Consider the following 113,502-nt stretch of genomic DNA (forward strand, 5'->3'; position numbering starts at 1 on the left):
GCCGCGCCCGCCGCGCCCGCCGCGCCCGCCGCGCCCGCCGCGCCCGCCGCGCCCGCCGCGCCTGCGGCGTCCTCGGGAGCCGCTGTGCCGGGGGTGCCCGAGGGGTCCGCCGTGCCGGGGGTGCCCGAGGGGTCCGCCGTGCCGGGGGTGCCCGAGGAGTCCGCTGTGCCGGGAGCCCCCGAGGGGTCCGCTGTGCCGGGAGCCCCCGAGGGGTCCGACGCGTCGGGGGCCGGGAGCAGTCTCTCCAACCCCTGCGTGAACGCCTCGTGCGCCTGGTCCAGCTCGTCGTGCGCCTCAAGGGACTCCGCCACGATCACCCACGGCGCCGCGTCCGCGGGTGCCGTGCCGCGGACGCCCTCGATGATCGCCCTCGCCTCGGCCTCGTGGCCGTACTCCCACAGGTTCGCCGCCTTGAGCGCCCGGATCAGCGTCGGGTTCTCCGCCGGGTGCGGGGCGGAGGGGGAGAGGAGGTTGTCGTAGAGCGTCGTCGCGCGGGCGCGCGCGTCGGCCAGCTCCAGGTGGGCCGCGGCCTGTAGCAGCAGTTGCTCCGCGTCCTCCGGGTAGAGGCCCGCGGTGCGCTCCAGGCGCTCCGCTTCGGCGATGTGGTCGACGTGGTCGACGTGGTCGGCAGGCGTGTCGGGGCGCATGAGTGACACCGTACTGCCGTTCCCCGGGTGGGGTGTATGGGGTGGGGCGGTACGTCGACCGGTGCGATGACGTGAGCCCGGGGCGCGGGCCGGGCGCGGGCCCGTTCCGTCCCACGGGTCTGGTGACTTGTGCCCGCTCCCCTTATCTTGCGGCTCCCTGGAGCGTGGACCTCCCCGGGGCGCGGACCGTCCCGCTGGCCGCTGCCGTGCGGTACGCGCCGGGCACGGGCACCGGGGTACGGCGGACAAGAGGTGACGCAGTGGTAGGTGACGGCGGTCGGACGGCGACGGCTCGCGTCGTCGTGCAGCGTGGCCCCGGCCGCCGGGGGCGCAGTCCGAGAGGTCCGCGGCCCCGGCGGGGGCCTCTCGCCCGCGCCCTCTGGTACTCCGGCGAAGCCGTCCTCACCCTCGGCCTCGTCCTGCTCCTCCTCGTCGTCCATCAACTCTGGTGGACCAACCGCCAGGCCAGCGCCGCCGCCGAGAACAAGGTCGAGTCCCTGGAGGAGGAGTGGGCGGGGGGCGGGGGCCCGGGCCCAGATCCCGGTGGCCCCGGCCCCGCCGGCGAAGCCACCGGCAGCTCAGACGGCTCCTCCGGCAGCTCAGACGGCTCCCCCGACGGCTCCTCCGACGGCTCCGACCGCCCCGGCAGCTCCGACGGCTCCGGACGCTCCGGCCAAGCCCCCGGCGCACCCGCCCCCCAACGCGCCCCCACGCACGCCTCTGACAACCACGCCTACGCAGTACTCCGCATCCCCCGCCTCGACCTCCGCGTCCCCGTCGCCGAAGGCGTCGGCAAGGGCGGGGTGCTCGACAAGGGGTACGTCGGGCACTACCCGCGCACCGCCGCACCGGGGCGGCTCGGGAACTTCGCGCTCGCCGGGCACCGGAACACGCACGGCGAGCCGTTCCGGCACATCGACCAACTGCGCGCCGGGGACCGGATGACCGTCGGGACGCGGGACGCCGTCTACACGTACGCCGTCCGCGAGACCCTCGCGCGGACCACCCCGCGCGACGGCGGCGTCATCGCGCCGGTGCCGCGCAGCGCGGTGCGGGCGGGGCGCGGGTTCGACGAGCCCGGGTACTACATCACGCTCACCACCTGCACCCCGGAGTACACCTCCCGGTACCGGTTGGTGGTGTGGGGGCAGCTCACTTCCGTGCGGCCCCGCTGAGCATCCGGGAGCCGGTTAGGCTGCTGACCCGTGATCATGCGCCGCCCCCGACGCCGCCCCCTGCGCCGCCCTCATCTGCTCTGGCTCCTCGTGCCCTTCCTGCTGTACGTGGGCGCGTTGCCCTTCGTCAATCGCGTACGGCCGCTGATCCTCGGGCTGCCGTTGCTGTTCGCGTGGCTGCTCCTGGCCACGCTGCTCACACCGGTCGCCGTATGGCTCGCGTACCGCGGGGACAAAAGGAAGCGGGCCTCGTGAACGCCGCCGTCGCCACCAGCATCTTCGGCCTCTTCATGGTCGCGACCGTCGGCCTCGGGCTGCTCGCCGTGCGCGGGCGGAGCGGGCGCGGCGACCGCGGCGGCGGGCTCGCCGAGTGGTCCGTGGGCGGGCGGTCGCTCGGGACCGTGTTCATCTGGGTCCTCATGGCGGGCGAGGGGTACACCAGCTTCAGCTATCTGGGCGCCGCGGGCTGGGGGTACAACTACGGCGCGCCCGTCCTGTACGTCGTCGCCTACATGTCGTGCGGATACGCCGTCGGGTACGTCGTCGGCCCGATGCTCTGGTCGTACGCGCGACAGCACGGCCTCGTGTCCATCACGGACATGGTGGCCCACCGCTACGGACGGCCCTGGCTCGGCGCCGCCCTCGCGCTCCTGGTGACCGTATTCCTGCTGCCCTACATCCAGTTGCAGATCACGGGCATGGGCGTGGTCGTCTCGACGATCTCGTACGGCGCCATCAGCCTCAACTGGGCCTATTTCATCGGCTTCGCCGTCACCACGGGGTTCGTGGTCGTGAGCGGCCTGCGCGGCAGCGCCTGGGTGTCGGTCCTCAAGGACGTCCTGGTCATCGCCACGCTCGCATTCCTCATGATCTACGTACCGCTGCACTACTTCGACGGGTACGGGGACTTCCTCGACCGGGTCGTACGGGAGAAGGGGGAGTGGCTGACGCTGCCGGGGAGCGGTGACAGCCCGTACGGGCAGGCCTGGTTCGCCACGACGACGATCCTGAACGCCCTCACCGTCGTCATCTTCCCGACCACCGTCGCGGGCTATCTGGGCGCCCGCAACGCCGACGCCCTGCGCCGCAACGCGGTCCTGCTGCCCGCCTACAACGTGCTGCTCTTCGTCCCGATGCTCCTTGGCATGGCGGCCCTGTTCGTGGTGCCGGGGCTGACCGGCGCCGGGTCGAACCTGGCGCTCTTCCGACTGGTCGTGGACTCGCTGCCGGCCTGGTTGGTGGGGTTCGTGGGGGTCGCGGCGGCGCTCTCCTCGATCGTTCCGATGGCGGTGTTCATGCTGGTCATCGGGACGATGTGGGGTCGCAGCGTGCTGTCCCTGCTGCCGGGGTGGCACGCCCCGGCGCGCCAGAAGCTCGCGTCGCAGGCGGTGGTGGTGCTTGCGGGCTGCATCGCCCTCGTGATGACGTACACCGTCCCCAACACCCTGGTGCGGCTCTCGCTCATCTCGTACGAGGGAATGGCGCAGCTCGTACCGATGCTCCTGATCGGCCTGGTCTGGCGGCGGCTGAGCCTGGCGGGCGCGGTGAGCGGGCTCGTGGTGGGGGTGGCGATCGTGTGCGGGCTCGTCTTCACCGAGCACGATCCGGTGTTCGGCGTGAACGCCGGAATCCTCGCGCTCGCCGCCAATCTGGCGGTGGCCCTCGCCGTCTCGTACGCCGGTCCCGCCGACCGGGACGCACGGGCGGACGACGAGGTGCTCGCCAAGGACCCGGGCGGCGACACCGGCGTCGTCGATGCCGCGCACACGGCGGATCCTGTATAAACGGCGGTAGTACATCTGGTGGTAGTACATCCGGCGGTAGTACATCCGTACGGAGCGCAGAACGGCGGGGGGTGACGACGTGGGCGGGAATCCGGTCAGGAACGTGCTGCGTGCGTGGGCCGCCGCCCTGCGCCCCGCACTCCTGATGCTGTTCCTCCTGGTGGAGACCGTCCTCGCCGACGCTGGCAGCCTCTCCGCCGCCGTCGCCCTCGCCGCGACCGCCGCCGCGGGCTCCGCCCTCGCCCTGTGCTCGCTGCTCGCCGCGCGCTGTGCGCCCGCCGTGCCCCGCACCAGGGTGCGCACGGCCATCCGCGACCGTGAGCAACGCACCGCGTTCCTGCCGCAGCGCGATCCCGACGCCCGCGGGCGCACCCGTCCCCGAGCACCCGGCCGTCCCCTCCTGACGGCCGCGTAGGGACTTCCGGAAGCCTCCTCTCCAGCAGACCCCCGCGCGGGTCGTCATGCCGACACACCCCCATGCCCCAGCGGCATTCCGGCACGACGAGACCCCCGGAGGGCTCACCCATGTCCGTCTTCGCCAGCCTGGTCGCCGACCTCGCGGACCTGCTCGAACCGTTCTTCCACGCCGGGGCGATGGCCGCCGCCATCGTCCTGGTCACCGCCTGCGTACGTCTGCTCGTCCACCCCCTGTCCCGCGCCGCCGCCCGCGGCCAGAAGGCCCGCGCCAAGCTTTCCCCGCAGATCGCCGCGCTGCGCGCCAAGCACGCCAAGAACCCGGAGAAGTTCCAGCGGGCGCTCCTGGAACTGCACCGAAAGGAGCAGGTGTCGCCGCTGGCGGGATGCCTTCCGGGACTCGTTCAGCTCCCCGCCTTCTTCCTGCTCTACCACCTGTTCTCCAGCTCGGACATCGGCGGGAAGGCCAACGAGCTGCTCGACCACAAGCTGTTCACGGCGCCCCTCGGCGGGCGCTGGGCGGACGCGCTCGGCGACGGCGGCCTCCTCGGCGCCCCGGGCCTCCTCTACCTCGCGCTCTTCGCCCTCGTCACCGCCGTCGCGACCTTCAACTACCGGCGTACGAAGCGACAGCTCGCCGCGAACCCGCCGGCCGCGCCCGGCGGCGAACAGGCCCCCGGCGCGGGCGCCATGACCGCCATGACGAGGGTCATGCCGTTCCTGTCCTTCATGACCCTGTTCACCGTGGCCGTGGTGCCGCTCGCCGCCGCGCTGTACGTGGTGACCAGCACGACCTGGAGCGCGGTCGAGCGGGCCTACCTCTACCGCGACATGCCGACGGGCTCGGGGGCGATGGGGGCCGCGGCCGTGCTGTGACGGACCCTGCGACGAGCCGGTGCTCGGGGCTTGTGACGGTCCAGTACGTGAACGGGGTCTTGCGGAGCGGACGGCGGGCTTGGAGGATCGACCAACCTCAGCTCCGATGGCCGCACCCATCGGCCGGGCCAAGCTCGACCAAGGGAGTCACACCATGAAGCTGCTGCGAGTCGGTACGGCGGGCGCCGAGCGCCCGGCCCTGCTCGACGCCGGGGGCACCCTGCGCGACCTGTCCGGCACGGTCGCGGACATCGACGGGGCGCTGCTCGCCGACGACGCCGCGCTCGACCGTGTCCGCGCCGCCGCGGGCGAGGGCGCCCTGCCCGCGCTCGACCCGGCCGGGCTGCGGATCGGGCCGCCGGTCGCGCAGGTCGGCAAGGTCGTGTGCATCGGCCTGAACTACCACGACCACGCCGCCGAGACCGGTGCCGAGCCGCCCGCCGAGCCCGTCGTCTTCTTCAAGGCGGCGGACACCGTCGTCGGCCCGAACGACACCGTCCTGGTGCCGCGCGGCTCGGTGAAGACCGACTGGGAGGTGGAGCTCGCCGTCGTCATCGGGCGCACCGCGCGCTATCTGGAGTCGGCCGAGCAGGCGCTCGCGCACGTCGCGGGGTACGCGGTCGCGCACGACGTGTCCGAGCGGGAGTTCCAGATCGAGCGCGGCGGCACCTGGGACAAGGGCAAGAACTGCGAGACCTTCAACCCGCTCGGCCCCTGGCTGGTCACGGCCGACGAGGTACCGGACCCACAGGCGCTCGGCCTGCGGCTGTGGGTCAACGGCGAGCTGAAGCAGGACGGGACGACGGCCCAGCAGATCTTCCCGGTCGCGGAAGTGGTCCGGTACGTCAGCCAGTTCATGACGCTGTACCCGGGCGATGTGATCAACACCGGCACCCCGGCCGGGGTCGCGCTCGGGCAGTTGGAGCCGAAGCCGTTCCTGCGCGCCGGGGATGTGGTGGAGCTGGAGATCGACGGCCTCGGACGCCAGCGGCAGGAGCTGAAGGGGGCCTGACGGGGGAAACCATGAGCGTGTCTCCCATGAGTTTTGTCTGAATTACGCATATTTCCGTGTATGCGAAGAAAACGATCAGCGTATGTGGCGGCGGCCGTCACCGTCGCGGCCGCCGCCGTGGTCGGCGGCCTGGCCGGGCAGGGAGTCGCCGACCCCCTGCCCGGCGGCCTCGGCCCCTGCAAGGGCGCGGCCTGCCCCGAAACGTACCCGGAGGCGAACAACGGCCCCGTGACGGGCCGGGACGAGAACATCAACATCTTCGTCGGCGAGACCATGCGCGTGCGCGAGGCCGCCGCGGAGGCCGAGGGCAAGGTCGTCGTGCTCGGCGACTTCGACATGAACAAACGCGCCGGGGTCTCGCAGGTCTACAACGTGGGTGTGGCGGGCGTGGGCTCCCGGGTGCCGCCGCCCAACGGCTCGGACTTCCTGACGGCGGGCGGGGACCTGACGGTCGCGCCCGGTCAGCGCCTGCTCGCGGAGGAGGGCTCCGTCAACGGCGTCGTCCGGTACGGGGGCGCGCTGAGCGGCCGGGTGATCCCGGCACCCGTCCAGGACCCGGACGCGGGCGACCGGTACGCCTCACTCCCCGGCCGGCTCACGGCTGCCAGCCACTGCTACGCGTACGACGGCGACGAGCCCCGCGAGGTCACGGGCTCCGCGGTCAACAACGGCTACGAGACCGTCTTCACCGGCGACGGCACGTCCGACCTCCAGGTCTTCAACGTCGACTTCGACCTGGTCAGCAGGAGCGGCGGCGACCAGGGCATCACGTTCAGGAACATTCCCGCCGGTGCCACCGTGCTCGTCAACCTCATGGGGTCCGAACGCACGATCCGCACCTACAGCGGAGCCCTGCCGGACGGCCTGCGTGAACGGCTGCTGTGGAACGTGCCGGACGCGAGTTCGATGAACTTCGCGGGCAGCGGGCAGTTCCAGGGCAGCGTGCTCGTGGGATCGCCGGGCAGCGCGACCACGGTGACGCTGCCGGGGATGAACGGGCGCTTCTTCACGGTGGGCTCGATGACCCACACCTCGCGGACCGATGGCGGCGGGGGCCAGGAGATCCACGCGTACCCGTTCAACGGCGACCTGCCGTCGTGCACGTCGCCGTCGCCGGATCCGTCGGACAGTGACGACCCGGATCCGGACCCGAGCCCGGATCCGTCGGACAGTGACGACCCGGATCCGGACCCGGACCCGGACCCGTCGGACAGTGACGACCCGGACCCGGACCCGGACCCGAGCCCGGATCCGTCGGACAGTGACGACCCGGACCCGGACCCGGACCCCAGTGACGACCCGGACCCGGACCCGAGCCCGGACCCGTCGGACAGTGACGATCCGGACCCGGACCCCGACCCAGACCCGTCGGACAGCGATGACCCGGGCCCGGACCCCGACCCCTCGGACAGCGACTGGCCGGGCCCGGACCCCGACCCCTCGGACAGCGACGACCCCCGGCCCACCCCGGAGCCGTCCAAGTCATCGGCACACCCGCATCCGCATCCCCACCCGCACCCGCATCCCCACCCGTCGAAGAGCCACCACGAGATGGCCCACACCGGCACATCGTCGGGTGAGCTCGCCCTGGTGGGGGCGATCGCCGCGGCGCTGGTCGGTACCGGCGTCGGGTTCGTGGTGATGGTGCGCCGCCGCGCCCAGGACCAGGCGGACTGAGGCAAGCCCGGACAGGACCGGGTGAGACCGGGTGGGCCGGGCCGCGGCCCGGCCCACCCGGACCCGGAAGGCGTCAGGACGCGGTGAAGCGCTCCAGCGCGGCCACCACCAGGGCGTGGTCCTCGACCTGGGGGAGGCCCGAGACGACCACCGTGCCGATGACGCCCACGCCCTCGACCGCGATCGGGAACGCGCCGCCGTGCGCCGCGTACCGGTCGGGGTCGAGGCGTGAGGACTCCTCGAACGTCGAACCCTTGGCCCGGAACCTGCTGCCCACCAGGTACGAGGAGCAGCCGTACCGCTCGACGACGCGGCGCTTGCGGTCGATCCAGGCGTCGTTGTCGGGGGTCGATCCCGGCAGCGCGGCGTGGAAGAGCTGCTGCCCGCCGCGCCGGATGTCCACGGCGACCGGCGCCTGACGCGCACGCGCCATGTCCACCAGGAGGCAGCCGAGCGCCCACGCGTCGTCGTAGGTGAAGCGGGTCAGCGTCAGGCGCCGCTCCTGCTCCTCCAGCTCGGCCACGGAGGGGGCGGCCGCCGATGTGGAGGCCGACGCGGTGGAGGCTGATCCCGTGGGGGAGGGGGCGGCGGGGGCGTCCGACGACGCCCGGTAGATCGGTCCGGCGCTCACAGCGTCACCGCCACACCCTCGCGCGCCGAGCGGCGCGCGGCCTCCAGGACGTCGAGCGCCGCCGCGGCCTCGTGCGCGGTGACCGGGTTGTCGCCCTCGCCGCGCAGGGCGGCGGCCACGGCGGCGTAGTACGCGGGATAGTCGCCCGGCAGGGTGGGTTCGGGGCGGCCGCCACCGGTGAGCGGGGACTCGCCGGCGCCGACGCGGCCCCACATCGACTCGGGCTCCACGCCCCACGGGTCCTTGGCCTCGGGGGCCCCGGGGGCCGTGGGCCGCTTGCCGTCGCGCAGGGCGGCCTCCTGTGGGTCGAGGCCGTACTTCACATAGCCCGCCGACGAGCCGAGGACACGGAACCGGGGGCCGAGCTGCGCGGTCGTCGCGCTGACGTACAGGTGCGAGCGGACGCCGCCGGCGTGGGTGATCGCGACGAACGTGTCGTCGTTGGCCTCGGCGCCCGCCCGGCGGACGTCCGTCTCGGCGTACACGCGGACCGCGGGGCCGAAGAGGACCAGGGCCTGGTCGACCACGTGGCTGCCCAGGTCGTACAGCAGGCCGCCGATCTCCTCGGGGTCGCCGGACTCGCGCCAGCCGCCCTTGGGCTGCGGGCGCCAGCGCTCGAAGCGGGACTCGAAGCGCCATACGTCGCCGAGCTCGCCGTCACCGACGATCTTGCGCAGCGTACGGAAGTCGTTGTCCCAGCGGCGGTTCTGGAAGACCGACAGGAGCAGTCCGCGCTCGTCCGCGAGGGCGGCGAGCTCGCGGGCCTCGGCGGCGGTGCCCGCGAGGGGCTTGTCCACGACGACCGGCAGGCCCGCCTTCAGCGCGGCCGTCGCGAGCGCCACGTGCGTCTTGTTCGGGGATGCCACGACGATCAAGTCGAGCTCGTCCGCGCGGCCCCAGAGTTCGTCGGCGTCCGCCACGCAGCGCAGCCCCGCACCGAACTCGGTCCTGGCCCGCGCCTGCCGCTCGGGGTTCGAGGTGACGACCGTGTCCAGGGCGAGGCCCTCGGTCGCGGCGATCAGGGGGGCGTGGAAGACGGAGCCCGCGAGGCCGTAGCCGATCAGGCCCACGCGGAGGTCGTTCTTGCCTTCGGTCATGTCGCCTTCAGTCATGCCCTCCACTTTGGCAACGGTGTTGCCAAAGTGCAAGCGGTGCTGACAATGGGGGTGTGAACAGCGAGGTCACCGGACACACAGAGACCGCCACCACCGGCGCCACGCCCGCCATGGGTGGCGGGGCGAATCTTCGGGCGCTGCGCGGGCACAACGCGGCGCTCGTGCTCGATCTGCTGCGCCGGGCCGCGGTCGGCGGTGCCGAAGGGGTCAGCCGCCTCGAACTCGCGGCGCGTACGGGGCTCACCCCGCAGGCCGTCAGCAAGATTGTCGCGCGCCTTCGCGGGGACGGCCTGGTGGCCGACGCCGGGCGGCGCGCGTCCACCGGCGGCAAACCGGCGACCGCGCTGCGGCTCGTACCCGGCGCCGGGTACGCGGTCGGGCTGCACCTGGACCGCGACGCGCTGACCGCCGTGCTCGCCGACCTCACCGGCGCGGTGGTGGCGGAGCGGCGGGCGCCCCTCGATTTCGGGGCGGGCGCGGATGCCGTAGTGACGGCCGCGGTGGGTGAGGTGAGGGCGTTGACCGGGACCGCCGGGTCGGACGCGTCCCCCAGGTCGGACAGGCCCACCGGTACGGACGGAACCCCCCTCGGGGCGGCGCCCCCCGCCGTCCTTGGCGTAGGAGTAGCCCTGCCAGGGCCGCTCGACCACGAGGCCGGGGTCCTGCACCGGGTCACCGGGTTCCCGGAGTGGGACGGCTATCCGCTGCGGGACGCGCTCGCCGCGCGGCTCGGGCTGCCGGTGGCCGTGGACAAGGACACCAACGCCGCCGCGCTCGGGCTCGCCCTCGGCGGGGCCGCGGAGTCGTTCGCGTATCTGCACCTGGGGACCGGCCTCGGCGCGGGCCTGGTCCTCGGCGGCGGCCTCTACCGGGGGGCCCGCACGGGGGCCGGGGAGTTCGGGCACCAGGTCCTGCAACTGGACGGGCCGCCGTGCGGGTGCGGTGACCGCGGGTGCGTGGAGGCCCTGTGCCTGGCGGCGGTCGCGGGCGGCGACCTCGACGAGGCCGCCCGGGTCCTCGGCACCGCCGCGGGGAACCTCGTCGCGCTGCTCGACATCGACCTCGTACTGCTCGGCGGCCGCACCGTATTCGCCGCCGAGGACCTCTTCGTACGGGGAGTCGGCGCCGTCGTCGCCGGTCGCACCCGGCGCGAGGGCTCCCGTACGCCCGTCGGGGTACGCGGTGCTCCTGGCGGCGACCGGGGGGTCGCGGAGGGCGCGGCGCAACTGGTGCTGGCCCCGCTCTTCGGCCGGGCGCGTCCCGCCCTGCCTGCCCATTCCCGCCAATCGGACTTGACGACGAATCGGACTTGACGACGAATCGGCTGTTAGGGGGGAATCGGCCAGCCGAACGGGTCCCCGGGTGCGGTGAGCCCTGTGCCGGGCGGCGGGAGCGTGGCAGGGTCTGGGCCACGCCCCGTTGCTCCTGGCCGTGTGCCGGATCACTCAACGGGCCTTATTCCGCCGTCAGTTCGGCCGTTCCGGAGGCTTCGTGCGTCCGGTCGCCAGCAAGGGCCCTCCATGCGACTTCGCAGTTCTCTCGCGGCAGGCGTCGCCGTCGCCGCCGTCACCCTCGCGCCCGCCGTGGCCGGGGTGGCGGCGGCCGCCGGCGACCAGCCGGGGGAGAGCGGCGCGGCCACCGTCCTGCGGCCCACCTGCGCCACCGCCGCCGGGGACGACTTCCCGATCGCGACCCGCGTCACCGGCGGACCCGCCACCTACGAACCCGGCGGCGGCTTCCGGAGCTGGTCGGTGGAGCTGACCAACACCACGGACGACACCTGCGGGAACGTCCACCCGGTCATCGTCCTCGTGGACCGCGGCAAGGCGCTGCGGCCCCGGCAGATCCAGTTGGAGTTCGACGACGGGTCGCGTCGGCGTCCGGTGCGGTTCGTGCGGACCGACCGGGACGAGAACGTCGGGGTGCTCGGCGGCGCGGTCGGGGCGACCGACGCCCCAGGCGCCGCCGACGCCCCGGGTGCCGCCGACGCCCCAGCCGACACGCCCGGCACCCCTGGTGACCACAGTGTCCCCGGCGTCAACAGTGCCCGCGGCGGCAACAGCGCCCCCGACAACGGGTTCCCCGGCTTCACCATCGGCCCCGGGCACACCGTCACCGTCCACATCCGCCTCGCCTTCACCTCCGACGCCGCGCCCGACCGGGTCGTGGCGAGCGCCGCCGTGGTGCGGCGGCACACGGAGCACGACGGCCACGCCGACGACTCCGACTGGGTGGGGACGTCCAACGACTACGCGTTCGACATCGTCGAGGCGGCCGGGCCCCCCGCCCAGGGCCCCGGCGAACTCGCGAAGACCGGCCCGGGCCACCTGCCCGGGCTCGGGGCCGCCGCCGTCCTCCTCGGTGGTGTGGCCCTAGTGGTGGGATCTCGGCGCCTTCGGGCCAGAAGGCGCTGATCAGCCGGTTCCGCCGCCCCCGAAGGCCGTGCCCGTGCCGCCCCAGCCGAAGCAAGTCCGGCGGCACGGGCCCGGCCTTCCGGCTGCCACCCGCACACCCCGGCCCACGCTGCCCGCACATCCCGGCCCGCGCCGTCAGCCGTCCCCGGCCCGCGCTGCCCGCACACCCCGGCCCGCGCCGTCAGCCGTCCCCGGCCCGCGCTGCCCGCCGCCCCCGGCCCACACCCTCAGCCGCCCCCGACCCGCACCCTCAGCCGCCCCCGACCCGCACCCTCAGCCACCCCCGACCCCCGCCCCGCGACATGCGAACATCTGCCCGTGGACAACCCCGACCGCCCCAACGCCGCCCCGCCCGAGCACCTGCGCGACCAGGCCCCGGGAGCGCCGATCCGCTCCGGCATCCCCGAGCACGGGCGCATCCCGAAGTACTACGCCGTCAAGGCCCGCATCGCGGGGCTGATCGATGAGTTGGGCGACGGGCAGAGCCTGCCCACCGAACGCGACCTCGCCGAGCGCTACGAGGTCGCGCGGGAGACCGTCCGGCAGGCGCTGCGCGAGCTGTTGCTCGAAGGGCGGCTGCGCCGGCAGGGCCGCGGAACCGTGGTCGCCGGGCCCAAGCTGGAGCAGCCCCTGTCCCTGGCCAGCTACACCGAGGGCGTCCGCAGGCAGGGCCGCACCCCGGGCCGCAATCTGATCTCCCTGGACCGCTTCCCGTGCCCGGCCGCGCTCGCCGCCGACATAGGGACACCGCCCGGTGAACCCGTGTGGCACATGGAACGCGTACTGCTCGCCGACGACGAGCGCGTGGGCCTGGAGTCCACCTACGTCGCCGTGGCCCGCGTGCCGCGCCTGGACCGGGACTTCGAGCCGGACTCGTCCTTCTACGCCTATCTGCGTGACCGTCTCGGCATCCCCTTCGGCGACGCCGACGAACGCATCGAGACGGTGCTCGCGACGCCCCGCGAGGCCCTGCTCGTCGGGACGCCGCCCGCGCTGCCCATGCTCCTGATCCACCGCCTCTCACGGGACACCGAGGGGCGGCCCCTGGAGCGCGTGCGCACCCTCTACCGCGGCGACCGGTTCTCCTTCACCACGCACCTCGCCGGCGAGAACTGAACCCTCTTCCCGTTCCTCCGACGGCCCCTCATGATTAAGGAATGGTAACGGGTCTAGTCCAAGCTTGACGGTCCGTTCACCGTCCCGTTGCCGACCGGGCCCCACGGGGTCACCCGTCGAAAGGAGCGTTGCCGTCGTGAGAGTCATCGTCGTAGGAGCCGGCGTGGTGGGAACCATGCACGCCTGGCACGCAGTGGAGCGCGGCCACGAGGTCGTACAGATCGAGCGCGAGAGCGAGGCCCGCGGGGCGTCGCTGCGCAACTTCGGGCAGATATGGGTCAGCGGCCGGGCGGGCGGCGAGGAGCTGGACACCGCGCTGCGGGCCCGCGAGCTGTGGGAGGAGATCGGCGCCCGCGTGCCGGGGCTCGGCTTCCGCGCCAACGGCTCGCTGACCCTCGTACGCAACGAGCGCGAGCGGGCCGTGGCCGAGGCCGCCCTCGCCCGCACGGACGCCGCCGCCCGCGGCTACAGGCTGCTCGAAGCGGCGGAGGCCCGCGGCCTCAACCCGGCGCTGCGGGGCGAGTTCACCGCCGCCCTGTGGTGCGAGCGGGACGCCGCGGTCGAGCCGCGCACCGCACAGCGGCACCTGCGCGAAGAGCTCCTGAAGTCGCCGCGCTACACGTTCCTGCCGGGCCGCGAGGTCCGCGAGGCGGTCGGTCCTGGCGCGGTGCGTGACGACCACGGCGACGTGCACACTGGCGACGCCGTCGTGCTGTGCACCGGGGCCTGGCTCGGCGGGCTCGTCCGCGAGCTGGCCCCCGAGCTGCCCGTGCGCCGCGTACGCCTGCAGATGATGCAGACCGCCCCGCTCGGCGAACCGCTCACCACGTCCGTCGCCGACGCCGACAGCTTCCGCTACTACCCGGCGTACAGGTCACCCGCTCTCGACGCGCTCAACGCCGGGCAGGCGCAGGAACCGACCGCCGCCGCCCACAAGATGCAACTGCTCATGGTGCAGCGTGCCGACGGCGGACTGACCATCGGCGACACCCACGAGTACGAGCACCCCTTCGCCTTCGACACCCTCGAAGACCCCTACGACCACCTCACCGCGGTCGTCGAGGGCTTCCTGGGGCGGCCGCTGCCGAAGATCAGGCGGCGCTGGGCGGGGGTGTACGCGCAGTGCGTCGACACCACCCGGGTCGTCCACCGCGAGCAGGTGCGCGACGGGATCTGGCTGGTCACAGGGCCCGGTGGGCGCGGCATGACGTGCTCGCCCGCGATCGCCGAGAAGACCGCCGACGAGCTGGGATGGTGAGGGAATTGACCGAGAACGCGAACAGGACCGAGAACGCGAACAGGACCGGGAGCGCGAACAGGAACGTGCGACTCGTGGTGCTCGACATGGCGGGGACCACCGTCGCCGACGGCGGCCTTGTCGAGCAGGCCTTCGCCGCCGCCGCACGCGAACTCGGCGTCGAGGAGGGCTCCGCCGACCACGCCGCGAAGCTGGACTACGTCCGCGCCACCATGGGCGAGTCGAAGATCTCCGTCTTCCGGCACCTGTTCGGCGACGAGGCGCGGGCGCGGCAGGCGAACGTGGCTTTCGAGAAGGCGTACGGGGAGCTGGTGGACGGCGGCCGCATCGCGCCCGTCCCCGGCGCGCGGGAAGCCATCGGGGAACTCGTCGCGGACGGTCTGACCGTCGTCCTGAGCACCGGCTTCGCCCGCGTCACCCAGGACGCCATCCTGGACGCACTCGGCTGGCGCGACCTCGTCGCCCTCACCCTGTGCCCCGCCGACGCGGGGGGCCGCGGACGGCCCTGCCCCGACATGGTCCTCGCCGCGTTCCTGCGCACCGGCGCCGCCGACTCCGTGGCCGAGATCGCCGTGGCCGGTGACACCGCGTACGACATGCTGAGCGGGGTGCGCGCCGGGGCCGGGGTCGTCGCCGGTGTCCTCACCGGCGCCCACGACGCCGCGGCCCTCGTGGACGCCGGGGCCACCCACGTCCTCGGCTCGGTGGCCGAACTGCCCGCGCTCCTGCGGGGCTCCGGGCGATGAGCAGCGGCATACGCACGATGGACAGCGGTATTCGCTTCGACTCGGTGTCGGTCGCGTACGGCAAGAGTGTCGTCCTCGACTCCCTCGATCTGACCGTCGAGCCCGGCGAGGTCATGGCGCTGCTCGGGCCCTCCGGGTCAGGGAAGACCACCGCGCTGCGGGCCGTCGCCGGGTTCGTGCGGCCCGTCTCCGGGCGGGTGTTCATCGGCGGCCGCGACGTCACCGCGCTGCCGCCGCACCGGCGCGGCATCGGCATGGTCGTCCAGCAGTACGCGCTGTTCCCGCACCTGCGGGTCGAGGAGAACGTCGCCTTCGGTCTGAAGGCGCGGAAGACGGCCAGGGCCGACATTCCCGGCCGGGTCGCCGACGCCCTGGAGATGACGGGCATGGCCGCCTACGCCAAGCGGTATCCGCGCGAGCTGTCCGGCGGGCAGCAGCAGCGCGTCGCCATCGCGCGGGCCCTGGCCATCCGGCCCGGTGTGCTGCTGCTCGACGAGCCGCTGTCCGCGCTCGACGCGCAGCTCCGGTCCGGGATGCTGGCCGAACTCGCGCGACTGCACCGGGAGTTGCCCGATGTGTCGATTCTGTACGTCACCCATGACCAGGTGGAGGCGCTCACCCTCGCCGACCGGATCGCCGTGATGGACCGGGCGCGGTTGCGGGACTGCGGGACTCCGCAGGAGCTGTACCGTGCGCCCCGGACGGCGTTCACGGCGTCGTTCGTGGGCAACGCCAACCTCCTGCCGGTCTCGGTGGGGGTCGGGTCTGTTTCCCTGGGCGGGGCCGAAGTGAAGGTCGACACCTCGGGAGTGGCCGCAGGGGTGAGCGCCACCCTGTGCGTGCGGCCGCACCTCGTCGGGCTCGGGCCCGGGCCCAACTCCCTGAGCGGGACGGTCACCGAGGTGCAGTGGCGTGGTGCCACACACCGGGTGCTCGCCTCGGTGGCGGGGCACTCCGTGAAGGCGGACGTCCGGGAGCTGCGGGAGCCGCCCGCTCTGGGCAGTGCCGTTACGTTGCACTTCGCACCGGAGGACGCGGTGCTGCTCGCCGCAGGGGTGAGCGATGAGTAGGTCTGCTGAGCGCCTGAGTGACGGTGACCCGGTGGTGTCGGCTGCGGTTGAGGGTCGGGAACCCGCCCTGCGGGACGATTGCCCACAGCGCACACGACAAGTCCCGGCGTTCGTGTGGGCGTTGCCGCCCCTCGCCCTGCTCGGGCTCGTGTTCCTCTACCCCCTCGCCCTCGTCGTGCGGCAGTCCGTGCGGCCCGACACGGGCGGAACCTCACTGGAGCCGTACGCCGACGTCTTCGCCTCCGCCTCGTTCCGGGAGGCACTCGGGACGACGGTGTGGCTGGCGGTCGGGGCGACCGTGGGATGTCTGGTGCTCGGATTCGCGCTCGCGCTGGTCATCGCGTTCGTGCCGTTCCCCGGCGGGAAGGCCGTCGCCCGGTTCATCGACGTGTTCCTGTCCTTCCCGTCGTTCCTGATCACCCTCGCGCTGCTGTTCATCTACGGCACCAAGGGCATGGCCAACGGGCTGTGGACGGACGCCACGGGGACAGCCGGTGACGGGCCCTTCCAGTTCCTGACCACGCCGTGGGGGGTGCTGATCGCCGAGATCACGTACTTCACGCCGTTCGTGATGCGGCCGCTGCTCGCCGCGTTCTCCCAGATCGACACGGCCCAACTGGAGGTGGCCTCCTCGCTGGGGGCGCGGCCCCTGCGGGTCGTACGGAAGGTGATCCTGCCCGAGGCGCTGCCCGCGCTCGCCGCCGGCGGCAGCCTCGTCCTGGTGATGTGCCTGAACGAGTTCGGGATCGTCCTGTTCACCGGGGCCAAGGACGTCACGACCCTGCCGATGCTCGTCTACAGCAAGGCGATGCTCGAATCCGACTACCCGGCGGCCTGCGTCGTCGCCGTCGTCAACATCGCGATCTCCGTGGGCCTCTACGGCCTCTACCGGGTGGTGAGCCGCCGTGCTGGTGCATAGCCGCAAAGGCAAGTGGGCGACCTGGACGGTCTTCTTCGTCCTGTTCCTGCCGCTGTTCGCGCTGCCGCTGCTCGTGATCGTCGCGGCGTCGTTCGCCGGGCACTGGTCGGGCGCGTTCCCCTCCGACCTCACCGCCGAGCACTACTCCGCCGCCACCCGCGGCGAATCCCTCCAGGCCCTCACCACCAGCCTGCTCACCGCGCTCGGCGCCAGCCTGATCGCGCTGGCCGCGGGCACCTGGGCCGCCCTAGCCGCCGCCGCTCTGAAGCGGCGCGGGGAGGGCACCTCACGGCTCTCGCGGGGGTGCGGGCGGATCCTGGACGCGCTGTTCATCATGCCCGTCGCCGTGCCGTCGGTGGTGGTGGGCCTCGCGGTCCTCGTGGCCTTCAGCAAGCCACCGGTGATCCTCAACGGCACGTCCACGATCGTCGTCCTGGCGCACGCCATTCTTGTCACGGCGTTCGCCTACCAGTCGGTCTCCGCCGCCATCCTGCGTCTCGACCCGGCGTACGAGCAGGCCGCGGCGTCCCTCGGCGCCCGGCCCGCGTACGTCCTGTGGCGGGTGAAGCTGCCGCTCCTGCTGCCTTCCCTGACCGCCGCCGCCGGGCTCTGCTTCGCCCTGTCCATGGGCGAGCTGAGCGCCACCATGATGCTCTACCCGCCGGACTGGACCCCGCTGCCCGTACGGATCTACGCGGCCACCGACCGCGGAGCCACCTTCACCGGCGCCGCCCTCGCGGTGGTCCTCATGGGCGCGACCCTGCTCGTCCTCTTCGCGGTGTCCCGCATCCGCACCCGCGCCTCCTACCGCTGACCGTCCCCGTCCCCCGTCCCTCATCGCCCGTATCCCGTACATCGCCGCAAGGAGTACGACACGTCATGCGCACCGTCATCCCTGTCCGCACGCTCGCCGCCCTCGGCGGCTGCGCCCTCCTGACCACGGCCCTCACCGCCTGCGGCGGCGACTCCGCCGCATCCGACGCCAAGGTCGTCACCATCTACAGTGCCGACGGCCTCAAGGGCGAGAACGGCGACGGCTGGTACGACAAGGTCTTCGAGGACTTCGAGAAGAAGACCGGCATCAAGGTCAAGTACGTCGAGGGCGGCTCCGGCGAGATGGTGCAGCGCGCCGTCCGCGAGAAGTCCAACACCCAGGCCGACGTCATCATCACGCTCCCGCCGTTCATCCAGCAGGCCGACGAGAAGGGCCTGCTCAAGGCGTACCAACCCGAGGGGTCCCAGCACGTCGACGGCGCGGACAAGGCCCCCGACGGCAAGTGGACCTCCGTCGTCAACAACTACTTCGGGTTCATCTACAACAAGAAGGAGCTGGGCGGCTCCAAGGCGCCCAGGACCTGGGACGAGCTGACGGACGGCGCGTACAAGAACAAGCTCCAGTACTCCACGCCCGGTGTCGCGGGCGACGGCACCGCCGTCCTCATCAAGGCGATGCACGACTTCGGCGGCAAGGAACCCGCCATGAAGTACCTGGAGAGGCTCCAGTCCAACAACGTCGGCCCGTCCGCGTCCACCGGCAAGCTCGCCCCCAAGGTCGACAAGGGCGAACTGCTCGTCGCCAACGGCGACGTGCAGATGAACTACGCGCAGTCCAAGGACATGCCGAACCTCGGCATCTGGTTCCCGGCGAAGCAGGGCAAGAAGCCCACCACCTTCGCGCTGCCCTACGCCGCGGGCCTGGTGAACAAGGCACCGCACGACGCCAACGCCAGGAAGTTCCTCGACTTCCTGCTCAGCCGGCAGGCGCAGCAGCAGGTCAGCGAGGTCGGCGGGGGCTTCGCCGCACGCAAGGACATCAAGGCCACCGACGCCAACGCCATCGCCCTCGACAAGATCATGGACGGCGTCGAGATCTTCGAACCGGACTGGGCCGACATCTCCGAGAACCTCACCTCGTACGTCGAGGACTGGAAGTCGGCCACCGGTAGCTGATCGAACGGGGTGGAGATCACCGCTTCATGATTACTCTGGGGGCGTCGGCACAGCGTCGTCCCGGCGCCCCCCAGCTTCAGTTCGCGCAGACCGCAGGAGTGCACCCCATGGCAGAGCGCAAGCCCATCGAATCGTGGCTCACCGACATGGACGGCGTACTCATCCACGAGGGCATTCCGATCCCCGGCGCCGACGCGTTCATCAAGAAGCTGCGCGAGTCCGGCAAGCCGTTCCTGGTCCTGACGAACAACTCCATCTACACCGCCCGTGACCTCCAGGCCCGGCTGACCCGCATGGGCCTCGAAGTCCCCGTCGCCAACATCTGGACCTCGGCGCTCGCCACCGCCAAGTTCCTCGACGACCAGCGCCCTGGCGGCACCGCGTACGTCATCGGCGAGGCGGGTCTGACCACCGCGCTGCACGACATCGGTTACGTCCTGACCGACCACGCGCCGGACTACGTGGTCCTCGGCGAGACCCGCACCTACAGCTTCGAGGCCATGACCAAGGCCGTGCGGCTCATCAACGCCGGCGCCCGCTTCATCTGCACCAACCCCGACGAGACCGGGCCCTCCGCCGAGGGCCCGCTGCCCGCCACCGGGGCCGTCGCCGCCCTGATCACCAAGGCCACCGGCAAGCAGCCGTACTTCGCGGGCAAGCCGAATCCGCTGATGATGCGGACGGGGCTGAACGCGATCGGGGCGCACTCGGAGACCAGTGCGATGATCGGTGACCGTATGGACACGGATGTCCTCGCCGGACTGGAAGCCGGGATGGAGACCTTCCTCGTCCTCACCGGGCTCACCACCCGCGCCGACATCGACCGCCACCCGTTCCGCCCCTCCAACGTGGTCGACTCCATCGCGGACCTCGTCGACCGCGTCTGACGGCCCCGTAAGGGGCGCGGGGAACCGCGCGCTCAGCGCGCGACGAGCCGCAGACGCGTCTGCTGCGTAACTGTGCAGACGCGGCTGCGGCTTTTTCGTGGCTGGTCGCGCAGTTCCCCGCGCCCCTCACGGGGCGCCCCCTGGCCAGGATGCGGAATGCGCTGCGGGGCGTGAACCTGGAGCCAGGAGGTTCACGATGTGCATACGTTTGCTCGCCGTGCGTAGCGCGGGAGCCATGGCCCTGGCGGCGACGCTCGCCGCGGCTCCCACTCCCGCACGGGCCCACGACCAGGACCAGGTCAAGGCCAGGGTCACACCGGCGAGCGCAGCCCCGGGCGGCCGGGTGGAGGTGCGGGTCACGGGCTGCGCGGGCAGCACCGGCACGGCCGGTTCCGGAGCCTTCGCCAAGGAGGCGGAGCTGACCGGACAGGGCGGCAAGGCCCTGACAGGGACCACCCGCATCCGTGAGGGCGTAACGGGCACGTACGAGATCACCGTCACCTGTGACGGCCACCCGCACCAGGGCGTAGGCGCCGTGCAGGTGACCACGTCCCGGCCGACCCCCACCGCACCGGTGCGCGCGGGCGGCGGCGGCGCCGCCCCGCTGACGCCGACGGCGGCCGTCGCGGACGAGGCGGGACCCGGCACCCGGCACGCGGTCGTCGGCCTGGTGCTCGCGGGTGTCGCGGCCGTCGCCGTGGCCCTGCGCAGCGTCCGCAGGCGACGCCCGGAGTGACGCCGTGACCAGCCCGGATCCAGGGACCACCCCGCGCCCGCGAAGTCCCGGCGGCGCCGGCCGCCTCGTCATGGGGGTCGTCTGGGCCCTGCTGCTCGTCGGCATGTGGCTGTGGGGCGGCGACATCACCGACGTACGCGGCGGCCTGTCGGGCCCGACCACCGGCGACGTCGCCGCGGTGGGACGCCCCGGCGGTGTCGAGCTGCCGCCACCGCGCGCGCCCCTCGCCGCCGCACGCCCGCAGCGCATCGACGTCCCCACGCTCGGCGTACGGGCGCCCGTCGTCGCACGGGGCCTGGACACCGACGGGTCCATCGCCCCGCCCGCGTACACCGCGGCGGGCACCGTCGGCTGGTACGGCGGCGGGGTACGGCCCGGTGCCGCGGGCACATCGCTGTTCGTCGGGCATGTGGACACCGAGCGCGAGCCCGCCGTCTTCTACCACCTCAGCACCCTGCGCCCCGGCGCGAAGGTGCGTGTGACCAGGGACGACGGCTCGGTCGCCGAGTTCACGGTGGATGACGTCCAAGTCCTCGGGCGGGACGACTTCAGCGCGAAGGCTGCGTACGGCCCCCGGGAGCGCGGCCGGGCCGAACTCCGCCTGATCACCTGCGGCGGAGCCTTCGACCGGGTGAGCCGCACCTACTCGGCGAACGTCGTCGTCTCCGCCTACCTCACCGGCGCGGAGAAGTCCTGGCCGCCCCTGGCCTAGCGGGTCTCCGACTGGGGCTGCTCCGGCTGCCGGGGCCGGGCGGGGGCGCCGCCGAGCAGGGCCGTGTCGTCGAGATTCCCGTCGATCACCATTTTCGCGGCCGCGTCCATGGCGAGGCGGTGCCGGCGTGCGTACCGCCGCAGCGCCTCGAAGGCGACGTCGAGGCGGCTCCGCCAGCGCTCGGCCAGAATCCCTTTGGCCTGCTCGATGCGGACACGGCTGGTCAGCGCGGACTGCAACTGCCGGGAGAGGTCCCGATACCCGGTGTACGCACGGTGGTTGTGCAGCCCGACGGCGGACGCGTCGGCGAGCGCCCGCGCGATCCCCAGGGCGTAGGCGTCCTCGCTCTCGTGCGGGCAGCCCGCGGAGGGCCGCAGGCTCAGCGGGTCCGCGGAGAAGACGTTCAGGACGCCGAGCACCCGCTCCCGTGCGCGCAGCGGCACCGCGAAGGTGATGCCGACGCCCCGCGTGCGGGCCCGCTCGGTGAAGTGGGGCCAGCGGGCGAGCGCGTCGGCGGAGGCGAGGCGGACGGGCGGCACGACGTGGCCGGTGCCGTAGGAGTCCAGGCACGGCCCGCCCCGATGCTGGTTCTCCAGGAGATCGCGGGCCAGTTCGGCTCCCCGGCTGCTGGCGGCGATCCTGACGCTGCTGCCGTTGTCGGTGTACATCACGCCGACGGCGAGGGTGTCGAGGAGTTCGGCGCAGTTCTGGGACACACGGCACAGGTGGCGCTCCGCGTCGAAGTCGTCGGACACCGTGTCCACGGACTCCATCAGAACCGCCGCGAGCCTCAACGCTGAGGTACGGCCGCGCATGGCCCTCCCTGATTCGCCGCAGCCCCCCGCACCCTCTCGCCTACCCCCGTTCGGCAGGCTGTAACAGGTCTTCCACAGGTGCGCCGCCGCGGCGGCACGACCTCGTGGGCCGCACGCGGTTGTGCCAGGATTGGCCACCGGACAGTGCGCCCGAGGGGGAGTGGATGTACCGCAGGAACACAGGTCGCGGACGGGGCCTCGCGTCCCGGGGGGTGACGGCGACGGTGGCGCTCGCGGGGGCCGCACTGCTGCTGTCCGGGTGCTCGTCGTCCGACGACGGGGGCGACAAGGACGGGGCGGGTTCCGGCGGCGGTGTCAGTCAACGCCCCAAGGGTCAGGCCCCGTTCTGGGTGAACCCGGAGGGGAACGCGGCCAAGCAGGTCGCCGCGTACGAGAAGGACGGCAAGAAGGACGAAGCCGCCCAGATCCGCAAGATCGCTGAGCAGCCCGTCGGCGAGTGGATCGGCCCCGAGAAGCCCGAGGAGGAGGCGCGCGGGTACACGGAGGCCGCCGAGAAGGCCGACCGTGACGCGCTGCTCGTCCTCTACAACATCCCGCACCGCGACTGCGGCCAGTTCTCCAAGGGCGGCGCCGCCGACGGCAACGCCTACCGAAGCTGGATCGACGGCGTGGCCAAGGGCATCGGCGAGCGGCACGCCACGGTCGTCCTAGAGCCGGACGCGGTCCTGCACATCGTCGACCAGTGCACGCCCGGGGAGTTCCACGAGGAGCGGTACGACCTCCTCAAGGGTGCCATCGCCAAGCTCAAGTCCCTGAAGAACACCAAGGTCTACCTGGACGCGGGCAACGCGGGCTGGTCGCAGCCCGACTCGCTCTGGGAGCCCCTGAAGCGGTCGGGCGTCGAGCAGGCCGACGGCTTCTCGGTGAACGTCTCCAACTTCCAGACCACCGAGGCCAGCAAGGCGTACGGCAAGACGCTCTCCGCCAAGGTCGGTGGCAAGCCGTTCATCATCGACACCAGCCGCAACGGGAACGGGCCCCACACCGAGGGCAAGGACCCCTGGTGCAACCCTCCCGGGCGGGCCCTCGGGGAAGTCCCCAGCACCCGGACCGGTGACGACCTGGTCGACGCCTACGTCTGGGTCAAGCGCCCCGGTGAGTCCGACGGGACCTGTAGGGGCGGCCCCCAAGCGGGCCAGTGGTGGCCCGAGTACGCCCTCGCCCTCGCCAAGGGCAGCAAGTAGCGCCCCGTCAGGGGCGCGGGGAACTGCGCGACCAGCCACGACAAAGCCGCAGACGCATCTGCTTAGTTACTCGGCAGACGCGTCTGCGGCTTTTCTTGGGCTGAGCGCGCAGTTCCCCGCGCCCCTTACGGGGCCAGGCTCACGGCACGTGGACCCAGCGGGCCTTACTGGGGGTGCCCTCGCCGTCCGTCACAAAGAGCATGTACCAGCCGGATTCCACGAGGCTGGGATTCCCGGGCACCGACACGGTGACCCTGTCCCCGGACTTCTTCATGTCGAGGGCGATCGACGTCTGGTCGATGTCCGTGACGTGGGTGGTCGCCGACGGCCGGATGAGGCGGGCCTTCTTGAGAGACGCCGCGCCCGGCGCCGCGAACGTGCCGGAGCCGCCCCGCTCGATGGTCTTCGGGCCCGCGCCGAGAACGGGCTGGCCGCCGTGGTAGAGGTACGGCGGCGTATAGATCTCCACCCGCTGCTCGAACACGCCCGGCTTGGTGTTGCCCTCGTCGGAGTACAGCGAGTCGGAGCCGAAGAACATCACACGGCCGTCGGGCAGCAGGATCGAGCCCGAGTGGTAGTTGCGGCCCACGTGCGGGTCGGCGACCTGGTCGAAGGTGTTGGACCCCGGGTCGTACAGCCGGGCCTCAAGGACGTCGGAGTCGCTGCGGCCGCGGTAGTCCTCGGAGCCGCCGGACACGAGCACGGAGTCGTCCGGCAGGACCGAGGCCTGCGGATAGCGGGTGCCCTTGTCCAGCTCCGGGCCGTCCCTGAACCTGGGGGCGGCCTCCTTCAGGTCCACGATCCTGGACTTGGTGGAGGACTCCTTGGACTCGCCGACGCCACCGCCGCCGACGACCATGTACCGCTGGTCCTGCGCGGGCGGCAGCTCCACGGTGTTGGAGGTCTCCAGGAGGTCCGGGTCGCTCATGCCCGGGATCTTCTGGAACTTGTTCGTCTCCAGGTCCCAGATGCCCGGGTCACGGCCGACGTCGTCGGGCCCGTACCCGGCGTTGGAACCGGAGTAGAACAGCCTGCCGTCGGCCATCTGGAAGATCGCCGGGTAGGTCGGGAACTGCCGGACGCCCTTGGTGTACGTCCACTTCTTCGTCTCCGGGTCGTACACCTCGTTCTTGCCGGGCACCAACTGGCCGATCTCGTCGAGGCCGGAGAGGCTGAGCACCCTGCCGTCGGTGAGGGTGGTCAGCGTGGGGTACCAGCGGGCCTCGTTCATCGGGTCGACCTTGAGGTACTTCTCGGCGACCGGGTCGAACTCGAAGGTGTCCTTGATGCCCTGGAAATCCTTCTTGTCCAGGGCGAGTTTCTGGGCGATGCCGTAGGTGTTGCGGGAGTCGGCGCCGCCGAGACCCTGGACGCGGTAGTTGTCCTGGGTGCCGGTCTCGTACTTGGCTCCGCTCTGCTGCGCCTCGACGTAGATGCGGCCGAGGCCCGGCTTGTTGCGCAGGAACGCGCCCGTCTCCGGGTCGAAGACCTTCTTCGCGCGCTCGACGACGACCGCGTCCTTGGACACGAACGTCCTGCCGTTCTTCTTGCCGGTGAACTTGGTGCCCGCGGGCAGCGTGATCGGCTTGTCCGGGTTCTCGTTGTGCACGATCATCAGGCCGCCGGCCTTGGTGACGTCGCCCTTGAGTTTCTCGTAACGCTTGGTGCCGCCCGCGATCAGCAGCTTGCCGTCGGCGAGCTGGGTGTGGCCGGTGCAGAACAGGTCGACGGGCGTCGGGACCTTCTTGATGGTGTTCTTGACGGGGTCCCACAGGCGGGTGTCGAACTTCTTGTCGTCGAAGTTCTTCTGGTCGTTGCCCGAGCCGGCCACCAGCAGGATCTTGCCGGTGTGCAGGAGCGACGCGTGGATCGTGTTCTGCCGGTACTCCTCGGGGAAGTCGATCACCTTCCAGTGACCGTTGTCCGCCTTGTACTCCGGCTGGTTGATCTTGTAGTTGTGGTACTTCTCGGAGCCCACGCGCCACAGCCAGGGGCCGTTCATCCCGGCCAGGGCCAGCACCACCACCGTGCCTATCGCGATGCGGCGGGCGCGGCGGCGGCTGGACGGGTCTTTCATTGTTCGTGGCTCCCGAGGGCGATCTGCACGGTGTCGTCATTCGAGGCCCAACTGGGCCGCTGCCGCGGGGCGTGGGGCGCGGGCCGGACGTGCGGCGGGTACTGCTGCGGCACGGGCTGGTGCTGCGGTACGGGCTGCCGCGCGGGCGGCAGGGCGTGGTGCGACTGCGGTACGTGGGTTCCGGAACCCGGCGGCGTGGGCGGTCCCGCGGACTTCTTCCGCTCCTGCCGCATGCCGTACCGCCAGGCGAAGATGGGCGCCGCCGTGACGAGGAGCGCGAACGTGGCCCAGACGATCATCGCCGGGTGCGCGTGGTCGTACACGTACGCCGCCGCGATCGACCCCGCGAAGACCAGGATGAAGAACAGGTGGATGCGGAAGGTGCCGAACAGGGTGTCCGGGCTCGCCGAGTCGCCCTTGGGCGTCACCACGAACGAGGACTTGCGGCGCAGCGCGGCGTCCATCAGGGAGCGCGCGTAGACGGGCGCTGACAGCGCCGACATCACCATGCCCGCGACGCCGCCGGAGCCCTCGGGCTCGTGCGGGGACACGTTGTGGCGGCGGTTCCAGATGTACAGGCCGATCTGGAGCGCGGAGGCGTTGCCGTACAGCATCAGCCAGATGGTCGGGTCGATGTTCACGCCGGACGCGCCGAGGCCGAGGAACAGGGCGCAACTGAGCGCCGCGAGGATCCAGTTCAGCGCGGACATGGGGTAGAAGATGACCATCATCGTGTAGTTGAAGAAGCGGCCGGGAGGCAGCGTGAACGGCGCCTTCCAGAACTGCTTGAGGATGGTCTCGTACGTGCCACGCGACCAGCGCAACTGCTGCGTGAAGAAGTCCGTCCAGGCGCCCGGGCCCTCGCCGACCGCGAGCACGTCCGGGGTGTAGACCGACTTCCACTTCCTGCCCGTCACCGGGTTCCGGTGGCGGTGGATCTCGAAGCCGGTCGCCATGTCCTCGGTGATCGAGTCGTAGAGCCCGCCGATCTGCTTCAGCGCGCTGATGCGTACGGCGTTGGACGTGCCCACGAACATCGGCGAGCCGTAGGCGTTGCCCGCGCGCTGGATCAGGGCGTGGAAGAGGAACTGCTGGGACTCGGCGGCCTTGGTGACGAACGTGTCGTAGTTGCCGTACACCTGTGGGCCGATGACGAAGCCGACGTCCGGGTCGCGGAAGAAGCCGAGCATCCGCTCCAGGTAGTTGGGCATCGGCACGTGGTCGGTGTCCACGGAGGCGAAGTAGTCGTAGTGGTCGCCGTGCGCGTCGAGCCAGGCGTTGTAGTTGCCGTGCTTGGTCTTGGCGCGGTGCGGGCCCTTCGCCCGGTTCCAGTGAGCGACGCCCTTGCGCGAGAAGTGGTGCACGCCGAGGCGCGCGCAGACCGCCTTGACCTCGGGGTCGTCGCCCTCGTCGAGCAGCCACACGTGCAGGAGACCGCGGTGGCGCAATTTGACCGCCGCTTCCAGGGTCTTCGTCACCATGCCGATCGGCTCCTTGCCGGGCACGAACGAGGTGAGGAAGGCGACGCGGGTGCCGTCCTCGGGCACCACGGGGACCGGGTCGCGGGCGACGAGGGTGGCGTGCGCGTTGGACAGGACGTTCATGCAGCGGAAGAACTCGATCAGTCCGATCGAGACGAGCATGACGATGTCGAGCGCGGGCAGATAATCGTTCGCGACGTAGTCGCGCTCCGTCCAGTGCTCGGGCTGGAGCAGCCAGGCCAGCAGGACGAGGGAGAGCAGCGGCGCCGCACCGAGCATCAGCGCCGCACGGATCCGGTGGGGCTCCTGGGAGAGCAGCGAGCGGTACTGGACCTTGTACGGCTGCGTGGGATCCGGCTCGGTGAGGGGGCCCGCGAGCCTGCTGTAGTGCTCGTAGTCGTAGCGGGGCAGCGACTTCTTGATCCGCCTGAAGCCGCCCGTCCGGTGCGAGAGCGCCCGCAACTGGGTCGTCCGAGACGGATCGCTGTGCCGCTCGGCCTCCGGCGTCGACGTCATGAGTCATCCCCCCGCACACGGTCACCCGTATGTCCGTCGGTCCGTCCGCCCGATCGAATCCCCTCGAACTCTCACGGGCGCGTCAGTGGCCTGCCACCGCGCCATAAGACACGAACGGTGACCCTCCGGTTGCAGACTGCCCCCTCGGGCACCCGTTCATGAACGTGGAGCCCCCCGTCCAGACGTTCACACGACCCCTCTTGCGGTCGGTGTCCGAGCCCCCCGCCCGACCCCCGCCGCGTGCCTCATGAGAGCCGGGACAGGCCCGGGCTTCCCGTCAGGGTTCTATGCGCCCATGCGTGATCGCAAGGGCGAAGCAAGTGGTTTACCGGTCATATGTGGGGTGGGGGACGCCTTGCGGGGCGGGAGCGCTCAGGCGGGTGCGGATGTTGCCGAAGTGTTCCCGTATCGCCTGTTCGGCCCGTGGTACGTCCGATGAGCGCACCGCGTCCAGGATCTCCCGGTGCTGGCGGCAGGTGACCTTGGGATCCTGGGGCACGCCCACCAGGTCGGTGCGCACGCGGTGGAAGGCGTCCCAGAACGCTTCGAGCACCTCACCGAGCAGGGGGTTGCCCAGGCAGCGGTAGAGGGTGGCGTGGAAGGCGCGGTCCGTCTCGGCGCGCACGGTGCCGTCCGCTCCCGCCGCCTCCGCGTCCATGCGGTCCACCAGGGCGTCGAGGTCCGCGAGGTCGGAGGGCGGCAGGGAGCCCGCGAGGCGCGCGATCAGGCCGGTCTCGACGGCCTCGCGCAGTTCGAGGAGCTGGAGGAGGCTGTCCTCGCCCCGGTAGTGGCCCGCGACGGTGCGGAAGGTCAGGCCCTCGATCATCGGGGCCATCGACATCGGCCCGACGTAGGTGCCGAAGCCGTGCCGGATCTCGACGATGCCCATCGCCTGCAAGGCCTTCAGTGCCTCACGCACCGAGTTCCTGCTGGCGCCGAGCCGCTCCATCAGTTCCGGCTCGGTGGGCAGCACGGCGCCGGAGGGCAGCCGCTGGTCGATGATGAGCTTCTTGATCCGCTCCTGGAGGTCCCGTGGCATGGCGCAACCGTAGCGGCCGGGCCCGCCGGGACCCAGGGGTGCGGGGGCTCACGCGGTGCCGTGAGCAGGGGGGTGTGGGTGGCGGAGCCCCCACGGCGCGCGGCGGAGCCGCGTAGAAAACACGATGGGCAGAAAACACGATGGCGAGACAGTCCACGCTTTCCGTGGACACGTCTCGCCATCGCTGTCGTGCGCCGCCAGGGACTCGAACCCCGGACCCGCTGATTAAGAGTCAGCTGCTCTAACCAACTGAGCTAGCGGCGCCTGCTGACCTGGAGAACTCTACCGGACGGCGGGGGGTGGTCATGACCATCCGGGGGGCCGCCGTCTTCCGTGGAGCGACCGTGGCGGCGACCTCCGGTCGGCCGTGCCGGGGGTGCCCGAAGGGCCCCGCTCCATCATTCGGACCGTCAACATGCGCTACCCCCCGACAGTTGAGAAGGTGACGGGTGTGCAGATGCGCTCAGAGGCTTTCCCGGGCCCCTTCCCCGATTCCGTCGGAAAGGGTCCGGAGTGTGAGGGGAATCGCATGGAGGCTGCTCCGGAATTCGAGGAACTCGCCCCCGCGAGTGACTGCGGCTGTCCGGGCTGTGTCCACTGGCGGCGGTCCGGGGCGCACTCCCTGCCGCCCCGGCTCGGCGGTCACCCGGCCGCCCGCGGCGCGCGCCGCGCACTGGTCGTCGCGGCCGCCGCAAGCTCCGTGCTCGGCCCCGGGCAGGCCCTGCCCGCGGTGGCGTCGGTGCAGGTGGAAGAGGTGACGCAGGGTTCCGTGCAGCCAGCGGGAGCGGTGCGCACCGGCAGTCCCGGCGCCCCGGCAGGGCTGCCAGGAGCGGACGGTCCCGACACCCCGCAGGGCGGCCCGAGCGCGCTGCACGGAGCGCCAGGAGCCCCCGGCAGGAGTGCCGAGCCCCGTACGACCACCCGCGTGGAGATCATCACGCGGGCCAAGCTGTGGGTCGCGGAAAAGGTGCCGTACAGCATGCGGAAGTTCCGGTCCGACGGATACCGGCAGGACTGTTCGGGCTTTGTCTCGATGGCCTGGGATCTCGGCGGCAATGAATGGACGGGCAGCCTCGACCGGTATGCGACCCGTATCCCCAAGGACGATCTCGAACCTGGTGACATTCTCCTTTTCCACAATCCGGCGAACCCGGAGAGAGGTTCGCACGTGACGATTTTCGGCGGCTGGACCGACTACACCCGCACCTATTACCTCGCCTACGAGCAGGCCCGCCCCCACGCCCGCAGGCAGGCCACGCCGTACGCGTACTGGGACCAGGGCGACAGCTATGTGGCGTACCGCTACAAAGGGCTGCGCCCCTCCGGGCAGTCCGCGTCCGGCGGGGCCGCGTCAGGACCGGCGGCGGCGCGCTACCCCGGGGCGGGCCACTTCGGCCCGGGAGCGGACAACGAGCATGTCACCCGGCTCGGGCAGATGCTTGTCGCCCGCGGCGGCGCCCGCTTCTACCGCGCGGGCCCCGGCCCGGGCCCGCGCTGGAGCGAGGCCGACCGCAGGGCGACGCAGGCGTTCCAGCGGGAGCAGGGCTGGACGGGGGCCGACGCCGACGGCCTGCCGGGGCCGACGACGTGGGCGTACCTGGTGGGCGGCAAGGGCAAGGACATCCCCGGCGGCCGGGCGGCGGCGGGGCGGCCGGGGCCGCAGGCCGCCCCGCCGTTCCCCGGCAAGGCCCACTTCCGGCCCGGGCAGTCCAACGCCCATGTGACCCTGCTCGGCCGCCAGCTCCTGAGCAGGGGCTTCGGCACGTTCTACACCGACGGGCCGGGGCCGCGCTGGGGCGAGGCGGACCGGCGCGCGGTCGAGGCGTTCCAGCGGGCGCAGGGGTGGCGGGGCGGCGCGGCCGACGGGATGCCGGGGCCGGAGACGTGGCGGCGGCTCTTCGCGTGAGGATCGGCTCGGGTCCCGTCGAGCGCCGTGCGCGGGTGCTGCCCGGGGCGGTCGGGGTGCTCGCGGGCGGTGCGGGCGCCGCGGGGTGTGTGCTCGCGCTGGGGTGGGCGGGGGTGCTGCCGGGGCCGGTGGCGCGGCTCGCGGGGCTGCCCGGGCATCCCGGCGCGGGCGCGGACGGGATCTCCGCAGGGCAGTGGCTGGCCCTCACCGGGGCGGGGGCGCTGGCGCTCTTCGGGTTCGGCGGGCTCGCGCGGGGGCGGGTCGGCCGTGCGTGGGTGCTCTCGCTGTTCGGGCGGTACCGGGGGAGCGTGCGGCACACCGGGCTGCTGTGGGTGAACCCCCTGCTCCTGCGGCGCCGGGTCGACGTACGCCTGCGGCACTGGCGCAGCGAGCCGATGGCGGCCGCGGACCGTTCCGGGGTGGCGCTGCGCGTCGTGGTCCTCGTGGTGTGGCGGGTCAAGGACACCGCGCGGGCGACGCTCGCCGTCGAGGACCACGAGAGGTATCTGCGCGAGTGCGTCGAGGCGACCACCGCGCGGGTGCTCTCCGGGCTGCCCGCCGACGCCTTCGACACCGACGGCTGCCATGGCGGCGTGCCGACGCTGCGGGACGCCGAAGCCGTCGGTGCCGCCCTGACGCGGACGCTCGCGGCGCAGACGGAGCCGGTGGGCGTGGAGATCTTCTCCGTACAGTTGGCGCGCGTCGAGTACGCGCCGGAGGTCGCCGCCGCGATGCACCGCGGTTGGGCCGCCGCGCTCGACGCCCGGCACCGTGACGGCGTGCTCACCTCGGTGGTCGACGCCGTCGAGGACATGGTGGCCCGGCTGACCGCGCGCGGCCTGGGCGATTTCGACGACTACGAACGCAAGGCGCTGGTGCGGGACCTGACGGTGGCGTTCTGCGCGGGCGGCCGGGGCGGCGAGGGCGCCTGGGCCGCTCCTGGACCGGGCGCCGGACGGTGAACTAGTCGAGGCCTCGCGTGGGTGCCGCGACAGGATCGTCTCCACGATTGGTCTGGACATGTTCAACTGCGGACAATAATCTGAGACTTGGTCTAGACCGCACGTCCCGTACGGCACACAGTTGTGGCGCCCCCTGCACACCATGCACCACCTGCACGTCTTGCACTACCAGCACTTCCAGCACTTCCCCAAACATCGCCCCAGAGGTACGCAGCAGTCTCGGGAACCGACGGTGCCTCGAAGGGTGACGCACGACCGTAAGCGCGCGCACGGCCCAGGAACACCCCCACGTTCTTCAGGAGCAGAAGCATGCGTAAGAAGATCTCCGCGGCCATGCTCGGGATGGCGACGGTGGGAGCGTTCGTGCTCTCGACCGGCGGCGCCAGCAGCCATGGCTACACCGACCTGCCCGCAAGCCGACAGATCAACTGCGCCAAGGGCGTGGTGCAGGGCTGCGGTTCGATCCAGTACGAACCGCAGAGCGTCGAGGGCCCCAAGGGCTTCCCGGCGGCAGGACCGGCCGACGGAAAGATATGCTCCGCCGACGTCGCGGGCTTCAGCTCGCTGAACGGGGCGAAGGCACCGAACGGCAGCGCCTGGCCCACGACGAAGGTCTCGGGCGGCCAGAACTACAGCTTCCGCTGGCAGTTCACGGCCCGGCACCGCACCACCAACTTCGCGTACTACATCACCAAGCCGGGGTGGAACGAGAGCCAGCCGATCACGCGGGCGTCGCTCGAACCCCAGCCGTTCTTCAACGTCCCCTACGGCGGTCAGCAGCCTCCGGCGACGCTGTCGCACAGCGGCACGATCCCCGGCGGCCGCAGCGGCCACCACGTGATCGTGGCGGTGTGGAACGTCCACGACACGGCGAACGCGTTCTATGCCTGCTCGGACGTCCAGTACTGAGCGCGACGCGCGTTCCACCGAGCCGGTGATCGAGTGAGTGGGAGTCCTGCCACCCCCCACGGGTAGGTTCTGCGCACGCCGTACGCGAGGGCGACGGCGTGCGCAGGGCGTCCCGCGGGTCGCGGGTTGCCCGATATCGGCGGCATCCCGCAGCATCTGAGGCACCGTGGACGCGGCCGCGCGGGCCGCGCTGCTGCGGGACCTGTTGAGCCTGCGCCGGGAACCGCACCTCGGTGTCCTGCTCGACAACACCCCCGAGTACCCGCTGTGGCTGAGCGCCGCGGCACTCGCGGGGGCGGCCGTCGCCGGTGTCAACCCGACGCGGCGCGGCACCGAACTCGCCCACGACATCCTGCACACCGACTGCCAGGTCCTGGTGACCCAACGGGCGCACCCGCCGCTGCTCGCCGGGCTCGACCTGACCCGGCGTACGGATCCTGGTCACCGACACCACCGCGTACGCGGAACTGCTCGCGCCCTACGAGGGCGCGGCGCCAGAGCCGTCCCCCGCGGCCCGCCCCGGCAGCCGCATGCTCCTCTACTTCACCTCGGGGTCGACGGGCGCGCCCGAGGCGGCCCTGTGCAGCCGGTGGCGGCTCGCGGCGGCCGGACGTTCCCTCGTGACGCACTTCGGCGTACGCCGCGACGACGTCCACTACATCTGCGTGCCCATGTTCCACGGCAACGCGGTGATCGCCGACTGCGCGTCCGCGCTCGCCGCGGGCGCCGGGGTGGCGCTGCGGCGCCGCTTCTCCGCGTCCGGATTCCGCACCGGCGTACGGGACTTCGGAGCCACGTACTTCACCTGTGTGGGCCTCGCCGTGCAGTACATCCTCGCCACGCCCGCCCACGCCGACGACCGTGCGCACGCGCTGCGCGTCGACGGCGACGACCTCCGCTGCGCGGGGCCGGTGTGGTGGCGAGTGGGTGGGTGGTTGGTGCGGCGCGGGTTGGTGCGGGGTGACGGGCGGGTGGGTGGGTAACCGCCGCGGAGCGGACGGCGAGGCGATACGCCCGGCAACGGGCGCCGACTACCGTGCCTCCGTGGAACGGACCAGCGTATGGGCAGCCCTGCGGGACCACCGCTACCTGACGGGCCCCGCCCCGTGGCGGGCAGCAGGCTACGTGACGGCAGGCGCCCCCCTGGGCGCCCTACTGCTCGCGTTCCTGGCGACCGCCCTGGTCACAGGCATCACCCTCACAGTAGTGGCCGTAGGCCTCCCCCTCCTCCTGCTCCTCGCCCTGACGGGCCTCCCCGTCGCCGCCCTGGAGCGCAGGCGCCTGCGCCCGGTGGACCCGGCCCCCGCACCGAGCCCCCACCTCGCCCCCGGCACCCCCGGCCTCACCGCCTGGCTCCGGCTGCGCCTGCGCGAACAGGCGACGTGGCGCGAGCTGGCGTACACCGTCCTGATGGCGTTCGTCCTGTGGCCCCTTGACCTGGCGGTGGCCGCCTGCACCCTGGCCCTGCCCGCCCTCCTCGCCATCGCCCCGGCCCACCTCGCGCTCGCGGGCGGCCCGGACTCCGGCGGCGTACGACCCGCCAAGGTGTGGCTTGTCGACAGCTACCCGGCCGCCTGCGGCACCGCGGCACTCGGCCTCGTCCTGCTCCTCGTACTCCTGCACCCGCTCGGCGCGTACGCCGCAGCCCGCGCCGCCCTCGCCCGGCTCCTGCTCGCCCCGCGCGAGACCGAGGCCCGGGCGCGGCTCGCCGAGGTGACCCGCTCACGGGCCCGTCTCGTCACCGCCTTCGAAGCCGAACGCCGCCGGATCGAGCGGGACCTGCACGACGGCGCGCAGCAGCGCCTCGTCGCCCTGAGCATGAGCCTCGGCCTGGCCCGTCTCGACGCCGAACCGGGCGGCCCGCTCGCGCAGCGCCTCGCCGTCGCGCACGGCGAGGCCGACGCCGTCCTCGCCGAGCTGCGCGAACTCATCCGCGGCATCCACCCCCAGGTGCTCGCCGACTACGGCCTGCCCGCGGCCGTCGAGGACGCGGCGGACCGCTCCCCGGTGCCCGTGGACACCGACGCCGAACTGCCGAGGCTGCCCGAACCCGTGGAGTCCGCCGGGTACTTCGCGGTCCGCGAGGCCCTGGCCAACGTCGCCCGGCACAGCGGAGCGACCCGCGCCGCCGTGCACGCCCGGCACACCGGCGACCGCCTCCGGATCACCGTCCGCGACAACGGCACCGGAGGCGCGGACCCGGCGGGCGGCACCGGCCTCACCGGCCTCGCCGACCGGCTCGCCGTCCTCGATGGCACACTGACCGTCACCAGCCCGCCCGGTGGCCCCACCGTCCTGACCTTGGAGATCCCGTGCCTCCCGCGCCCGTCGAGCGGTCCCGCGCCCACCGTGTAGTCCTCGCCGAGGACAGCGTGCTGCTGCGCGAAGGGCTCGTCGGCGTGCTCGGCCGCTTCGGGCACGAGGTGGTCGCGGCGGTCGGTGACGCGCAGGCGCTGCGGGATGCCGTGGCCACGTACGCGCCGGACGTCGTCGTCACCGACGTACGGATGCCGCCCGGCTTCAAGGACGAGGGGCTGCGTGCCGCGATCGCCCTGCGCGAGGAACGCCCCGGCCTGCCGGTGCTCGTGCTCAGCCAGTACGTCCAGCGGTCGTACGCCGCCGAGTTGCTGGACACCGGGGACGGCGGCGGCGTCGGCTACCTCCTGAAGGACCGCGTCGGGCAGGTCGAGCAGTTCGTCGACGCGTTCACCCGGGTCGCGGAGGGCGGCACGGTCGTGGACCCTGAAGTCGTACGCCAACTGCTGCGGCACCGGCGCGATCCCCTCGAACGCCTCACGCCCCGGGAGCGCGAGGTGCTCGCGCTCGTCGCCGAGGGCCGGTCGAACGCCGCCATCGCCGCCGAACTCGTCGTCACGGAGGCGGCGGTGGGCAAACACGTCGGCAACATCCTCGCCAAACTCGACCTGCCGCCCGCCGACGGCACCCACCGCAGGGTCCTCGCCGTCCTCGCCTTCCTCCGGGCATGAGGTCTACGGGCATGAGGTCCACGGGCATAAGGACCTGAGGACGCGAGCGGGTCGGCGTGTACGTCCTCGACTACGATCCCGGCATGAGCGACCCCGCCCAACACCCGGTCCGCACAGGCCCGACCCCGCGCCAGGCCCGGCGGCTGCGCGTCACCGCCGCGGCGGTCCTGATGTCCGTGGCGGCGGTACTGCTCGGCATCCGGCTCGCGAGCCGGTCGTCCGTCCTGGTCGTGGGCGTGTACGGGCTGCTGCTCATCCTCTGCGGCCTTGTCATCGAGCTCAGCAGGCGCGGCCGGACCAGGCTCGGCAGCTACCTCCTGGGCGCGGGACTCACCGCGGCCCTGCTCATGGACGCCGTCGTCCTGTCCTGAGCCCCGCCCGCGCGGGCGGCGTCAGCACCGGCGGTACACGTACCCGCTCTCCCCGGCCGGCCGCACATCGCGGTCGCGAAGCACCACGGACAGCTTCTTGCCCCAGTCGCGGCACGCCGCGTCGTAGCCCTTGTGCTCGTACTCGATGTCGAAGACCTTCCGGTCGTACGCCGACGCGAAGTCCCCGCACTCGTCGTACTGTCCGCACTCCTCGACGACCGCGAAGTCGAACCCGACCCGCTTGTCGAGGAGTTCGGCGGTGTTCTTCTGCGCGATGGCGAGCCCCTTGTCGTGGGCCCTGCGGACGAGGAGCCGCGCGAAGGCCGCCGCGTCGTCGGTGTCGAGGAGGTCGTCGGAGCGGGCATAGGAGTCGAGGTTGTCGGGCTCGACGGCGTCGAAGCCGGAGCGCGCGCAGCCGTCGATCCAGGGGCCGACGACGCCGAGCAGTTCCTTGCGCTTGGCGGCGGTGGAGATGTCGAGCAGCGGCTCGTTCCAGTCCTCGTCGATCACCGGGTCGCCGTCGTCGTCGCGCAGGACCAGGTCGGGGTGCTTGTCGTCCCACCAGGCGGCGGCCTTCTTGCCGGGCTGGGCCTGGAAGGCGTTGACGTAACAGATGTTGTAGCGGCCGGGCGCGGGCTTCGCGGAGCGGTCGCGGGAGACCGCGCGCACGCCGCCGGGGGGTGCGTAGGCGCCGCCCAGTTGGTAGTCGAAGGCCATGGCGGGACGCGGCAGACGCGGGGCGGCGGTGTCCTCGGCGGTGTCGGAGCGCTTGTCGGGCTGCTTGTCGGACTCCGTGCCGGACTCCGTGCCGGACTCCGTGCCGGACGAGCAGCCGGTGAGCACCGCGAGGGCGGTGACGAGCGCGAGGACCGTACGGTGGGTGAGCATCTGGCCGTCCTGTTGTTCCGTGCCTTTTGTGCCGTGGTGCGGCGCCTGCTCCAGTGTGCCCCGCCCGGTACCGTCAGCCCGCCCGCAGGGTCTCCTCGATGGCGGCGAAGGGCGGGTCGTCGGCCAGGTAGAAGTGCCCGCCCGGCCGGGAGAGGAACGTGAACGGGCCGCGGGTCGCCTCCCGCCAGGCGGTGGCCTGCTCGGTGGTGACGCGCACGTCCTCGACACCGGCGAGGGCGGTGACGGGGCAGTCGAGCGGCGCGTCCCGCGGGCCCGCGTACCCCGCGACCATGCGGAAGTCGGCCCGTACGTAGGGAAGCACCAGCTCCAGGAACGCCGGGTTGTCGAGGAGTTCGGCGTCGGTGCCGCCGAGGCGGGACAGCAGCGCGAGGACGGCCTCGTCGTCGATCTCGGCGACCCGCTCCGGGGAGCCCTGCGCGAGGTGCGGGGCACGGGCGGCGGAGGCGAAGAGATGACTCACGGCCGCGCCCCCGGCCTGCCAGACCCTGGCCACCTCGTACGCGACGGCGGCCCCCATGCTGTGCCCGAAGAACATCGTGGGCCGCCCGTCCGGCAGCGGCCGCACCTCCCGCGCGATGTCCCTGGCCAACTGCGTCAGGTCGGTGGCGGGCGGCTCACCGATGCGGTGCGCACGCCCCGGATAGCACACGGAGTGCACCTCGATGTCCGGGAGCGCCTTGCTCCACGGCCGGAAGAAGTAGGGCGAGCCCCCCGCGTGCGGAAAGCACACGAGCCGCGCCGCGGCGAAGGGCCGCCGCTCGACGATCTCCGTCCACTCCATGCTGTCTCTCCCCCCGGAACCGGCACCGCGGCCGGTGTACGAACGCATGTCTGCTCTGTTCGTTCATGATTTCACAGCGGGGTGCCCGCGGGGGAAACGCGAAGGGCGCCCCCGGTGATCGGGAGCGCCCTTCGAAGTCAGCCGCAGGTCGATGACCTGCTCGCTCGTGCGCCGCCAGGGACTCGAACCCCGGACCCGCTGATTAAGAGTCAGCTGCTCTAACCAACTGAGCTAGCGGCGCCTGCTGACGGGAAAATAATACCTGGTCCCGGGGGGTGCTCAAAACCGAACGCCACCCGGCGCTAGATCGCCAGGGAGAGCAGGACCGGTGCCGCCTTCCTGTTCAGGGTCTCCGCGGCCGCGCGCAGGCGGTGGGCGTCCGCGACCGGCAGGGAGAGGGCCAGGGAGCCGACCGTGGCGCCCGCGGTGATCGGGACGGCGGCGCAGACCGTGCCGACGGCGTACTCCTGGAGGTCGAGGACCGGGACCGTGGGGGCCTGGGCGTCGAGGTTGCTCAGCAGGACGCGTTCGTTCGTGATGGTGCGGGAGGTGAGGCGGGCCATCTTGTGGCGGGACAGGTGGTCCCTGCGGGCGTCGAGGTCGAGCTGGCCGAGCAGGCTCTTGCCGACGGCGCTGGCGTGGGCGGAGACCCGGAAGTCCACCCATTCGTTGACCTTCGGCGCCCGCGGGCCGTCCGCGAAGTCCGTGACCCGGATCTCCCCGTCCACATAGCGGCTGACGTAGACCGCGGCGCCCAGGGTGTCCCGCAGGCCGCCGAGGGTGTGCCGCAGCTTCTCCCGCAGCGCCTGGGCGCGGTCGTGGGCGGAGCCGAGGCGGGTGAGCGAGGCGCCCGTGACATACGCGCCGTCGGTGACCTGCTCGACGTACCCCTCGCGGCGCAGCATGCGCAGGAGCGGCGTCAGCTCGGTGGGGTGCATTCCGCTCTGCCGGGCCAGGTCGGCCTCGCCGACGCCCGTGCCGCGGCGGGCGACGATCTCCAGGACCCGCAAGGCGTGCTGCACCGACTGGTGCGCATCGGTCGGTTGGTGCGGCAGCGCCACGGCTTCCCCCCTTGGTTCAGCCTCGGTTCAGTCGGACTCTTCCACGATATCCGTCAAATAGGCCCTGGGTAGGGGGCGTCGGGTGTTTCCTCGGGACGGGTACCGCCCGACGCGCCCCTACGGGTTCAGAGCACCGCCGACAAAAACTCCCTGGTCCGGTCGTGCTCGGGCGCCGTGAAGATCTTCTCCGGCGGCCCGGACTCGATCACCCGGCCCGAGTCGAACATCAGCACCTGGTCGGAGATGTCCCGGGCGAAGTTCATCTCGTGGGTGACGCAGAGCATCGTGATGTCCGTGGTGTGCGCGATGTCCCGCAGCACGTCGAGGACGCCCGCGACCAGCTCCGGGTCGAGCGCGGACGTCACCTCGTCCAGGAGCAGCACCTGCGGCCGCATCGCCAGGGCCCGCGCGATCGCCACCCGCTGCTGCTGGCCGCCGGACAACTGCGTCGGGTAGGCGTCGCAGCGGTCGCCGAGCCCGACGAGGTCGAGCAGGTCGCGGGCCCGCTGCTCCGCCTCGTCCTTGGACAGGCCGAGGACGGTGACCGGCGCCTCCGTGATGTTGCGGAGCACCTTCATGTTCGGGAAGAGGTTGAACTGCTGGAAGACCATCCCGATGTTCTTGCGGACCTCGCGGATGTGCTTCTCGCCGGCCGGGACCAGCTTGCCGTTCCTCTCCTCGTGCGTCAGATACTCGCCGCCGACCTTGATCGTGCCCTCGTCCGGCTTGAGCAGGGTCATCAGGAGGCGCAGGATCGTCGTCTTGCCGGATCCCGACGGGCCGATCAGGGTCACGTGCTTGCCGGAGGCCACCGAGAAGTCCAGCTCGTCCAGGACCGTGTTCGACCCGAAGCGTTTGACGACCTTGTCGAAGCGGATCAGCTCGCTGCCGTCCACGGCCGGGTTCTGCTGTTCTTTGGTGAGGTTCGTGTCAGCGGACAAGACGGCGCTCCAGGGCTCGCAGGAGGAGGGAGGACGGATAGGCGATGAGGATGAAGGCGACGCCGACCACGGTCAGTGCCTCCGTGTACTGGAAGCTCTGCGCGGCCTCCAGGCGCGAGCGCTGAAGCAGTTCGAGGACGCCGATGCTGGCGAGCAGCGGGGTGTCCTTGAGCATCGCGATGACGTAGTTGCCGAGCGCGGGGATCACCCGGCGCACGGCCTGCGGCAGGATCACCGCGGTCCAGGTGCGGGTGTAGGACAGGCTGAGCGCCTTGGCCGCCTCCCACTGCCCGACGGGCACGGCCTCGATGCCCGCGCGGTAGACCTGCGCGGTGTACGTCGAATAGTGCAGGCCGATCGCGATGGTGCCGGTCGTCATCGCGGAGTACTGGATGTCCCACTCGGGGAGCACGAAGTACAGGAAGAAGAGCTGCACGAGCAGCGGTGTGTTGCGGATGAACTCGGTGAGGATCCCGACCGGCCAGCGGACGAACCGGGTCGGCGCCCGGAAGGCCAGGGCCCAGAGCAGTCCGACCGAGAAGGATATGAGTGATCCGAGGGCGAGCACCTGGAGGGTGATGAGCAACCCGTCCCAGAAGTGCGGCATGAAGTCGGAGACGGCGCCCCAGTCCCACTTGTCGGTGCCGTTGTTCATGACCCGCCACCCCCGCCGACGATGACTTTGTTCGATTCCGTGGTCGTCTTCCGGAGGTTGAGCCTGCGCATGACGCCGACGCCGGGTTCGGGCCGCTGCCCGATGCCCGCTTTGGCCCTGCGCTCAAGGACGCGCATGCCGCGCGTGAGGAGGAACGCGATGACGAAGTAGATGACGAGCGTGATCGAGTAGATCTCCGCGCTCTCGGTGGTCGCGAGCCGCACCAGATAGGCGGCGAAGGACACGTCACCGATGCCGAGCAGCGACACCAGGGCGGTGCCCTTGAGTAGTTCGATGAGCAGGTTGGAGAACGGCGGGATCATCTCGGGCACGGCCTGCGGCAGCAGGATGAGCCGCATCCGCTGCCAGGGCGTGAAGCTCAGCGCGACCCCCGCTTCGCGCTGCGCGGGAGCCACCGCGTTCAGGGCGCCGCGGACGACCTCGGCGCCGTAGGCCCCGTACGAGAGACCGAGTGCGAGCACCGCGGCCCACATCGGGACCAGCGCCCAGCCCGCGAGCTGCGGCAGGACGAAGAAGATCCAGAACATCAGGACGAGCGCCGAGGTGCCGCGGAAGATCTCGGTGTAGAACCCGGCGAAGAACCGCACCACACGCAGTCGGTGGGTGCGCGCCATGCCGACGCCGAACGCCACCACGGTCGCGAGGGCCGCGCTGTAGAGGGTGAGCTGGACGGTGATCCAGATGCCGGGGAGTACCCAGTGTTCCCACAGTCCCGCTGTCATTTGCACAGCTCCTCTGCGGTCAGGTCCGTCATCTCGTCCTTGGTGAAGCCGAACCGCTTGAGGACGCGGAAGAGCTCGCCGCTCTTCTTCATCTTGTGGATCTCCACGTTGAAGGCGTCCCGGAGCCCGGTGTCGTTCGGGCGGAACGTGAAGCCGCCGCCGTCGATGTGCTTCTTGCCGCCGACCAGGGGCGCGAAGGCCTCGGTGGCCTCGGCCTTGCGGCTCTTGCGCACCACGCCGCGGGCGGTGAGCGCGGTGCCGCCGAAGACGTCGATGCGGCCCGCCTCGACGGCGTTGAGACCGGCCACCGGATCCTGGAGGATCACGATGTCGCTCTCCTTGTATCCGGCCTCGACGGCGTAGGCGATCTCCGCGTAGCCGGTGCCGGTGCCGAACCTGGCCTTCTTCCTCACCACGTCCGCGTAGGTGTGCAGGCCCTTCGGGTTGCCCTTGCGGACGATGAAGGAGTCCAGCATCTGGTACTCGGGATCGGAGAAGATCACCTGCTGGCAGCGCTCTTTGTTGATGTACATGCCGGCGGACACCACGTCGAACTGCTGTGTCTTGAGCCCGGGAATCAGGGAAGAGAAGTCAGTGGCGACGGGCTGCACCTTGTCGACGCCGAGACGCTTGAAGATGATCCGGGCGAGTTCCACCGCCTCACCGGTGAAGTCGCCCTTGTCGTTGATGTACCCGTACGGTGCCTCGCCCGCGATGCCGAGCCGCACCGTGCCCTGCGACTTCAGCCGGGCCAGTGTGTCGCCCGTGGGCACACGGCTGCACGCCGAGGCGCCGAGTGCGCCGGCCGCGCCGAGGACGGCGGCCGACGCGAGCACGGATCTGCGCCGCACGCCGGGGGCGCGCGGACCACCGCCGTCCGCTGTTCGTCTGCCGCCGTCGTCGGGTTCCGAAGCGCTCTGTGTCTTGTTCGTGGCCTTGTGTGGGTTGCTCGATGGTGGAGCCATGGGCGCGCGGCTACCCGACTCGCAGCGAGGTATGCCGGTGAATTCCGGCCCCTGATGCGATCGTTGCGCACTTGACGCGCGCGGCCGTCAGGGGAGGACCATGGAGCGCATGGCAGACCGATACATCGAAGTCTCCCTCGCCGAGCGGGGCGTTCGGGCCACGGCGAAGCTCCTCGACGACCGGGCCCCGGTCACCTGCGCGGCCGTCTGGGACGCGCTCCCGCTGGGCGGGGACGTGTACCACGCCAAGTACGCCCGCAACGAGATCTACGCCCTGTTCCCGGCCTTCGCCGCCGAGGAGCCGCCGCTTGAGAACCCGACCATCACTCCCATCCCCGGTGATCTCTGCTATTTCACCTTCACCGGGACCGAACTGGGCACCAAGTCCTATGGCTACGACCAGGAACAGCGGGGCACCATCGTCGACCTCGCACTGTTCTACGAGCGCAACAACCTGCTGATCAACGGTGATGTGGGCTGGGTCCCTGGCATCGTCTGGGGGCAGCTCGTCGAGGGCCTCGACGCGATGGCCGAGGCCTGCAACGACCTGTGGCGCACCGGCGCCCTGGGCGAGACCCTGAACTTCCGCCGGGCCTAGGCCCCTCAGCCCCCCCCGGACTGGCCCCCTCAGCCCCCGGACTGGCCCCCTCCGCCCCCGGCCCCGCTCAGGAAGCCACCGCGCGCGGCAGGGGCGCCGGCCGCACACCCGGCACGTCGCCCCCCTCGTACAGCGCCTGCGCCACCCGCAGGACCAGCGCGTCCGCGTGTCGCGCCGCCACGATCTGCACCCCGGCGGGCAGCCCCTCCGCGTCCGCCCCGCAGGGCACACTGGCCGCGGGCTGCTGCGTCAGATTGAAGGGGTATGTGAACGGGGTCCAGCCCGTCCACCGCCGCAGGCCCGACTTCGCGGGCACCTCGGCGCCCGCCTCGAACGCGGTGACCGGCAGCGTCGGCGTCACCAGGACGTCGTACCGCTCGTGGAAGCGCCCCATGCGGCGCCCCAGCTCCGTACGTACGTCCACCGCGGCCAGATAGTCGAGGGCGCTGTAGCGGGCGCCCTGGCCGCACACCTCACGGAACCCCGGGTCGAGGAGCTCCCTGCGGTCGGGCGGCAACTGCTGGGCGACCCGCGCGGCACCGCTGAACCACAGGGTCTGGAAGGCCGCCACCGGGTCGGCGAAGTCGGGGTCCGCCTCCTCCACGTACGCTCCGAGCGCGGCGAGCCGCTGCACCGCGCCGCGCACCGCGGCGGCGACGGCGGGCCGCACCGCGACCTGCCCGCCGAGCGACGGCGAGTAGGCGATCCGCAGCCCCCGCACCCCGCCCGCCGCTCCGTCCCGGAAACTGCCCGCGGCCGGCGGGAGCTGCGACCAGTCCCGCGTGTCCTGAGCCGCGATCACGTCCATCAGCAGGGCGGCGTCGGCCGCGTCCCGCGTCATGGGGCCGACATGGGCGAGGGTGCCGAACGCCGACGTCGGATACAGCGGCACCCTGCCGTACGTCGGCTTGAACCCGAAGATCCCGCAGAACGCCGCCGGGATGCGCACCGAGCCGCCGCCGTCCGTGCCGAGCGACAGCGGCCCCGCCCCGAGCGCGACCGCCGCCGCGCTGCCGCCGCTCGACCCGCCGGCGGTGCGGGTGGCGTCGTACGGATTGCGGGTGATGCCGTGCCGGGGGCTGTCCGTCACGGCCTTCCAGCCGAACTCCGGCGTTGTCGTCTTGCCGACGAACACCGCGCCGTGCTCGCGCAGCCGCGCCACCGACGGCGCGTCCTCGTCCCACGCCCCCTGCTCCGACACGCACCGGGAGCCGCGGAAGGTGGGCGCGCCGCGCTGCAGCAGGATGTCCTTGACGGTGACCGGCACGCCGTCGACGAGGCCCGCGGGTTCCCCGCGCCGCCAGCGCGCCGTGCTCTCCTCGGCCCGGGCGAGGGCGTCCTCGTGGTCGAGGCGTACGAACGCGTTCACGACCAACTGGATGTCCTCGGCCCTGCGCAGTACCGCACGGGTGACGTCGACGGGGCTGAATTCACCCTTGCGGTAGCCGTCGACGAGTTGAACGGCGGTGAGGTCCGTGAGCTCGGTCATGCGTGCTCCTCAGCGAAGCGGGGCGAAGGCGAAGGCGAAGGCGAAAGGGTGCGGCGGAGATCAGTGCCCTGGGACATACCCACGTTTCTTGTCGACCACGTTCGTCAGCGGCCGACCCGCCTCCCACTGGCCGAACAGTGACACGAACTGCGCCCCGAGTTCGTCGCGCCAGCCGACCGTGTCACCGCTCATGTGCGGTGAGACGACCAGCCCCGGGGCACTCCACAGCGGGCTGTCCGCGGGCAGCGGCTCCCGCTCGAAGACATCGAGCGCGGCCCCCGCGATCCACCGCTTCGACAGCGCCGCGGCGAGGTCGTCCTCGACGACGAGCTGACCGCGGCCCACGTTGATGAAGCACGCCGACGGCTGCATGACACCGAACCTGCGCTCGTCGAACATGCCGCGCGTGTCGTCCGTCAGCGGCGCCGCGCACACCACCCAGTCGGCGCGCGCGAGCAGCCGGTCCAGGTCGTCGGGCCCGTACACACCGGTCCGAGGGGTGCGCCCGACGAGGACCGCCGCGACGCCGAGCGCCTTCAGGGTGCGCACGGTGGCACGGCCGATCGGGCCCGACCCCACGACGCACGCCCGCGTGCCCGCCACCCGGCGGCTCTCGCGGTGCCGCCAGGTCCGCTCCCGCTGTAGATCGAGGGTGCGCGGCAGATCCTTGGCGAGGGCGAGCACCAGGGCGGCGACGTACTCGGCGATCGGCTCGTCGAAGATGCCGCGGGCGTTGGTCACCACGGCGTCGGACGCGGCGAGTTCGGGGCACAGCAGATGGTCGACGCCCGCGCTCGCGGTGTGCACCCAGGCAGGGCGCGGCCCCGCGCCGGGCCAGGCGTGCCGGACCGCGTGCGACAGGAAGTCCCACACGAGCAGCACGTCCGCCTCGGGCAGCTTGTCCGCGAGGGTCTCCTCGTCGGCGTGCAGCACCCGGGCGCGGCCGGTCAGCGAGCCGAGGCGGGGCGGGGGCGCGGGGGCGGGGGCGTCGAGGACGAGGACCGTGGGCACGCCGGGGGCCGCGGGGGCGCCGGGGCGTGCGGGGGGCTCGTCGGGCGCCGTACCCGGGGCCCCGGCGCTCCGGGGCGCACTCCCAGACGAAGCCGTGCTTCCGGACGCCCCGGGACCGGGACCGGCGCCGGGAACAGCACCGGAGGCGGCACCGGAGACCGGGCCTTCGGACACGGCGGACATGGCAGAGAAACCGTTTCGCAACGAGAGCCCGCTTCCCTGGGAGAGAGCGTCGGGACGACTGCCGCGACCTCCGGCGGCCGACGTTCTCAGCCGTCTGAGATGTGCGGATTGACCACGCTGGCACCCCAACCTACCTTCGTCAACAGAGACAGTCCCTGCCAGCACCACAGGGGCCGGCACACGGCGTGCTGCCCCCTCGCGCGCACGGTGTGCTCGCCGCACACGCCCCCCGTCCCGACGTCCCGGCGCGTCGCGCCGACCGCATCACTTCCGGCCCTCGGCCGGCCCTGTCACCGCACCGCACGCACGAACTTGGGGCCAGCTCATGGACGTCACTTCCTTCTCCGCACTCCCCACCCTCGGCGGGCCACACCTCCAGCGCGGTGTCGGTGTCGTCGCACCCTTCGACTTCGCCCTAGACCGCGAGTTGTGGCGCTGGGTCCCGGACGAGATCTCCCTGCATCTGACGCGCACCCCGTACGTACCCGTCGAAGTCAGCCTCGACCTGGCACGCCTGGTCAGCGAGCACGAGACCCTGGCGGAAGCGGTGCGGGCGCTGACGGCCGCCGAACCCGAAGTCCTCGCCTACGCCTGCACGTCGGGCAGCTTCGTCGGCGGCCGTGCCGGTGAACGCGCCATGTGCGAGGCCATGTCACGCGAGGGCGCCGTCACCTCGGTGACGACGTCCGGCGCGCTCCTCGACGCCCTGGAGGAACTGGACGCGCGGCGCATCGCCCTCGTCACGCCCTACACCTGGTCGGTGACCCAGTCCCTTGAGGAGTATCTGGCGGAGGCCGGTGTCGCGGTCGTGGGCCGGGCCTGTCTGGGCCTGACCCGGCACATCTGGAAGGTGCCCTACCGGGACGTCGTCGACATGGCCCGGCGCGCGGTGCGCGGCCCCGTCGACGCCCTGTTCATCAGTTGTACGAACCTGCCCACGTACGACGTCATTCCGCAGCTCGAGGCGGAGCTGCGGATGCCGGTGATCTCGGCGAACCAGGTGACGATGTGGTCGGCCCTGCGGAAGCTGGGTACGCGTGCGGTGGGGCCCTACCAAGCACTGATCGACGCGGGCGCACGGCCGGGCACCGCGGAGTTCGGCACCCTCGACGCGCTGCCGGCGCCGGCCTACGAGGGCCCGCCGGCGGCGCCGACAGCGCCTGTGGTGCCGCCCGTCGCCGCCTCGGCGCCGACGGGGGACGGCCTCGCCGACCCGCCCGGCGGGCCGGTGGGACCCGCGGAACCACCGGGGCCCGCGGGACCGACGACAGAAGGAGGCTGGACTTGACCGCACTGGGATTCCTCTACCCGGGCCACTCCGCCGAGGACGACTACCCCCGCATGGAACAGCTCCTCGGTTCCGACATCCGGTTGCAGGTCGTCCACACGGACATCGGCGAGGACGCGCACCGCGTGGACGCGCTCCTGGAGATGGGCTCGGCGGCGCGGCTCGCCACCGGCGTCGAGGAGCTGCGCCGCACCGGTGCCGAAGCCGTGGTGTGGGCCTGCACCAGCGGGAGCTTCGTGTTCGGCTGGGAGGGCGCGCACGATCAGGTCAGGCAACTGGCGCGGACGGCCGGGCTGCCCGCGTCCTCGACGTCGTTCGCGTTCGCCCACGCGGTACGGGAGCTGGGCGCGGCGCGTGTCGCCGTCGCGGCCACCTACCCCGACGACGTCACGGCCCACTTCGTCTCCTTCCTCAAGTCGGCGGGCGTCGAGGTCGTGGCCGCCCGGGGGAGCGGGATCATCACCGCGGCCGAGGTCGGCACCTGGGGCAGGGACGAGGTGGTCGCCCTCGCCCGCGCGGGCGACCACCCGGACGCGGAGGCCGTGCTCCTGCCCGACACCGCGCTGCACACCGCCGCCCACATCCACGACCTGGAGGCCGAACTCGGCAAGCCGGTCCTCACCGCCAACCAGGTCACCGTCTGGGAGGGCCTGCGCCTCGCGACCCGCCGGGTGAACGCCCCCGCGCTCGGGGCCCTCTTCCGCAGGGAGCCGGTGGTACAGGCACCGGCCGGGTAGCCGCCCCCGGCTCGGCAGGGTCGCCGCGCCCCATCCCACCTGCCGAGCCGCCCCGCTCACCTGCGGGGAATAAACGGAGTCCCCCTCCTGTTCCAGTCTGCGTACGCGAGGCGACAGCGGACGGAACTGTTCTGTCCGCGTACGCGACAGCGACGGATCAGACGGAACAGACGGAACAGCAGGAGGACCCCGGTGGCAGTGGAGCAGACCGACCAAGGCGGGACCGGCGGGGCCGACGACACGCAGGGCACCGGCGGGGCGGCCCGGGACGCGGCCGTCCGCGAGGGCATCCGCGCCGAGCGGCTCGGGGACGCGCCCGCGCCGCTGTCCGTGCTCGACCTCGTGACCGTCGGCGCCGGGCGCACCGCCAGTGACGCGCTGCGCACCAGCGTCGACCTCGCCAAGCTGGCCGAGTCCCGCGGATTCCACCGGCACTGGGTGGCCGAACACCACTCCATGCCGGGCGTGGCCTCCTCCTCGCCCGCCGTGATCCTCGCCCACCTCGCCGCCCACACGACCCGTATCCGGCTCGGCTCCGGCGGCGTGATGCTGCCCAACCACGCCCCGCTGGTCGTCGCGGAACAGTTCGGCACCCTGGAGGCGCTCGCCCCGGGCCGCGTCGACCTCGGGCTCGGCCGGGCCCCGGGCACGGACGGCGCCACCGCCGCGGCCCTGCGCCGCACCGACAGCCTGCGCGAGGGCGCCGACGACTTCCCCAAGGAACTCGCGGAGCTGACCCGCTTCCTCGACGACGACTTCCCCGACGGCCACCCCTACGCCCGCATCCACGCGGTCCCCGGCCCCGTACAGGCCACGTCCCCGGGCGGCGTGCAGTCCCCGCACCGCCCGCCCGTCTGGCTGCTCGGCTCCTCCGGCTTCAGCGCCCGGCTCGCCGGTGTGCTCGGCCTGCCCTTCGCCTTCGCCCACCACTTCTCCGCGCAGAACACGATCCCGGCCCTCGACCTGTACCGGGAGTCGTTCCGCCCCTCTGCCGTCCTCGACGCCCCGTACGCCCTCATCGGCGTCTCCGCGCTCGCCACCGACGACGAGAAGGAGGCCCGCCGCCAGGTCCTCGCCGCCGCCCTGAACATGGTCCGGCTGCGCACAGGGCGCCCCGGTCTCGTGCCCACCCCGGAGGAGGCGGAGGCGTACGAGTTCAGCGAGATGGAGCGGGACTTCGTCACCAACTGGAACTCCAACGTCGTGCACGGCACCCCCGACCAGGTCCGCACCGGCCTCGACGACCTCGCCAAGCGCACCGGCGCCGACGAGCTGATGCTCACCGCCAACGCGCACAGCGGCGAGGTGCGCCTGCGCAGCTACGAACTCATCGCCGACGCCTACGGTCTGCCCCGCCCGTCCTGATCCGGCCACCGAGGGTGCCGCCCCCGACGGGGGTGGGGGCGGCACCCGCATCCGCAGCCCCCCCGACGAGGGTGGGGGACACCCTTACCCGCATCCCGGAACCTCCCGAACTCTCCCCGCCCGCAAGGGCATTGCCTCGTCGCCGCCGCGTTCGCGCACGCCGCCGAGGAACTCCCCCCGCCCGCAAGGGCCTTGCCGCCCCGACGCCGTCCCCCGCGCCCGTCGGGCATGGACATGGACACCCGGCTGCTGCGCCACTTCACCGCCGTCGCCCATGAGGGCGACCTCGCCCGTGCCGCGCGGCGTCTCTGCCTCCCGCAGCCCGCGCTGACCCGGCAGATCCGGCAGATCCGGCAGTTGGAGACCCGCCTCGGCACGGAGCTGTTCACCCGTACCCCCGCCGGTCTCGCCCTCACCGAAGCGGGCACCGCGCTCGTCGCCGCCGCGCCCGCCGTCCTCGACGCCTGGGGCGCGGCCCGGAGCGCGGCCCGGAGCGCCACCCGCGGTGCGGCCGCCCGTGCCCAGCGTGTCCTGCGCGTCGGCTTCGTGACCGGCGTAGTCGGGCGGCCCGTGGCGTGCGCCCGGGGAGCGCAGGTTCCCCCGGTGGTACGGGACTTCGTCCGGGTCTGTGTGACGACGGGCGACGCCCCGCACCCCGAGGGGTGACGCCTCGCGCCACACCTCGGGCTCCGCGTCGCGGAACGCCGCCGCGCTATGCCTCGCACGAGCCGAGCAGTACGGAGATGCGCTCCGCCGCCACCGGCCGCGAGTACAGCCACCCCTGCCCGGTGTCGCACCCGATCTTGCGCAGCCGCTCCGCCTGCCCGGACGTCTCCACGCACTCGGCGGTGACGGTGAGCCCGAGCCGGTGGGCGAGCTGGACGAGGGCTTCGACGATCACCTCGTCGGCGGGGTTGATGTGGGCGCCGGCCTCCTCGTACGAGCCCTCGTCGTACTGGAAGCCCCGTACGAAGGAGCCGTCGAGCTTCAGGACGGAGACGGGGAGGCGGCTGAGGTAGGCCAGGTTGGAGTACCCGGTGCCGAAGTCGTCGATGGCGATGCGCACCCCCATGTCGCTGAGCGCCTGCAACGCCTGTAGCGGGCGGCCCGCGGAACCCATGACGGCGGACTCGGTCAGTTCGAGCTGGAGCAGCTCGGGTGCGAGGCCGGTCTCGGCCAGGATGTCAGCGACGTCGGCGACCAGATCGGAGTCCCAGACCTGGCGCACGGCGACGTTCACGCTCACGAACAGCGGCTCCCGATCGGGGTGGTCAAGCTGCCAGCGGCGGGCCTGCCGACAGGCCGTACGCAGCACCCAGCGGCCCAACTGGACGATCGAACCGTCTTCTTCAGCAAGTCCGATGAACCGATTCGGCGTCAGCAGGCCGAACTGCGGATGCTGCCACCGCACCAGCGCCTCGACCCCGCTCACCCCGCCGCCCTCCAGACCCACGAGTGGCTGGTAGTCGAGGACGAACTCGTCGCGCTCGACGGCCGGGCGCAGCGAACTGGCCAGCGCCTGACGGGTCATGCGGTGGGCGTTGCGCTCGGGGTCGAACAGCGTCCAGCGCGCCTTGCCGTCGGCCTTCGCCCAGTACAGCGTGGTGTCGGCGGCCTGCATCAGACCGGTGGTCGTGGTGCCGGCGGCGCGCCGCTCGACGACGCCGATGGAGGCGGACACGGAAAGGCGCTGCCCGGACAGGTCGAAGGGTTCCTGGAGCGCGCACAGGGCCGTCTCGGCGAGTTCGGTCAACTGGTCGGTGCCCGTGGAGTCCTCCACGAGCAGCGCGAACTCGTCCCCGCCCAGCCGTGCGACCAGGGGCACCGAGGCCCTGCCGTACCCGGCCTCGTCGGCGAGGGCGGTGAGGCGATCGGCGACGGCGGCGAGCAGCCGGTCGCCGACGCGGTGCCCGAGCGTGTCGTTGACGGCCTTGAAGCCGTCGAGGTCCAGATAGCACAGGCCGATCCGGCCGGTGCTCGTGTCGTCGTACGCGCCCGCTTCCAGGGCGGACGTGAGGCGCTCGAAGAACAGCGCGCGGTTGGGCAGCCGGGTCACCGGGTCGTGCATCTGCAGATGCCGAAGGCGGGCCTGCAGATCGCGGCGTGCGCTGATGTCGGCGGCGGCGAGGAGGACGGTGCCCGCGCCGCGCCGCTCGCTGCCGCCGGGCAGCGGCGAGACGGTGATCTGGGTCCACAGCGAGTGCCCGTCGGGGTGTTTGAGACGGCGGGCACAGCGGAGTTTGGCCTGTCTGCCGCGGAGCACCTCGCGGTACGCGTGCCAGGTGCGGGCGTCGGACGCCAGGTCGACCAGGTCGGCGGCGATCCGTCCGGTGAGGTCGGCGGCGTCCGCGCCGAGCAGGTCGGCCAGCGCGTCGTTGGCACCGACGACCAGGCCCTCGCGGTCGACGACGGCGAGGGCGAGGGGGGCCGCGGCGAAAGCGGCGCGGTAGTCGGCTGTGCCGCGAGAGTCGACTGTGTCCCGACAGTCGATTGTGTCCCGACGGTCGGCCGAGTCGCGGTAGCCGACGGTGTCGCGACGGTCGGCCGAGTCGCAGTAGCCGACTGTGTCGCGATAGTCGGCCGTGTCGCGATGGTCCGCTGTGTACGGGGCGAGGGGGCCGGACGGGCCCAATTGATTACGCTCTGTGACGACAGGCCAGGCGCGGCCGGGTGCTGCGACCGCTGTGGCGGTCGGCCCTTGAGGGGTTCCGTTCACCGCTTGCTCCCGCAGTGCAATCGTTGTCGAGCAGGTCGATGGGGCCCCGCGTCCTGGCGGGTCCGGGGAGACGGTCGCCCGGTTGGCGGGCGGCCGACGGGGCCGGGAAAGTGTGCCGATCATAGAGGCACGCCGTCGGGCCGTTCCAGCCGTGGTGCGCCGGGCGAGGCCCGCCGAAGCCCCCGACAGATCGTTTCTGCTCGGCCCTGTACGGGCTTCTCCGCAGGACGACCGGTTGTGACGTTCGGTGAGCGGTCGGAGTGTCGCATCCTGGCCGGTCCTCACTCGACCGGGTCAGACAAACTGGGCGATCTTCAATAAACCACCACAAGGTGGGTGGGGTGTCCCGCATTCCGCACCCGGAGGTCGACGTGGAGCGTCAGCTCCCCTGGTGGATGCTCACCCGTGAAGGGGAGCGGCGGCGCCTGCGCACGGTGGGGATCCTGGCCACCTGCCTGACCGCTCTCGCCGCCACATCGCTGGTGGCAGGACCGGCGACCGCCCATGGCGAGGCGGGCCCCTGCGCGCTGCGCCGCACGACCGCGCACCACTCCGAGGGCCTGGACACCTGGCACTCCGGCTACCCGCGCCCGTCCCGGGAGCTCGACGCCGTCATGGTCTTCCTGTCCTTCCCGGACTCCCCGCCGCTGACGACGCCGGACGAGCTGACGGCCGACTATTTCCCGGCCACGAGCGAGTTCTTCGAGCGGGCCTCGTACGGGCGGTTCCGGTTGCGTCCCCATCCGCAACCCGAATGGGTGAAGATGCCGGAGCAGTCGTCCGCGTACGCCATAGAGCGGGACTGGGATCCGCGGAACCGGGCCGCCTATCTGCGGGACGCGGTGGCGGCGGCGGATCCGCGGGTGGACTTCTCGGCGTACGACATCGTGTACTTCGTGGCCGATCCGGATGCTCCGGGCGTGGATTCGGACGCCACGAAGGTCGTCAACTTCGACCGTCCGATGCGTGCGGACGGTACGGACATCCGCCGCATCGTCACGCTCTTCGAGCGGCACCCCCCGGACCGCAACGTCCTCGCCCACGAGACGGGCCACGTCTTCGATCTGCCGGACCTCTACCACCGTCCGACGGACGGCGAGGGCGACTGGGACACGCACGTGGGGGACTGGGACGTCATGGGCAGCCAGTTCGGTCTGGCGCCCGATCTGTTCGGCTGGCACAAGTGGAAGCTGGGCTGGCTGCGCCAGCGGCAGGTGGTGTGCGTGGCGGACGGCCCGCAGCGACTGACCCTCGACCCGCTGTCGGCGCCGCCCCGCCGCGACGGCGCGGGCGCCGCGAGGCTGGCGGTGGTCCGTACGGGCCGGGGCAGTGTGGTGGCCGTGGAGGCGCGGGGTGCCGTCGGCAACGACCGTGCCACGTGCAGCGAGGGGCTGCTCGTGTACCGCGTCCGCAGCGAGACGGCGTCGGGCCGGGGCCCCGTGGAGGTGATCGACGCCCACCCCCGGTCGGAGGCGTGCGGCGACGACTCGGTCTACCCGCCGTTGGCGGACGCCCCCGTACGAGCGGGCGAGACGTTCACCGTGCCCGGCACGCATGTCACCCTGAAGGTGGAACCGAGGACCCCGTCGGGCACCTGGACCTTCACCATCACCCCGACGTGACGACGACCCCGACACCGACCCCGACACCCGCATGCGCCGCCGAGACCCATACTTGCCGCCCCCCGCCGAGCCGCCCTCGCGCACCGAGCCACCCCGAGGCCAACGCATGGGACGCCCCTGGCCGACCAAGATGGGGGTGTGGGTGGCGAAGCCCCCACAACGCGCGGCGAAGCCGCGCAAAAACCACGATGGCGAGGCATGTCCACGCATTCTGTGGACATGCCTCGCCATCGCTGTCGTGCGCCGCCAGGGACTCGAACCCCGGACCCGCTGATTAAGAGTCAGCTGCTCTAACCAACTGAGCTAGCGGCGCCTGCTGACGTCGTAGACCTTAGCACCCTGATCGCTGCGGGGAAAAATCGATATACGCACTGCGGACGCGCCCGCGGTGCGGGCGGCGCGGACGCAGGCCCAGAGGACCACTTCGGGTCCGGGGAGCCGGGGCGAGCGGGTGTCGGGGGCGACGAGCCAGCGGGATGCGAGCCGGTCGTCGGGGTCGTGGCGGGAGGTGAGCGGCGGCACGGTGACGGCGTCGCCGGCGCCGTGGCAGAGCAGGGACGGTACGGCGGGGCCCCATTCCTCCCAGCGCAGGAGGGAGGGCAGCCGGTGCGCGGTGCCGGGGGCGGCGAAGAGCAGGACGCGGCCGCGGTGGGCGGCGACGGGTCCGGAGCCGGGGCCTTCGTGCCATAACCGGTCGACCATGCGCCGCCCGAAGACGGCGCCCACGCTGACCACGTCGAAGACGGTGCCGCAGGGCAGGACGGCCGGGGCGGTGGGCCGGGCCCTCCAGTCGGCGAGCAGCCCCTGCGGATACGTTTCTGCGGAGGTGAGCCAGGCGGCGCCCGCGGGGGTGACGTCGCAGGCGTTCGTGGGGGCGGGGTGGGTGCGGGGGAGGCTGCTCATGGGGTCTACATCTACCGGGGGTGAGCGCCTCGTACCACAGAGTTGCGAAAACCCGGGACGGGTGCGGCCGGGGTGCGGTACCTTCCCCCACCGGCATATGCCGGGAGATCCCGTACTCGTACGGTGCCGAGCCCGCCGCCGGGGGTCAGCCGACTCGGCCTGGGGATCGGACCGTTGCCTGGTGACCGGACCCGTGCCTGGAGTCGGACCCGTGCCTGGGGCTCAGACCCGTGCCCGGGGCCCGTGTCTGGGACCCGGCAGGGTCAGCGAGGTCCCGCACCCGCCGCCGGTCCCGCGGAGCCCGCGGCGCCCGGATCGCCCCGCATGAGCTCGCGGCCGAATTCGACCATCTTCTTCGCGTAGTCCTCGGTCCACTGGGCGCGCTCGGCGATGTCGGCCGTGGTGAGCCGGTCGAAGCGGCGCGGGTCGGCGAGCTGGGCGGCGGCGATGGCCTGGAACTCGACGGAGCGGTCGGTCGCCGCGCGGAAGGCGAGGGTCAGCTCGGTGGCCCGGGCGAGCAGCTCGTGCGGGTCGTCGAGCGACTCCAGGTCGAAGAAGTGCTCGGGGTCGGACGCGGCTTCCGCGGGCTCGAAGAGGAGCGGAGCGGGGCGCATGCGCTGGCTGGACCGGGGCCGCGGTGGCTCCGCCATGTCGTTGTCCTTTCGTCGTACGCCGCGTGGCCAACAGCCATTGTCCCCTCCCCACGCAAGCCCGTCGCGCCCGCAGTCCTGTGCCCAGCCCAGGGGCGCGGGGAACGGCGCGAGCGACCACGGACGGGCCGCGGTCGCGTGTGCTCGGTGGCCCGGCAGACGCGTCTGCGGCTTTGGCGGCAGCTACAACCGTCTGCTGAGCCTCCGCGTCCGGCCAGGGCGAGCGGAGCTGAACCGGGGGGCGTACTCGGTCAGTTGCTGCCCGAGCCATTCCGCCGCTTCCTTCGGCTCCTCCCAGGTGCCGCGCACGAGCTTCGCGGGCTTGATCAGCCCTGCACTAAGACGTTCTCGGTGCCCCCTACCGCCCACACGTTCGATCCTCCCGACGCTGTGACAGGCGGGTCGAGGTGGCCCAGTTGAGAGAACAGGAAACTCGGGACAGCAGCCCACATGCGGTAGCCGCGAGGAAGAGAAGGAAGCTGCCTCGTCGCAGGCTGGTCTCGTGACCAACGCATGACCAACCGCAGTCCGAACGCCGGACCGTGTACGGCGCAGGCCGCCACCCCTGGGTCAAGGACGCCAGACGACCCGGTGTTCGGACCAGCGATCCCACGTGGACATCATCGCCTCCCAGCCGTCCGGGAACTTGACCGTCACCCCAAGGCGGACCGGGTCCGTGGACGGGTGGTCGTCGAGGAGGGATTCCACGCCGGCCCGGCACACCACGATGCACGCGTGCCGGTGCCGCGACGCGAGTACGCACAGGCGGCCCGTCTCCAGGTGGAAGGCGGTGGCGTCGGGGCGCCCGGACAGGGGGTGCAGCACGACGGTCACGTCGTACTCCCGGCCCTGGAGGCGGTTGGCGGTGTCGACCGTCACGTCCACGACACCGAGAGCGGCGAGCGCGGCCCGCACAGCGGCGGCCTGGTCGCGGTGCGCGGTCCCCACCGCGATCCGGTCGGCAGTGACCGGAACGGGGTCGGGCGACCGCTCGGACGTCGCCGCCCCACCCCGGTCGAGCAACCGCCGCACCACGAGGGCCACGGCCCGCACCGCCTCCGGGTCCGTGCGCGGAGTGTGCCGGGCGGGCAGCTCCAGGAGGCCCCAGCCGGAGACGGCGGCCTCGTCGATCACCCGGTCGGGGCCCGAGCCGTCGGACGGTACGGCGAAGCTCAGCGCCCGGTCCTCGTGGCCCGTGCCGCTGCGGAAAGGCGTGTAGGGGTAGAACGCGTCGGACACCAGCGGCGCCGCGGACGCCGGAAGACGCCACGAGACGGGGAGGCGGTGCTGCGGCAGCGTCGGGTTGTGCGCGAGCAGCGTCGTCACGGCGCTGGCCGAGGGGTCGTAGGCGAGCCCGGCCCACTGGTCCGCCTCGGCGATCGCGAACGGATCGAGCTGCCCCGGGTCGCCCACGAACAGGGCCCGCTCGAAGAGCCCGGCGACGGCGAGCAGCGCGTCCGACCGCATTTGGTACGCCTCGTCCACGATGGCGTGGCCCCAGGGCTCGACGCCCTTGACGTGCCCCCACTTCGCGGCGGTGGACACGACCACGTCGAGCCCCGCGAGGTCGGCGGCCTTCGCGGACTTGCGCACGTTCGGCAGCGCGTCGAGCGCCTTGTCGTACGGGTCGGCGTCGCTGCTGTGCAGGCGCCCGACCGGCAGCTCCGGGTCCTTCTCGGCGAGGCGCAGGACGAGGTCGTCGACCTGGGCGTTCGTCTGGGCGACGACCATCAGGGGCCGTCCCGCCGCGGCCAGTTCCCGTGCGGCCCGCACCACGAGCGTGGACTTGCCCGCACCCGGCGGGGAGTCCACGACGACACCGCGGTGCGTGCCGTGCAGCGTGTCGTGCAGGATCGCGTCGGTGGCGCGGCCCGCCTCCGCGCCGGGATCGAAAGAGGGCGGGAGGGGCGAGAGGGACGAGGGGGGTGAGGGAGGCGAGGGGGGTGAGGGAGGCGAGGGGGGTGAGGGAGGCGAGGGGGGTGAGGGGGGTGAGGGAGGTGAAGAGGGGCGTGGCGTGGTCACAGGACATCCTCCGCGGTCACGGGGTCCGGGCTCTCGCCGGGGGCGGGCCCGCCGGACGGCGTCGCCGCGGACTGCGGGGGCCCGCCGTGGGTCCAGGGCGTGTCCTCCGGATCGGGCAGCTTGGGACCGCCCCGCTGCTCGTGCTCGAAGAGCGTCCAGCACAGCCGGTCGCCCACTTCCGGCACGGACCCGGCATCGGGTTCCTTGCCGCGCCCCATCTTGTCCAGGACGCGCAAAATCACGAGACTGCCGTCGCCGTCACCGCTGCTCTCAGCGGCTCCGCTGTTCTCAGCGGCCCCGCTGCTCTCGCCGTCCTCGCCCTCGACGGCGTACGTCACGAACTGCGCGCTCTGGGCCTTGCCGTCAAGGGAGCGGTACACCTTCACGCCGGTGTCCAGATGCGGCCGGTCGGCCGTGCGGACGGTGATCAGCGGGCGGGGGCGGGGCGAACGGCCCTCGCTGTACGCCATGACGACGTCCGTCACCTCACCGGCGAAGGCCTCGCCCGCGAGTCTGCGCCCCGCCATCACCAGCGGGTCGTCCAGGGCCTCCTGGGCGTCGAGCCTGGCCTGCTCGCGCTCGCGCGTGGCGAGCTTGCTGGCCGCCGTGACCGCGTCGTCGACCCGGGGCTGCGGGGGCTCGCCTGCGGCGACCCGGTCGCGGTGCCCCGTGAACGACCAGCGGTCGCCGCGCCACCGGTCGACGGCGCTCGGCGCCTCGGGCAGGGCGCACAGCGCGTCGAGGCCGCGCCACACCGCGTCCCAGGTGGGGCGGGTGCGGCTCGCCACCAGGGCGTCGATCTCCCGCTCGGCGGCGGTGAGCGAGGCGAGCAGCGCGTCCGCCTCGACGCCGTCCACCGCGGCGGCCAGGGCGGAGCGCGCCCGGTCGTAACGCTCGATGGCCGGGGCGAGCAGGTCGTTGTCGAACGCCGGGTCCGTGGCGGGCCCGGCCGGCGGGCACAGCAACTGCCCGTCGGCGTCCCGCGCCAGCTCCGCGCGGAGCGCCGCCGCCTCGCCCGACGTGCCGTCGGGCGCCTCGATCCACGCGAGCAGCGCCCCCAGATGCTGCTCCTCCAGGGAAGACTGGCCGGTCGCCCAATGCCGCGACAGCAGGTCGGTCATGGCGAGCAGGAGCGCGGAGCCGGGCACACGGGAGCGCTCGCCGTAGTGCGTCAGCCAGCGCCCGAGCAGCGGCACGCGCGGGGGCGCGGGATATGGCGCGTCGGGGTCCTGCTCCGCCGTCCGCCGGAACCGCATGGAGCGGCCGAGCAGCCGCACGAACTCGACGCCCGCCCGGCTCGGCACGATGAGCTGCGGGGCGTCCGCGCACAGCTCCGTCTCGATCTTGACGCGCTTGCCGGTCTCCGGATCGGTCTCCGTGCGCTCGGCCGCCTCGACGTCGTCCGCGAACGACTCCACGTACGGCAGCAGGATCTCGGCGAGCTGGGCGAGGAACGCGAAGCGCAGGTCGCGGTCGCGGGGCTGGGCGACCGTGAGCAGCCGCGGTGAGGTGCGCTCGGTGCCGATCAGGGCCCCGAGCGGCGCGCCCGCCTCGCCCGCCGTGGTGAGCGGTACGAAGACCAGGGGGCGCTCGGAGAGATGGCGGTGGCGCACGGTGGCCCGCGGGCGCGCACGGCCCGATGCCGCCGCTTCGAGCCTGGCCAGGTCGTCGATCAGGGACAACGGGCACCTCCCGCGAGTGCCTCCGCGCGCAGCGCGCCGGCCCGGCGCAGCGCCGCCACCGCGGGGTCGTCGGGGTCGCCCGCGTCGCCGCGCGCCGCCGCGAGGGTCTCCTCGATGGTGGTGAGGGACCCGAGGTCGGCTCTGAGCGAGCGCCCGAGGGCGGTCAGCTCGCCCCGCGCGCGGGCCTGCTCGCGGCAGTGGAAGGCGAGCTCGCAGGCGGCCAGGCACTCCGGGGCGTAGGTCGCGGGGACCGCGTCGACCGCGGCGGACAACTCGTCGGCGGGGCGGGCCACGTCGAAGGTCAGGCCGGGCGGCAGCGTGGCCGCGATGTCCTCGACGCGGGTCAGCCGGGACAACTGGCGGCGCGTGACCGCGCACTGCTTGCGGACGTCCACGGCGGAGGCGGCCGGCAGGTTCGAGAAGTCCTTGGGGCAGACGAGCAGCGCGTGCCGGCGGACCTCGGGCGCGCGCTCGCCGTCCGCCGCCATCCGCGCGGCGACGTCGTCGAGGGCGAGTACGTACACCGCCGACTGGCGTGCCGCCGCGCCCACCTTCGCCGCGTCGGCCGCGCCGTCGATCATGGGGAAGGACTTGATCTCGACGACCGTCCACGTTCCGTCCGGCGCGACGACCACGGCGTCCGGCTCCAGGAAGGCGGGCGTGCCCGCGACGTCCAGGGCCAGCATCGGGTGGTCGAGGAGCGTCCAGGCACCGGCGGCCGTGGCCTCGCGCAGGGCGATCTCCGTGCGGCCCGCGCGGCCCCGGGGCCCTGCCGCCGAGAGGTCGGGCACCTGTGCCGAGCCGGGCTCCGGCTCGGGGCCGCCGCCCAGGCAGGCGTGGGTCAGGCGCAGCAGCTCGGCACCGCCGTCGGACTTGACCCGTGCCTCGAAGGCATGCCCGCGCATGAAGGCGAACTGCGACTGGCCGAAGCCCGAAGGGGAACCGAGCGACTGCGCGAGCGCCGCCTTCGGCACGCCCGCGCCGTCCAGGACGGCGCGCCGCCGACAGCCCGGGTTCGCCGCGAGCGCCGCCAGGGCGCGGGCGTCCAGGGGCTGCGGCGGTACGTCAGGTCCGCGCAGCTCCGCGAGCCGCTGCCGCAGCGCCGTCCCCGATGCCTGCGGGGTCGGCGGGGCGGCCCGCTGGTCCGGCGCCCTCGCTCCCGCGGGGTCTGCCGCCCGGGTTGCCCGCGGACTTGCCGGCGCCCGGGTCGGCGCCGAGCTTGCGCTGGTGGGGAATTCGCTCACCCGCCGAAGTCTGGCATCCGGCACTGACAATCGAGGACTCCGTGGCGGAAGAGGCCGCCGGGGCGTTCGCGGAACGCTGTCCGGTGGCGGCGGGGCGCGTGCCGACCGCGGCGACGACGATCGGCCGCAGCCGTCCCTTGACCCGCTCGGCGGCCCGTCGCACGGGCTTCACCAGGAGCAGGCCCACACCCATCACGGCCGCACCGGCGACCGCGTCCAGGAAGTAGTGGTTGGCGGTGCCCATGACCACGATGGTGGTGAACAGCGGGTAGATCACGCCGGCCGCCTTCGCCAGCGGCGTGCGGCCGTACCGCCACAGCATCACACCGCACCACAGCGACCAGCCGACGTGCAGGCTCGGCATGGCCGCGTACTGGTTGGTCATGCCGCCGAGGCCGCGCGGCGCGCTGGCCTGACCGCCCCACCAGCCCCAGTCGCTGTACTGCGCCATCGTGTCGACGAAGCCGTACTTGACGTCCAGAAGGCGCGGCGGACAGGTCGGCATGAGCGTGAAGCCGACCAGGCCGATGAGCGTGGAGACCATCAGCCAGGTGCGGGCCGCGGCGTAGTGGACCGCCCTGCTGCGGAACATCCAGATCAGGATCAGCGGTGTGACCAGATAGTGCAGCGAGGCGTACCAGAAGTCGGCGGGGACGCCGAGCGACGCGTGCGCCGTGAAGAGCCGGTTGAGCGGGTGCTCCAGGTTGAGGTGCACCGCCTTCTCGATGCGCAGCAGGGACAGGCCGTGGTCCACCGCGGTCGTGACGTCTCCGCGCGCGAGCAGCCGGCCCGCCGAGTAGGCCCCGTACACCAGCAGGATCAGCGGCAGCTCAGTCCACCAGCGCAGCCGGAGGCGGGACGTTCCGTTCCCGGATATGCCGCCGTCGCCGGCGCCTAGTGCCTTGAATCGCGGCATCCGGTGGGTCCCCCATCTCATTGCGCGCTGTTCCCGCTCGGTTCTCTCGGCGTACGACCGATGGGCCACTTTACGGCCCACGCGAAGGCCGACCAGCCATCCCCTGGTCGTCAAAGACGCAGAGATCGCGGCTCGGGTTGCTCCCTCGCCGTGTGAGTGATGATGGAGGGAACAGACAAGAGAAAGGCTTCTTCTCATGGCACCGCGCATCCTGCTGGCCCGGCATGGACAGACCGAGTGGTCACTGTCCGGAAAGCACACCGGCAGGACCGACATCCCTCTTCTGGAAGAGGGCCGGCGCGGCGCGAAGCTCCTGGGCGAGCGGCTGCACCGGGCGCCCTTCGACGGCCTCCCCGGAGTGGAGGTGCGCACCAGCCCGCTGTCCCGCGCGCGGGAGACGTGCGAGCTCGCCGGCTTCGGCGACAGGGCCGCGGAGTGGGACGTGCTCATGGAGTTCGACTACGGCGCGTACGACGGTCTGACCCCCGCCGACATCCAGGCGCTGCGCCCCGGGTGGTTCATCTGGCGCGACGGCGTGCCGGACGGCGAGACGCTGGCGCAGGTGTCCGCGCGGGCCGACGAGGTCGTCGCCTGGGCGCGCGAGACGGACCGCGACGTGCTGGTCTTCGCCCACGGCCACATCCTGCGTGCCATCGCCGCCCGCTGGCTCGGCTACGACATCGACTTCGCGTCCCGTATCCGCCTCAACCCCACGTCTCTCTCGGTCCTGGGCTGGGCCTACGGAGAGCCCGCTCTGGAGTCCTGGAACGAGACCGGGCACCTGACGGGCTGAGCGCCCGGGACCGCTGTCCGCGCGGGGACCGTGCCTCCCCGGCGGCTCACCCCGCGCGCGGGCGGCGTGCTGCCCCGGTCACACCCGCGCGCGGGCGGCGTGCTGCCTCGGTTCACACCCGCGCGCGGGCGGCGTGCTGCTCCAGGAAGTCCGTCACTCCGGAGGCGAGCCGGTGCGGCAGCAGCAGCCGCGCGGTCGTCGCCAGCATGCACGCGATCCGTGACGACTGGACCTCGTCGAGCAGGGCGAGCACCCGCAGCCCGGCGTCCGCGGCCTCGTCCGGGCGGCCCGCGCGGGCCAGGTCGTCGGCGAGCTCCGCGGTGTACAGCGCGATGTTCCGGGTGAACTCGGGAGTCAGCGCCGCCGCCGTGCCCGCCGCCCGCTGGGCGTGCCGCGACGCGCGGTCCCACTGGCCGAGCGCAGACCAGCACTGCGCCTCCAGGCCCGCCAGTTCCGCGGGCCCGTAGAAGGTCATCCACTCCGGGTCGGTGTCGGCGGGGCCCCGGTCGAACAGCGCGTGTGCGCGGACGAGCGCCTGTCGGCAGCCCGCGTGGTCGCCGAGCCCGGCCCAGCCGCCCGCCTCGCGCAGCGCGAGCAGGGACAGGAACCTGGGCGACGCGAGGTTCCGGGCGATCCGAGCCGCCGCCTGCGCCGCTCGCACCGCCTCCCGGGGCCGCCCCGTGTCCCTGGCCAGGAACGCGGTGTTGCAGAACGCGTGCGCCTCCAGGGCCGGGTCGTTGGCCAACCGGGCCGTGGCGAGGGCCTCCGCGTAGTGCGAGCGGGCGTCGTCGAAGCGGCCCGAGTCGTGCGCGAGCCAACCCACGGAGATCGCGAGTTCGCCCGCGCCGGAGTACAGCCGGTCGGCCACCCTGCGCCCGGCCCGCCGGGTGGTGCCCGCGTCGAGGAGGGCGTACGCGGTGCGCAGCGGATTGGCGGCACGCCGGTAGAGGCCGTCGGCGCCGTGCCGGTCGTCGAGCAGCCGGATCTCACGGACCGCGTCCTCGACCGCGCACACCTCGCTCTCGCCCGCCCTGCGGAACCCGCGCCCCCTGGGCACGCGGGCCGCGGCGACGCCGCCCGCCGGGAGGCCGACGGCCCCCAGGGACGCGGCGGCCACGGTGACCGTGCCGCTGGTCATGAATGCGCGACGCCGCACGTCGCTCTCCTCGTGGTCGCTGGGGTCGCTGGGGTCGCTGGCGCTGGCGCTGGCGCTGGCGCTGTCGCTGTCGTCGGCACCGGTGCCGATGTTGCCGCCCGGGTCGCCGGTGTTCTCGGTGGGCCTGTCGCCCGTGTACCTGGCCCCCGATCCGTCATCCCGGTACGTGGGATCCGCCCCGCGCGCGTCCATGGCGCCGCGCGCCCCCCGACCCCGTACCACCGCGCGCGGTGCGAAGCCCAGGTCCGTCAGTGTCCGGCCGGGGAACATATGCAGGAACACCCGTTCGTAGGCGTAGTTGGGGCAGCGGATCTCGCCCGCCTCCACGCGGCCGACGTACCGCGCGTCGCAGCTCACCCGCTCGCCGATCTCGCGCGCGGCCCGCCGTACCGCGGCCGCGAACTCGCCCGGTGAGCGCTGCCCGCGCAGTTGCCGGAACGTGAGATTCGGTCGCGGAGGCGGAGTTGACGATGCCGACGACGCCATACCGGATCCTCTCGCTGGGGGCCGTGCCGGGGGCGCCGCGCGCCCCTGCCGCGGCGCCGCCCGCCCGTGGGCCGGCGCCGACCGGTCGGCGTGCGTGCTGTGGGCCTGTCCGGCGGGGCATGAACGTACCCAATGGGAATCTGCCGGCACGCGTAGTTTGGCTACAAACGGGATATCTCACCCGTGATCTGCCATGATCTGCCATCCTTTGCGGCGGCGTGGCGCCGTAGCCGTTCGCACCCCCGCGCGTTGAACCATGTGGAGAGGGAGCGATGCGGCTTCCGCCCCGTCGAGGAGGTTCCCTTGTTGGAATTCGGCACGGAGAGCGGCGTATCCGGGGGTGCGCTGACGACGGCACGGCACTGGCCGAGCCAGGATCGCAGTGCGGGGCCCGGCTGCGTCGGGCCGTGGGGCCCGGTCCGCGCCGGGGGCCACGAGGGCCACGGGCACCACGAGGGCCACGGGGACCACGAGGGTCACGAGAACTGCGACCTCGTGACCGTGCCCGCGCGCCAGGGCCTAGAGGCCGTGGACATCCTGCGCCGGGGGGTCGGGGACGAGGGCGTGGGGCCCGTCCTGCACGACGGGGGCTGCGACACCCTTGGCTTTCTTGTACCGGCCGGCACTGCGGATGGTTGGGACCTTCCCGGCAGCGCTTGTACCCAGACCTTCGGTCGTGGCGCTTTTCTCTCGCCGGGGGCGGGGCTGTGTCCGGGGGCGGGGCGGGGTCCGGATCCGGTGCCTTCGCCTCCCGGTGTGGGGGCCGGGTGGCTGGTGCCGCCCGGGGGGTTCGGGGGGCCCGAGCCCGTGACGGATCCCGCTGTGCTTCGGGCCGCCCTCGGGGAGGCTGCGCGGACGATCGAGGCTGCTGACAATTGCCGGTAGGGGGTGGTCGTGGCCGTATCTGGGGCTGCGCCCCTTGCCCCGCTGTCGCCGCTCCGCGGCTCGTCCTCAAACGCCGGACGGGCTGAAATTTGCCCACCCGGCGATAATGGGGTGATGGCGCGGAACAGGCGGGGGCGGCAGGTTCGGGAGGCTCTGGTCGAGGAGGTCGACGGGGGGCTTGCCGAGTTGATGCCGGACCGGGAGCGGGGCGGAGCCTGGACTCTGCTCGTCGACGGTGCCCCGCAGTCCCACGTCGACCTCGACGACCCCACGTACCTCGACTTCGAGTACCAGCGCAGGCTCGGCCACATCGCCGACCTCGTCGCCCCGCCCGGCAGGCCCGTGCACGCCGTGCACCTCGGCGGCGGCGCCCTCACCCTCGCCCGCTACGTCGCCGCGACCCGCCCCCGCTCCACCCAGCAGGTCGTCGAACGCGACACCGCCCTCGTCCAACTCGTACGCCGCGCCCTGCCGCTCGACCCCGCGGCCCGCGTCCGGATACGCAACACCGACGCCAGGGAAGGGCTCGCGAAGGTCCCGGACGGGTGGGCCGACCTCGTGATAGCCGATGTGTTCAGCGGCGCCCGCACCCCCGCCCACCTGACCACCACGGAGTTCCTCACCGACGTCCGCAGGGCCCTCAAGCCCACCGGCTGGTACGCCGCCAACCTCGCCGACGGGCCGCCGCTCGCCTATCTGCGCGGCCAACTCGCCACTGCGGCCGATGTCTTCCCCGAGCTCGCCCTCGTCGCCGACCCCGCGGTCCTGCGCGGCAGACGCTTCGGCAACGCCGTCCTCCTCGCCGCAGGACAGCCGCTGCCCGTCGCCGAACTCACCCGGCGCAGCGCGGGCGACCCGCACCCGGCCCGGGTCGAACACGGGCGCGCCCTCGCCGACTTCAGCGGCGGCGCCACGGCGGTCACGGACGCGCGCGCCGTGGCGTCCCCCGCCCCGCCGCCGTCCGTGTTCCGCTGAGGTCGCCGCGCACACGGGTCCGAGCCGTCAACAGCGGCGGTCAGTAGGTGTTGATGTCGACCCGTGGCGCATGGTCGTGCCAGGTGCAGAACACCGACACCCGATCGGCACCCGACGCGAACTCCACGCGGATCCACCTCGACGCCTTCCACACCCGCATGGACCAGCCCGCCGACGGCGACGCCGACACCAGCGTCGCGGAGGACGCGCCGAGGTCGAGGACGACGCGGCCGCCGTCGGTGGTGTAGCCCTTGACGCCGTCGGACGAACCGGAACCGGGTGAGCGGGGGTGCGCGGGCCCCGAGGATGATCGGCCGCCGGGCTCGTCGCTTCGGGCGTCCGAGTGTTCCGCGGGTGGGTGTTTGCCGTCCTTCTCGCCGTCCGGGGCCTTGGTGGCGGGGGACGAGGACCCGGCAGGACCGCGGTCCTTCGACGGCTTGCCGCCCGGCCCCGGGCCGGGGCGGTGGGTGGACGACGACTGCGGGTCGGTGGCGCGGTCACCGGCCGCGAGCGGCACGGCGCGCGGCGGGTCGTAGGCCGTGCCCGCCATCACCGTGTGCACGCCCCACCACGACAGCGTGACCGCCGCGCCCGTGGCGAGCGACCACGCGACGGCGTGTACGAGACCCCTGCGCATCGCGGGCCATACTGCACCACGGGCCGGGCCGGGAACCAGGAGTCCCGCCTTCCGCTTGGCCCCGGACACGTGCCGGACGCGCCCCGGACACCCCTTTACGCAGGCGCCCTTACCGGACATCGGACCCATGTCCGGGCCAAAAGTCCCGCACGGCGTCCGGATCCCCCGCATGGCGTACGGTGCCGCCCATGGCAAGTGTGCTCGTCGTCGAGGACGACCAGTTCGTGCGCTCGGCCCTCATCCGGCATCTGTCCGACGCCTCCCACACCGTACGGAGCGTCGGCACCGCCCTGGAGGCGCTGCGCGAGGTGGCCCATTTCCGCTTCGACGTCGTCATCCTGGACCTCGGCCTGCCCGACCTCGACGGCGCCGAGGCGCTGAAGATGCTGCGCGGCATCACCGACGTACCCGTGATCATCGCGACCGCGCGGGACGACGAGGGGGAGATCGTCCGCCTCCTCAACGACGGTGCCGACGACTACCTGACCAAGCCGTTCTCCGTCGAGCACCTGTCCGCCCGGATGGCCGCCGTGCTGCGGCGCTCCCGCGGTGGCGCGGGCGGTGAGCAGCCCGCGCGCCAGGTGCTCCGGGTCGGCGGTCTTACCGTCGACCCGCTGCGCCGCCAGGCCGAGCTCGACGGCACCCGGCTCGACCTGACACGGCGCGAGTTCGACCTGCTCGCCTTCCTCGCCGGGCGGCCCGGCGTCGTCGTACCCCGCAAGGAACTGCTCGCCGAGGTCTGGCAGCAGAGCTACGGCGACGACCAGACCATCGACGTCCATCTGTCCTGGCTGCGCAGGAAACTGGGCGAAACCGCTGCCAACCCCTGCTATCTGCACACGCTGCGGGGGGTCGGCGTGAAACTGGAGCCACCGCGGTGACCGGCGCCCCGGCGGCGGGGGCCGCGCCGTGAGGTGGGCGCTGGTGAAGGTGTGCCTCGCCGTCACCACGATGGTCGTGGCCGCCTTCGCCGTCCCGCTCGGCCTCGTCATCCAGGAGATGGCCCGCGACCGTGCCTTCTCCAACGCCGAACGGCACGCCGCGGGAATGGGCCCCACCCTCTCCATCACCACCGACCGCGCCCAGTTGACCCGCGCCGTCGCCACGTCCGAGGCGGGTGGCGACGGGCGGATGGCCGTGCATCTGCCGGCCGTCGGCGGGAAGCCGCCCCTGGAGATCGGCGAACGGCGTGCCGGACCGCACCAGGTGGCGGCCGCCCGGAAGCAGGGGCGGGCCAGGACCGCGAGCGTGCCCGGCGGCTTCGCGCTGCTCCAGCCCTTCGGGCTCGGCTCGGGCGAGATCGCCGTCGTCGAGATCCATGTGCCGGAGAGCGAGGTCAGCAATGGTGTGACCACGGCCTGGGTGATGCTCGCCGGGGTCGGTGTGGCGCTGATCATCGGCTCCGTCGCGGTCGCCGACCGGCTCGGCGTGCGCATGGTCCAGCCCGCTCGGCGGCTCGTGGGCGCCGCGCACGACCTGGGCGAGGGCAAGCTCGGCGCCCGGGTGCCGGAGGACGGGCCCACCGAACTGCGGCTCGCCGCGGTGGCGTTCAACTCCATGGCCGACCAGGTCGTCCAGCTCCTCGCCAACGAACGTGAACTGGCCGCCGACCTCTCCCACCGCCTGCGCACCCCGCTCACGGTGCTCCGCCTCAACGCGGCCTCGCTCGGTGATGGGCCCGCCGCCGAGCACACCCGTACCGCCGTGGAACGCCTCGAACACGAGGTTGACACCATCATCCGCACCGCGCGTGACGCGCGCCCGCAGACTGCGGTCGGTGTCCACACCGGTCCTGGTGCGGGCTGCGACGCCGCCGAAGTGATCCGTGAACGCATGGAGTTCTGGTCGGTGCTCGCCGAGGACGAGGGGCGCGAGGCGCGGGTCGCGGGCGTCGACACGCCGGTGTGGCTGCCGGTGGCGCGGGCCGACCTTGTCGCCGTGCTCGACGCGCTGCTCGGCAATGTGTTCCGGCACACCCGGGAGGGGACCGCGTTCGCCGTGGACGTGCACAGCGGTGAGGACGCGGTGATCGTGCTCGTGTCCGACGCCGGGGGCGGCATCGCCGACCCGGAGGCCGCGCTGGCCCGCGGCAGCTCCGGCCCCGCCGCGGGCGCGACCGGTTCCACCGGCCTCGGCCTCGACATCGTCCGCCGCCTCACCGAGTCCACGGGCGGCGACGTCCGCATCAGCAGGTCGGTCCTCGGCGGTACGGAGGTTCGCCTCTGGATCCCCAGGGATGCGAGGCGCTCTTCATTACGGGGCCGGGGTGTGGCCCGTAAGGGGCGCGGGGAACTGCGCGCTCAGCCACGAATCAGCCGCAGACGCGTCTGCGGCATGTTTTGGGCTGGCCGCGCAGTTCCCCGCGCCCCTGACGGGGCACACACCCCGCCCGCCCGGCGGACCGCACCCCCCTCCGGGGTCGCCAACCTTTGGCGGCCCCGATCGCACCCTTAAGCGAACCTCAAGATCCCACCCCGGGCCCCGGAAGCCCGTTTTGTCGCCGGATCGCGGCGCTAACGTGCACTCGCGGACCACAAGGAGCCCATGTCTCCCCCCACACGCGCCCCGGTCGGCACTTCCCCCCCACCCGGCCGGGGCGCCCTCATATCCCCCGCTCAGCGCTCGCCCTCCTGGTCCGGCGGGGCCAGCTCCCCGCTCGCGGCCACCTTCGCGTACCAGTGGGCGCTCGACTTGGGCGTCCGCACCTGCGTGTCGTAGTCGACGTACACCGCCCCGAACCGTTTGCCGTAGCCGTACGCCCACTCGAAGTTGTCCATCAAGGACCACAGGAAGTAGCCGCGTACGTCCGCGCCGGACAGGAGCGCCTGGTGCACGGCGGTCAGATGGCCGTGCAGATAGCGGACGCGGTCGGGGTCGTGGACCTGGCCTGCCGCGCCGGGCTTGTCGTCGTAGGCCGCGCCGTTCTCGGTCACGAAAAGGGGAACCCCGGGAGCTTGAGCGGTGTACTCAAGGAGAAGGTCAGTCAGGCCGGTGGGGTCCACGGGCCAGCCCATGGCGGTGAGTTCGCCGGGGGCGCGATGGAAGGAGACGTGGTCGGCGCCCGGCCAGGGGGAGTGCTCGGCGGCGCCGTGCCCATCGAGGCGCGGACCGTTCGCGGCGGCGTCGGCGGAGGCCGACACGACAGCGGGGGAGTAGTAGTTGATGCCGATGAAGCCGAGTGGCTGCCGGGTGACGCCCAGGTCGCCGTCGTGCACGAAGGACCAGTCCGTGATCCGGGCGGTGTCCGCCAGCAGATCGTCGTCGTACGTCCCGCGGAGCATCGGCCCGGTGAAGACCCGGTTGGCGAGCGCGTCGATGCGGCGGCGCGCGTCGAGATCCGCGGGCGCGGAGGTCAGGGGGCGCACGGCGCTCGGGTTGAGGCAGACGCCGACCTGGGCGCGGCCGGGAAGGACCGAGCGCAGCGCCCGCGCGCCCAGGCCGTGGGCGAGGTTGAGGTGGTGAGCCGCGCGCAGGGCGGCCGCGGGGTCGGTGCGGCCCGGCGCGTGCACGCCCGAGCCGTAGCCGAGGAACGCGCTGCACCAGGGCTCGTTGAGGGTCGCCCACCACTCCACCCGGTCCCCGAGCGCCCCGGCGACGATCCCGGCGTACTCCTCGAAGCGGAACGCGGTGTCCCGCTCCGGCCAGCCGCCTGCCGGAGAGCCGCTGGGAAAGGCCGACTCGAGCTCCTGCGGCAGGTCCCAGTGGTAGAGCGTGACCATCGGCGTGATGTCGTGCGTGAGCAGCTCGTCGACGAGCGCGCGATAGAAGTCGAGCCCGCGCTGCACGGCGGGCCCGCGCCCGGTGGGCTGCACCCGCGGCCAGGACACGGAGAAGCGGTAGGCGCCGATGCCCAGGTCCGCCATCAGCCGCACATCGTCGCGCCACCGGTGATAGTGGTCGCAGGCCACGTCCCCGGTGTCCCCGCCGAGCACCTTGCCCGGCGTATGACTGAAGGTGTCCCAGATGGACGGCGTCCTGCCGTCCTCGCGCACCGCCCCTTCGATCTGGTACGCGGCGGTCGCGGCTCCCCACAGGAAGGCGGGCGGAAACCGCAGGTTCGCGTCGGTCATGGAAGCGCTCCCAAGGGTTGTACGGAAAGCAAGGGTTGTACGGAAAGGACGGGTCGGCCGACCGCGCGGCGGGGGCGGCCGGTACGGCGTGGGTCAGCCCTTGACGGCGCCCTGCATGATCCCGCCCACGATCTGCTTGCCGAAAAGCACGAAGGCGATGAGCAGCGGCAGCGTGCCGAGCAGCGCGCCCGCCATGATCACGGACTGGTCGGGAATCTGGCCGCGCCCGAGCCCGGCGAGGGCCACCTGCACGGTGGGTTCGCCGCCCTGGGTCAGCGCGATGATGGGCCAGAAGAAGTCGTTCCAGGCCATGACGAAGGTCAGCATGCCGAGGACGGCCATCGCGGGCCTGGCCGCGGGGAAGACGACGTGCCATATCAGCCGGAAGCTGCTGGCACCGTCCACCCGGGCGGCCTCGATCAGCTCGGTCGGCAGCGCCTCGATGAGGTACTGCCGCATGAAGAAGACCCCGAAGGCGCTCACCAGCGTCGGCAGGACCACGGACTGCAACTGATCGGTCCAGCCGAACTCCGCCACCATCATGAACAGCGGTACGACACTCAACTGCGGCGGCACCATCATCGTGCCGATCACAAGCAGCAGGAGCACCCCCCGGAAGCGGAAGCGCAGCTTGGCGAAGGCGAATCCGGCGAGGGTGGAGAAGAGCACGGTGCCCACGGTGATGCTGCCCGCTACCACCAGGGTGTTTATCAGTGCCGTGCCCATGTTGGCGTCGGTCCAGGCGATCTCCAGGTTCTTGAAGAGGTTGCCGCCGAACCAGAAAGGAGGCGGCGTCTGGGCGAGCCGCGTGTTGTTGCGGGACGCGGCGATCGCGGTCCACACGAGCGGGAAGAGGGAGCCGACGGTGAACAGGATCAGCACGGCGTACGTCACCTTGCCGCCCCGCAGTTGGCGCCCGGCGCCGCGTTTCTTCAGGCTTGCCACGTCATCCCCTCACGCGTCTCTGCGGATCCATCGGCTGATCGCCCAGTTGAGCAGGCCGATCAGGACGAGAATGAGGAACATGGTCCAGGCGATCGCCGAGGCCCGCCCCAGGTGTTGGTTGAACCAGCCCTGCTCGTACAGATAGAGCCCGAGCGTCTGGAACTGGTGGTCGGAGCCGCCGGTCGGGCTCGCGCCCTGACTGAACAGGAGCGGCTCGCCGAAGAGCTGGGTCGCACCGATCGTCGACACCACGCAGGTGAACAGGATCGTCGGCCGCAGCGAGGGCACCGTCACATGCCGGAACTGCTGCCAGCGGCTCGCGCCGTCCAGAGCGGCCGACTCGTACAGGTCCTTCGGGATGGCCTGCATGGCGGCGAGGTAGATCAGCGCGTTGTAGCCCGTCCACCGCCAGATCACGATCGCGGAGACGGCGAACTGCGCGGTCCAGTCGCCGTTCTGCCAGTCCACGGCGTCGACGCCGACCAGACCGAGACCCCAGTTGATCATGCCGTGGTCGGTGCGGCTGAACATCAGGACGAAGACGAGCGTCGCCGCGGCCACCGAGGTGGCGTACGGGGTGAGGATCGCGACGCGGAAGAACATCGAGCCGCGGAGGCGGTAGTGGAGGAGGTGGGCCAGACCCAGTGCCATGAGGAGCTGCGGCACGGTCGAGATGACGCCGATGGTGAAGGTGTTGCGCAGCGCGTTCCAGAAGAAGTCGTCCTCCAGGAGCCGCGAGAAGTTGCGCAGGCCCACCCACTCCATGTCGGTGGGTGTCCCGAGCTCCACGCGGTGCAGCGAGGCCCACCCCGTATAGAGCAGCGGGAAGAGACCGAAGGCGAGGAAGAAGAGGAAGAACGGCGCGACGAGGGCGTAGGGACTCCACTTCACGTCCCGGCGGTAGCGGCGGCTGCGGCGGGCGCGGCGGCGTTCGGCGGCCGGGTCGGCGAGTGGTGTCGCCGGTCGCGCGCGGGGGGCCGCGCCCTCCTCCCCCGTGGAGGGCGCGGCGGCACGGGTGTCACTCGGGATGTCGGTCACCGGGTGATCACTGGTCCAGTGCGTTGTCGATCGTCTTCATGGCTTTGTCCCAGGCCTTGTCGGGCGACGTCCCCTTCTGGTCGACGCCGAGCATTCCGGTGTCGGCCAGGTACTGGGAGATGATCCCGTCCTTGGGGCCGATCGGCTGGACCGGCACGCCCTCGGCGGCCTTGGCGAAGATCTGTCCGACGGGGGAGTCACCGAAGTAGGGGTTCTTGGCGTCCTTCACTTCGGGCAGGTCGTAGGCGGCCTCGGCGCTCGGGAAGCTGGCGCGCTTGTCGAACAGCTTGGCCTGCTGCTTCGGGGCGGTCAGCCAGGTGACGAGCTTGGCGGCCTCCTCCTTGTTCTTGCCCGCCTCGGGCACGCTCAGGAAGGAGCCGCCCCAGTTGCCGGGCTTGGGCGCGGCGGCGACGTCCCACTGGTCCTCGCCCTTGTCGCCCGCCTTGTCCTTGATGTAGCCGAGCATCCAGGGCGGGCAGGTCACGGTGGCGAAGGAGCCGTTGGCGAAGGCCTGGTCCCAACTGGGCTGGAACTGCTGGAGCTTGGCGGTGAGCCCCGCCTCGGCGAACTGCGCCCCGAGCTCCCACCCTTCCCGGACCCCCGCGCTGTCCTTGTAGACCAGCTCGCCGTCGGCGTCGTAGAACTTCTCCTTGCCGGAGGCGTGCACGGCGGCCATGACGCCGGTGGCGCCGTCGACGAAGGCGGTGCCCTCGGGTCCCTTCTTCTTGTACTGCTTGCCCGCCTCCAGGTACTTCTTCCAGTCCCCGGCCCAGAGCTTGCCGACCTCCTCGCGGTCCGTCGGCAGTCCGGCCTTCTTGAACAGGTCCTTGCGGTAACAGATGCCGGTCGGTCCGATGTCGGTGCCGAGGCCGACGGTCTTGCCGTCCTTGGTGGTGCCCTGCTGCCACTTCCAGCCCAGGTAGGCGCCCTTGTCCACACCCTGTGTCTTGCCGAGGTCCACCAGTTTGGCCGAGTGGGTGCCGGTCAGTTCGGCGATGTTGCCGACCTCGACGGCCTGGACGTCGGAGAGGCCGCTGCCGCTGCTGAGGTGGGTGAGGAGGGCGGGCCAGTAGTTCTCGTTGCGCTGTACGGAGTTCTGCTTGATGTTGATGTCGGGGTTCAGCTTCTCGTACTCGTCGTAGAGCCCTGCCTCCTGTAGCCCGAAAGCACCGAAGACCCCGACGGTCAGCGTCGTCTTCCCCTTGTCGCCACCGTCGCCGCCGCCCCCCGAGGACCCGCCGGGCTCGTCGGAGTCATCGGCGCAGCCGGCGAGCAGCCCGGTGGCAAGGGCGGCGACGGCCGCGAGGGCCACCGCTCGGCGGGGCGTTCGAGTCCTGTAGCGCATTGCGTCCTCCTGGTGCCCGGACGTGCCGACCGCGGCGGAACTCCGGCCCCGCATGCGGAAAATGCCGGAATTCGGCTGGGACGGGACGTGTGGGTCGTGTAAGAGCCGGGTAGGGGTGGGAGCGCTCCCATGTGTGATGCCTTGAAGGTTCGCGGGTCGTCCCGGGGGTGTCAAGGCACCGGACACCGGGAGTTGCGGGCCGACCGTGCCGCCGCTGGTGGTCGTGGCCCTGCTGTTAGATTCGCGTCGTGGGGAGGCACTGAATGGGGAGTGGTCAGCCCAGGGGGCGCAGCGGGGGACGGCCCACGCTGGAGGAAGTGGCAGTGCGGGCGGGAGTCGGACGCGGCACCGTGTCCCGGGTGATCAACGGATCGCCCCGGGTCAGTGAGCACACGCGCGCGGCCGTCGAGGAGGCGGTGGCGGAGCTCGGCTATGTCCCGAACACGGCGGCCCGCGCGCTGGCCGCCAACCGCACGGACTCCATCGCGGTCGTGGTCCCCGAGCCGGAGTCCCGTTTCTTCTCCGAGCCGTACTTCTCGGACATCATCCACGGCGTCGGCGCGGCGCTCGCGGACACGGACATGCAGCTCCTGCTGACGTTCGCGGGTGGCGACAGGGAGCGTCGAAGCCTCGCGCAGTACTTGTCGGCGCACCGCGTGGACGGTGTCCTGCTGGTCTCCGTCCACGCCGACGACCCTCTCCCCGACCTGCTCGAGCAACTGGAGATCCCGGCCGTGATCAGCGGCCGCCGCTCGGCGGAGGAACGCCTCGCGTCGGTGGACTCCGACAACTTCGGGGGCGCGCGGGCGGCCGTCGGCCACCTGCTCTCGCGGGGCCGCCGCACGATAGCCACGATCACGGGCCGCCTGGACGTGTACGGCGCCCAGCGCCGCCTGGACGGCTACGTCGACGCGCTCACGGAGGCGGGCCACCCGCCGTCCGCGGACCTGACGGCCCACGGCGACTTCACCGAGGACGGCGGCCGCCGCGCGATGGCCGACCTCCTCGCCCGCCGCCCGGACCTGGACGCGGTCTTCGCGGGATCGGACGTCATGGCCGCGGGCGCCCGCCAGGTCCTCCGCGAGGCGGGCCGCCGCATACCGGACGACGTGGCCCTGGTCGGCTTCGACGACTCGGCCATCGCCCGCCACATGGACCCGCCCCTCACCAGTGTCCGCCAGCCCATAGCGGAGATGGGCCGCACGATGACGAACGTCCTCCTGGCCGAGATCGCCGACACCCGCCCGAGCGCGGCGCGGCGCCTTGCGCGGCAGCAGATCGTGCTGCCTACGGAGCTGGTGTGCAGGGAGTCGTCGTGACGTCGTGGTGAGGGGGCGGGTGCCCTGGGGCAGGTGTCCTGGGGCGATGGCCCGGACGCGGCTCCCTGCACGGGATCACCCCGGCGAAGGCGGAGGGTGGCATGGTGCGTACCCGAAGAGCTGCACGATCACAGCTCGTCGCGCCGACGCTTATGCGGCGGGCCGTGGGCGGGCGTGGCATCCCTCCAGGTGCAGGTAGCCGAACAGCATCCCGGCCGTTCCCATGAACAGGTGACCGCAACGTGTCCGGCTCGGCTGTGCGGTGGCAGCCGGAGCAGAACGTTTTGGGTTTCCTGGCCTGGGCCAGTGCGTGGATGTGGTCGTGGCCGAGGGTGCGGGCGGTGATGCGCGGGGCTCCATCGTGCAGAGCGGGCAGGTGGCGGCGTGATCGTGCCAGTCCAGGTATGTCGCGAGTGCCCGTGTCGGCCCTGTTCTCGTATAGCTACGGCCAACGGACATGTAGCGCTGGGTGACGCTCGGGGCTGGACCGGGTGCGAGGTACGGCGGTACGGCGATTAGCGGTAGCAGGGACTCCGCTTCGAGGTCGGCCTATTAGGCGTCTGGCGCCTGATGGCTCGTCATGGGAGTGCCGCAGTAGATAGCGCGACCCCGCCGCACGTCGCCGTCGCTGAACATCCAAAACCTACCAGCGGGTTATTTGCTTCCTGGTGTCCGAGCCGGGATTACAGAGCCTGTCCCGTAGGGGATAGGGCAGTCGGCATCCCCTACGGGCCCCGAGGGGGTTTTCCCCCTTTGCGGCCCGGGGGGTCGCTCCATGTCCCAGCGGAGCAGCCGACGGGCATAATCCATCCATGACTTTACGGCGAACAAGTATTCGGATTGTGGCTGGTGCGGCGGTCCTCGGCAGTGTGTCCGCCCTGGTGGCTCCGGTCTCGGCGGCGGCCGGCTCCCACAGTGAGCGGGTACAAGGCGGGACCGTCGTCTCCGTCGAGCAAGCGGCCGACCTTACAGCGGAGGAAGTGGCCGGGGAACTCCGGGGAAAGATCGACTCGTCCCGGGTCCGCTTTGGCGTGACCGCCTATCGGGTCACCTACCGCACCACTGACAGCGCGGGCGCCCCCACGACCGCGAGCCAGCTCGTCGTCCTGCCCAAGAACGGGGCGCGCCACCTGGCCACCGTCTCCTGGCTGCACGGCACCACCGTCTATCGCAAGGACGTCGCCTCGGAGAATCCGAAGTCGAACGACCGGCTCGTCGCCCTGCTGTTCGCCTCGACCGGGCGGGCCGTTTCGGCGCCCGACTACGTGGGCCTCGGCTCGGGCGAAGGCTTCCACCCGTACGGTGACCCTCTGGCCACCGTCGCGGCCTCGGTGGACGGCCTGCGCGCAGCCCGGACCTTCGCCCACCGGAACGGCCGGGAGTTGAAGCGGAAGGTCCAGGTCAGCGGGTTCTCGCAGGGCGGCCCCGCGACCATGTTGGTAGGCCGGGCGCTTCAGCAGGAGGGCGCCGACCGCTACTTCCGGCTGGGGGCACTCGCCCCGGTCAGCGGCCCCTACAACCTTTCGGCCTTCGAGGCCGCCGCAGCCGACGACAAGATCGCCAAATCCGGCATCTACCTCGCCTACTTCGTCACCGCCTGGAACAAGATGTACGGCCTCTACACGTCACCCGGCGACGTCTTCCGCTCCCCCTACGACAGCAAGGTGGAGGGTCTCTTCGACGGCCATCACACCGCCGGACAGATCTTCAGCGAACTCCCGGCGGCTTCCAAGGACCTGTTCACCGAGGACTTCCTGAACAAGATCCGCAAGCCCGACGGTGTCCTGAAGGACAAACTGCGTCCGATGGACAACACGTGCGACTGGCGGCCGAACGTACCGGTGGAGATCTTCCACGGCCGGGGCGACAAGGACGTCGACATCAGTCACGCGACCTACTGTGCCGACCAGTTGACGAGGAACGGCGCCGCACACCGGCTGACCGACGTCGGCGAATACGACCACAACGAATCGGTGCGGCAAGCCCTGCCCCGAATCGTCAGATTCTTCGACGAGTCGGCGAAGACCAACTGAAGCACGCCACCGGCAACGGCTGGGAGCAGAGGATGTACGCGCGGCGGCGCGTCCGCCCGACCCATGCCTCTGCCGCACGCCCGGCGCCAGTCACGCGGAGGACGCCGCGCTCTGGACCTCGGGCGTGCGCGGGCCGGGCACCGTCGCGGCCCCGGCGGCCAGGTCCAGCTCCAAGCGGCTGTTCATATCCAGCTCGAACCGACCGTAGGGGTTTACGTGCGTCCAGAACAGCGGGGACAACGCCCGCCGGTCCGCGTCGGTGAGGCTGTTGGCCCACTTCGAATCGGCGAGGACCTGCTGCATCAGCAGCGTGTTGACGTGGACCAAGGCAGATTGGAGCAGGTGCAGGGCGAGCATGGACACCTCCTGGGACTCCTTGTCCGCACCTGCGAGGTCGCCATCCTTGCCGTAGAAGAGGTCCTTGTTCGCGCTGTTCCAGTTCTCCACAACCTGCAAGCCCGTGGATCTCCTGCCGCAGCTCGACGTCGGCAAGGTAGTCGCAAACGACGGCCGTCCGTACCGCCCGCCCGAGTTCCTCGGACAAATTCTCGCGGGTGGCGACCGAGGCGAACTCGGCGATGAAGTCCGCGCCCAACTCGGCGTACTTCAAGATGTCCAGTAGGTCGATCATGCCCCAGCGCCGTTCGATCTCCGCCTTGATCGCCACCAGGGACTCGGGTTCCTCCTGCTTGCCACGCGGGGACACCTTGATCCACGACTCGCCGTGCTTCTTGACGATCGACACCCCGCCCGTGGTCCCCTCGGCCAGGGCACGGTCGAAGCGGTCCAGCGACGCCCGCAGCCTGCCCTGGAGCGCGGTGATGAACTCGTCGGCGTCCTGCGGCTGCCCCAGGGCGGCGTAGTGGACGTCCCGGTGGTCCTCGAAGTCGACGGGCAGGTCGTCCTCCGGGTTGCGCCATCGGTTCGCGCCCACTACCCAGATCTCGCGGCGCCGCAGCGCGTCCCGCAGCGACACGAGCACGCACAGCTCATACGGGATGCGCTCGACACGGCCCTTGTCGTCCACGACCGCCGCCCGCCACTGCTCGGGGACCACGCCCTCCAGCGGCACCGTCTCCGCCGGGTCGAAGAACGCGCCCTCCTTCAGCGGCTGCTCCAGGTACCGCTTCAACAAGTCGATCGCGTCCATCACCGGCCGATAGGCGGTGTTGTTGCACTTCAGTTCCAGCACCTTCAGCAGTGGCGCGAGCATCCGCCGCCAGTGCGCCGAGTACGACGAGCGCAGCACCGTACGCACCCGGGCCCTATAGCGGGCCTCGTTCGCGGCAGCCTCCGCCGCCAAGGCCTTGAGCGTCTTCTCCCCGCCGACCACAGGGAAGATCACCCGTCGCACGGTGCCGGAGGGCTCCGACAGCGCCGCCTCCGCGACCCGCAGCAGCGTCGCCTCCTTGCCGCGAACCTTTTTCAGCTCGGCCCCGAGCTCCTTCTCGACCTTCCGCTCCGCACGAGTATTGATCTTGAGCACGAGCTGGATGAACAGGTCCACCAAGGAGTCGGTGAGCTCCGTCTGCCGGACGTGGCACAGCGTGGCCAGCAGGGTCAGCCGCAGAGGCGGCTTCATGCGCTCCAGGTTCGCCGGGTACTCCTTCGACGCGCGTGCCCGCCAGGCGTCTACCAGCTTCTCCGACACGTCGGCGAACAGGTCTGCGGGCAGCTCCAGCCGCCGCACCCGCTCCAGCTTGTTCACCTCGGCCAGCAGGCTCTCCAACCCCGGCGCCCCGGGGCCGGTCTTGAGCTCAGTAAAGTGCGACCGCCCGCCCCCGGCCGTCGCGCCGTCGCCGTCGGCGCCTTCCTCCGGGCCGTCGTCCGCGACCAGGTCCTCCAGCCGCGAGCGAGTCGCCTGGCTGAGCCGGTCCATCGTGCTGCGACAGAACCGCTTCTCGAAGTCCTTCGCCGCCTTGCCCACCAGCCGCCGCACCTGCCCCGGCGCCGGCGGCTCGATGTGGTCGTTGCGGCACCGGGCCACCACTGCGGCCGCGAGCCGGTCGCGCGACAGCTCCGCCGGGCACAGCTCGGTCGCCAGCCACCCGGTCAGCCGGTCCTGGTCCTCCTCGGTGTTCGCCCGGAACCCGTACGCCGCCCGGATCTCGCCCCGGTGCCGCTGGATCGCCTTGCTCTGCCAGTCGTAGTCCGCCCACGCGGCGGCGGGCACCTTGACCTGCTGAGCCACGTACTCCACTGCGGCGGCCGGGACCTCCTTGGCCGACTCCCGGAACCGGGCCTCCACCTCGAAGAACTTCAGCAACAGCGCGAAGCCGAGCCTGGTCGTCCCGGATTTGTTCCGCACTCGCCTCATGTCGTTTCGAGTAGCGTCCAGACCTCGATCAGGTCCTCCGGCTCCCAGTCCTGCCGCACCCGTGCTCCTCTGCCCACCCGAGATCACTCGTTCAGCTCAACGAGACGCCCAGCGAGGGGAAACGACGATCACAGCAGCCACGCAGCGCTACATGTCCGTTGGCCGTAGCTATACGAGAACAGGGCCGTGTCTGGGCGTCGTAGCAGTCGCGGCAGGCGTGGGGCAGCCAGTTGCCGGAGCCGCCCAGGGCGATGCCCTGTCCGGGCCGCAGCGTGCGCGGGCACCACACGCAGGCGTTGCCGGAGTTCTGCTGTACGTCGAGCAGGGCGGCGCCGGGTACGACGAACATCCGCAAGGGGTCGGTCACGTCCCGCATCGGTTGCCTCCCGTGCGGTTCAGGTGGGCCCTGACGGCGGCGCCGCGTGCGGCATTCCACACCCGGCGCAGGCGGGTGCCCTTCGGGCAGTAATCCTCCTGTCGGCAGGGGGCGCAGGCGTTCAGGTGTCCCATGTACGACGCGTAGACCCGCGTCGCCCGTTCGTCGAGCTCCGCAGACGTGGCACTCATGACTCGACCGCCAGCGGTTCGGCCGTCGCGAGGAGCGCGGCGAGGTGGGCGGGGTCGCACAGTTGTCCGGGGTGCTGCGGTGGCACCGCCCAGAAGGTGACCGGGGAGACCTGCGTGTCGACGCGGGGCACGGCCAGGTAGATGTCCTGGCCGAGGCGCTCGGCGGACCCTTCCCAGGGAGCGTCCGGTGCGATGAGTACGTAGTACAGGCCGCTGCCCGTGCGGATGTCGCGGACGACGGGGCCGTGCAGCCAGCCCTCCAGAGCCTTGCCGACAGTCCCACGGTCGTCGCTTCCGACGGCGGCGTGGATGCGCGGGGCCGGGACGCGAAGGGCGTCGAAGCGCACACCGAGCGGCAGCAGCGCGACGCCGTGATTCGCCCACTCAGCATCGGCCTGGCGCGGCACTGGGTGTGCCGTGGCGAACCAATTGCTGATCAGCCTGCTTTTGTGCTGCCCCATCTGCCTGCACCTCCGTAGTACCAGTGATCGTTGCATCACTGAACGTAAGCGCGAAGGTGTGGGTGGAACAGTCACGGCTCATGGCTGTTGCCCTGCGGCCCTCACCGCAACAGGCACGAGACGTGACCCTTAGTCCTGCGGTCCGAAGAACGCCGCCAGATCCCTCTGCTTCGACGTCAGGTGACGCCGCTTGCTCCTGCCCAGCGCCTCGTGGAACGTCTCCTCAGCCATGCGCTGGTGCCGCAACCACTCCGGCGTCTCGGCCCACAGCGACCACAGAATGTCGGTGGCCCCGTCGCCGTCGCGCAGCATGACGTGGGCCTGCGCCACGTCGAGCAGGTGCCGTCGCATGAAGAGCAGCCCCTTCCTGCCCGCGGGCGTCGGCATCCGCTCAGCGAGCCGCAGCACACGGTCCGGCCTCTGCGCCACCAACTGGTTCTCGATGCCCTGGAACGCCACGGTGCGCCAGTCGAAACGCCCCCACGACGACACCGAGACTGCCTGCCCCGCACCGAGCGCGGCCCCTGCGGTGCGCCCGAGGCGCAGTATCTCGCGGGCGGTCTGTGGCTTGTTGTTGCGAGCAGCCGCCGCGCTTCCGTGCACCAGCAGCTTCCCCCATGCTCCGAGAGAGTGCCGGGTGGCACGCGAGATGCGCGGTTCGATGAAGTCCGCCGTGGCGGTGCTCACCTGCTCTGCCTCGTCCAAGCGTCCCTGGCGCATCAGCAGCCAGCCCTGCTGGTACACGGCCGCAGCCGCGCTCTGAGGATCGTTCACCCGGACCGCGTCCTCGATGGCGTCGCGCAGCGCGGTGTGGGCCAGGTCGTAGGCGCGGACCTGCGTCAGGTAGCGGCCGGCCATCTGGAGCGCGTCGGAACGAACCCGCAGCGCCTCGGTGTGCTCCGTTCCGCTGTCATAGTGCCGCACGGCGGCATGCGCCGCGTGCACCAGGCCCGGCAGGAGTTCGGCGACCTCGCCATAGCGGTCCTGGTGGTAGGCGGTACCGATCTCCTGGGCTGTAGCTCGCAGACGGGGGAGGTCCGGTTCAGGGGCCACCGTTTCGGGTGCGGTGACGCGGCCGGAGAAGCTGATGGGCGGTGCGACGGCCTGCCGCAGCAGCAGCAAGTCGATGTTGTCGTCGTCGCCGCGGGTACGGGAATGCGGGCCACCGGACTCGAACAGTGCTGAGGTGCGGACACCCAGCGCCCGCGCGAGCGCGTGATAGTTGTCGAGGCGAGCGGTGCCGCCGCGTTCGAGCTTCCTCACCACTCCCAGGCTCAGATTCGCGCGTTCGGCGAGACGCTCCTGGGTCAGGCCGCGGCGGAGGCGGAGTTCGCGAAGCCGCGCGCCGGGGTCTGGGGGTACGGGGGAACTCGAAGCGGGCATGCGGATGCTCCGTTCTCAAGGTCGTACTGAGAACGGTACGCCCAACGGCCGTTACCTTGTGTAGGGGCGGTTGTGCTGTTGACGCCCGGCTCGGCCAGGTTCGGCACCGCGGCCCCGGGTATCGAGAGGTGGGGGCGGCACACCTCGGAAATGATCAAGGCCCGGTCTGCTTGCGCAGGCCGAGCCTTGATCCTTCAGGGTGAGTGACGGGACTTGAACCCGCGGCCACCTGGACCACAACCAGGTGCTCTACCAACTGAGCTACACCCACCACGGGCCGGTCTTGTCGTTCTTCCGACCGGCCGAGAAAAAGTGTACAGGGTCCGAAGGGGTGCTCGCGCACGCGTTTTCCGGACCCTGTACCGAGGGCGCCCGGGAGGGTCAATCCGCGGGCAGGACGTGCTTGGACGCGATCGACTTGGCGGTGTCCGAGTCGGGGCCCGGCTGCGGGACGAAGATCGCCTCGCGGTAGTAGCGCAGCTCCGCGATGGATTCGCGGATGTCGGCCAGGGCCCGGTGGTTGCCGTTCTTGTCCGGGCTGTTGAAGTACGCCCGCGGGTACCAGCGCCGGGCCAGCTCCTTGATGGAGGAGACGTCCACGATGCGGTAGTGCAGGAAGTCCTCCAGGGTCGGCATGTCCCGCAGCAGGAAGCCGCGGTCCGTGCCGACCGAGTTGCCGCACAGCGGGGCCTTGCGGGGCTCCTTCACATGCTGCCGGATGTAGGTGAGGACCTGCTCCTCGGCGGCTGCCAGCGTGGTGCCGCCGGACAGCTCGTCGAGGAGCCCCGAGGTGGTGTGCATCTGCCGCACCACCTCGGGCATGGTCTCCAGGGCCGCGTCCGGCGGGCGGATCACGATGTCCACACCTTCGCCGAGCACGTTCAGTTCCGAGTCGGTGACCAGTGCGGCCACCTCGATAAGTGCGTCATCCGTCAACGAGAGCCCGGTCATCTCGCAGTCGATCCACACCATGCGATCGTTCATGCGCCCAACCCTACGGCGCGCTCCTCTGGCCGGGCAGGGGAGCGCGGCTCTGCGCGTAGGCCTCGGAGTGCGACCTGCCTGGGTCCATCGGCATGGACGCCGTGGCGCCGAGCGAGCTCGCGGCCGCCGTGCGCCGGGTCTGGGACGGAACGGGACCCGGTGACAGACCGGGATTCCCGCCCGGACCAGGACCGGGGCCTTCCGCCGCGACCATGGACGGCGCGGCAGCCATGGCGGCCGCCGCCGACTCCAGGGCACGCTCGCTCTGCGGCCGGCGCGCCCGGTACGCGGCGCGGTAGGCAGCGGGCGAGGAGCCGAGCTGGCGCCGGAAGTGACCGCGCAGCGCGACGGGCGAGCGGAAGCCGCAGCGCCCGGCGACCTCGTCGACGGAGTAGTCGGAGGTCTCCAGGAGCCGCTGCGCCTGCAGCACCCGCTGGGTGATCAGCCACTGCAGGGGAGCGCTCCCCGTCAGCGAGCGGAAGCGCCGGTCGAACGTGCGGCGGCTCATATAGGCGCGGGCGGCCAGAGTCTCCACGTCGAACTGCGGAGGTGCTCCAGGGCCCAGGCGACGACCTCGGCCAGCGGATCGGCGCCGATCTCCTCCGGGAGCGACCTGTCCAGGTAGCGCTCCTGGCCGCCTGCCCTGCGCGGGGGCACGACGAGCCTGCGGGCGAGCGCGCCCGCCGCCTCGTTGCCGTGGTCGGTGCGCACGATGTGCAGACAGAGATCAATTCCGGCCGCGGTGCCGGCCGACGTCAGCACATCGCCGTCGTCGACGAACAGCTCCCGCGGATCGACGTGCACGGACGGATAGCGCTTGGCGAGCGTCGGCGCGTACATCCAGTGCGTCGTCGCCGGGCGGCCGTCCAGTAAACCGGCCGCGGCCAGGACGAACGCACCGGTGCACAGGCCGACGATGCGTGCGCCCTCCTCGTGCGCGCGGCGCAGCGCGTCCAGTGCCTCAAGGGGCGGCGGCGATGTGATCGAACGCCAGGCCGGCACCACGACGGTGCCCGCCCGCGAGATCGCCTCCAACCCGTGGGGCGCGGTCAGTTCGAGGCCGCCGGTGGTCCGCAGCGGCCCCTCCTCGCCGGCACATACAAGCAGCCGGTAGCGAGGCACTCCCGCGTCCTGTCGGTCAATACCGAACACGGAGAGTGGTATGGAACTCTCGAAGATGGGACCACCGCTGAAGAGCAGCACCGCGACGATTTCCCGGCGGCGCCGCCCGGAGAGTTTCCGCGCCGCGGCTTCCTGCACGGCAGTGGAGTCGTGGCTCATGGCGCTAAGCCCCCCTCGGTGGTCGCGGCTCCCTGTTCTTGACGTGCTTCCTGGGCCTGTCGCTCCTGCACGTTTCCCCTCGGTCCTCCACCAGTCCCCCGCCGTACTACAGTCAAGATCGAATCTACTGCGTCATGTGACGCCGCTGTGACCAGTTCAGCACCCGGCGCATTGTCGACATGGCAACTTGGCGTGAAGCATTCGATCACGAAGCGTCGCACTCGTGGAGCGCCCAGGGAAGTACGCCTCGTGCCAGTGGCCGGTCAACGTAGGGTGCAGAGCCCTTTCGTGCTCCTTTCACCCCTGGTGGGACGTGGGTTGACCCCCCGTTCGGCCACGGAATGCCGACGGCTGGGAAGTTGGCTGAAAACATTCGGAGAAGTGCGTGGGAATCAGTCAGTCCACCGGCGCACCCGATCCCGTCCCGCGGCCGCCCCGATGCGCCCCCGACGCCGGCCGCCGACGCCGATCCCTGCCGCCCGCGGACCGCTGTGCCCGGGCCCGTGCCGCCCCGCGCTCGGACTGCTGAAGCAGCACCCGGCACACCCCGGTCACGGCCGCGAGGCCCAGGGCCGCCCCGCCCGCACCGGCCAGGGAGGTCCCGTACCCCACCAGGACGACGGGAACCAGAACGCACGAGAAAGCGGCCCACCGGACCACGTCGCTCGCCGACTCCTGCGGAGCGGTGGACGGCGGCCGGGCGGGCCGGGGACCGGGAACCCCGGTGCTCCCGGCGCCCCAGCCCTCCTCGGCGCCCCGGCGTGCGCGCGCCCCCTGGCGGGTCTCTTCGCGCGCCCCCTGACGCGCCCCTTCGCGCGCCCTGTCGGGGGCCCGGCGGCGGCCTGTGGCTGGGGCGGCGCTGGACGGTCCTGGCACGGAATGCTCCCTGCGGCGGTGGTGGAGGGACTGCCCGACGGGTCGGTTGCGTCGGTCGGATCGGTGCGGCATCGCGGCGATTCCGGTGCGGCGTTGCGTTGCTCTCAGTAGGCCTCGATTCGCTCTCGGTGCGGCATCGCGTCCATCGCGGATGTCTCCGAAAGAGTGGTTTCCCGGGTTCAACGCGTGGCCGACCCGCCGGTCACTGGCCGGAAGGGACCGCGCGCGCGAACCGGTCGCAAACCGCCTGTACGGGGCAGCCGCCATTGCGATCCCGGCCCCGCTCATGCATGCTCCGGTGAATGCCGCGAGGCCGCACCGAGGCCTCACCCGGGCCCGTAGGGGACCGGGCGGTGCCCGGGACCGCCCCGGGGCAGATCTGGGCAAGGGAGGAGTGCCGCCGTACCCTTGGGGGTAAGGGGTTGGGAAGATGATTACCGGACAAGCGTCCGGTTTCCGCGTCGTCCCAGCCGCGCGGTCCCAGCCGTGTCGTTCCGCATGCGTAACCGCGGCGTCCGACCTGCTCAGCCGCTCCCTACCGTGCACCTACCCGGCACCGCACCCTCGCTCCGCCCACCGCGCACCTGAAAAACGCCGACCCTCCCACAGAGGACTCCTTCGCCGAGACACCGATGGCCGGTCACGAATACTTCGAACCCGCGGACCGCAAACGGCAGGTCGCCGATCCGAGCGCGACCCCCCGAGCGGCGGAACAACCACGTCATTCCTGCGATCCCGCCTTCCGGCACGGTGTCGTCGTCGGCTTCGACGGCTCGACGTCCAGTGAGCGCGCCCTCGCCTACGCGATCGGGATGGCCCATCGCTCCGGCTCCGGTCTGATCATCGTGCATGTCGCCAACCGGTTGCCCACCACCGTCTGGGCGGGCTGCGAGCCCCCGGTCTTCGTCGACGTGCCGGACCACCGCACCGAGGTCCTCGGCCTCGAGCTGGCCTGCGCGGACTATCTGGCGGAGGTCCCCTGGATCCTGGTCGAGCGCGGCGGCGACATCTGCCACGAGCTCGAAGAGGTGGGCCGCGAGTACTCCGCGGACGCCATCGTCGTCGGCTCCACCCACGGCATCGTGGGGCGCATCTTCGGCTCCGTCGCGGGCCGGCTCGCGCGCCGTGCGCAACGCCCCGTCGTCGTCATTCCCTGACGCCGTCCGCACCCGCGCGCCCCGCCGCCTTCCGGGCTTCCCCGACGTCGCCCGTGCCAGGTGGGACAAGGGTTTCGCGGCAGCGGTCCCGGTGCGCCGACGCATAAATCTACTCGTGCGTAGGGGTGGCTCGCGCCCTTGTGAAGGGTACGTATTGGGCGCCGGTCGGTGACGGCTTCCGGCGACGAGAGCGCGGGCCGAGGTAATGGGCGACCCCGGTCCCTCGAAGAGTGATCCCCTGTACGCCTGGTGGCACGTACAGGGGATCACTCATGGGCGGCTGCCGCGGCCCGGGCGGATCTCTACTCCACCGTGACGGACTTCGCCAGGTTGCGCGGCTTGTCGATGTCCCGGCCGAGGGCCAGGGCCGTGTGGTAGGCGAGGAGCTGGAGCGGGATGCCCATCAGGATCGGGTCCAGCTCGTCCTCGTTCTTCGGGACGACGATCGTGTGGTCCGCCTTCTCCTGCTCCCGGTGGGCGACCGCGAGGATCCGGCCACTGCGGGCCTTGATCTCCTCCAGGGCGGCGCGGTTCTTCTCCAGGAGGTCGTCGTCGGGGACGATCGCGACCGTCGGCAGGGCGGGCTCGATCAGGGCGAGCGGGCCGTGCTTCAGCTCGGAGGCGGGGTAGGCCTCGGCGTGGATGTAGGAGACCTCCTTGAGCTTCAGGGAGGCCTCGCGGGCCACCGGATAGCCGCGTACGCGCCCGATGAAGAGCATCGACTTGGCCTCGGCGAACTCCTGCGCGAGCTTCTTGATCTCGTCCTCGCGCGCCAGCATCTCCTCGATCTGCGCGGGCAGTTGGCGCAGCCCCGCGATGATCCGCTTGCCGTCGGAGACCGACAGGTCACGGATGCGGCCCAGGTGCAGGGCGAGAAGGGCGAAGGCGACGGTGGTGTTGGTGAAGCACTTGGTGGAGACGACGCAGACCTCCGGGCCCGCGTGTACGTACACACCCGCGTCCGCCTCACGGGCGATCGCGGAGCCGACGACGTTGACGATGCCGAAGACCCGGGCGCCCTTGCGCTTGAGCTCCTGCACGGCGGCGAGGACGTCGTAGGTCTCGCCGGACTGCGAGACGGCGACGTACAGGGTGTCGGGGTCGACGACCGCGTTGCGGTAGCGGAACTCCGACGCGGGCTCGGCGTCGGCGGGGATGCGGGCCAGCTCCTCGATCATCTGGGCGCCGATCATGCCCGCGTGGTACGAGGTGCCGCAGCCGAGGATCTTGACGCGGCGCACCTTGCGGGCGTCGTGCGCGTCCAGGTTGAGGCCGCCGAGGTGCACGGTGGAGAAGCGGTCGTCGATGCGGCCGCGCAGCACGCGGTCCACGGCCTCGGCCTGCTCGAAGATCTCCTTGTGCATGTACGTGTCGTGGCCGCCCATGTCGTACGACTCGGCCTCCCACTCCACGGTGGTCGGCTCGGCCGAGGTGCGCGAACCCTCGGTCGTGTACGTGCGGTAGTCGTCGGCCTTGATGGTGGCCATCTCGCCGTCGTCGAGGGTGACGACCTGGCGGGTGTGGGAGACCAGGGCGGCGACGTCGGAGGCGACGAACATCTCCTTCTCGCCGATGCCGAGGACGACGGGCGAGCCGTTGCGGGCGACCACGATGCGGTCTTGGAAGTCGGCGTGCAGGACGGCGATGCCGTATGTGCCCTCGATGTGCCGCAGGGCCTCGCGTACCCGGTCCTCCAGCTTCTCGGCCTCGGAGCGGGCGATGAGGTGGGTGAGGACCTCGGTGTCGGTCTCGGAGAGGAACTCGACGCCGTCGGCGATCAGCTTCGCGCGCAGCTCGGAGGCGTTGTCGATGATGCCGTTGTGGACGACGGCGACCTTGCCCGAGGCGTCCAGGTGCGGGTGGGCGTTCTCGTCGGACGGGGCGCCGTGGGTGGCCCAGCGGGTGTGGGCGATGCCGGTGGTGCCCGTGAAGCGCTTGGGTACGCGGGCCTCCAGGTCACGGACGCGGCCCTTGGCCTTGACCATCTTCAGGCCGGTGGCCTTCGGCCCGGTGATCACGACGCCCGCGGAGTCGTAACCGCGGTACTCCAGGCGCTGCAGGCCCTCCAGGAGCAGTGGGGCGACATCACGCTTGCCGATGTATCCGACAATTCCGCACATAAGGGTCCCTTGGGTGAGGTGGGGATGGGTCTAGCCGTAGACGATGCGCCGCAACTGTCTGAGTGTGAGCTCGGGCGGTGCCACGGCGCGGTACCGCAGGTCCGCCGCGATCCGCTCGAAGATCTCCGCGTTCACCAGGCCCTGACCCTGGAGTTCGCGGTGGCGGCGGCGGACATAGCTCTCGGCGGTCTCGTCGAAGTAGGCGAGCACGTCCTGGATCACCCGTAGCGCCTCACCCCGCTGGAGCGGGGTGGAGCGGGTCAGGTGATCGACAAGTTCCTCGTGCACCCGTTGATCCTGGAACACCGAAGGGTCTTACGCAAGAAACCTGCCCGATATCGGGCAGGATCGCTTACATCCGCTTGAGCACCGCCTGCTTGGCCGTGGCGAACTCCTCGTCGGTCAGGACGCCGCTCTGGCGCAGCTCACCCAGCTCGCGCAGGCGGCGCAGGAGCGCGTCGTGGTCGTCCTCGGCGGCGGCGGGGCCGGGCTGCGCGCTCCCCGTGTCCACGGGTCCGGCCGTCATCGCGGGCTCGGGCCTCGCGGCCGGGTGCGGAAGGCGGGCCTGCACCGCCGCCGCGACGAGTGCCATCAGCGGGTCCTTCTTGAAGCCCCACAGCTCGACGGAGTTCGGGTCGTACTTCGGCGGCGCCTTGGTGGGGGAGTTCCGTACCGCGAAGCGCAGATAGCCGTTCTCCAGGCCTATGGCGGGCTGCCACTCCACCGCCGAGACATCGGCCAGGGCGATCGTGCGGGTGCCCGCCGCGGCCTTGGCCTCCTCCGTCTTCCAGTTCCACTCCAGGCGGACGCGCTCCCCGTCGAAGCTCACCGTGGCGTCACCGGCGGCGACCTGGAGCGGCACGGAGGGGCCCGGCAGCAGATAGCCGGCACAGTTGTCGGCGGGGACCTGTTCGAGCAGCAGCGCGTTGCGGACCTCGTCGACCATGTACTCCGCGACGCCGTGACGGTCGGCCTCGACGATGAGCTGGTAAGGGTCGGAGGAGTCCGCGAGCTTGCCGCCCGTCGCCTGGAGCAGGGGGTCCGCGCCGTCCCGCAGCCGCAGCCGCAGACGGCCGCTCTTCTTGCCCTGCTCGAAGGCGATGCCGGTCAACGCCGCGAGCGGCAGGGTGAGTTCGCCGAGGGTCTTGCGCAGCAGGGAGACGCTCTTGTCGTGGCCCGGCACAAGCCGCAGCGTCTCTCCGTCGAAGGTCCAGGTCCCGTCGCGCTGGATGATTTCCGCCATGGGGGGATTCTCGCACCGCGGCTGCGCCAGGTGGTCTACACCTTGACCCGGTCTGGGGTGCGCGGTACGCATGATGACGGTTCGTCCGCGTCACATCCGCGTCGCCCGGTGAAGGGACCCGCTTGTGAGACAGCACCACGGAACGGCCTGTGTCCTCGGTTCACTCCTGCTGATCGCCGCCGCCGGCACGTCGTCGTCGGCGACCACCGCGGGATCCGCCCCCGCCTCCGCCGCCGCTCGGACCGCGCCCGTACCACTCGGCCGGGTCGTACCCGCGCCGCTGGCCGTCGAGCCCGGCGGCCCCGGGTTCGAGATCACCGCCAAGACCCGCATCCGCGTCGGCAGCGGCAACGCCGATGAGCGCCGCGTCGGCGAGTACCTCGCGGGCATCCTGCGCCCCTCGACGGGCTACCGGCTCCCGGTCACCGACCGCGACGGCGGCGACGGCATCATCCGGCTGCGCATCAGCGCCGAGCCCGCGAACAAGGCGCTCGGCGACGAGGGCTACCGCGTCATCTCCACGCGCGGCTCCCTCACCATCACCTCCTGGACGTCCACGGGCCTGTTCCACGGCGTGCAGACGGTGCGCCAGCAACTGCCCGCCGCCGTGGAGAGGAGGACGCCGCAGCGCGGCCCGTGGCGGATCGCGGGCGGCACCATCAGGGACATGCCGCGCTACGCCTACCGCGGTTCGATGCTGGACGTGTCCCGGCACTTCTTCCCCGTCGACCACGTCAAGCGCTACATCGACCAACTGGCGCTGTACAAGATGAACAAGCTGCATCTGCATCTGAGCGACGACCAGGGCTGGCGGATCGCGATCGACTCCTGGCCCCGGCTCGCCACGTACGGCGGGTCCACGCAGGTCGGCGGCGGCCCCGGCGGCTACTACACGAAGGACCAGTACAAGGACATCGTCGCCTACGCGGCGTCCCGCGGACTCCAGGTGATCCCCGAGATCGACACGCCGGGCCACACCAACGCCGCGCTCGCCTCGTACGCGGAGCTGAACTGCGACGGCGTGGCGCCGCCGCTGTACACCGGCACCGAGGTCGGCTTCAGCTCGCTGTGCGTCAACAAGGACATCACGTACGACTTCGTGGACGACGTGGTCAGGGAGCTGGCCGCGCTCACACCCGGCGGGACCGTGCACATCGGCGGTGACGAGGCGCACTCCACGAGCCACGAGGACTTCGTGACGTTCATGGGCAAGGTGCAGCCCCTCGTCACCAAGTACGGCAAGTCCGTGATGGGCTGGCACCAGTTGGCGGGCGCGCACCCGGTGCCGGGCGCCGTCGCGCAGTACTGGGGCTACGACCGCACCGGCCAGGCCGAGCGCGACCAGGTCGTGAACGCGGCGAGGAACGGCACCAAGCTGGTCCTCTCCCCGGCCGACCGCTCCTACCTCGACCACAAGTACGACAAGGACACCAAGCTCGGCCTGTCGTGGGCGGGCTATGTGGAGGTGCAGCGGTCCTACGACTGGGACCCGGGCACGTATCTGAAGGGCGCGCCCGCCGACGCCGTCCTCGGTGTCGAGGCACCGCTGTGGACGGAGACCCTGTCGACGCCCGCGCAGCTCGACTACATGGCGTTCCCGCGGCTTCCCGGCATCGCCGAGCTCGGCTGGTCGCCCGCGGCCGCGCACGACTGGGGCAAGTACCGCACCCGGCTCGCGGAGCAGGCACCGCGCTGGGACGCCCTCGGCATCGGCTACTACAAGTCGCCGCAGGTGCCCTGGCCGTACAGGTAGCAGGCGGGGCGGGGCTCCGGAGGACCGTCTCCGGAGCCCCGCCCGGTCTGTGGTTCGCCCCTAGGCGATCGGGTTCTTCAGCGTCCCGATCAACTGGAGGGCGCCCGCCGGGTCGGCGAGGTCCAGCATCTGCTCGTTGTCGCGCAACTGGAGCCGGTTCAGGCAGGACAGCGCGAACTCCGGGGCGAACATGTCGTACTGGCGGAACTTGTCGGCCAGTTCGGGCATGGAGTGCTGGTAGTCGCGTACGCACTCCGCGACCGTGCGCCAGAAGGCGTCCTCCTCGATCAGCCCCGCCGTGACGAGGTCCGCCGCCAGGAAGCGGAAGAAGCAGTCGAAGACGTCGGTGAAGATCGACAGGAGTTTGCGGTCCTCGGGCACCTCGACGCGGATGCGCTCCACCTCGGGCGGCAGGACCGCCGTCGGGTCCATCACCGCGATCTCCTCGGCGATGTCCTTGAACAGGGCGCGCTGCACCACGCCGTCCTTCAGGACCAGGATCACGTTCTCGCCGTGCGGCATGAACACCAGGTCGTAGGCGTAGAAGCTGTGCAGGAGCGGCGTCAGATAGGCGCGCAGATAACGGCGCAGCCACGCGGTGGGGGCGAGGCCCGAGCGCTCGATCAGGGCGCCCGCGAAGGACGCGCCGTCGCGGTCGGTGTGCAGCAGCGACGCCATGGTGGCGAGCTGCTCGCCCTCGCCGAGGGAGGGCACCGGGCTCTCGCGCCACAGCGCGGCGAGCATTTTCCGGTAGGGCGAGTAGCGGTCGGTGGCGGCCTCGTACTCCAGGTGCCGGTAGCCGACGGCGGCGCGTTCACGGATGATGCCGAGACCGGTGGACTTCAGCACCTCGTCGGAGGCGACGAGGCCCGCGAGCCAGTCGTTGATGGCCGGTGTCGCCTTCATGTACGCCGCCGAGAGACCGCGCATGAAGCCCATGTTGATGACGGAGAGCGCCGTCTTCACATAGTGCTTCGCGGGGTCGGACGCGTTGAAGAACGTCCGGATGGACTGCTGTGCCAGATACTCGTCGTCGCCCTCGCCCAGGCACACCAGGCGCCGGTCGGCGACCTCGGCGGCGAAGGTGACGGACAGCTTGTTCCACCACTGCCAGGGATGGGCGGGGATCAGCAGATAGTCGGCCGGGTCGAGGTCCTGGGCGCGCAGGACGGCGTCGAAGCGGGCCAGGGTCCCGGCGCCCAGCTCGGCGCGGAGGAACGACTCGTACTCAAGCCCCTCGCCCGCGGTGAACGCGGCCCGGTCGCGGCGGGCGGCGAGCCAGATGAGCCGGACGGGGCTCGCGGTCTCGGGGGCGTACGAGAGGTACTCGTGCACGCCGAAGCCGAGCCGTCCGTTGTTCGCGACGAAGCAGGGGTGGCCCTCGGTCATGCCGGTCTCGATCTCCTGGAAACCGGCACGGACCAGCTCGGCGGCGCTGATGTGCGGCTTGGCGAGCTTGAAGCACGTACCGGCGAGGGTGGAGGAGATCTCCTCCAGGTAGACCGGCAGGATCTTGTCGCTCAGACCCAGAGCGCCACGCAGCTCCGTGAAGAACTCCAGGGCGTTCAGCGGCAGTTCGGTGCCGTCCCGGTGCCGGGTGATGGAGGCGGCGTCTACCTGCCAGTGGTCGAGGGCGTACAGGCGCGCGGCGAAGCGGTAGCGGGTCTGCCCGTCGTCGCTGCGTACGACGTACCGGCCCGCCCCGAGGTCCTCAGGACGGAGCAGCCGCTCGTGCGCGAACTCGGCGAGCGCCTTGCGGATCAGGAGCCGGTTGGCCTCGGCCCAGCGCTCCGGGGTCAGATGGTCCACGGCCGCCGCGAGGGGCGCCAGGGGGGTGCGGGTCATGACGATGCTCCAGATACTGCGGTGGGTCGTGCGGCCACGGCGTGGCGCACCACGGCCGCCTCGAACTGCTCGCGGGTGCAGAAGCTGAGCAGGGCCCGCTTCTCCGGTTTGTCGATCTCGCGCTCGGGCACGAAGCCGACGGTTTCGTTGAGGCGGTGCACGGCCGTGTTGGTGACGTCGGGCTCGACGACGACGCGCTGGGTCCGCGGGTCGGCGAACAGGTGCTCCATCACCGTGGTGATGACGGCCCGGGTGAAGCCGTGCACGGGCCGGTCGGTGGGGGCGACGAGGAAGTGCATGCCGACGTCGCCGGGCTCCGGCTCGTACAGGCCGACGAGCTCGATGTACCGGGGGTCGTAGCGCTCCATCAGGAACGCGGGCTCCCCGTCGTGCAGGCCCACGTACGCGTCGTGGTGCTCGCTGGCGGCGATGCCCATGTACTCGCGTTCGATGTCCGGCAGCGTCGCGTCCTGGAGCAGCCAGAAGGCCGACTTGGGGTGGGTGACCCAGGAGTGCACGAGTCCGGCGTCCTCGAAGGGGTCGAGCGGCCGCAGCGCGAGGGTCCCGACCCGGGCGGCGGCGTCGTTCCCGGCCCGGGCCGCGGCTTGGTTCCCGGCCCGTCTCGTCCGGCTCATACGGCGAACTCCTGGAAGGCGATGGACTTCTCGACCGGATAGACCTCGCGGCCCGCGATCTCGCGGATGATGTACGCGTTGCGGTACGGGCCCATGCCCAGGTCGGGGCTGGTCACGGAGTGGGCGTGGACGGCGGCGTTCTGGAGGAAGACGCCGCGCCCGGTGGTGTCGACGGAGTAGTTGCGGGCCACGTCGAAGCGCCCGCGCCCGTCGAAGCGCAGGTGCTCGCGCAGCGGCTCCAGGAAGGCGGGGACGGCGTACCGGTAACCGGTGGCGAGCACGAGCCCCTCGGTCGTCATCTCGAAGTCCTTGTCCTGCTCCTCCTGGCGCAGTCCGAGGGTGTAGACGCCGTTCTCGTACCGGGCCGAGCGCAGGGCGGAACGGGTGAGCAGCCGGGTGGGAACGGGCCCGTCCAGAGTCTTCTGGTACAGCAGATCGAAAATGGCGTCGATCAGCTCCCCGTCGATGCCCTTGAAGAGACTCTTCTGCTCGCTCTCGAGGCGATAACGGGTGTCCTCGGGCAGCGCGTGGAAGTAGTCGATGTACTCCGGAGAAGTCATCTCCAGGGTCAGTTTGGTGTACTCCAGCGGGAAGAACCGCGGGGAGCGGGTGACCCAGTTGAGCCGATAGCCATGGACGTCCATCTCGCTCAGCAGATCCTGATAGATCTCCGCGGCGCTCTGACCGCTCCCGACGATCGTGATGGAGTTCTTCTTCTGCAACTCTTCCTTGTGCTCCAGGTAGCGCGAGTTGTGGAGGAAGTCGCCGCCGAGGCCCTTGCAGGCGTCGGGAATGTGTGGCGGGGTGCCGGTGCCGAGGACGAGGTGGCGGGCATGGAGGACCTCGCCGGAGGCAGTGGTGACGCGATAGACCCGCTGCTCGTCCTCGTACGCCACACTCGTCACCGTCGTACCGAAACGCACGGAGGAGAGTTTCGCGGCGGCCCAGCGGCAGTAGTCGTTGTATTCGCGGCGCAGCGGATAGAAGTTCTCACGGATGTAGAACGAATAGAGCCGTCCGGATTCCTTCAGATAATTCAGGAAGGAGTACGGGGATGTGGGGTCGGCGAGGGTGACCAGATCGGACATGAACGGTGTCTGGAGGTGGGCGCCCTCCAGGAACATGCCCGAGTGCCATTCGAAGTCCGGCTTGGACTCCAGGAAGAGCCCGTTCAGCTCGTCGAGGGGTTCGGTGAGGCAGGCGAGGCCGAGGTTGAAGGGCCCGAGGCCGATGCCGACGAAGTCGTAGGTGACGCCCGCGTTCATGTTCTTAGGCGTCGCCGTCGGCTGCGCGTCGCGGAGGTCAGCTTGCGCGGTCAAGGTTCTCTCCCAGGTACTGCTCGGCGTGGCCGGCGATCAGATCGAGGACGGCGGCGATGTCGTCGGCCGTGGTCTCGGGGTTGAGCAGGGTGAACTTCAGGTACTGGCGGTCGCCCACCTTGGTGCCCGCGACCACGGCGTCACCGGAGGCGAACAGGGCCTTGCGGGCGTACAGGTTGGCGCGGTCGATGGCGGCCGGATCGCAGACCGCCTCCGGTATGCAGCGGAAGACGAGGGTGGAGAGCTGCGGCTGCACCACGACGTCGAAGCGCGGGTCGGCGGCGAGCAGGTCGAAGCCCCGCGCGGCCAGGTCGCAGACCTCGTCGAAGAGGTCACCGACGGCGTCCGCGCCCATCACGCGCAGCGTCATCCACAGTTTCAGGGCGTCGAAGCGGCGGGTCGTCTGCAGGGACTTGTCCACCTGGTTGGGGATACGTTCCCGCACCGCGCGCCGGGGGTTGAGGTACTCGGCGTGGTAGGTGACGTGGCGGAGCGTCACTCCGTCCCTGACGAGCAGCGCCGAGGAGCTGACCGGCTGGAAGAAGGCCTTGTGGTAGTCGACGGTGACGGAGTCGGCGCGCTCGATGCCGTCGAGCAGATGGCGCCGGGTGCGCGAGGCGAGCAGCCCGCAGCCGTAGGCGGCGTCGACGTGCAGCCACGTCCCGTACTGCGCGCAGAGGTCGGCGATCTGCGGCAGCGGGTCGATGGAACCGAAGTCGGTGGTGCCCGCGGTGGCGACGACGGCCATGGGGACGAGGCCTTCGCGGTCCAGACGGGCCAGCTCCCGGGCGAGTGCGACGGTCTGCATGCGCTTGTCGCGGTCGGTGGGGATCACGATGACGGCGTCCTGCCCGAGCCCCAGCATCTTGGCGGCCTTCTGGACGCTGAAGTGGCCGACCTCGGAGGCGAGGACGCGCAGTTGGGCGGGGGAGTCCGTCTTCGCCTCCTCACGGGCGAGCAGCAGCGCCTGGAGGTTGGACTGCGTACCCCCGGAGGTGAAGACACCGTCGGCGGCGGGTCCGAGGCCGATGCGCCCGGCCGTCCAGTCGACGAGGCGGCGCTCGATGAGGGTGCCGCCCGCGGACTGGTCGAAGGTGTCGAGGGAGGAGTTCACGGCGGACAGGACGGCCTCGCCGAGCACGGCCGGGATGACGACCGGGCAGTTGAGGTGGGCGAGGTAGCGGGGGTGGTGGAAGTAGACGGCGTCGCGCAGATACAGCTCGTCGAGCTCGTCGAGGGCGGCGACGGTGTCGTGCAGCGGGGTGTCGAGGTCGACTGCCTCGACGCGGGGGGAGAGGTCGTCGGCGCCGACGCCGGTGAACGGGCGGGAGGTGGTGGCGATTCTGGCCGCCACCCGCTCGACTCCTTCGGTCACGGAGGCGCGGTACCGCTCCGTGGTGGTGTCGTTGAGCAGGTGCGAGCGCATGAACTGTCCTCCAGGTGAGGGGACTTGGTCGCGCCCCCGGGGCAGGGCACAGCAGGGAGGGCCCGGGGGCGCGACTTGGAACTTAGGTTAGCCTAACGTAAGTTCTTTTTTCGTCTCTGCTTGGGGGGTGTGCAGGGCATGCGGGGGTGGGGGTGCGACAACGCCGCCCAACTGCGGGGAGGCAGTCGGGCGGCGCTGGGAAGGTTCTTTCTTGAGCCTGGCCGACGGGGCCGGGAGGGGGTTCGAACTGGTCGGCGGGGAGTCTGAGCCCGTCCGGCGATTGAGGACGAGCAGGCCGAAGGCCGCGACGGGCGGCGCCCAAGGCCTCCGTTCACCACCCCGTTCAGGCCACCATCTTCGCCTTCTCGATGGCCTCCGCCAGGTCCTCCAGGATCGGCGCGCACTTGTCGTACGAGAAGATCGGCTCGGTCACGCGGGGGATGACCTGCTTGGCCTTGACGGCGGGGAGCTTCGCCCAGGTCGGCTTCTGCTCGGCGAGGCCGGCGGGCTGCAGGGCGGAGGTGCGGTTGTCCATCATGATGACGTCGGCCTTGTACTTGTCGACGTTCTCCCAGGACAGGTTCTCGAACCAGCCACCGCTCTCCTTGAGGGTCTTCGCGGGCGGCTCCACGAGGTTCACGCCGAGGGCCTTGAAGTACTCGAGGTCGGCGGAGAGGTTGGACCCGGAGACGTAGAAAATATCCTGGCTGGCGGACCCGACGAGCACCTTGATCTCGGGCCGCGACTTCGCGGCCTTGCGCAGCCGCTCGGCGGCGGCCTCGAAGCGCTTCTTCGCCTTGACCACCTTGTCGGCCTGCACGTCGGCGCCGAGGGACTCGGCGAGGGCGAGCAGGCGCTCCAGGGGCTTGGTCATCTGACGGTCGTAGACCGAGACGCCGACGCTCGGGGCCGGCTTGAGGATCTTGTCCTTGGAGGCCTCGGGGACGTACCAGAGGGTGCCCTTGTCGTCGAACATCGTGGAGATGAGCAGATCGGGCTGGAGGCCGACGTACTTCTCGATGTTGAACTGGTCCCAGGCGTTGCCGAGGACGGTCACCTTGCTGATGTCCATGTCACCGGCCTGGACATCCGGCTTGCCGTCCTTGGTCTTCGTCGGGCCGAAGACGCCCTTGACCTCGATGCCGTAGTCGAACAGAGCGGCGGCGACGCCGGTGAACGCCACGATGTTCTTGGGCGTCGAGCCGGTCTCGGCCGTCTTGCCCCGGTCATCCGTGAACGACCAGGCACCGTCCTTGCCGGTGCCGCCGTCCTCGGCGCCACCCTTGCTTCCCTTGTCCCCCTTGTCGTCCCCGCAGGCTGCGAGAACGGCGGTGAGGCCGAGGGCGCCACCTGCGGCGAGGATGCCGCGGCGCGAGGGCTTGCGGGGGGTGTGGGGCATGGGGGTCTCTGCTTTCGTACGGGGTCCTGGCCGGAAGTGGTGCTTAGGTTAACCTAACCTTCCCTCGGCGCAGGCGACCCCCCTGGCTCATGGGGTGGACGTCGTCCCGCTGTGCTTCGTGAGCGTGCCGCGTCCTCCGTGGTCGGGCACGAGGCCCCCGGTTCGTCGTCGGCGGCCGCCATGGCCCTTCCCTCGCGCGCACGTCTCTGTGCGTACCGCACGCGCCTTTGCCGTGGAAACCCTTATGGAGTGGGGCGTCACCGACCGCCTTGACGACGTACGGCTCTGCGTTTCCGAACTCGCCACCAACGCCTTGCCGCACGGCGTGCCGCCGGGGCGCGAGTTCAGCTTGCGAATCACCATCGACGGCTCCCTGATCCGCGTCGAGGTGCGTGACAGTGGGGGCGGATGTCTGGAGACGGGGCGCGGTGGAGCTGATGACTGCGGCGGCAGAGGGCTTCATATCGTGCAGGCCTTGAGCGATGACTTCGGCGTCACGCCACGCCTGCTTCCCGCCGCCCCCGGCCGGGCTGTGGGGTACCTCAACCTGTGAGCTGTCGCCTGCCGGACGGGCTGGTTCATTCAGCCCGTCCGGCGTTTGAGGACGAGCGCGCAGCGCGATGAAAGGGCGGGTGGGTGGGGAGAGAAAAGGGAGCGGCGCGGCCTCAGCCCGTGAGGCCCAGTTCGCGGGCGATCAGCATGCGCTGCACCTCACTGGTCCCCTCCCCGATCTCCAGGATCTTGGAGTCCCGCCACATCCGCGCCACCGGATACTCGTTCATGAAGCCGTAGCCGCCATGGATCTGCGTGGCCTCGCGCGCGTTGTCGACGGCGATCGTCGAGGAGTGCAGCTTCGCGAGGGCGGCCTCCTTCTTGAAGGGCTCCCCGGCGACCAGGCGTGACGCCGCGTCCCGCCAGGCGAGGCGGGCCGTGTACGCCTTCATCTCCATGTCGGCGATCTTGAACTGGATGGCCTGGTTCGCGCCGATGGGCCGGCCGAAGGCGTGCCGCTCCTTGGCGTACTTCACCGACTCGTCGACGCAGCCCTGCGCGAGGCCCGTGGCGAGCGCCGCGATCGCGATCCGGCCCTCGTCCAGGATGCGGAGGAACTGCGCGTACCCGCGCCCGATCTCGCCGAGCAGGTTCGCCCGTGGCACCCGTACGTCCGCGAACGACAGCTCCCGGGTGTCCGAGGCGTTCCAGCCCACCTTCGAGTACGGCGCCGCGACCGTGAAGCCGGGGGTGCCGGAGGGCACGATGATCGAGGAGATGAGGGGTTTGCCCGCATCCGTGCGGCCCGTCACCGCCGTCACCGTCACCAGGCCCGTGATGTCCGTACCGGAGTTGGTGATGAAGCACTTGGTGCCGTTGATGACCCACTCGTCCGTCGCCTCGTCCAGGCGCGCGGTGGTGCGCGTGCCGCCCGCGTCCGAACCGCCGTCCGGCTCGGTCAGGCCGAACGCGCCGAGCAGCTCGCCCGCGCACAGCTTCGGCAGCCACTCCCGCTTCTGCTCCTCGGTGCCGAAGAGGTGCAGGGGCATGGCGCCGAGCGACACGCCCGCTTCGAGGGTGATGGCTACGGAGGAGTCGACGCGCGCCAGTTCCTCCAGGGCGATGCCGAGCGCGAGATAGTCGCCGCCCATGCCGCCGTACTCCTCGGGGAACGGCAGCCCGAACAGGCCCATGCGGCCCATCTCGCGCACGATCTCGTACGGGAACTCGTGCCGCTCGTAGAGGTCGCCGATCTTCGGGGCGACCACGTCGTGCGCGAACTCCTCGACGGTGCGCCGGAGTTCCTCGTGCTCGGGGGAGAGGTGGTGATCCATGGTTTTCACTGCTCCTGGTGGGAGAGGGCACGCACGGTGCGGGACGGGCTCGGTCGGCCCAGACGGCCGGCCATCCACACGCTGGTGGCGGTGAGACGGCCGAGGTCGACCCCGGTCTCGATGCCGAGGCCGTGAAGCATCCACACGAGGTCTTCGGTGGCGAGGTTGCCGGTGGCGCTCTTGGCGTACGGGCAGCCGCCGAGGCCGCCCGCGGAGGCGTCCACGGTCGTCACCCCGTGCCGCAGCGCGGCCAGAGTGTTGGCAAGCGCCTGGCCGTACGTGTCGTGGAAGTGCACGGCGAGGAGGTGCGTGGGTACGCCCCCGTCGTTCAGGGCGGTCAGGAGTGCCTGTACGTGGCCCGGCGTGGCCACGCCGATGGTGTCGCCGAGGCTCAGTTCGTCGCAGCCCATGTCGAGCAGGGCCTTGCAGACCCGGACCACCTGCGGGACCGGGACCGCGCCCTCCCACGGGTCCCCGAAGCACATCGACAGATAGCCGCGTACGTGCACCAGGTCGTCCGGCGCCTCGGACGCCTTCGCCCGCGCCACCACCGGCTCGAACATCGCGAGCGCCTCGTCCACCGTGCGGTTCAGGTTGGCCTTGGCGAAGGACTCGGTGGCGCTGGCGAAGACGGCGACCCGGCGGGCGCCGAGCGCAAGGGCGCGGTCCAGGCCGCGGGCGTTCGGGACCAGGACGGGCAGATCCACCCCTTCGATGCCCTGGATCCGGGGAAACAGTTGCTCGGCGTCCGCCAACTGCGGCACCCACTCGGGGTGCACGAAGCTCGTCGCCTCGATCGTGGTCAGGCCCGCGTCGGCCAGGCGGTGGATGAACTCCGCCTTGGTCTCGGTCGGGACCGTGGCCTTCTCGTTCTGGAGGCCGTCGCGGGCGCCCACCTCGTGGATGCGGACCCTGGCCGGGAGGCCCTCGGCCGGTACGACCATGGGCAGGGGGCCCGGAACGTTCGTCTGTGCGGCGGTCATGACGTCTCCTCGTCCGCCGGCACCACCACGGCCAGGACCTGGTCCATCGCGACCGTGGAGCCCGGGGTGACGTCCAGTTCCGTGACGGTGCCCGCGTGCGGCGCGGAGATGACGTGCTCCATCTTCATCGCCTCGACGACGAGGAGGCTCTGGCCCGCCGTCACCGTGTCGCCGGGGGCGACCTTGACCACCGTGACGGTGCCGGGCATGGGGGCCGTCAGGGCGTCCGCGCCCGCGTGGGCCGCGCCGGTCAGGGCCGCCTCCACCGGGTCGTGGTCCTGAACGTGCCAGGCGTCGCCGTCCCTGCCGAGCCAGTCGGCCGCGTGGTGGAAGGTGTGGGTGCGGCCGTCGAGGTGGAGGGTGAGGCGCTGCGCGGAGGCTTCCCCGAGCCCGCCCCTTCCCGAAACCAGGGGGCTGTGCCCCCTGGCCCCCCCGAAGTCGGCTTCGACGTCTCCGTCGGCCGTGAGACGTGTCCTGACGGACACAGGTTCGTGGCCCGGCACGCGCAGATGGTGCACGGTCCACGCGGCCTCCCCGCCGAGCCGCCACCCACTGCCCACCGAGAACGGGTCCACCCAGCTTCCGGCCGCCGCCACCGGCCTCGCGCCGACCCGCACCAGCGCGGCAGCCATATACACCTCGACCGGAACATCCGCCTCGACCAGGCCCTCGGCGTCCCGCTCCACCAACCCGGTGTCCAACTCCCCGGCCACCACCGCCGGATGAGCGAGCAGCCGCCGCAGGAACCCGGCGTTCGTCGGCACCCCCAGGGTCACCGTCCCCGCGAGCGCGGCCCGCAGCTTGCGCAGGGCGGTCGCCCGGTCGGGTCCGTACGCGATGACCTTCGACAGCATCGGGTCGTACAGGCTCCCGACCTCCGTGCCCTCGCTGAGCCCGGAGTCGGTGCGCACCCCGTCGCCGGAGGGCTCGTGCAGGGCGAGGACGGTGCCGCCCGAGGGCAGGAACCCACGGGCGGGGTCCTCGGCGCACAGGCGGGCCTCCACCGCGTGGCCGGTGAGACGGACGTCCTCCTGCCCGAAGGGCAGTGCCTCGCCCGCCGCCACCCGGAGCTGCCACTCCACCAGGTCGACTCCGGTGACCAGCTCCGTCACCGGGTGCTCGACCTGGAGGCGGGTGTTCATCTCCATGAAGTAGTACGAGGCCGGGTCGTCGCCGGGCACGATGAACTCGACCGTGCCCGCGCCGACGTACCCGCAGGAGCGCGCGGCCTCCACGGCGGCGGCACCCATCGCGGCGCGCGTCGCCTCGTCGAGCAGGACGCTGGGCGCCTCCTCGATGATCTTCTGGTGGCGGCGCTGGAGGGAGCACTCGCGCTCACCGAGGTGAAGTACGTTGCCGTGGCCGTCGGCGAGGACCTGGATCTCGATGTGCCGGGGGCGGTCCACCCAGCGTTCGACGAGCAGGGTGTCGTCGCCGAAGGAGGCACGGGCCTCGCGCCGGGCGGCGGCGATCTCCTCACCGAGGAGCGCCTCGTCGCGGACCAGGCGCATGCCCTTGCCGCCACCGCCCGCGGACGGCTTGAGGAGGACGGGCGTACCGATCTCGCGGGCCGCGTCGATGAGCTGGGCGTCGGTCAGGCCGCTGCCGGACGAGCCGGGCACCACCGGCACCCCGGCCGCACGTACCGTCTGCTTCGCGCGGATCTTGTCGCCCATCAGGTCGATCGCGGACGCGGGCGGCCCGATGAAGGTGAGGCCCGCGTCGGCGCAGGCCTGCGCGAAGGCGGCGTTCTCGGCGAGGAAGCCATAGCCGGGGTGGACGGCCTGCGCGCCGGCGGAGGCGGCGGCCGCGAGCAGCCGCTCCATGGAGAGGTAGCTCTCGGCGGCGGGGGCGGGCCCGATGCGCACCGCGGTGTCGGCCTCGCGCACGTGCCGGGCGTCGGCGTCGGCGTCGGAGAAGACGGCCACCGAACGGACGCCCAGGGCCCGCAGCGTACGGATGACGCGCACGGCGATCTCACCGCGGTTGGCCACGAGGACTGTCTCGAACATGCTCATTGCGTGTCTGCCCCTCACATCCGGAAGACGCCGAAGCCGCGTTCGCCGAGCGGCGCCCCGGCACACGCGGTCAGCGCGAGGCCGAGGACCTGGCGGGTCTCCAACGGGTCGATGACGCCGTCGTCCCACAGCCGGGCCGTGGCGTAGTAGGCGTTGCCCTGCTCTTCGTACTGCGCGCGGACCGGGGCCTTGAAGGCCTCCTCGTCCTCCTGCGACCACTGTTCGCCGCGGCCTTCGAGCTGGTCGCGCTTGACGGTCGCGAGCACGGACGCGGCCTGCTCGCCGCCCATCACCGAGATCTTGGCGTTGGGCCACATCCACAGGAAGCGCGGCGAGTAAGCCCGGCCGCACATGGAGTAGTTGCCCGCTCCGTACGAGCCGCCCACCACGACGGTCAGCTTCGGTACGCGCGTACAGGCCACGGCCGTGACCATCTTCGCGCCGTGCTTGGCGATGCCCCCGGCCTCGTAGTCACGGCCGACCATGAAGCCGGAGATGTTCTGGAGGAAGACCAGCGGGATGCCGCGCTGGTCGCACAGCTCGATGAAGTGGGCGCCCTTCTGGGCGGACTCCGAGAACAGGATGCCGTTGTTCGCGACGATGCCGACCGGGTGGCCGTGGATGTGCGCGAAGCCCGTGACCAGGGTCTGGCCGTACTCGGACTTGAACTCGGCGAAGCGGGAGCCGTCGACGACGCGGGCGATGACCTCGCGTACGTCGTAGGGCGTACGGGAGTCCACGGGCACGGCGCCGTACAGGCCGAGGGGGTCGACCTTGGGCTCATCGACCGGGCGGACCTCCCAGGGCGCGGCGCCGCGCGCCGGCAGCGTGGAGACGATCGTGCGGACGATGCGCAGGGCGTGCGGGTCGTCCTCCGCGAGGTGGTCGGTGACGCCCGAGACCCGGGAGTGGACCTCGCCGCCGCCAAGCTCCTCCGCCGTGACGACCTCGCCGGTCGCCGCCTTCACCAGGGGCGGGCCGCCGAGGAAGATCGTGCCCTGGTTGCGGACGATCACGGCCTCGTCGCTCATCGCGGGAACGTAGGCGCCGCCCGCCGTGCAGGAGCCGAGGACGGCCGCGATCTGCGGGATACCGGCGCCCGAGAGCCGCGCCTGGTTGTAGAAGATCCGCCCGAAGTGCTCCCGGTCGGGGAACACCTCGTCCTGCATCGGCAGGAAGGCGCCGCCCGAGTCGACCAGGTAGACGCAGGGCAGCCGGTTCTCCAGGGCCACCTCCTGCGCGCGCAGGTGCTTCTTCACCGTCATCGGGTAGTACGTGCCGCCCTTGACCGTGGCGTCATTGGCGACGATCACGCACTCGCGCCCGCTGACCCTGCCGATGCCCGCGATCACCCCGGCCGCCGGGGCGTCACCCCCGTACAGACCGTCGGCCGCGAGGGGCGCGATCTCCAGGAACGGCGAGCCGGGGTCGAGGAGGGCGTCCACGCGGTCGCGCGGCAGCAGCTTGCCGCGCGCCACATGCCGCTGCCGGGCGCGCTCGCCGCCACCGAGGCGGGCCGCGGCGAGCTTGCCGCGCAACTCCTCGACCAGGGCGCGGTGCGCCGCCTCGTTCGACCGCCAGGCGTCCGAGGCGGGATCCGCCGCGCTCGTGAGGACTGGTGCCTGTTGCATCCGCAGGGCTCCCACTGTTAGTGAGCGTTAACGTATGCGTTCAGGTTAACGACCGCTAACGACGCTGTCTAGAATTGTTTCCATGGCCACCAGGACCGACGCCCTCACCCGCCGCGAGCAGATCCTCAAGGAAGCGGCCCGGCTGTTCGCCGAGCGCGGCTTCCACGGTGTCGGCGTCGACGAGATAGGGGCCGCCGTCGGTATCAGCGGCCCCGGCCTCTACCGGCACTTCGCGGGCAAGGACGCGATGCTGGCCGAGCTGCTCGTGGGGATCAGCGAGCAGCTCCTGCGGGGCGGCGAGCGGCGGGCCGCCGAGGCCGCGGGCTCGCCCGGTGCCGCGCTCGACTCGCTCATCGAGGGCCACATCGACTTCGCCCTCGACGACCGCCCCTTGATCACTCTCCACGACCGCGAGCTCGACCGCCTCCGGGACAGCGACCGCAAGCTGGTCCGCTCGCTCCAGCGGCGGTACGTGGAACTGTGGGTGACCGCGGTGCGGGAGGTGTACCCGGCCCTCGCGGAGGCGGAGGCCCGGGCGTCCGTGCACGCGGTGTTCGGCCTCCTGAACTCGACGCCGCACCTGGGCCGCGCGGGCTCGCTCCCGGACCGGGAGGGGATGGCGGGGCTGCTGCGCGGTTTGGCGCACGGCGCCCTGGCGGCGGTGGGACGGGCTCCGGCTCCGCCCGGGGAGGGTTCGATCCCCGCCGGAGGAAGTTCAAGCCCGTCCGGCGATTGAGGACGAGGAAGGCCGAAGGCCACGATCGACGGCGCGCGGCCCACCGGTCACGATTTCCGCCCTGGACGGTCACCGTAACCCACGGGTAACCTCCCCCTGAGCAAGCGCTTAGCAAAGGCGCCCCGGCGAAGAGGGAGAGAAACTCGTGCGGCGTACCGTCTTCAACGAGGACCACGAGGCGTTCCGGGACACCGTCCGGGCCTTCATCGAGGCCGAGGTCGTACCGGTCTACGACGAGTGGTTCGCGGCGGGCCAGGCGCCCAGGGACTTCTACTACAAGCTCGCCGAGCTCGGCGTCTTCGGCATCCGCGTCGACGAGGAGTTCGGCGGCGCGGGCATCGACTCGCACAAGTTCGACGCGGTCATGTACGAGGAGACCGCCCGCGCGGGCGTCTCCTTCGGCGGCTCCGGCGTGCATGTGCTGCTCGGTCTGCCGTACATCGAGATGCTCGCCACCGACGAGCAGAAGAAGCGCTTCCTGCCGAAGTTCGTCTCCGGCGAGGAGATGTGGGCGCTCGCCATGACCGAGCCGGGCACCGGCTCCGACGTCGCGGGCATGAAGACCACCGCCAAGCTCTCCGAGGACGGCACGCACTACGTCCTCAACGGTGCCAAGACCTTCATCACCGGCGGTGTGCACGCCGACCGTGTGATCGTCTGCGCCCGCACCTCCGCGCCGCGTGAGGACGACCGCCGCTTCGGCATCTCGCTGTTCGCCGTGGACACCAAGTCCGAGGGCTACTCCGTCGGCCGCAAGCTCGACAAGCTCGGCCTGAAGGTCTCCGACACCGCCGAACTGGCCTTCGTCGACGTCAAGGTCCCCGTCGAGGACCTGCTCGGCGAGGAGAACAAGGGCTTCGCCTACCTGGGCCACAACCTGGCGTCCGAGCGCTGGGGCATCGCCTTCGGCGCCTACGCGCAGGCCAAGGCGGCCGTCCGGTTCGCCAAGGAGTACGTGCAGGAGCGCACCGTCTTCGGCAAGTCGGTCGCCTCCTTCCAGAACACCAAGTTCGAGCTGGCCGCCTGCCAGGCCGAGGTGGACGCCGCCGAGGCCGTCGCCGACCGCGCCCTGGAGGCCCTGGACGCGGGCGAGCTGACCCCGGCCGAGGCCGCGTCCGCCAAGCTCTTCTGCACCGAGGTCGCCCACCGCGTCATCGACCGCTGCCTCCAGTTGCACGGCGGCTACGGCTTCATGAACGAGTACCCGATCGCGCGTCTGTACGCCGACAACCGCGTCAACCGCATCTACGGCGGCACCAGCGAGGTCATGAAGATGATCATCGCCAAGTCGATGGGGCTGTGAGCCGAGTCGACGGGCCTGTGAGGGGCCGCGACCGAGACGGCGTCCGGCGAGGCGGCGTCCGGCGATGCGGAGGCCGACGCCCATGAGCAGCGAACTCGATTCCCTGCTCGACCTCCTCGACCTGGAGCGGGTCGAGGAGGACATCTTCCGGGGCCGGAGCCGCTCGGCCCTGGTTCCCCGGGTCTTCGGCGGACAGGTCGCGGCCCAGGCCCTGGTGGCCGCGGGCCGCACCGTCCCCGAGGAGCGCCCCGCCCACTCCCTCCACGCCTATTTCCTGCGCCCCGGCGACCCCGGCGCGCCCATCGTCTACACCGTCGACCGCATCCGTGACGGCCGCTCCTTCACCACGCGCCGTGTCGTCGCCGTACAGCACGGCCAGCCGATCTTCCATCTCTCGGCGTCCTTCCAGACGTACGAGGAAGGCCTGGACCACCAGGACCGGATGCCGTCCGCGCCCGACCCGGAGACGCTGCCCACCGCCGCCGAGGCGCTGCCGCGCGATCTGCCCCCGGACGTCGCCAGGAGGCTGATCGAGTCGCGCGCCGCCGTCGACCTGCGCTACGCCGACGCGCCGCCCTGGGCCACCGCGGGCCGCCCGCGCGAGCCGCACTCCCAGGTCTGGTTCCGCACCAACGGCAAGCTCGGCGACGCGGACGCGGGCTCGCTCCTGCACGTCTGCCTGGCCACGTACGTCTCCGACATGACGCTGCTCGACTCCGTGCTCCTTGCCCACGGGCGCGGGGGCTGGGCCGTGGGGGACGTGGTCGGGGCCTCGCTGGACCACGCCATGTGGTTCCACCGTCCCTTCCGGGCCGACGAGTGGCTCCTGTACGACCAGGAGTCGCCCACCGCGGGCGGCGGCCGGGGCCTCGGGCAGGGGCGGATCTGGACGCGCGACGGACGCCTCGCCGTCACCGTCATCCAGGAGGGCGTCGTCAGGGTGCCGCGGGTCTAGTCGTCAGGGTGCCGCGGGTCCAGCAGGCGCGGGGGCATCCGGCATACTCGCCCAACATGGGTGAAAGCACGGTAGATACCCCCGAAGGCGAGACGGGCGAGACGGGCGAGACGGGCGGCGCGGGCGGCGGCGAAAGTACCTTCACCGTGGTCGTCGCCGCGGTCGCCAACCTCGGGATCGCCGTCGCCAAAGCCGTGGCCGGTGTCGTCAGCGGGTCCAGCGCGATGCTCTCCGAGGCCGCGCACTCCCTGGCCGACACCGTCACGGAGCTGATGCTGCTCGTCTCGCTGAAGAGCGCGGAGCGGCCCGCCGACGAGGAGCATCCGCTCGGCTACGGCGGCGCACGCTACATCTGGGCGCTGCTCGCCTCCGTCGCCACCTTCGTCGGCGGCGGTGTCTTCGCCGTGTACGACGGCGTGCACACCCTCACCCACGGCGAGGAACCCGGCGACCCGCTCATCTCGTACGTCGTCCTCGGCATCGCCTTCCTCCTGGAGGGCTACTCCCTGCGCACCGGATGGAAGCAGGCGCGGGGCGCGGCGGCACGGTTCGACGTACCCGTCAGGCACTATCTCCGGCGCACGCCCGACACCGCCGTGAAGGCCGTCGTCATGGAGGACTCCGCCGCGCTCGCGGGCCTCGTGCTCGCCGCGGGCGGCCTGCTCGGCGGGCAGCTCACCGGCTCCGGCGTCTGGGACGGCGTGGCGTCGCTGTGCATCGGCGTGCTGCTCGTGTACGTCGCGTGGGTCCTCGGGCACGCCAACGCGGAACTGCTCATCGGGCGGCCGCTGCCCGGGCCCGTCCGGGAGAAGGTACGGGCCGAACTCCTCGCGGACCCGCACGTGGTGGACGTACTGGAGCTGACCACGCTGCTCCAGGGGCCGAACGAGGCACTGGTCGCCGCGAAGGTGGACTTCCGGGACGTGTCCACGGCCGCGGAGATCGAGGCCGCCTGCGACCGGGTCACCCGGCGCGTCCAGGCCCGCTTTCCCGCTGTGCGGCGCGTGTATCTGGACCCCACGCCGGGGAGCCGTTGATCGCGGCCTGCGGCCTGGCTCGTCCGCAATCTCCCCCAAGCTCTCAAAGAGCGGGGAGGGGCCCCCTCGACTGGCTTGTCAGCCCGGCGGCGTCGAGCAGGTACGCCGTCAGCGGGTCGTAGAACCGGGGGTTGGTCACGTGGTCGTCGAGGGGGACCGTGACCTGTACGGTGCCCTCCGCCTCGCCGATGAACAGGGCCGGGTCGTTGCAGTCCGCGTACCCGAGGGAGTCGATTCCGCGCTGGCCCGCGCGCCCGGCCCAGCCGTGGTCGGCGACGACGAGGTCGGGCAGCGGGCGCTCCTCGCGGAGCAGGCCGTCCAGGATCGCGTTCATCGGCTCCGGCGAATGGGTGTGCCACAGGGTGGCGCCGCGCTCCAGGACGGCGACGTCGGCGAACTGGAAGACGAAGCCCTCGTCGGCCGTGAGGCCCTCGGGGATGACGACGATCTCGCAGCCCGCGGCGCGCAGCGCGGCAGCCGTCGCGCGGTGCACGTCGAGCAGCCCGCCGGGGTGGCCGGTCGCGAACAGGACGCGCTCCTTGCCCGCGGCGGCCTTGTGCAGCCGGCCCGCCATCCGCTCCAGGGCGTCGACCGTCAGCTCCGGGTCGATGGTGTCCTGGCCCTGCCGGTGCCCCGGGTCGTCGATGACGCCGCAGCGCTCGGCCATCACGGCCAGCACGTCCTGCTCGTCCCGCCAGCGGTCACCGAGTTCCAGACCCAGCCAGTAGTGCCGGTCGCCGTTCGCGAGCTTGCGGTAGTGGGAGAGGTTGTTCTCGCGGGGCGTGGCGACATCGCCGGCGATACGGGTACGGACGAGGTGGTCGACGAGCGCGGCGCGGCTGGGTATCGGCATGCGACCCATTGTGCCGTCGGCAACGGGGGCCGGGCGTGCCGTCCCGCACGGCGGACCTGTGCGGCGACTCACGTTACGGGCGGTACGGCCCCCTCCGGGGTGTCCGCGCGGCCGAGGGCGAACCACAGTTCCATGCGGACGTCCGGGTCGTCGAGGTCCGCGGCGAGGAGCGTCGCGCAGCGGGTGACGCGCTGGCGCACGGTGTTGCGGTGCACGGACAGCGCCGCCGCGGTGCGGTCCCAGCTCCCGTGCAGGGACAGCCAGGTGCGCAGCGTCTCGGTGAGCGGCACGCTGCCGCCGAGGGGTGCGAGCAGCGCCCGCGCGTGCGCGTCGGCCTCCGCGGGCCCCACGAGCCCGGCGAGCCCGCTCTCGCGGTGCCGCACAAGGGCCGCCCGGGTCGCCTCCGCCCGGCGCAGGGCCCGCGCGGCCTGCGCGTCGGCTGCGGGCAGCGACCCCGCGCCGGCGGGCGCGGAGACGCCGAGCGTCCAGCCGTCCTGCGGGGCCGGTGCCTGACCGGCGGGCAACAGCAGCCGCACGAAGCCCGGCTCGGGGTGGACGCCCGGGGTGCCGCCGACCCGGCCCCGGACGCTGGGGTGCGCCCCGTCGGCTTCGCCCTGACTGCCGGTGCGCGGCCCGTTGGCTCGGTCTCGGGTGTCGGGCCCTGCCTGCCCCTCCGCCCGCGCGTGCACGTCGACCAGCGTGCTGCCCAAGGCCGCCGCGAGGGCCGCGGTGTCGGGCGGCACGTCCGCACCGTCGTCGCGCCGCACGCGCGCGTGCACGACCGTCCACCGTTCGGCGCCGAGCAGCGGCACCACGTCCTCGGGCCGCGCGCCGAGCAGCAGCCGCACAAGGGCCGCGGACCGGGCGGACTCGGCGGTGCCCTGGTGCGGGGCGGTCAGCAGCGAGAGGAGTACGGCGGCGACCCCCGCCAGCATGTGGTCGCCGGGCTCCCGCCGCCGCGTGCCGACCCCGAGCGCGAGCCCGTGCGCCCCGGCCAGGGGGTAGGCCGCGAGGTGGACCCCGGCGACCGTGTCGGAGGCGGCGGCGGGGACGGGGCGCGGGGCCTGCGCGGGTGGCGCCGCTTCGGGGCGCCGGGGGGTGTCGGTGCCCTCTGCCGTGGCTCGGCCGCCCACCGCGCCCCTGCCAGGGTTGACCACCCCCACCAGCCGCTCCAGTGCAGCGGTGGCCGCCGGGCCCGGCCCCGTGCCCGCCGCCCGCGTGGGCACGCCGTCCGGCCCGTACAGCGCCGCGTAACCGCCGAGGCGCACCGCCAGTTGGCGCAGCAGGGCCGGGACCGCGTCCGGGCGGGCCGCCGCCGCGGCGAGGCCCTGCTGGGCCTGGGTGACGCGGCGCAGCTCGGCGTGGCGGGCCTCGGCCATGAGTTGCCAGACCGCGCGGGCGATGCCGCTGAACGTGGTGCGCGGCGGCACTTCCAGAAGCGGAAGGCCGTGCCGGTCACAGGCGTCAAGGAGCGCTTGCGGCACCGTGTCGTGCACGGGAGCCACGCCGAAGCCGAGGGCGGCGCCGCCCGCGGCCACGATGCGGGCCGCGTAGGTGTCCAGGTGGGCCTCTGCCCCGGCCGCCGGAACGTGCACCCCTGCGCTGAGCAGCAGCTCGCCGCCGAGGAGATACGGGTACGGGTCGGCCATCTCCGAGGTGTGCACCCAGTGCACGACGGCGCCGGTCGCTGCCGCGTCGGGGCCCGCGATCTGGCGCAGGCCGAGCTCGTCCTGGGCGAGGAGGGCGGCCAGTGGCACCGGCGGGGTGGGGGGCGCCGGGGGCGCGGGGTGCCCGGGGGGCCCGGGGGGCGCGGCGGGGGTCCCGGTCTCGGGGTGCTGGGCCTGGGGGTTCTGGGGCTCGGGGTTCTGGGGCTCGGGGTTCAGCACGATGGACAGTTCCTCCATCCACGGCTCGGTGAATGGAGGAAACGTACACTTCAGCGTCGCTTTCCGGCCACCTAAGGTCGTGCCGATCAGCGCCGCGGGTACGGGCGGATGTCCCCGCGGCAGGTCACCGCCCCACTCCACCCGCACGACACGCCACCGATCGAGCGCGCAAGGAGGCCTGCACCATGGCCGTCGACTACACCGTGATCGTCGTCTATCTGGCCGGCATGCTGGCCATGGGCTGGTGGGGCATGCGCCGCGCCAAGTCGAAGAGCGAGTTCCTCGTCGCCGGCCGCCGCCTCGGGCCCTGGATGTACTCCGGCACCATGGCCGCGATCGTCCTCGGCGGCGCCTCCACCATCGGCGGTGTCGGCCTCGGCTACACCCACGGCCTGTCCGGCGCCTGGATGGTGTTCACCATCGGCCTCGGACTGCTCGCCCTGTCGGTGTTCTTCTCCGCCCGCATCGCGCGCCTGAAGGTGTACACCGTCTCGGAGATGCTCGACCTGCGCTACGGCGGCCGGGCCGGTGTCCTGTCCGGCGTCGTCATGTGGGCCTACACCCTGATGCTCGCCGTCACCTCCACCATCGCGTACGCCACCATCTTCGACGTCCTCTTCGACCTGAACCGCACCCTCGCGATCGTCATCGGCGGCTCCATCGTCGTCGCGTACTCGACCCTCGGCGGCATGTGGTCCATCACGCTGACCGACATGGTGCAGTTCGTCGTCAAGACGGTGGGCGTGCTGCTCCTGCTCCTCCCGATCGCCGTCGTGAAGGCGGGCGGCTTCGGTGAGATGCGGGACAAGCTGCCGGGCGACTACTTCGAGCCGCTGGGCGTCGGCGGCGAGACGATCTTCACCTACGTACTGATCTACACCTTCGGCATGCTCATCGGGCAGGACATCTGGCAGCGCGTGTTCACCGCCCGCAGCGACAAGGTGGCCCGCTGGGGCGGGACCGTCGCCGGTACGTACTGCCTCGTCTACGCCCTCGCCGGTGCCGTCATCGGCACCGCCGCGAAGGTCATGTACCCCAAGCTGCCCAGCGCCGACGCCGCCTTCGCCACCATCGTCAAGGACGAACTGCCCATCGGCGTACGGGGGCTCGTGCTCGCCGCCGCGCTCGCCGCGGTGATGTCCACCTCCTCCGGGGCGCTCATCGCCTGCGCGACCGTCGCCAACAACGACATCTGGGCGCGGGTGCGGGGCGCTGCCGCGCGGCAGGGGGCCCATGAGGAGCCTGAGGAGCCTGAGGAGGTGGACGAAGTGCGGGGCAACCGGCTCTTCATCCTCGTCATGGGTGTCCTCGTCATCGGTGTCTCCATCGTCCTCAACGACGTCGTCGAGGCGCTGACCGTCGCCTACAACCTGCTTGTCGGGGGGCTGCTCGTGCCGATCCTCGGGGGGTTGCTGTGGCGGCGGGGTACTGCCGCCGGAGCGCTCTCCGCCGTCGTCGTCGGCGGGGTCTCCGTCGTCGGCCTGATGTGGCACTACGGCATCCTCGCCAACGAACCCGTCTACTACGGGCTGATCGCATCCCTTGCCGTGTACGTGGCCGTGTCCCTCAGTACCCCGCCCACCGACGCGGTGACGCTGGCCGCTTGGCGGGAGCGTGTCGCCGGGCGCAGCCCGGACCCGAGCGCACCGGAGGCTTCGGTGAACGCTTGAGTTTCCCCCCGGGCCCGTGAGATCCAGCCCCTCCGGCGTTTGAGGAGCGGGGTCCGGGGCGGAGCCCCGGTTTCGGGAAGGGGCGGGACTGGGGCGCCCCCGCGAGGCCCCACAGGCCCCACACTTGTCCCTGTACGACCAGCACCACCGCTTCACCAGGAGGAACCCCAGCATGACCACCGCGCAGAACGAGCCCCGCGGCCCCATCGACTCCTCACGCACCCCCCGCTACGCGGGCCCCGCCACCTACGCCCGCCTCCCCCGCCTCGACGAGGTCGGCACGACGGACATAGCCGTCGTGGGCGTCCCCTTCGACGCGGGCGTGTCGTACCGCCCGGGCGCCCGCTTCGGCGGCAACGCCATCCGCGAGGCCTCCCGCCTCCTGCGCCCGTACAACCCGGCCCAGGACGCGTCCCCGTTCGCGCTCGCGCAGGTCGCGGACGCGGGTGACATCGCCGCGAACCCGTTCAACATCAACGAGGCCGTGGAGACGATCGAGGCGGCGGCGGACGACCTGCTCGCCACCGGCGCCCGCATGATGACGCTGGGCGGCGACCACACCATCGCGCTGCCGCTGCTGCGCTCCATGGCGAAGAAGCACGGCCCGGTCGCGCTCCTGCACTTCGACGCGCACCTGGACACCTGGGACACCTACTTCGGCGCCGAGTACACGCACGGCACCCCGTTCCGGCGGGCGGTGGAGGAGGGCATCCTCGACACCGAGGCCCTCAGCCACGTCGGCACGCGCGGTCCGCTGTACGGCAAGAAGGACCTCACCGACGACGAGAAGATGGGCTTCGGCATCGTCACGTCGGCGGACATCTACCGGCGCGGCGCCGACGAGGTCGCCGACCAGCTCCGCCAGCGCATCGGCGACCGGCCGCTGTACATCTCCATCGACATCGACTGCCTGGACCCGGCACACGCCCCGGGCACCGGCACGCCGGAGGCGGGCGGCATGACCTCCCGCGAGCTCCTGGAGATCCTGCGCGGCCTCGCCTCCTGCAACCTCGTCTCCGCCGACGTCGTGGAGGTCGCCCCCGCCTACGACCACGCCGAGATCACGGCAGTGGCCGCGTCCCACACCGCGTACGAACTGACGACGATCATGTCCCGGCAGATCGCGGAGGCCCGCGCCAAGTGACGCACGACCACGACCTGGAACTGAGGCCCACGGCAGCGCAGACCCAGGCCGCCCTGAACCCGCCCGCGGGCCGCAACGGCGGCGACCTGGTCGTCGAGACCCTGTGCGGGCTCGGCGCTTCCACCGTGTTCGGGCTGCCCGGGCAGCACGCCCTCGGCATGTTCGACGCGCTGCGCCGCTCTCAACTGCGGTACGTCGGCCTTCAGGTGGAGAACAACGCGGGGTTCGCAGCGGACGCGTACGGGCGGATCACGGGGGAGGTCGCGCCGCTGCTCCTGTCGACGGGGCCCGGCGCGCTGATGTCCCTGGCCGCGCTCCAGGAGGCGGCGGCCGCGAGCGCCCCCGTGCTGGCCATCGGCAGTCAGGTGCCCGTCGCCGGGCTCGGCGGCGGCCGCCACGGCTATCTGCACGAACTCCGCGACCAGCGGGCCTCGTTCCGGGACGTGGTCAAGTCCGTCCACACCGTCCGTACGCAGTCGCAGATCCCGTCGGTGATCGCGGCGGCCTGGGAGTCGGCGCTCACCGCCCCGCACGGCCCCGTCTGGGTGGAGATCCCGCAGGACGTGCTCCTCGCGGAGACGTCCCTCCCCGTCGTCACGGCGGTGGACGCGACCCCGCACGACCTCGTGCCGCGCCCCGAGCTGACCGCCGTGGCCGCTGACCTGCTGACGCGGGCCGAGCGTCCGGCGATCATCGCGGGCGGCGGCGTCGTCCGCGCGGACGCCGCGGGCAAGCTGCGCGCGCTCGCCGAGCGCCTGAACGCGCCCGTCGTCACCACCTTCGGCGGCAAGGGCGCCTTCCCCTGGGAGCACCCGCTCTCGCTCCGGTCGTGGCTGGAGGACCGGCACACCACCGACTTCCTTGAGGACGCCGACGTGCTCCTCGTCGTCGGCTCCGGCCTCGGCGAACTCTCCTCCAACTACCACACGTTCAACCCCCGCGGCCGCGTCGTCCAGATCGAGGCCGACCTCGGCAAGCTGGAGTCCAACCACCCGGCGCTCGGCATCCACGCGGACGCCCGCCTCGCCCTGTCGGCGCTCCTGGAGACGGTGGGGGAGCGGCCCGACCCGGCGGCCCCGGAGCGGGTGCGCCAGGTACTCGCCGCCGTCCACAAGCGGATCGAC

98 protein-coding genes, 4 tRNA genes and 4 pseudogenes (1 of these 106 only partly in view) are annotated in these 113,502 nt (G+C 71.8%); 50 read left to right on the forward strand and 56 right to left on the reverse strand.

What is annotated here, in order from left to right; all coding sequences use genetic code 11:
• Positions 1–647 (reverse strand): annotated as a pseudogene (locus IG78_RS51335) (hypothetical protein); the annotation flags it as partial.
• Between the two features lie 260 nt (positions 648–907).
• Between IG78_RS51335 and IG78_RS0115160 the strand changes: the two are divergent.
• From IG78_RS0115160 to IG78_RS0115190, 7 genes are all read left to right on the forward strand, one after another.
• Positions 908–1,822, forward strand: a complete 915-nt coding sequence (locus tag IG78_RS0115160) for a class E sortase (RefSeq protein WP_225882015.1) — start codon at positions 908–910, stop codon at positions 1,820–1,822.
• 36 nt (positions 1,823–1,858) lie between these two features.
• On the forward strand, positions 1,859–2,077 hold the full coding sequence (locus IG78_RS0115165; RefSeq protein WP_030563255.1) for a DUF3311 domain-containing protein: 219 nt from the start codon (positions 1,859–1,861) through the stop codon (positions 2,075–2,077).
• Positions 2,074–3,606 (forward strand): sodium:solute symporter family protein, encoded by a 1,533-nt coding sequence (locus IG78_RS0115170; RefSeq protein WP_030563257.1) that lies wholly within the window; start codon positions 2,074–2,076, stop codon positions 3,604–3,606. Before IG78_RS0115165 ends, IG78_RS0115170 begins: the two co-directional genes overlap by 4 nt.
• Before the next feature lie 145 nt (positions 3,607–3,751).
• Complete coding sequence (locus IG78_RS0115175; RefSeq protein WP_051852673.1) at positions 3,752–4,021, forward strand: DUF6412 domain-containing protein; 270 nt, start codon at positions 3,752–3,754, stop codon at positions 4,019–4,021.
• Between the two features lie 110 nt (positions 4,022–4,131).
• The gene (locus IG78_RS0115180; protein ID WP_030563261.1) at positions 4,132–4,896 is read left to right on the forward strand and encodes a YidC/Oxa1 family membrane protein insertase; all 765 of its coding nucleotides are present in this window, start codon (positions 4,132–4,134) and stop codon (positions 4,894–4,896) included.
• A 154-nt stretch (positions 4,897–5,050) separates the two neighbouring features.
• Complete coding sequence (locus tag IG78_RS0115185; RefSeq protein WP_030563263.1) at positions 5,051–5,908, forward strand: fumarylacetoacetate hydrolase family protein; 858 nt, start codon at positions 5,051–5,053, stop codon at positions 5,906–5,908.
• An 84-nt stretch (positions 5,909–5,992) separates the two neighbouring features.
• The gene (locus tag IG78_RS0115190; protein WP_037702780.1) at positions 5,993–7,585 is read left to right on the forward strand and encodes a choice-of-anchor A family protein; all 1,593 of its coding nucleotides are present in this window, start codon (positions 5,993–5,995) and stop codon (positions 7,583–7,585) included.
• Between the two features lie 73 nt (positions 7,586–7,658).
• On the opposite strand, the gene IG78_RS0115195 is transcribed toward IG78_RS0115190, so the two are convergent.
• Both IG78_RS0115195 and IG78_RS0115200 read right to left on the reverse strand, forming a co-directional pair.
• The gene (locus IG78_RS0115195) at positions 7,659–8,108 is read right to left on the reverse strand and encodes a heme-degrading domain-containing protein (RefSeq protein WP_030563268.1); all 450 of its coding nucleotides are present in this window, start codon (positions 8,106–8,108) and stop codon (positions 7,659–7,661) included.
• Positions 8,109–8,212: 104 nt separating this feature from the next.
• Positions 8,213–9,328 (reverse strand): Gfo/Idh/MocA family oxidoreductase, encoded by a 1,116-nt coding sequence (locus IG78_RS0115200; protein WP_225882016.1) that lies wholly within the window; start codon positions 9,326–9,328, stop codon positions 8,213–8,215.
• A gap of 113 nt (positions 9,329–9,441) precedes the next feature.
• Here IG78_RS0115200 and IG78_RS0115205 point away from each other — a divergent pair, with 113 nt between their 5' ends.
• From IG78_RS0115205 to IG78_RS0115260, 12 genes are all read left to right on the forward strand, one after another.
• On the forward strand, positions 9,442–10,644 hold the full coding sequence (locus tag IG78_RS0115205; protein WP_051852674.1) for an ROK family protein: 1,203 nt from the start codon (positions 9,442–9,444) through the stop codon (positions 10,642–10,644).
• Between the two features lie 207 nt (positions 10,645–10,851).
• Positions 10,852–11,745 (forward strand): hypothetical protein, encoded by an 894-nt coding sequence (locus IG78_RS42150; protein ID WP_051852655.1) that lies wholly within the window; start codon positions 10,852–10,854, stop codon positions 11,743–11,745.
• A 318-nt stretch (positions 11,746–12,063) separates the two neighbouring features.
• On the forward strand, positions 12,064–12,861 hold the full coding sequence (locus tag IG78_RS0115215) for a GntR family transcriptional regulator (RefSeq protein WP_051852656.1): 798 nt from the start codon (positions 12,064–12,066) through the stop codon (positions 12,859–12,861).
• Positions 12,862–12,997: 136 nt separating this feature from the next.
• On the forward strand, positions 12,998–14,119 hold the full coding sequence (locus IG78_RS0115220) for a TIGR03364 family FAD-dependent oxidoreductase (protein WP_030563279.1): 1,122 nt from the start codon (positions 12,998–13,000) through the stop codon (positions 14,117–14,119).
• Positions 14,120–14,124: 5 nt separating this feature from the next.
• Entirely contained in the window at positions 14,125–14,865 is a 741-nt protein-coding gene (locus IG78_RS0115225; RefSeq protein ID WP_225882017.1) for a phosphonatase-like hydrolase, read from the forward strand.
• Positions 14,866–14,882: 17 nt separating this feature from the next.
• On the forward strand, positions 14,883–15,935 hold the full coding sequence (locus IG78_RS0115230) for an ABC transporter ATP-binding protein (RefSeq protein ID WP_037685261.1): 1,053 nt from the start codon (positions 14,883–14,885) through the stop codon (positions 15,933–15,935).
• Complete coding sequence (locus IG78_RS0115235) at positions 15,928–16,854, forward strand: 2-aminoethylphosphonate ABC transporter permease subunit (protein WP_107054909.1); 927 nt, start codon at positions 15,928–15,930, stop codon at positions 16,852–16,854. The genes IG78_RS0115230 and IG78_RS0115235 overlap by 8 nt, the downstream gene beginning before the upstream one ends.
• Complete coding sequence (locus IG78_RS0115240; RefSeq protein ID WP_030563286.1) at positions 16,841–17,668, forward strand: ABC transporter permease; 828 nt, start codon at positions 16,841–16,843, stop codon at positions 17,666–17,668. The genes IG78_RS0115235 and IG78_RS0115240 overlap by 14 nt, the downstream gene beginning before the upstream one ends.
• A 65-nt stretch (positions 17,669–17,733) precedes the next feature.
• The gene (locus tag IG78_RS0115245) at positions 17,734–18,804 is read left to right on the forward strand and encodes a 2-aminoethylphosphonate ABC transporter substrate-binding protein (RefSeq protein ID WP_030563287.1); all 1,071 of its coding nucleotides are present in this window, start codon (positions 17,734–17,736) and stop codon (positions 18,802–18,804) included.
• A gap of 107 nt (positions 18,805–18,911) precedes the next feature.
• A complete protein-coding gene (locus tag IG78_RS0115250) occupies positions 18,912–19,691 on the forward strand; it encodes an HAD-IIA family hydrolase (protein ID WP_030563288.1) in 780 nt (259 codons plus the stop codon).
• Positions 19,692–19,887: 196 nt separating this feature from the next.
• On the forward strand, positions 19,888–20,427 hold the full coding sequence (locus IG78_RS0115255; protein WP_030563289.1) for a hypothetical protein: 540 nt from the start codon (positions 19,888–19,890) through the stop codon (positions 20,425–20,427).
• Between the two features lie 70 nt (positions 20,428–20,497).
• On the forward strand, positions 20,498–21,139 hold the full coding sequence (locus tag IG78_RS0115260) for a class F sortase (protein WP_078964930.1): 642 nt from the start codon (positions 20,498–20,500) through the stop codon (positions 21,137–21,139).
• On the opposite strand, the gene IG78_RS0115265 is transcribed toward IG78_RS0115260, so the two are convergent.
• On the reverse strand, positions 21,136–21,954 hold the full coding sequence (locus IG78_RS0115265; protein ID WP_030563291.1) for a GAF and ANTAR domain-containing protein: 819 nt from the start codon (positions 21,952–21,954) through the stop codon (positions 21,136–21,138). The genes IG78_RS0115260 and IG78_RS0115265 overlap by 4 nt on opposite strands.
• 164 nt (positions 21,955–22,118) lie before the next feature.
• Between IG78_RS0115265 and IG78_RS0115270 the strand changes: the two genes are divergently transcribed.
• Entirely contained in the window at positions 22,119–23,159 is a 1,041-nt protein-coding gene (locus IG78_RS0115270; protein ID WP_030563292.1) for a glycoside hydrolase family 6 protein, read from the forward strand.
• A 139-nt stretch (positions 23,160–23,298) separates the two neighbouring features.
• Here IG78_RS0115270 and glxA read toward each other — a convergent pair whose 3' ends face one another.
• From glxA to IG78_RS0115290, 4 genes are all read right to left on the reverse strand, one after another.
• Complete coding sequence (glxA, locus tag IG78_RS0115275; RefSeq protein WP_030563294.1) at positions 23,299–25,236, reverse strand: radical copper oxidase GlxA; 1,938 nt, start codon at positions 25,234–25,236, stop codon at positions 23,299–23,301.
• Positions 25,233–27,233, reverse strand: coding sequence for a glycosyltransferase family 2 protein (locus IG78_RS0115280; RefSeq protein ID WP_030563295.1), 2,001 nt, complete (start codon positions 27,231–27,233; stop codon positions 25,233–25,235). The genes glxA and IG78_RS0115280 overlap by 4 nt, the downstream gene beginning before the upstream one ends.
• Positions 27,234–27,558: 325 nt before the next feature.
• Positions 27,559–28,272 (reverse strand): FadR/GntR family transcriptional regulator, encoded by a 714-nt coding sequence (locus IG78_RS0115285; RefSeq protein ID WP_030563296.1) that lies wholly within the window; start codon positions 28,270–28,272, stop codon positions 27,559–27,561.
• A 190-nt stretch (positions 28,273–28,462) separates the two neighbouring features.
• A tRNA-Lys gene (locus tag IG78_RS0115290) sits at positions 28,463–28,536 on the reverse strand.
• A gap of 265 nt (positions 28,537–28,801) precedes the next feature.
• Between IG78_RS0115290 and IG78_RS0115295 the strand changes: the two genes are divergently transcribed.
• The 7 genes and pseudogenes from IG78_RS0115295 (at position 28,802) to IG78_RS0115325 (ending at position 35,407) form a co-directional block, all read left to right on the forward strand.
• Positions 28,802–30,178, forward strand: a complete 1,377-nt coding sequence (locus IG78_RS0115295; protein WP_030563299.1) for a peptidoglycan-binding protein — start codon at positions 28,802–28,804, stop codon at positions 30,176–30,178.
• Positions 30,157–31,140, forward strand: coding sequence for an SPFH domain-containing protein (locus tag IG78_RS0115300; protein WP_404827680.1), 984 nt, complete (start codon positions 30,157–30,159; stop codon positions 31,138–31,140). The genes IG78_RS0115295 and IG78_RS0115300 overlap by 22 nt, the downstream gene beginning before the upstream one ends.
• Positions 31,141–31,449: 309 nt before the next feature.
• On the forward strand, positions 31,450–32,049 hold the full coding sequence (locus IG78_RS0115305; RefSeq protein ID WP_030563303.1) for a lytic polysaccharide monooxygenase auxiliary activity family 9 protein: 600 nt from the start codon (positions 31,450–31,452) through the stop codon (positions 32,047–32,049).
• Positions 32,050–32,221: 172 nt separating this feature from the next.
• Positions 32,222–32,930: pseudogene (locus IG78_RS42155) on the forward strand (AMP-binding protein); the annotation flags it as partial.
• Between the two features lie 163 nt (positions 32,931–33,093).
• Complete coding sequence (locus IG78_RS0115315) at positions 33,094–34,404, forward strand: sensor histidine kinase (RefSeq protein WP_051852677.1); 1,311 nt, start codon at positions 33,094–33,096, stop codon at positions 34,402–34,404.
• Positions 34,362–35,036, forward strand: a complete 675-nt coding sequence (locus IG78_RS0115320; protein ID WP_030563307.1) for a response regulator — start codon at positions 34,362–34,364, stop codon at positions 35,034–35,036. The genes IG78_RS0115315 and IG78_RS0115320 overlap by 43 nt, the downstream gene beginning before the upstream one ends.
• Positions 35,037–35,119: 83 nt before the next feature.
• Complete coding sequence (locus tag IG78_RS0115325; protein WP_030563309.1) at positions 35,120–35,407, forward strand: hypothetical protein; 288 nt, start codon at positions 35,120–35,122, stop codon at positions 35,405–35,407.
• A 21-nt stretch (positions 35,408–35,428) separates the two neighbouring features.
• On the opposite strand, the gene IG78_RS0115330 is transcribed toward IG78_RS0115325, so the two are convergent.
• The 8 genes from IG78_RS0115330 to ehuB all read right to left on the reverse strand — a co-directional run bounded on the left by IG78_RS0115330 (position 35,429) and on the right by ehuB (position 41,462).
• Positions 35,429–36,295 (reverse strand): endo alpha-1,4 polygalactosaminidase, encoded by an 867-nt coding sequence (locus IG78_RS0115330; protein WP_030563311.1) that lies wholly within the window; start codon positions 36,293–36,295, stop codon positions 35,429–35,431.
• 73 nt (positions 36,296–36,368) lie between these two features.
• A complete protein-coding gene (locus IG78_RS0115335) occupies positions 36,369–37,097 on the reverse strand; it encodes a thioesterase II family protein (RefSeq protein ID WP_037685263.1) in 729 nt (242 codons plus the stop codon).
• Between the two features lie 167 nt (positions 37,098–37,264).
• Positions 37,265–37,338, reverse strand: a tRNA-Lys gene (locus tag IG78_RS0115340).
• 61 nt (positions 37,339–37,399) lie between these two features.
• Positions 37,400–38,158 (reverse strand): IclR family transcriptional regulator, encoded by a 759-nt coding sequence (locus tag IG78_RS0115345; protein ID WP_030563315.1) that lies wholly within the window; start codon positions 38,156–38,158, stop codon positions 37,400–37,402.
• A gap of 125 nt (positions 38,159–38,283) precedes the next feature.
• The gene (gene ehuA / locus IG78_RS0115350) at positions 38,284–39,099 is read right to left on the reverse strand and encodes an ectoine/hydroxyectoine ABC transporter ATP-binding protein EhuA (RefSeq protein ID WP_030563317.1); all 816 of its coding nucleotides are present in this window, start codon (positions 39,097–39,099) and stop codon (positions 38,284–38,286) included.
• Positions 39,089–39,754: an ectoine/hydroxyectoine ABC transporter permease subunit EhuD gene (ehuD, locus tag IG78_RS0115355; protein ID WP_030563319.1), complete on the reverse strand. Its 666-nt coding sequence runs from the start codon at positions 39,752–39,754 to the stop codon at positions 39,089–39,091. Before ehuD ends, ehuA begins: the two co-directional genes overlap by 11 nt.
• Positions 39,751–40,497, reverse strand: a complete 747-nt coding sequence (gene ehuC / locus IG78_RS0115360) for an ectoine/hydroxyectoine ABC transporter permease subunit EhuC (RefSeq protein ID WP_030563321.1) — start codon at positions 40,495–40,497, stop codon at positions 39,751–39,753. Before ehuC ends, ehuD begins: the two co-directional genes overlap by 4 nt.
• Entirely contained in the window at positions 40,494–41,462 is a 969-nt protein-coding gene (ehuB, locus tag IG78_RS0115365; protein WP_404827681.1) for an ectoine/hydroxyectoine ABC transporter substrate-binding protein EhuB, read from the reverse strand. Before ehuB ends, ehuC begins: the two co-directional genes overlap by 4 nt.
• A 109-nt stretch (positions 41,463–41,571) precedes the next feature.
• Between ehuB and IG78_RS0115370 the strand changes: the two genes are divergently transcribed.
• Complete coding sequence (locus IG78_RS0115370) at positions 41,572–42,060, forward strand: DUF3830 family protein (RefSeq protein ID WP_030563325.1); 489 nt, start codon at positions 41,572–41,574, stop codon at positions 42,058–42,060.
• 67 nt (positions 42,061–42,127) lie between these two features.
• Here IG78_RS0115370 and IG78_RS0115375 read toward each other — a convergent pair whose 3' ends face one another.
• Positions 42,128–43,549 carry an amidase gene (locus IG78_RS0115375; protein ID WP_030563327.1) on the reverse strand — a complete coding sequence of 474 codons (1,422 nt, stop codon included), beginning with the start codon at positions 43,547–43,549 and terminating at the stop codon, positions 42,128–42,130.
• 60 nt (positions 43,550–43,609) lie between these two features.
• On the reverse strand, positions 43,610–44,743 hold the full coding sequence (locus IG78_RS0115380; RefSeq protein ID WP_225882018.1) for a D-2-hydroxyacid dehydrogenase: 1,134 nt from the start codon (positions 44,741–44,743) through the stop codon (positions 43,610–43,612).
• Positions 44,744–45,068: 325 nt separating this feature from the next.
• Between IG78_RS0115380 and IG78_RS0115385 the strand changes: the two genes are divergently transcribed.
• The 4 genes from IG78_RS0115385 to IG78_RS42160 all read left to right on the forward strand — a co-directional run bounded on the left by IG78_RS0115385 (position 45,069) and on the right by IG78_RS42160 (position 48,799).
• Entirely contained in the window at positions 45,069–46,031 is a 963-nt protein-coding gene (locus tag IG78_RS0115385) for a maleate cis-trans isomerase family protein (RefSeq protein ID WP_037685265.1), read from the forward strand.
• Positions 46,028–46,768, forward strand: a complete 741-nt coding sequence (locus IG78_RS0115390) for a maleate cis-trans isomerase family protein (protein WP_030563333.1) — start codon at positions 46,028–46,030, stop codon at positions 46,766–46,768. Before IG78_RS0115385 ends, IG78_RS0115390 begins: the two co-directional genes overlap by 4 nt.
• 288 nt (positions 46,769–47,056) lie before the next feature.
• A complete protein-coding gene (locus IG78_RS0115395; RefSeq protein ID WP_030563335.1) occupies positions 47,057–48,133 on the forward strand; it encodes an LLM class flavin-dependent oxidoreductase in 1,077 nt (358 codons plus the stop codon).
• A 228-nt stretch (positions 48,134–48,361) separates the two neighbouring features.
• Positions 48,362–48,799 (forward strand): helix-turn-helix domain-containing protein, encoded by a 438-nt coding sequence (locus IG78_RS42160; RefSeq protein WP_078964934.1) that lies wholly within the window; start codon positions 48,362–48,364, stop codon positions 48,797–48,799.
• A gap of 46 nt (positions 48,800–48,845) precedes the next feature.
• Here the strand turns inward: IG78_RS42160 and IG78_RS0115405 are convergent, their stop codons facing one another.
• Positions 48,846–50,849 carry a putative bifunctional diguanylate cyclase/phosphodiesterase gene (locus IG78_RS0115405; protein WP_107054911.1) on the reverse strand — a complete coding sequence of 668 codons (2,004 nt, stop codon included), beginning with the start codon at positions 50,847–50,849 and terminating at the stop codon, positions 48,846–48,848.
• 395 nt (positions 50,850–51,244) lie between these two features.
• On the opposite strand from IG78_RS0115405, the gene IG78_RS0115410 reads away from it, so the two are divergent.
• Positions 51,245–52,471 carry a M6 family metalloprotease domain-containing protein gene (locus IG78_RS0115410; RefSeq protein ID WP_051852679.1) on the forward strand — a complete coding sequence of 409 codons (1,227 nt, stop codon included), beginning with the start codon at positions 51,245–51,247 and terminating at the stop codon, positions 52,469–52,471.
• 239 nt (positions 52,472–52,710) lie between these two features.
• On the opposite strand, the gene IG78_RS0115415 is transcribed toward IG78_RS0115410, so the two are convergent.
• From IG78_RS0115415 to IG78_RS0115445, 7 genes are all read right to left on the reverse strand, one after another.
• Positions 52,711–52,784 (reverse strand) — tRNA-Lys (locus IG78_RS0115415).
• On the reverse strand, positions 52,775–53,374 hold the full coding sequence (locus tag IG78_RS44920) for a bifunctional DNA primase/polymerase (protein WP_030563342.1): 600 nt from the start codon (positions 53,372–53,374) through the stop codon (positions 52,775–52,777). Before IG78_RS44920 ends, IG78_RS0115415 begins: the two co-directional genes overlap by 10 nt.
• Before the next feature lie 263 nt (positions 53,375–53,637).
• Positions 53,638–54,024, reverse strand: coding sequence for a hypothetical protein (locus IG78_RS0115425; protein ID WP_030563344.1), 387 nt, complete (start codon positions 54,022–54,024; stop codon positions 53,638–53,640).
• A 570-nt stretch (positions 54,025–54,594) separates the two neighbouring features.
• Positions 54,595–55,878, reverse strand: coding sequence for an AAA domain-containing protein (locus IG78_RS0115430; RefSeq protein WP_051852680.1), 1,284 nt, complete (start codon positions 55,876–55,878; stop codon positions 54,595–54,597).
• 164 nt (positions 55,879–56,042) lie between these two features.
• The gene (locus IG78_RS0115435) at positions 56,043–57,728 is read right to left on the reverse strand and encodes a hypothetical protein (protein WP_030563348.1); all 1,686 of its coding nucleotides are present in this window, start codon (positions 57,726–57,728) and stop codon (positions 56,043–56,045) included.
• Positions 57,719–58,828: a hypothetical protein gene (locus tag IG78_RS0115440; protein WP_078964966.1), complete on the reverse strand. Its 1,110-nt coding sequence runs from the start codon at positions 58,826–58,828 to the stop codon at positions 57,719–57,721. The genes IG78_RS0115435 and IG78_RS0115440 overlap by 10 nt, the downstream gene beginning before the upstream one ends.
• Entirely contained in the window at positions 58,794–59,888 is a 1,095-nt protein-coding gene (locus tag IG78_RS0115445; protein ID WP_051852658.1) for a phosphatase PAP2 family protein, read from the reverse strand. Before IG78_RS0115445 ends, IG78_RS0115440 begins: the two co-directional genes overlap by 35 nt.
• Before the next feature lie 196 nt (positions 59,889–60,084).
• Here IG78_RS0115445 and IG78_RS0115450 point away from each other — a divergent pair, with 196 nt between their 5' ends.
• Positions 60,085–60,681, forward strand: a complete 597-nt coding sequence (locus tag IG78_RS0115450; RefSeq protein WP_030563354.1) for a histidine phosphatase family protein — start codon at positions 60,085–60,087, stop codon at positions 60,679–60,681.
• A gap of 112 nt (positions 60,682–60,793) precedes the next feature.
• On the opposite strand, the gene IG78_RS0115455 is transcribed toward IG78_RS0115450, so the two are convergent.
• Entirely contained in the window at positions 60,794–62,323 is a 1,530-nt protein-coding gene (locus IG78_RS0115455) for an NsdA family TPR-like regulatory protein (protein WP_030563356.1), read from the reverse strand.
• Between the two features lie 306 nt (positions 62,324–62,629).
• On the opposite strand from IG78_RS0115455, the gene IG78_RS51345 reads away from it, so the two are divergent.
• A complete protein-coding gene (locus IG78_RS51345) occupies positions 62,630–63,208 on the forward strand; it encodes a hypothetical protein (RefSeq protein ID WP_030563357.1) in 579 nt (192 codons plus the stop codon).
• Between the two features lie 114 nt (positions 63,209–63,322).
• On the forward strand, positions 63,323–64,183 hold the full coding sequence (locus IG78_RS0115465) for a spermidine synthase (RefSeq protein WP_030563359.1): 861 nt from the start codon (positions 63,323–63,325) through the stop codon (positions 64,181–64,183).
• Between the two features lie 40 nt (positions 64,184–64,223).
• On the opposite strand, the gene IG78_RS0115470 is transcribed toward IG78_RS0115465, so the two are convergent.
• Positions 64,224–64,820 (reverse strand): hypothetical protein, encoded by a 597-nt coding sequence (locus IG78_RS0115470; protein WP_030563361.1) that lies wholly within the window; start codon positions 64,818–64,820, stop codon positions 64,224–64,226.
• 188 nt (positions 64,821–65,008) lie between these two features.
• Here IG78_RS0115470 and IG78_RS0115475 point away from each other — a divergent pair, with 188 nt between their 5' ends.
• Entirely contained in the window at positions 65,009–65,701 is a 693-nt protein-coding gene (locus tag IG78_RS0115475) for a response regulator transcription factor (RefSeq protein WP_030563363.1), read from the forward strand.
• Between the two features lie 28 nt (positions 65,702–65,729).
• Complete coding sequence (locus IG78_RS0115480; RefSeq protein WP_078964937.1) at positions 65,730–67,274, forward strand: sensor histidine kinase; 1,545 nt, start codon at positions 65,730–65,732, stop codon at positions 67,272–67,274.
• Positions 67,275–67,435: 161 nt separating this feature from the next.
• On the opposite strand, the gene IG78_RS0115485 is transcribed toward IG78_RS0115480, so the two are convergent.
• The 4 genes from IG78_RS0115485 to IG78_RS0115500 form a co-directional block, all read right to left on the reverse strand.
• A complete protein-coding gene (locus tag IG78_RS0115485; RefSeq protein WP_030563367.1) occupies positions 67,436–68,890 on the reverse strand; it encodes a GH1 family beta-glucosidase in 1,455 nt (484 codons plus the stop codon).
• Between the two features lie 93 nt (positions 68,891–68,983).
• Positions 68,984–69,835: a carbohydrate ABC transporter permease gene (locus IG78_RS0115490; protein WP_030563369.1), complete on the reverse strand. Its 852-nt coding sequence runs from the start codon at positions 69,833–69,835 to the stop codon at positions 68,984–68,986.
• A 9-nt stretch (positions 69,836–69,844) separates the two neighbouring features.
• Positions 69,845–70,864: a carbohydrate ABC transporter permease gene (locus IG78_RS0115495; protein WP_030563370.1), complete on the reverse strand. Its 1,020-nt coding sequence runs from the start codon at positions 70,862–70,864 to the stop codon at positions 69,845–69,847.
• Positions 70,865–70,880: 16 nt separating this feature from the next.
• Entirely contained in the window at positions 70,881–72,218 is a 1,338-nt protein-coding gene (locus tag IG78_RS0115500; RefSeq protein WP_030563372.1) for an ABC transporter substrate-binding protein, read from the reverse strand.
• Between the two features lie 263 nt (positions 72,219–72,481).
• On the opposite strand from IG78_RS0115500, the gene IG78_RS0115505 reads away from it, so the two are divergent.
• Together IG78_RS0115505 and IG78_RS0115510 are read left to right on the forward strand one after the other, a co-directional pair.
• Complete coding sequence (locus IG78_RS0115505; RefSeq protein ID WP_030563374.1) at positions 72,482–73,537, forward strand: LacI family DNA-binding transcriptional regulator; 1,056 nt, start codon at positions 72,482–72,484, stop codon at positions 73,535–73,537.
• Between the two features lie 812 nt (positions 73,538–74,349).
• Positions 74,350–75,570, forward strand: coding sequence for an alpha/beta hydrolase family protein (locus tag IG78_RS0115510; RefSeq protein WP_030563376.1), 1,221 nt, complete (start codon positions 74,350–74,352; stop codon positions 75,568–75,570).
• A 90-nt stretch (positions 75,571–75,660) separates the two neighbouring features.
• On the opposite strand, the gene IG78_RS51350 is transcribed toward IG78_RS0115510, so the two are convergent.
• From IG78_RS51350 to IG78_RS52645, 10 genes and pseudogenes are all read right to left on the reverse strand, one after another.
• Entirely contained in the window at positions 75,661–76,017 is a 357-nt protein-coding gene (locus tag IG78_RS51350) for a Tn3 family transposase (protein ID WP_225882020.1), read from the reverse strand.
• Positions 76,018–77,497: 1,480 nt separating this feature from the next.
• Positions 77,498–77,887 (reverse strand): annotated as a pseudogene (locus tag IG78_RS51355) (DUF4158 domain-containing protein); the annotation flags it as partial.
• A gap of 91 nt (positions 77,888–77,978) precedes the next feature.
• Entirely contained in the window at positions 77,979–78,263 is a 285-nt protein-coding gene (locus IG78_RS49190; protein WP_157855800.1) for a hypothetical protein, read from the reverse strand.
• Positions 78,251–78,454: a hypothetical protein gene (locus tag IG78_RS49195; protein ID WP_157855801.1), complete on the reverse strand. Its 204-nt coding sequence runs from the start codon at positions 78,452–78,454 to the stop codon at positions 78,251–78,253. The genes IG78_RS49190 and IG78_RS49195 overlap by 13 nt, the downstream gene beginning before the upstream one ends.
• Complete coding sequence (locus tag IG78_RS0115520; protein ID WP_051852660.1) at positions 78,451–78,915, reverse strand: hypothetical protein; 465 nt, start codon at positions 78,913–78,915, stop codon at positions 78,451–78,453. Before IG78_RS0115520 ends, IG78_RS49195 begins: the two co-directional genes overlap by 4 nt.
• A 129-nt stretch (positions 78,916–79,044) precedes the next feature.
• Positions 79,045–80,298 carry a helix-turn-helix domain-containing protein gene (locus tag IG78_RS0115525; protein ID WP_030563380.1) on the reverse strand — a complete coding sequence of 418 codons (1,254 nt, stop codon included), beginning with the start codon at positions 80,296–80,298 and terminating at the stop codon, positions 79,045–79,047.
• A 198-nt stretch (positions 80,299–80,496) separates the two neighbouring features.
• Positions 80,497–80,569 (reverse strand) — tRNA-His (locus IG78_RS0115530).
• Between the two features lie 110 nt (positions 80,570–80,679).
• Positions 80,680–81,282: an oligoribonuclease gene (orn, locus tag IG78_RS0115535; RefSeq protein ID WP_037685269.1), complete on the reverse strand. Its 603-nt coding sequence runs from the start codon at positions 81,280–81,282 to the stop codon at positions 80,680–80,682.
• A 10-nt stretch (positions 81,283–81,292) separates the two neighbouring features.
• A pseudogene (locus IG78_RS42175) lies at positions 81,293–82,563 on the reverse strand (helix-turn-helix domain-containing protein).
• 396 nt (positions 82,564–82,959) lie between these two features.
• Complete coding sequence (locus IG78_RS52645) at positions 82,960–83,439, reverse strand: hypothetical protein (RefSeq protein ID WP_404827682.1); 480 nt, start codon at positions 83,437–83,439, stop codon at positions 82,960–82,962.
• A gap of 632 nt (positions 83,440–84,071) precedes the next feature.
• Here IG78_RS52645 and IG78_RS0115550 point away from each other — a divergent pair.
• A complete protein-coding gene (locus IG78_RS0115550; protein WP_030563386.1) occupies positions 84,072–84,596 on the forward strand; it encodes a universal stress protein in 525 nt (174 codons plus the stop codon).
• A 302-nt stretch (positions 84,597–84,898) separates the two neighbouring features.
• On the opposite strand, the gene glmS is transcribed toward IG78_RS0115550, so the two are convergent.
• From glmS to IG78_RS0115565, 3 genes are all read right to left on the reverse strand, one after another.
• On the reverse strand, positions 84,899–86,716 hold the full coding sequence (gene glmS, locus IG78_RS0115555) for a glutamine--fructose-6-phosphate transaminase (isomerizing) (protein WP_030563388.1): 1,818 nt from the start codon (positions 86,714–86,716) through the stop codon (positions 84,899–84,901).
• A 30-nt stretch (positions 86,717–86,746) separates the two neighbouring features.
• A complete protein-coding gene (locus IG78_RS0115560; RefSeq protein WP_030563390.1) occupies positions 86,747–87,004 on the reverse strand; it encodes a hypothetical protein in 258 nt (85 codons plus the stop codon).
• Positions 87,005–87,068: 64 nt separating this feature from the next.
• A complete protein-coding gene (locus IG78_RS0115565; RefSeq protein ID WP_030563392.1) occupies positions 87,069–87,959 on the reverse strand; it encodes a DUF4429 domain-containing protein in 891 nt (296 codons plus the stop codon).
• 124 nt (positions 87,960–88,083) lie between these two features.
• On the opposite strand from IG78_RS0115565, the gene IG78_RS0115570 reads away from it, so the two are divergent.
• Positions 88,084–89,712 (forward strand): beta-N-acetylhexosaminidase, encoded by a 1,629-nt coding sequence (locus IG78_RS0115570; protein ID WP_030563394.1) that lies wholly within the window; start codon positions 88,084–88,086, stop codon positions 89,710–89,712.
• A gap of 60 nt (positions 89,713–89,772) precedes the next feature.
• Here IG78_RS0115570 and IG78_RS0115575 read toward each other — a convergent pair whose 3' ends face one another.
• From IG78_RS0115575 to IG78_RS0115595, 5 genes are all read right to left on the reverse strand, one after another.
• Entirely contained in the window at positions 89,773–91,557 is a 1,785-nt protein-coding gene (locus tag IG78_RS0115575) for an IucA/IucC family protein (RefSeq protein ID WP_030563395.1), read from the reverse strand.
• Entirely contained in the window at positions 91,554–92,192 is a 639-nt protein-coding gene (locus tag IG78_RS0115580) for a GNAT family N-acetyltransferase (protein WP_078964939.1), read from the reverse strand. Before IG78_RS0115580 ends, IG78_RS0115575 begins: the two co-directional genes overlap by 4 nt.
• On the reverse strand, positions 92,189–93,457 hold the full coding sequence (locus IG78_RS0115585) for a lysine N(6)-hydroxylase/L-ornithine N(5)-oxygenase family protein (protein ID WP_030563400.1): 1,269 nt from the start codon (positions 93,455–93,457) through the stop codon (positions 92,189–92,191). Before IG78_RS0115585 ends, IG78_RS0115580 begins: the two co-directional genes overlap by 4 nt.
• 37 nt (positions 93,458–93,494) lie before the next feature.
• On the reverse strand, positions 93,495–94,937 hold the full coding sequence (locus tag IG78_RS0115590; protein WP_030563402.1) for a pyridoxal phosphate-dependent decarboxylase family protein: 1,443 nt from the start codon (positions 94,935–94,937) through the stop codon (positions 93,495–93,497).
• A 343-nt stretch (positions 94,938–95,280) separates the two neighbouring features.
• Positions 95,281–96,336, reverse strand: a complete 1,056-nt coding sequence (locus IG78_RS0115595; RefSeq protein WP_030563404.1) for an ABC transporter substrate-binding protein — start codon at positions 96,334–96,336, stop codon at positions 95,281–95,283.
• A gap of 208 nt (positions 96,337–96,544) precedes the next feature.
• Between IG78_RS0115595 and IG78_RS42180 the strand changes: the two genes are divergently transcribed.
• Entirely contained in the window at positions 96,545–96,889 is a 345-nt protein-coding gene (locus IG78_RS42180) for an ATP-binding protein (RefSeq protein ID WP_051852661.1), read from the forward strand.
• Positions 96,890–97,001: 112 nt separating this feature from the next.
• Here IG78_RS42180 and IG78_RS0115605 read toward each other — a convergent pair whose 3' ends face one another.
• Genes IG78_RS0115605 through IG78_RS0115620 form a run of 4 tightly spaced genes read right to left on the reverse strand, consistent with a single transcriptional unit; the run spans position 97,002 to position 102,794 of the window.
• Entirely contained in the window at positions 97,002–98,162 is a 1,161-nt protein-coding gene (locus IG78_RS0115605; RefSeq protein WP_030563407.1) for an acyl-CoA dehydrogenase family protein, read from the reverse strand.
• A 5-nt stretch (positions 98,163–98,167) separates the two neighbouring features.
• Positions 98,168–99,145, reverse strand: coding sequence for a hydroxymethylglutaryl-CoA lyase (locus IG78_RS0115610; RefSeq protein WP_030563409.1), 978 nt, complete (start codon positions 99,143–99,145; stop codon positions 98,168–98,170).
• Positions 99,142–101,157: an ATP-binding protein gene (locus tag IG78_RS0115615; RefSeq protein ID WP_030563411.1), complete on the reverse strand. Its 2,016-nt coding sequence runs from the start codon at positions 101,155–101,157 to the stop codon at positions 99,142–99,144. The genes IG78_RS0115610 and IG78_RS0115615 overlap by 4 nt, the downstream gene beginning before the upstream one ends.
• A gap of 20 nt (positions 101,158–101,177) precedes the next feature.
• On the reverse strand, positions 101,178–102,794 hold the full coding sequence (locus IG78_RS0115620) for a carboxyl transferase domain-containing protein (RefSeq protein ID WP_030563413.1): 1,617 nt from the start codon (positions 102,792–102,794) through the stop codon (positions 101,178–101,180).
• 82 nt (positions 102,795–102,876) lie between these two features.
• Here IG78_RS0115620 and IG78_RS0115625 point away from each other — a divergent pair, with 82 nt between their 5' ends.
• The 4 genes from IG78_RS0115625 to IG78_RS0115640 all read left to right on the forward strand — a co-directional run bounded on the left by IG78_RS0115625 (position 102,877) and on the right by IG78_RS0115640 (position 106,825).
• Positions 102,877–103,530, forward strand: a complete 654-nt coding sequence (locus IG78_RS0115625) for an SACE_7040 family transcriptional regulator (RefSeq protein ID WP_051852662.1) — start codon at positions 102,877–102,879, stop codon at positions 103,528–103,530.
• A 145-nt stretch (positions 103,531–103,675) separates the two neighbouring features.
• Positions 103,676–104,833, forward strand: a complete 1,158-nt coding sequence (locus IG78_RS0115630) for an acyl-CoA dehydrogenase family protein (RefSeq protein ID WP_030563418.1) — start codon at positions 103,676–103,678, stop codon at positions 104,831–104,833.
• Positions 104,834–104,915: 82 nt separating this feature from the next.
• Complete coding sequence (locus IG78_RS0115635) at positions 104,916–105,788, forward strand: acyl-CoA thioesterase (RefSeq protein WP_030563419.1); 873 nt, start codon at positions 104,916–104,918, stop codon at positions 105,786–105,788.
• 56 nt (positions 105,789–105,844) lie between these two features.
• Positions 105,845–106,825 carry a cation diffusion facilitator family transporter gene (locus tag IG78_RS0115640; protein ID WP_030563421.1) on the forward strand — a complete coding sequence of 327 codons (981 nt, stop codon included), beginning with the start codon at positions 105,845–105,847 and terminating at the stop codon, positions 106,823–106,825.
• 43 nt (positions 106,826–106,868) lie between these two features.
• Here the strand turns inward: IG78_RS0115640 and IG78_RS0115645 are convergent, their stop codons facing one another.
• Both IG78_RS0115645 and IG78_RS0115650 read right to left on the reverse strand, forming a co-directional pair.
• Entirely contained in the window at positions 106,869–107,678 is an 810-nt protein-coding gene (locus tag IG78_RS0115645) for a phosphatase (protein ID WP_030563423.1), read from the reverse strand.
• A gap of 68 nt (positions 107,679–107,746) precedes the next feature.
• The gene (locus IG78_RS0115650; protein WP_078964941.1) at positions 107,747–109,582 is read right to left on the reverse strand and encodes a PucR family transcriptional regulator; all 1,836 of its coding nucleotides are present in this window, start codon (positions 109,580–109,582) and stop codon (positions 107,747–107,749) included.
• Between the two features lie 167 nt (positions 109,583–109,749).
• Here IG78_RS0115650 and IG78_RS0115655 point away from each other — a divergent pair, with 167 nt between their 5' ends.
• The 3 genes from IG78_RS0115655 to IG78_RS0115665 all read left to right on the forward strand — a co-directional run.
• Entirely contained in the window at positions 109,750–111,234 is a 1,485-nt protein-coding gene (locus IG78_RS0115655) for a sodium:solute symporter family protein (protein WP_030563428.1), read from the forward strand.
• A gap of 172 nt (positions 111,235–111,406) precedes the next feature.
• Positions 111,407–112,378, forward strand: a complete 972-nt coding sequence (speB, locus tag IG78_RS0115660; protein ID WP_030563429.1) for an agmatinase — start codon at positions 111,407–111,409, stop codon at positions 112,376–112,378.
• A protein-coding gene (locus IG78_RS0115665; protein ID WP_030563431.1) for a thiamine pyrophosphate-binding protein crosses the window boundary here: on the forward strand, positions 112,375–113,502 show its 5' portion. It continues 558 nt past the right edge of the window; 1,128 of the gene's 1,686 nt are visible here — the first part of the coding sequence; the start codon lies at positions 112,375–112,377; its stop codon lies beyond the right edge, outside the window. The genes speB and IG78_RS0115665 overlap by 4 nt, the downstream gene beginning before the upstream one ends.

This window comes from Streptomyces aureocirculatus, from assembly GCF_000720475.1.
Taxonomy (GTDB): Bacteria; Actinomycetota; Actinomycetes; order Streptomycetales; family Streptomycetaceae; genus Streptomyces; species Streptomyces aureocirculatus.

What these genes read in the sequence shown, in the direction of transcription:
- IG78_RS0115165 (WP_030563255.1), top strand. Translation starts at nt 1,859, where the DNA reads ATGCGCCGCCCCCGACGCCGCCCCCTGCGCCGCCCTCATCTGCTCTGG.
- IG78_RS0115175 (WP_051852673.1), top strand. Translation starts at nt 3,752, where the DNA reads ATGCTGTTCCTCCTGGTGGAGACCGTCCTCGCCGACGCTGGCAGCCTC.
- IG78_RS0115180 (WP_030563261.1), top strand. Translation starts at nt 4,132, where the DNA reads ATGTCCGTCTTCGCCAGCCTGGTCGCCGACCTCGCGGACCTGCTCGAA.
- IG78_RS0115185 (WP_030563263.1), top strand. Translation starts at nt 5,051, where the DNA reads ATGAAGCTGCTGCGAGTCGGTACGGCGGGCGCCGAGCGCCCGGCCCTG.
- IG78_RS0115200 (WP_225882016.1), bottom strand. Translation starts at nt 9,328, where the DNA reads ATGACTGAAGGCGACATGACCGAAGGCAAGAACGACCTCCGCGTGGGC.
- IG78_RS0115205 (WP_051852674.1), top strand. Translation starts at nt 9,442, where the DNA reads ATGGGTGGCGGGGCGAATCTTCGGGCGCTGCGCGGGCACAACGCGGCG.
- IG78_RS42150 (WP_051852655.1), top strand. Translation starts at nt 10,852, where the DNA reads ATGCGACTTCGCAGTTCTCTCGCGGCAGGCGTCGCCGTCGCCGCCGTC.
- IG78_RS0115230 (WP_037685261.1), top strand. Translation starts at nt 14,883, where the DNA reads ATGGACAGCGGTATTCGCTTCGACTCGGTGTCGGTCGCGTACGGCAAG.
- IG78_RS0115235 (WP_107054909.1), top strand. Translation starts at nt 15,928, where the DNA reads ATGAGTAGGTCTGCTGAGCGCCTGAGTGACGGTGACCCGGTGGTGTCG.
- IG78_RS0115245 (WP_030563287.1), top strand. Translation starts at nt 17,734, where the DNA reads ATGCGCACCGTCATCCCTGTCCGCACGCTCGCCGCCCTCGGCGGCTGC.
- IG78_RS0115250 (WP_030563288.1), top strand. Translation starts at nt 18,912, where the DNA reads ATGGCAGAGCGCAAGCCCATCGAATCGTGGCTCACCGACATGGACGGC.
- IG78_RS0115255 (WP_030563289.1), top strand. Translation starts at nt 19,888, where the DNA reads ATGTGCATACGTTTGCTCGCCGTGCGTAGCGCGGGAGCCATGGCCCTG.
- IG78_RS0115260 (WP_078964930.1), top strand. Translation starts at nt 20,498, where the DNA reads ATGGGGGTCGTCTGGGCCCTGCTGCTCGTCGGCATGTGGCTGTGGGGC.
- IG78_RS0115265 (WP_030563291.1), bottom strand. Translation starts at nt 21,954, where the DNA reads ATGCGCGGCCGTACCTCAGCGTTGAGGCTCGCGGCGGTTCTGATGGAG.
- IG78_RS0115270 (WP_030563292.1), top strand. Translation starts at nt 22,119, where the DNA reads ATGTACCGCAGGAACACAGGTCGCGGACGGGGCCTCGCGTCCCGGGGG.
- glxA (WP_030563294.1), bottom strand. Translation starts at nt 25,236, where the DNA reads ATGAAAGACCCGTCCAGCCGCCGCCGCGCCCGCCGCATCGCGATAGGC.
- IG78_RS0115280 (WP_030563295.1), bottom strand. Translation starts at nt 27,233, where the DNA reads ATGACGTCGACGCCGGAGGCCGAGCGGCACAGCGATCCGTCTCGGACG.
- IG78_RS0115285 (WP_030563296.1), bottom strand. Translation starts at nt 28,272, where the DNA reads ATGCCACGGGACCTCCAGGAGCGGATCAAGAAGCTCATCATCGACCAG.
- IG78_RS0115295 (WP_030563299.1), top strand. Translation starts at nt 28,802, where the DNA reads ATGGAGGCTGCTCCGGAATTCGAGGAACTCGCCCCCGCGAGTGACTGC.
- IG78_RS0115305 (WP_030563303.1), top strand. Translation starts at nt 31,450, where the DNA reads ATGCGTAAGAAGATCTCCGCGGCCATGCTCGGGATGGCGACGGTGGGA.
- IG78_RS0115325 (WP_030563309.1), top strand. Translation starts at nt 35,120, where the DNA reads ATGAGCGACCCCGCCCAACACCCGGTCCGCACAGGCCCGACCCCGCGC.
- IG78_RS0115330 (WP_030563311.1), bottom strand. Translation starts at nt 36,295, where the DNA reads ATGCTCACCCACCGTACGGTCCTCGCGCTCGTCACCGCCCTCGCGGTG.
- IG78_RS0115335 (WP_037685263.1), bottom strand. Translation starts at nt 37,097, where the DNA reads ATGGAGTGGACGGAGATCGTCGAGCGGCGGCCCTTCGCCGCGGCGCGG.
- ehuD (WP_030563319.1), bottom strand. Translation starts at nt 39,754, where the DNA reads ATGAACAACGGCACCGACAAGTGGGACTGGGGCGCCGTCTCCGACTTC.
- ehuC (WP_030563321.1), bottom strand. Translation starts at nt 40,497, where the DNA reads ATGACAGCGGGACTGTGGGAACACTGGGTACTCCCCGGCATCTGGATC.
- ehuB (WP_404827681.1), bottom strand. Translation starts at nt 41,462, where the DNA reads ATGGCTCCACCATCGAGCAACCCACACAAGGCCACGAACAAGACACAG.
- IG78_RS0115370 (WP_030563325.1), top strand. Translation starts at nt 41,572, where the DNA reads ATGGCAGACCGATACATCGAAGTCTCCCTCGCCGAGCGGGGCGTTCGG.
- IG78_RS0115375 (WP_030563327.1), bottom strand. Translation starts at nt 43,549, where the DNA reads ATGACCGAGCTCACGGACCTCACCGCCGTTCAACTCGTCGACGGCTAC.
- IG78_RS0115380 (WP_225882018.1), bottom strand. Translation starts at nt 44,743, where the DNA reads ATGTCCGCCGTGTCCGAAGGCCCGGTCTCCGGTGCCGCCTCCGGTGCT.
- IG78_RS0115385 (WP_037685265.1), top strand. Translation starts at nt 45,069, where the DNA reads ATGGACGTCACTTCCTTCTCCGCACTCCCCACCCTCGGCGGGCCACAC.
- IG78_RS42160 (WP_078964934.1), top strand. Translation starts at nt 48,362, where the DNA reads ATGGACATGGACACCCGGCTGCTGCGCCACTTCACCGCCGTCGCCCAT.
- IG78_RS0115410 (WP_051852679.1), top strand. Translation starts at nt 51,245, where the DNA reads ATGCTCACCCGTGAAGGGGAGCGGCGGCGCCTGCGCACGGTGGGGATC.
- IG78_RS44920 (WP_030563342.1), bottom strand. Translation starts at nt 53,374, where the DNA reads ATGAGCAGCCTCCCCCGCACCCACCCCGCCCCCACGAACGCCTGCGAC.
- IG78_RS0115425 (WP_030563344.1), bottom strand. Translation starts at nt 54,024, where the DNA reads ATGGCGGAGCCACCGCGGCCCCGGTCCAGCCAGCGCATGCGCCCCGCT.
- IG78_RS0115445 (WP_051852658.1), bottom strand. Translation starts at nt 59,888, where the DNA reads ATGCCGCGATTCAAGGCACTAGGCGCCGGCGACGGCGGCATATCCGGG.
- IG78_RS0115450 (WP_030563354.1), top strand. Translation starts at nt 60,085, where the DNA reads ATGGCACCGCGCATCCTGCTGGCCCGGCATGGACAGACCGAGTGGTCA.
- IG78_RS0115455 (WP_030563356.1), bottom strand. Translation starts at nt 62,323, where the DNA reads ATGGCGTCGTCGGCATCGTCAACTCCGCCTCCGCGACCGAATCTCACG.
- IG78_RS0115465 (WP_030563359.1), top strand. Translation starts at nt 63,323, where the DNA reads ATGGCGCGGAACAGGCGGGGGCGGCAGGTTCGGGAGGCTCTGGTCGAG.
- IG78_RS0115470 (WP_030563361.1), bottom strand. Translation starts at nt 64,820, where the DNA reads ATGCGCAGGGGTCTCGTACACGCCGTCGCGTGGTCGCTCGCCACGGGC.
- IG78_RS0115475 (WP_030563363.1), top strand. Translation starts at nt 65,009, where the DNA reads ATGGCAAGTGTGCTCGTCGTCGAGGACGACCAGTTCGTGCGCTCGGCC.
- IG78_RS0115485 (WP_030563367.1), bottom strand. Translation starts at nt 68,890, where the DNA reads ATGACCGACGCGAACCTGCGGTTTCCGCCCGCCTTCCTGTGGGGAGCC.
- IG78_RS0115500 (WP_030563372.1), bottom strand. Translation starts at nt 72,218, where the DNA reads ATGCGCTACAGGACTCGAACGCCCCGCCGAGCGGTGGCCCTCGCGGCC.
- IG78_RS0115505 (WP_030563374.1), top strand. Translation starts at nt 72,482, where the DNA reads ATGGGGAGTGGTCAGCCCAGGGGGCGCAGCGGGGGACGGCCCACGCTG.
- IG78_RS0115510 (WP_030563376.1), top strand. Translation starts at nt 74,350, where the DNA reads ATGACTTTACGGCGAACAAGTATTCGGATTGTGGCTGGTGCGGCGGTC.
- IG78_RS49190 (WP_157855800.1), bottom strand. Translation starts at nt 78,263, where the DNA reads ATGCGGGACGTGACCGACCCCTTGCGGATGTTCGTCGTACCCGGCGCC.
- IG78_RS49195 (WP_157855801.1), bottom strand. Translation starts at nt 78,454, where the DNA reads ATGAGTGCCACGTCTGCGGAGCTCGACGAACGGGCGACGCGGGTCTAC.
- IG78_RS0115520 (WP_051852660.1), bottom strand. Translation starts at nt 78,915, where the DNA reads ATGGGGCAGCACAAAAGCAGGCTGATCAGCAATTGGTTCGCCACGGCA.
- IG78_RS0115525 (WP_030563380.1), bottom strand. Translation starts at nt 80,298, where the DNA reads ATGCCCGCTTCGAGTTCCCCCGTACCCCCAGACCCCGGCGCGCGGCTT.
- orn (WP_037685269.1), bottom strand. Translation starts at nt 81,282, where the DNA reads ATGAACGATCGCATGGTGTGGATCGACTGCGAGATGACCGGGCTCTCG.
- IG78_RS0115550 (WP_030563386.1), top strand. Translation starts at nt 84,072, where the DNA reads ATGGCCGGTCACGAATACTTCGAACCCGCGGACCGCAAACGGCAGGTC.
- glmS (WP_030563388.1), bottom strand. Translation starts at nt 86,716, where the DNA reads ATGTGCGGAATTGTCGGATACATCGGCAAGCGTGATGTCGCCCCACTG.
- IG78_RS0115565 (WP_030563392.1), bottom strand. Translation starts at nt 87,959, where the DNA reads ATGGCGGAAATCATCCAGCGCGACGGGACCTGGACCTTCGACGGAGAG.
- IG78_RS0115575 (WP_030563395.1), bottom strand. Translation starts at nt 91,557, where the DNA reads ATGACCCGCACCCCCCTGGCGCCCCTCGCGGCGGCCGTGGACCATCTG.
- IG78_RS0115580 (WP_078964939.1), bottom strand. Translation starts at nt 92,192, where the DNA reads ATGAGCCGGACGAGACGGGCCGGGAACCAAGCCGCGGCCCGGGCCGGG.
- IG78_RS0115585 (WP_030563400.1), bottom strand. Translation starts at nt 93,457, where the DNA reads ATGAACGCGGGCGTCACCTACGACTTCGTCGGCATCGGCCTCGGGCCC.
- IG78_RS0115590 (WP_030563402.1), bottom strand. Translation starts at nt 94,937, where the DNA reads ATGCGCTCGCACCTGCTCAACGACACCACCACGGAGCGGTACCGCGCC.
- IG78_RS0115595 (WP_030563404.1), bottom strand. Translation starts at nt 96,336, where the DNA reads ATGCCCCACACCCCCCGCAAGCCCTCGCGCCGCGGCATCCTCGCCGCA.
- IG78_RS0115605 (WP_030563407.1), bottom strand. Translation starts at nt 98,162, where the DNA reads ATGGATCACCACCTCTCCCCCGAGCACGAGGAACTCCGGCGCACCGTC.
- IG78_RS0115610 (WP_030563409.1), bottom strand. Translation starts at nt 99,145, where the DNA reads ATGACCGCCGCACAGACGAACGTTCCGGGCCCCCTGCCCATGGTCGTA.
- IG78_RS0115615 (WP_030563411.1), bottom strand. Translation starts at nt 101,157, where the DNA reads ATGTTCGAGACAGTCCTCGTGGCCAACCGCGGTGAGATCGCCGTGCGC.
- IG78_RS0115620 (WP_030563413.1), bottom strand. Translation starts at nt 102,794, where the DNA reads ATGCAACAGGCACCAGTCCTCACGAGCGCGGCGGATCCCGCCTCGGAC.
- IG78_RS0115625 (WP_051852662.1), top strand. Translation starts at nt 102,877, where the DNA reads ATGGCCACCAGGACCGACGCCCTCACCCGCCGCGAGCAGATCCTCAAG.
- IG78_RS0115635 (WP_030563419.1), top strand. Translation starts at nt 104,916, where the DNA reads ATGAGCAGCGAACTCGATTCCCTGCTCGACCTCCTCGACCTGGAGCGG.
- IG78_RS0115640 (WP_030563421.1), top strand. Translation starts at nt 105,845, where the DNA reads ATGGGTGAAAGCACGGTAGATACCCCCGAAGGCGAGACGGGCGAGACG.
- IG78_RS0115645 (WP_030563423.1), bottom strand. Translation starts at nt 107,678, where the DNA reads ATGCCGATACCCAGCCGCGCCGCGCTCGTCGACCACCTCGTCCGTACC.
- IG78_RS0115650 (WP_078964941.1), bottom strand. Translation starts at nt 109,582, where the DNA reads ATGGAGGAACTGTCCATCGTGCTGAACCCCGAGCCCCAGAACCCCGAG.
- IG78_RS0115655 (WP_030563428.1), top strand. Translation starts at nt 109,750, where the DNA reads ATGGCCGTCGACTACACCGTGATCGTCGTCTATCTGGCCGGCATGCTG.
- speB (WP_030563429.1), top strand. Translation starts at nt 111,407, where the DNA reads ATGACCACCGCGCAGAACGAGCCCCGCGGCCCCATCGACTCCTCACGC.